The 115343-nt window shown below is 46.5% G+C and carries 104 protein-coding genes, 1 riboswitch and 1 other annotated feature (2 of these 106 cut by a window edge); of the genes, 50 read left to right on the plus strand and 54 right to left on the minus strand.

Translation table 11 applies throughout. From position 1 onward, the window contains the following. The 5 genes from PQQ36_RS10570 to PQQ36_RS10590 form a co-directional block, all read left to right on the plus strand. On the plus strand, window positions 1-122 hold the end of the coding sequence (locus PQQ36_RS10570; protein ID WP_011150094.1) for an HDOD domain-containing protein. The gene continues 799 nt to the left of window position 1, outside the view; only the last 122 of its 921 coding nucleotides appear in the window; its start codon lies off the left edge, out of view; it ends in the stop codon at window positions 120-122. 350 nt (window positions 123-472) lie between these two features. Then, complete coding sequence (locus PQQ36_RS10575; RefSeq protein WP_273661159.1) at window positions 473-1378, plus strand: lysine exporter LysO family protein; 906 nt, start codon at window positions 473-475, stop codon at window positions 1376-1378. 197 nt (window positions 1379-1575) lie between these two features. Next, a complete protein-coding gene (locus PQQ36_RS10580) occupies window positions 1576-2088 on the plus strand; it encodes a hypothetical protein (protein WP_273661160.1) in 513 nt (170 codons plus the stop codon). A gap of 115 nt (window positions 2089-2203) precedes the next feature. Beyond that, on the plus strand, window positions 2204-3865 hold the full coding sequence (panP, locus tag PQQ36_RS10585) for a pyridoxal-dependent aspartate 1-decarboxylase PanP (protein ID WP_047109125.1): 1662 nt from the start codon (window positions 2204-2206) through the stop codon (window positions 3863-3865). Window positions 3866-4175: 310 nt separating this feature from the next. Further along, window positions 4176-5030, plus strand: coding sequence for a MurR/RpiR family transcriptional regulator (locus PQQ36_RS10590; protein WP_011080654.1), 855 nt, complete (start codon window positions 4176-4178; stop codon window positions 5028-5030). A gap of 63 nt (window positions 5031-5093) precedes the next feature. On the opposite strand, the gene PQQ36_RS10595 is transcribed toward PQQ36_RS10590, so the two are convergent. Then, the gene (locus tag PQQ36_RS10595; protein ID WP_273661165.1) at window positions 5094-6341 is read right to left on the minus strand and encodes an iron-containing alcohol dehydrogenase; all 1248 of its coding nucleotides are present in this window, start codon (window positions 6339-6341) and stop codon (window positions 5094-5096) included. 274 nt (window positions 6342-6615) lie between these two features. On the opposite strand from PQQ36_RS10595, the gene PQQ36_RS10600 reads away from it, so the two are divergent. Both PQQ36_RS10600 and PQQ36_RS10605 read left to right on the plus strand, forming a co-directional pair. After that, on the plus strand, window positions 6616-6879 hold the full coding sequence (locus PQQ36_RS10600) for a GrxA family glutaredoxin (protein ID WP_011080656.1): 264 nt from the start codon (window positions 6616-6618) through the stop codon (window positions 6877-6879). A 170-nt stretch (window positions 6880-7049) separates the two neighbouring features. Beyond that, a complete protein-coding gene (locus PQQ36_RS10605; protein WP_011080657.1) occupies window positions 7050-8732 on the plus strand; it encodes an aspartate:alanine antiporter in 1683 nt (560 codons plus the stop codon). Window positions 8733-8846: 114 nt separating this feature from the next. Here PQQ36_RS10605 and fabV read toward each other — a convergent pair whose 3' ends face one another. The 7 genes from fabV to PQQ36_RS10640 form a co-directional block, all read right to left on the minus strand. Next, window positions 8847-10049, minus strand: a complete 1203-nt coding sequence (gene fabV, locus PQQ36_RS10610) for an enoyl-ACP reductase FabV (protein WP_011080658.1) — start codon at window positions 10047-10049, stop codon at window positions 8847-8849. A 181-nt stretch (window positions 10050-10230) separates the two neighbouring features. Then, window positions 10231-12516 (minus strand): acyl-CoA dehydrogenase, encoded by a 2286-nt coding sequence (locus PQQ36_RS10615; RefSeq protein ID WP_273661166.1) that lies wholly within the window; start codon window positions 12514-12516, stop codon window positions 10231-10233. A gap of 62 nt (window positions 12517-12578) precedes the next feature. Further along, window positions 12579-13205, minus strand: a complete 627-nt coding sequence (locus tag PQQ36_RS10620) for a TetR/AcrR family transcriptional regulator (RefSeq protein WP_045597830.1) — start codon at window positions 13203-13205, stop codon at window positions 12579-12581. A 470-nt stretch (window positions 13206-13675) separates the two neighbouring features. Beyond that, complete coding sequence (nhaA, locus tag PQQ36_RS10625) at window positions 13676-14845, minus strand: Na+/H+ antiporter NhaA (protein ID WP_011080661.1); 1170 nt, start codon at window positions 14843-14845, stop codon at window positions 13676-13678. Window positions 14846-15120: 275 nt separating this feature from the next. Further along, on the minus strand, window positions 15121-16245 hold the full coding sequence (locus tag PQQ36_RS10630; protein ID WP_011150086.1) for a lipocalin-like domain-containing protein: 1125 nt from the start codon (window positions 16243-16245) through the stop codon (window positions 15121-15123). Further along, complete coding sequence (locus PQQ36_RS10635) at window positions 16246-18699, minus strand: ABC transporter permease (protein WP_011150085.1); 2454 nt, start codon at window positions 18697-18699, stop codon at window positions 16246-16248. Beyond that, window positions 18680-19351, minus strand: coding sequence for an ABC transporter ATP-binding protein (locus PQQ36_RS10640; protein WP_013571971.1), 672 nt, complete (start codon window positions 19349-19351; stop codon window positions 18680-18682). Before PQQ36_RS10640 ends, PQQ36_RS10635 begins: the two co-directional genes overlap by 20 nt. Window positions 19352-19589: 238 nt before the next feature. Here PQQ36_RS10640 and PQQ36_RS10645 point away from each other — a divergent pair, with 238 nt between their 5' ends. Then, entirely contained in the window at window positions 19590-21038 is a 1449-nt protein-coding gene (locus PQQ36_RS10645; protein WP_273661169.1) for a DUF2867 domain-containing protein, read from the plus strand. A 105-nt stretch (window positions 21039-21143) separates the two neighbouring features. Then, on the plus strand, window positions 21144-23639 hold the full coding sequence (locus PQQ36_RS10650; protein ID WP_273661170.1) for a cation:proton antiporter domain-containing protein: 2496 nt from the start codon (window positions 21144-21146) through the stop codon (window positions 23637-23639). 40 nt (window positions 23640-23679) lie between these two features. Here the strand turns inward: PQQ36_RS10650 and PQQ36_RS10655 are convergent, their stop codons facing one another. From PQQ36_RS10655 to rsuA, 3 genes are all read right to left on the minus strand, one after another. Further along, on the minus strand, window positions 23680-24342 hold the full coding sequence (locus tag PQQ36_RS10655; RefSeq protein WP_011080667.1) for a DUF2913 family protein: 663 nt from the start codon (window positions 24340-24342) through the stop codon (window positions 23680-23682). Continuing rightward, a complete protein-coding gene (locus PQQ36_RS10660; RefSeq protein ID WP_273661171.1) occupies window positions 24342-25544 on the minus strand; it encodes a Bcr/CflA family multidrug efflux MFS transporter in 1203 nt (400 codons plus the stop codon). Before PQQ36_RS10660 ends, PQQ36_RS10655 begins: the two co-directional genes overlap by 1 nt. Window positions 25545-25782: 238 nt before the next feature. Further along, window positions 25783-26484: a 16S rRNA pseudouridine(516) synthase RsuA gene (gene rsuA / locus PQQ36_RS10665; RefSeq protein ID WP_038968657.1), complete on the minus strand. Its 702-nt coding sequence runs from the start codon at window positions 26482-26484 to the stop codon at window positions 25783-25785. Between the two features lie 73 nt (window positions 26485-26557). On the opposite strand from rsuA, the gene PQQ36_RS10670 reads away from it, so the two are divergent. The 7 genes from PQQ36_RS10670 (at window position 26558) to PQQ36_RS10700 (ending at window position 34686) form a co-directional block, all read left to right on the plus strand. After that, on the plus strand, window positions 26558-28300 hold the full coding sequence (locus tag PQQ36_RS10670) for a DEAD/DEAH box helicase (protein ID WP_273661232.1): 1743 nt from the start codon (window positions 26558-26560) through the stop codon (window positions 28298-28300). A gap of 82 nt (window positions 28301-28382) precedes the next feature. Continuing rightward, window positions 28383-28772, plus strand: coding sequence for a PepSY domain-containing protein (locus PQQ36_RS10675; protein ID WP_011080671.1), 390 nt, complete (start codon window positions 28383-28385; stop codon window positions 28770-28772). Window positions 28773-28783: 11 nt separating this feature from the next. Further along, window positions 28784-29443 (plus strand): response regulator transcription factor, encoded by a 660-nt coding sequence (locus tag PQQ36_RS10680; RefSeq protein ID WP_011080672.1) that lies wholly within the window; start codon window positions 28784-28786, stop codon window positions 29441-29443. Beyond that, window positions 29433-30782, plus strand: a complete 1350-nt coding sequence (locus PQQ36_RS10685; protein ID WP_026130774.1) for an ATP-binding protein — start codon at window positions 29433-29435, stop codon at window positions 30780-30782. The genes PQQ36_RS10680 and PQQ36_RS10685 overlap by 11 nt, the downstream gene beginning before the upstream one ends. 180 nt (window positions 30783-30962) lie before the next feature. Continuing rightward, the gene (gene rplY, locus PQQ36_RS10690; RefSeq protein ID WP_011080674.1) at window positions 30963-31241 is read left to right on the plus strand and encodes a 50S ribosomal protein L25; all 279 of its coding nucleotides are present in this window, start codon (window positions 30963-30965) and stop codon (window positions 31239-31241) included. A 509-nt stretch (window positions 31242-31750) separates the two neighbouring features. Continuing rightward, window positions 31751-33379 carry a DUF1800 domain-containing protein gene (locus PQQ36_RS10695; RefSeq protein ID WP_273661173.1) on the plus strand — a complete coding sequence of 543 codons (1629 nt, stop codon included), beginning with the start codon at window positions 31751-31753 and terminating at the stop codon, window positions 33377-33379. Beyond that, on the plus strand, window positions 33373-34686 hold the full coding sequence (locus tag PQQ36_RS10700; protein WP_273661174.1) for a DUF1501 domain-containing protein: 1314 nt from the start codon (window positions 33373-33375) through the stop codon (window positions 34684-34686). The genes PQQ36_RS10695 and PQQ36_RS10700 overlap by 7 nt, the downstream gene beginning before the upstream one ends. A 14-nt stretch (window positions 34687-34700) precedes the next feature. On the opposite strand, the gene PQQ36_RS10705 is transcribed toward PQQ36_RS10700, so the two are convergent. Then, on the minus strand, window positions 34701-36293 hold the full coding sequence (locus PQQ36_RS10705; RefSeq protein WP_273661175.1) for a sensor domain-containing diguanylate cyclase: 1593 nt from the start codon (window positions 36291-36293) through the stop codon (window positions 34701-34703). 692 nt (window positions 36294-36985) lie between these two features. On the opposite strand from PQQ36_RS10705, the gene PQQ36_RS10710 reads away from it, so the two are divergent. Next, window positions 36986-37207 carry a hypothetical protein gene (locus PQQ36_RS10710; RefSeq protein WP_013571984.1) on the plus strand — a complete coding sequence of 74 codons (222 nt, stop codon included), beginning with the start codon at window positions 36986-36988 and terminating at the stop codon, window positions 37205-37207. Between the two features lie 61 nt (window positions 37208-37268). Here the strand turns inward: PQQ36_RS10710 and PQQ36_RS10715 are convergent, their stop codons facing one another. Beyond that, window positions 37269-37517, minus strand: a complete 249-nt coding sequence (locus PQQ36_RS10715) for a DUF1289 domain-containing protein (protein WP_011080680.1) — start codon at window positions 37515-37517, stop codon at window positions 37269-37271. A 196-nt stretch (window positions 37518-37713) separates the two neighbouring features. Between PQQ36_RS10715 and PQQ36_RS10720 the strand changes: the two genes are divergently transcribed. The 8 genes from PQQ36_RS10720 to PQQ36_RS10755 all read left to right on the plus strand — a co-directional run bounded on the left by PQQ36_RS10720 (window position 37714) and on the right by PQQ36_RS10755 (window position 47157). Beyond that, a complete protein-coding gene (locus tag PQQ36_RS10720) occupies window positions 37714-38160 on the plus strand; it encodes an META domain-containing protein (RefSeq protein WP_045597809.1) in 447 nt (148 codons plus the stop codon). A 278-nt stretch (window positions 38161-38438) separates the two neighbouring features. Next, entirely contained in the window at window positions 38439-39584 is a 1146-nt protein-coding gene (locus PQQ36_RS10725; protein ID WP_273661176.1) for an ABC transporter substrate-binding protein, read from the plus strand. A 38-nt stretch (window positions 39585-39622) separates the two neighbouring features. Continuing rightward, entirely contained in the window at window positions 39623-41323 is a 1701-nt protein-coding gene (locus PQQ36_RS10730) for an ABC transporter permease (RefSeq protein ID WP_273661178.1), read from the plus strand. Beyond that, complete coding sequence (locus tag PQQ36_RS10735; RefSeq protein ID WP_263199123.1) at window positions 41289-41939, plus strand: ATP-binding cassette domain-containing protein; 651 nt, start codon at window positions 41289-41291, stop codon at window positions 41937-41939. Before PQQ36_RS10730 ends, PQQ36_RS10735 begins: the two co-directional genes overlap by 35 nt. Next, window positions 41929-42552: a CDP-alcohol phosphatidyltransferase family protein gene (locus tag PQQ36_RS10740; RefSeq protein ID WP_061058436.1), complete on the plus strand. Its 624-nt coding sequence runs from the start codon at window positions 41929-41931 to the stop codon at window positions 42550-42552. The genes PQQ36_RS10735 and PQQ36_RS10740 overlap by 11 nt, the downstream gene beginning before the upstream one ends. A 105-nt stretch (window positions 42553-42657) precedes the next feature. Then, entirely contained in the window at window positions 42658-44187 is a 1530-nt protein-coding gene (norR, locus tag PQQ36_RS10745) for a nitric oxide reductase transcriptional regulator NorR (RefSeq protein WP_273661179.1), read from the plus strand. Between the two features lie 203 nt (window positions 44188-44390). After that, window positions 44391-46052, plus strand: coding sequence for a hydroxylamine reductase (hcp, locus tag PQQ36_RS10750; RefSeq protein WP_060531943.1), 1662 nt, complete (start codon window positions 44391-44393; stop codon window positions 46050-46052). A 61-nt stretch (window positions 46053-46113) separates the two neighbouring features. Continuing rightward, the gene (locus PQQ36_RS10755) at window positions 46114-47157 is read left to right on the plus strand and encodes a hybrid-cluster NAD(P)-dependent oxidoreductase (protein WP_273661181.1); all 1044 of its coding nucleotides are present in this window, start codon (window positions 46114-46116) and stop codon (window positions 47155-47157) included. Window positions 47158-47225: 68 nt separating this feature from the next. On the opposite strand, the gene PQQ36_RS10760 is transcribed toward PQQ36_RS10755, so the two are convergent. The 4 genes from PQQ36_RS10760 to PQQ36_RS10775 form a co-directional block, all read right to left on the minus strand. Then, window positions 47226-48158 (minus strand): class I SAM-dependent methyltransferase, encoded by a 933-nt coding sequence (locus PQQ36_RS10760; RefSeq protein WP_047109107.1) that lies wholly within the window; start codon window positions 48156-48158, stop codon window positions 47226-47228. A 20-nt stretch (window positions 48159-48178) separates the two neighbouring features. Continuing rightward, window positions 48179-48874 (minus strand): TIGR01621 family pseudouridine synthase, encoded by a 696-nt coding sequence (locus tag PQQ36_RS10765; protein ID WP_273661182.1) that lies wholly within the window; start codon window positions 48872-48874, stop codon window positions 48179-48181. Window positions 48875-48987: 113 nt separating this feature from the next. After that, window positions 48988-50604: a methyl-accepting chemotaxis protein gene (locus PQQ36_RS10770; RefSeq protein ID WP_273661183.1), complete on the minus strand. Its 1617-nt coding sequence runs from the start codon at window positions 50602-50604 to the stop codon at window positions 48988-48990. A 133-nt stretch (window positions 50605-50737) separates the two neighbouring features. Next, the gene (locus PQQ36_RS10775) at window positions 50738-52165 is read right to left on the minus strand and encodes a sodium-dependent transporter (protein WP_273661184.1); all 1428 of its coding nucleotides are present in this window, start codon (window positions 52163-52165) and stop codon (window positions 50738-50740) included. Between the two features lie 352 nt (window positions 52166-52517). Here PQQ36_RS10775 and cls point away from each other — a divergent pair, with 352 nt between their 5' ends. Beyond that, a complete protein-coding gene (gene cls, locus PQQ36_RS10780) occupies window positions 52518-53972 on the plus strand; it encodes a cardiolipin synthase (RefSeq protein ID WP_045597796.1) in 1455 nt (484 codons plus the stop codon). 124 nt (window positions 53973-54096) lie between these two features. After that, window positions 54097-55305 carry a cystathionine beta-lyase gene (locus PQQ36_RS10785; protein WP_011080694.1) on the plus strand — a complete coding sequence of 403 codons (1209 nt, stop codon included), beginning with the start codon at window positions 54097-54099 and terminating at the stop codon, window positions 55303-55305. A 74-nt stretch (window positions 55306-55379) separates the two neighbouring features. On the opposite strand, the gene PQQ36_RS10790 is transcribed toward PQQ36_RS10785, so the two are convergent. From PQQ36_RS10790 to pspA, 7 genes are all read right to left on the minus strand, one after another. Further along, a complete protein-coding gene (locus PQQ36_RS10790) occupies window positions 55380-55949 on the minus strand; it encodes a DNA-3-methyladenine glycosylase I (protein WP_130341324.1) in 570 nt (189 codons plus the stop codon). Window positions 55950-56009: 60 nt separating this feature from the next. Beyond that, entirely contained in the window at window positions 56010-59117 is a 3108-nt protein-coding gene (vmeI, locus tag PQQ36_RS10795) for an efflux RND transporter permease subunit VmeI (RefSeq protein WP_225485614.1), read from the minus strand. Continuing rightward, the gene (locus tag PQQ36_RS10800; protein WP_373023483.1) at window positions 59110-60225 is read right to left on the minus strand and encodes an efflux RND transporter periplasmic adaptor subunit; all 1116 of its coding nucleotides are present in this window, start codon (window positions 60223-60225) and stop codon (window positions 59110-59112) included. Before PQQ36_RS10800 ends, vmeI begins: the two co-directional genes overlap by 8 nt. After that, window positions 60197-61228 carry an efflux RND transporter periplasmic adaptor subunit gene (locus PQQ36_RS10805; RefSeq protein ID WP_273661186.1) on the minus strand — a complete coding sequence of 344 codons (1032 nt, stop codon included), beginning with the start codon at window positions 61226-61228 and terminating at the stop codon, window positions 60197-60199. Before PQQ36_RS10805 ends, PQQ36_RS10800 begins: the two co-directional genes overlap by 29 nt. A gap of 163 nt (window positions 61229-61391) precedes the next feature. After that, window positions 61392-61811 (minus strand): envelope stress response membrane protein PspC, encoded by a 420-nt coding sequence (gene pspC, locus PQQ36_RS10810; protein WP_080726328.1) that lies wholly within the window; start codon window positions 61809-61811, stop codon window positions 61392-61394. Beyond that, window positions 61774-62007 (minus strand): envelope stress response membrane protein PspB, encoded by a 234-nt coding sequence (pspB, locus tag PQQ36_RS10815; RefSeq protein WP_011080700.1) that lies wholly within the window; start codon window positions 62005-62007, stop codon window positions 61774-61776. The genes pspC and pspB overlap by 38 nt, the downstream gene beginning before the upstream one ends. A gap of 15 nt (window positions 62008-62022) precedes the next feature. Beyond that, window positions 62023-62694 (minus strand): phage shock protein PspA, encoded by a 672-nt coding sequence (gene pspA / locus PQQ36_RS10820; RefSeq protein WP_011080701.1) that lies wholly within the window; start codon window positions 62692-62694, stop codon window positions 62023-62025. Window positions 62695-62924: 230 nt separating this feature from the next. Here pspA and pspF point away from each other — a divergent pair, with 230 nt between their 5' ends. The 7 genes from pspF (at window position 62925) to PQQ36_RS10855 (ending at window position 70203) form a co-directional block, all read left to right on the plus strand. Next, window positions 62925-63962, plus strand: coding sequence for a phage shock protein operon transcriptional activator (pspF, locus tag PQQ36_RS10825; protein ID WP_130192043.1), 1038 nt, complete (start codon window positions 62925-62927; stop codon window positions 63960-63962). Window positions 63963-64138: 176 nt separating this feature from the next. After that, complete coding sequence (gene sapA / locus PQQ36_RS10830) at window positions 64139-65755, plus strand: ABC transporter substrate-binding protein SapA (RefSeq protein WP_045597788.1); 1617 nt, start codon at window positions 64139-64141, stop codon at window positions 65753-65755. Continuing rightward, the gene (locus tag PQQ36_RS10835; RefSeq protein WP_045597786.1) at window positions 65755-66717 is read left to right on the plus strand and encodes an ABC transporter permease; all 963 of its coding nucleotides are present in this window, start codon (window positions 65755-65757) and stop codon (window positions 66715-66717) included. The genes sapA and PQQ36_RS10835 overlap by 1 nt, the downstream gene beginning before the upstream one ends. After that, window positions 66704-67591: a putrescine export ABC transporter permease SapC gene (gene sapC, locus PQQ36_RS10840; protein WP_273661188.1), complete on the plus strand. Its 888-nt coding sequence runs from the start codon at window positions 66704-66706 to the stop codon at window positions 67589-67591. Before PQQ36_RS10835 ends, sapC begins: the two co-directional genes overlap by 14 nt. Continuing rightward, complete coding sequence (locus PQQ36_RS10845) at window positions 67591-68586, plus strand: peptide ABC transporter ATP-binding protein (protein ID WP_011080706.1); 996 nt, start codon at window positions 67591-67593, stop codon at window positions 68584-68586. The genes sapC and PQQ36_RS10845 overlap by 1 nt, the downstream gene beginning before the upstream one ends. Next, window positions 68583-69368 carry a peptide ABC transporter ATP-binding protein gene (locus tag PQQ36_RS10850; RefSeq protein WP_011080707.1) on the plus strand — a complete coding sequence of 262 codons (786 nt, stop codon included), beginning with the start codon at window positions 68583-68585 and terminating at the stop codon, window positions 69366-69368. The genes PQQ36_RS10845 and PQQ36_RS10850 overlap by 4 nt, the downstream gene beginning before the upstream one ends. Window positions 69369-69420: 52 nt before the next feature. Further along, window positions 69421-70203, plus strand: coding sequence for a DUF2927 domain-containing protein (locus PQQ36_RS10855; RefSeq protein ID WP_225484345.1), 783 nt, complete (start codon window positions 69421-69423; stop codon window positions 70201-70203). A gap of 93 nt (window positions 70204-70296) precedes the next feature. Here the strand turns inward: PQQ36_RS10855 and PQQ36_RS10860 are convergent, their stop codons facing one another. Both PQQ36_RS10860 and PQQ36_RS10865 read right to left on the minus strand, forming a co-directional pair. Further along, window positions 70297-70686, minus strand: coding sequence for a DUF2750 domain-containing protein (locus tag PQQ36_RS10860; RefSeq protein ID WP_017422229.1), 390 nt, complete (start codon window positions 70684-70686; stop codon window positions 70297-70299). A gap of 131 nt (window positions 70687-70817) precedes the next feature. After that, window positions 70818-71723, minus strand: coding sequence for a manganese-dependent inorganic pyrophosphatase (locus PQQ36_RS10865; RefSeq protein WP_108653193.1), 906 nt, complete (start codon window positions 71721-71723; stop codon window positions 70818-70820). A gap of 178 nt (window positions 71724-71901) precedes the next feature. Between PQQ36_RS10865 and PQQ36_RS10870 the strand changes: the two genes are divergently transcribed. After that, a complete protein-coding gene (locus PQQ36_RS10870; RefSeq protein ID WP_273661192.1) occupies window positions 71902-73116 on the plus strand; it encodes a putative manganese transporter in 1215 nt (404 codons plus the stop codon). A 101-nt stretch (window positions 73117-73217) separates the two neighbouring features. On the opposite strand, the gene PQQ36_RS10875 is transcribed toward PQQ36_RS10870, so the two are convergent. Beyond that, window positions 73218-74957: a glycoside hydrolase family 36 protein gene (locus PQQ36_RS10875; RefSeq protein ID WP_039508413.1), complete on the minus strand. Its 1740-nt coding sequence runs from the start codon at window positions 74955-74957 to the stop codon at window positions 73218-73220. Window positions 74958-75193: 236 nt separating this feature from the next. Here PQQ36_RS10875 and PQQ36_RS10880 point away from each other — a divergent pair, with 236 nt between their 5' ends. After that, window positions 75194-76111 (plus strand): sulfotransferase, encoded by a 918-nt coding sequence (locus PQQ36_RS10880; protein WP_017790590.1) that lies wholly within the window; start codon window positions 75194-75196, stop codon window positions 76109-76111. Window positions 76112-76200: 89 nt separating this feature from the next. Here the strand turns inward: PQQ36_RS10880 and PQQ36_RS10885 are convergent, their stop codons facing one another. From PQQ36_RS10885 to torE, 5 genes are all read right to left on the minus strand, one after another. Then, window positions 76201-77190: a porin gene (locus PQQ36_RS10885; RefSeq protein ID WP_011080714.1), complete on the minus strand. Its 990-nt coding sequence runs from the start codon at window positions 77188-77190 to the stop codon at window positions 76201-76203. 412 nt (window positions 77191-77602) lie between these two features. After that, window positions 77603-78124 carry a DUF6795 domain-containing protein gene (locus PQQ36_RS10890; RefSeq protein WP_017790592.1) on the minus strand — a complete coding sequence of 174 codons (522 nt, stop codon included), beginning with the start codon at window positions 78122-78124 and terminating at the stop codon, window positions 77603-77605. A 272-nt stretch (window positions 78125-78396) separates the two neighbouring features. After that, window positions 78397-80859: a trimethylamine-N-oxide reductase TorA gene (torA, locus tag PQQ36_RS10895; RefSeq protein ID WP_080608766.1), complete on the minus strand. Its 2463-nt coding sequence runs from the start codon at window positions 80857-80859 to the stop codon at window positions 78397-78399. A 24-nt stretch (window positions 80860-80883) separates the two neighbouring features. After that, a complete protein-coding gene (gene torC, locus PQQ36_RS10900) occupies window positions 80884-82068 on the minus strand; it encodes a pentaheme c-type cytochrome TorC (RefSeq protein WP_011080717.1) in 1185 nt (394 codons plus the stop codon). A 50-nt stretch (window positions 82069-82118) separates the two neighbouring features. Continuing rightward, a complete protein-coding gene (torE, locus tag PQQ36_RS10905; RefSeq protein ID WP_011080718.1) occupies window positions 82119-82298 on the minus strand; it encodes a trimethylamine N-oxide reductase system protein TorE in 180 nt (59 codons plus the stop codon). Window positions 82299-82875: 577 nt separating this feature from the next. Here torE and PQQ36_RS10910 point away from each other — a divergent pair. Together PQQ36_RS10910 and PQQ36_RS10915 are read left to right on the plus strand one after the other, a co-directional pair. Beyond that, window positions 82876-83670 (plus strand): ABC transporter permease, encoded by a 795-nt coding sequence (locus PQQ36_RS10910; RefSeq protein WP_273661194.1) that lies wholly within the window; start codon window positions 82876-82878, stop codon window positions 83668-83670. A 213-nt stretch (window positions 83671-83883) separates the two neighbouring features. Beyond that, complete coding sequence (locus PQQ36_RS10915; RefSeq protein ID WP_256627354.1) at window positions 83884-84006, plus strand: hypothetical protein; 123 nt, start codon at window positions 83884-83886, stop codon at window positions 84004-84006. 82 nt (window positions 84007-84088) lie between these two features. On the opposite strand, the gene focA is transcribed toward PQQ36_RS10915, so the two are convergent. Both focA and PQQ36_RS10925 read right to left on the minus strand, forming a co-directional pair. Then, a complete protein-coding gene (focA, locus tag PQQ36_RS10920) occupies window positions 84089-84931 on the minus strand; it encodes a formate transporter FocA (protein WP_011080720.1) in 843 nt (280 codons plus the stop codon). A gap of 300 nt (window positions 84932-85231) precedes the next feature. Beyond that, the gene (locus PQQ36_RS10925) at window positions 85232-86617 is read right to left on the minus strand and encodes a DNA repair protein (protein WP_225494712.1); all 1386 of its coding nucleotides are present in this window, start codon (window positions 86615-86617) and stop codon (window positions 85232-85234) included. A gap of 359 nt (window positions 86618-86976) precedes the next feature. Between PQQ36_RS10925 and PQQ36_RS10930 the strand changes: the two genes are divergently transcribed. Then, window positions 86977-87210: a TIGR02647 family protein gene (locus PQQ36_RS10930; RefSeq protein WP_013572011.1), complete on the plus strand. Its 234-nt coding sequence runs from the start codon at window positions 86977-86979 to the stop codon at window positions 87208-87210. A 138-nt stretch (window positions 87211-87348) separates the two neighbouring features. Here the strand turns inward: PQQ36_RS10930 and PQQ36_RS10935 are convergent, their stop codons facing one another. After that, window positions 87349-87774: a PACE efflux transporter gene (locus PQQ36_RS10935; RefSeq protein ID WP_045623618.1), complete on the minus strand. Its 426-nt coding sequence runs from the start codon at window positions 87772-87774 to the stop codon at window positions 87349-87351. Window positions 87775-87863: 89 nt separating this feature from the next. Between PQQ36_RS10935 and PQQ36_RS10940 the strand changes: the two genes are divergently transcribed. The 3 genes from PQQ36_RS10940 to PQQ36_RS10950 are packed head-to-tail and all read left to right on the plus strand — an operon-like array spanning window position 87864 to window position 90207. Beyond that, window positions 87864-88739 (plus strand): LysR family transcriptional regulator, encoded by an 876-nt coding sequence (locus PQQ36_RS10940; protein WP_065090565.1) that lies wholly within the window; start codon window positions 87864-87866, stop codon window positions 88737-88739. A gap of 2 nt (window positions 88740-88741) precedes the next feature. After that, complete coding sequence (locus tag PQQ36_RS10945) at window positions 88742-89572, plus strand: SDR family oxidoreductase (RefSeq protein WP_065090566.1); 831 nt, start codon at window positions 88742-88744, stop codon at window positions 89570-89572. After that, window positions 89569-90207 (plus strand): YdcF family protein, encoded by a 639-nt coding sequence (locus tag PQQ36_RS10950; RefSeq protein WP_273661196.1) that lies wholly within the window; start codon window positions 89569-89571, stop codon window positions 90205-90207. Before PQQ36_RS10945 ends, PQQ36_RS10950 begins: the two co-directional genes overlap by 4 nt. A gap of 102 nt (window positions 90208-90309) precedes the next feature. Here PQQ36_RS10950 and PQQ36_RS10955 read toward each other — a convergent pair whose 3' ends face one another. Beyond that, window positions 90310-90888 (minus strand): thymidine kinase, encoded by a 579-nt coding sequence (locus PQQ36_RS10955; RefSeq protein ID WP_011150030.1) that lies wholly within the window; start codon window positions 90886-90888, stop codon window positions 90310-90312. Window positions 90889-90968: 80 nt separating this feature from the next. Further along, window positions 90969-92351 carry a cysteine--tRNA ligase gene (gene cysS / locus PQQ36_RS10960; protein WP_026130787.1) on the minus strand — a complete coding sequence of 461 codons (1383 nt, stop codon included), beginning with the start codon at window positions 92349-92351 and terminating at the stop codon, window positions 90969-90971. A gap of 205 nt (window positions 92352-92556) precedes the next feature. Here cysS and PQQ36_RS10965 point away from each other — a divergent pair, with 205 nt between their 5' ends. The 4 genes from PQQ36_RS10965 to PQQ36_RS10980 all read left to right on the plus strand — a co-directional run bounded on the left by PQQ36_RS10965 (window position 92557) and on the right by PQQ36_RS10980 (window position 95742). Next, window positions 92557-93051 carry a peptidylprolyl isomerase gene (locus PQQ36_RS10965; protein ID WP_011150028.1) on the plus strand — a complete coding sequence of 165 codons (495 nt, stop codon included), beginning with the start codon at window positions 92557-92559 and terminating at the stop codon, window positions 93049-93051. Between the two features lie 58 nt (window positions 93052-93109). Beyond that, window positions 93110-93841 carry a UDP-2,3-diacylglucosamine diphosphatase gene (gene lpxH / locus PQQ36_RS10970; RefSeq protein WP_013572017.1) on the plus strand — a complete coding sequence of 244 codons (732 nt, stop codon included), beginning with the start codon at window positions 93110-93112 and terminating at the stop codon, window positions 93839-93841. A 107-nt stretch (window positions 93842-93948) separates the two neighbouring features. Beyond that, window positions 93949-95163, plus strand: a complete 1215-nt coding sequence (locus PQQ36_RS10975) for an EAL and HDOD domain-containing protein (protein WP_101956862.1) — start codon at window positions 93949-93951, stop codon at window positions 95161-95163. 75 nt (window positions 95164-95238) lie between these two features. Continuing rightward, window positions 95239-95742, plus strand: coding sequence for a YchJ family protein (locus PQQ36_RS10980; protein ID WP_101956861.1), 504 nt, complete (start codon window positions 95239-95241; stop codon window positions 95740-95742). 189 nt (window positions 95743-95931) lie between these two features. On the opposite strand, the gene hisIE is transcribed toward PQQ36_RS10980, so the two are convergent. From hisIE to tet(35), 9 genes are all read right to left on the minus strand, one after another. Next, a complete protein-coding gene (hisIE, locus tag PQQ36_RS10985; protein WP_011150024.1) occupies window positions 95932-96567 on the minus strand; it encodes a bifunctional phosphoribosyl-AMP cyclohydrolase/phosphoribosyl-ATP diphosphatase HisIE in 636 nt (211 codons plus the stop codon). Then, window positions 96564-97337 (minus strand): imidazole glycerol phosphate synthase subunit HisF, encoded by a 774-nt coding sequence (gene hisF, locus PQQ36_RS10990; protein WP_072612566.1) that lies wholly within the window; start codon window positions 97335-97337, stop codon window positions 96564-96566. Before hisF ends, hisIE begins: the two co-directional genes overlap by 4 nt. Then, window positions 97319-98056 carry a 1-(5-phosphoribosyl)-5-[(5-phosphoribosylamino)methylideneamino]imidazole-4-carboxamide isomerase gene (hisA, locus tag PQQ36_RS10995; RefSeq protein ID WP_005390889.1) on the minus strand — a complete coding sequence of 246 codons (738 nt, stop codon included), beginning with the start codon at window positions 98054-98056 and terminating at the stop codon, window positions 97319-97321. The genes hisF and hisA overlap by 19 nt, the downstream gene beginning before the upstream one ends. A 12-nt stretch (window positions 98057-98068) precedes the next feature. Then, window positions 98069-98683 (minus strand): imidazole glycerol phosphate synthase subunit HisH, encoded by a 615-nt coding sequence (hisH, locus tag PQQ36_RS11000; RefSeq protein WP_101956860.1) that lies wholly within the window; start codon window positions 98681-98683, stop codon window positions 98069-98071. A 26-nt stretch (window positions 98684-98709) separates the two neighbouring features. Continuing rightward, window positions 98710-99783 (minus strand): bifunctional histidinol-phosphatase/imidazoleglycerol-phosphate dehydratase HisB, encoded by a 1074-nt coding sequence (hisB, locus tag PQQ36_RS11005; RefSeq protein WP_045620168.1) that lies wholly within the window; start codon window positions 99781-99783, stop codon window positions 98710-98712. 69 nt (window positions 99784-99852) lie between these two features. Then, window positions 99853-100893 (minus strand): histidinol-phosphate transaminase, encoded by a 1041-nt coding sequence (hisC, locus tag PQQ36_RS11010; RefSeq protein ID WP_038964473.1) that lies wholly within the window; start codon window positions 100891-100893, stop codon window positions 99853-99855. A gap of 13 nt (window positions 100894-100906) precedes the next feature. Continuing rightward, window positions 100907-102202 carry a histidinol dehydrogenase gene (gene hisD, locus PQQ36_RS11015; RefSeq protein ID WP_273661202.1) on the minus strand — a complete coding sequence of 432 codons (1296 nt, stop codon included), beginning with the start codon at window positions 102200-102202 and terminating at the stop codon, window positions 100907-100909. A gap of 5 nt (window positions 102203-102207) precedes the next feature. Beyond that, window positions 102208-103104 carry an ATP phosphoribosyltransferase gene (gene hisG, locus PQQ36_RS11020; RefSeq protein ID WP_011080740.1) on the minus strand — a complete coding sequence of 299 codons (897 nt, stop codon included), beginning with the start codon at window positions 103102-103104 and terminating at the stop codon, window positions 102208-102210. A gap of 43 nt (window positions 103105-103147) precedes the next feature. Further along, window positions 103148-103284, minus strand: a sequence feature (His leader region). A gap of 180 nt (window positions 103285-103464) precedes the next feature. Beyond that, window positions 103465-105066 carry a tetracycline efflux Na+/H+ antiporter family transporter Tet(35) gene (gene tet(35) / locus PQQ36_RS11025; RefSeq protein WP_013572023.1) on the minus strand — a complete coding sequence of 534 codons (1602 nt, stop codon included), beginning with the start codon at window positions 105064-105066 and terminating at the stop codon, window positions 103465-103467. Window positions 105067-105172: 106 nt separating this feature from the next. Beyond that, window positions 105173-105352: riboswitch (Lysine riboswitch) on the minus strand. A gap of 489 nt (window positions 105353-105841) precedes the next feature. Here tet(35) and PQQ36_RS11030 point away from each other — a divergent pair. Further along, window positions 105842-106249: an H-NS histone family protein gene (locus tag PQQ36_RS11030; RefSeq protein ID WP_011080742.1), complete on the plus strand. Its 408-nt coding sequence runs from the start codon at window positions 105842-105844 to the stop codon at window positions 106247-106249. 45 nt (window positions 106250-106294) lie between these two features. On the opposite strand, the gene PQQ36_RS11035 is transcribed toward PQQ36_RS11030, so the two are convergent. Further along, window positions 106295-107599, minus strand: a complete 1305-nt coding sequence (locus PQQ36_RS11035) for an inosine/guanosine kinase (protein WP_011080743.1) — start codon at window positions 107597-107599, stop codon at window positions 106295-106297. A gap of 116 nt (window positions 107600-107715) precedes the next feature. Continuing rightward, window positions 107716-107985: a hypothetical protein gene (locus tag PQQ36_RS11040; protein ID WP_011080744.1), complete on the minus strand. Its 270-nt coding sequence runs from the start codon at window positions 107983-107985 to the stop codon at window positions 107716-107718. Window positions 107986-108174: 189 nt separating this feature from the next. Between PQQ36_RS11040 and mnmA the strand changes: the two genes are divergently transcribed. The 3 genes from mnmA to purB all read left to right on the plus strand — a co-directional run bounded on the left by mnmA (window position 108175) and on the right by purB (window position 111446). Beyond that, complete coding sequence (gene mnmA, locus PQQ36_RS11045) at window positions 108175-109299, plus strand: tRNA 2-thiouridine(34) synthase MnmA (RefSeq protein WP_011150016.1); 1125 nt, start codon at window positions 108175-108177, stop codon at window positions 109297-109299. Window positions 109300-109309: 10 nt separating this feature from the next. After that, window positions 109310-109927 carry a high frequency lysogenization protein HflD gene (gene hflD / locus PQQ36_RS11050; protein WP_011080746.1) on the plus strand — a complete coding sequence of 206 codons (618 nt, stop codon included), beginning with the start codon at window positions 109310-109312 and terminating at the stop codon, window positions 109925-109927. Window positions 109928-110075: 148 nt separating this feature from the next. Continuing rightward, window positions 110076-111446, plus strand: coding sequence for an adenylosuccinate lyase (purB, locus tag PQQ36_RS11055; RefSeq protein ID WP_011150014.1), 1371 nt, complete (start codon window positions 110076-110078; stop codon window positions 111444-111446). Window positions 111447-111624: 178 nt separating this feature from the next. Here purB and PQQ36_RS11060 read toward each other — a convergent pair whose 3' ends face one another. The 6 genes in view from PQQ36_RS11060 to PQQ36_RS11085 are tightly spaced (at most 35 nt apart) and all read right to left on the minus strand, a layout consistent with a single transcriptional unit that may run on beyond the window. After that, window positions 111625-112158 carry a DUF3833 domain-containing protein gene (locus tag PQQ36_RS11060; protein WP_011080748.1) on the minus strand — a complete coding sequence of 178 codons (534 nt, stop codon included), beginning with the start codon at window positions 112156-112158 and terminating at the stop codon, window positions 111625-111627. A gap of 1 nt (window position 112159) precedes the next feature. Further along, window positions 112160-112723, minus strand: a complete 564-nt coding sequence (locus PQQ36_RS11065; RefSeq protein ID WP_043921048.1) for a chalcone isomerase family protein — start codon at window positions 112721-112723, stop codon at window positions 112160-112162. After that, on the minus strand, window positions 112680-113195 hold the full coding sequence (locus tag PQQ36_RS11070) for a DUF2878 domain-containing protein (RefSeq protein ID WP_011080750.1): 516 nt from the start codon (window positions 113193-113195) through the stop codon (window positions 112680-112682). Before PQQ36_RS11070 ends, PQQ36_RS11065 begins: the two co-directional genes overlap by 44 nt. Window positions 113196-113199: 4 nt before the next feature. Further along, a complete protein-coding gene (locus tag PQQ36_RS11075) occupies window positions 113200-114456 on the minus strand; it encodes an SAM-dependent methyltransferase (RefSeq protein WP_011080751.1) in 1257 nt (418 codons plus the stop codon). Window positions 114457-114491: 35 nt separating this feature from the next. Then, entirely contained in the window at window positions 114492-115259 is a 768-nt protein-coding gene (locus PQQ36_RS11080) for a DUF1365 domain-containing protein (protein ID WP_434076414.1), read from the minus strand. Window positions 115260-115261: 2 nt separating this feature from the next. Further along, window positions 115262-115343 carry the final stretch of an NAD(P)/FAD-dependent oxidoreductase gene (locus PQQ36_RS11085; protein ID WP_011080753.1) on the minus strand. Its footprint extends 1211 nt past the window's final position, so 82 of the gene's 1293 nt are visible here — the last part of the coding sequence; its start codon lies beyond the right edge, outside the window; its stop codon occupies window positions 115262-115264.

A 115343-nucleotide genomic window follows, 5' to 3' on the forward strand; every position in this document is an offset into this window, starting at 1 on the left:
TTGATGACCACGAAGTGGAATTTAATTTAGTGGGTGCTGAGGTGTTATTTGAATTGAGTAATTTATCAGAAGATGAATTCCAGGAAATGGTGAATCAAGTACTTAATTCAAGTGGCTTTTAATACCTCCCTTTTTATGACATCGCATTAGCTTTTATAAAAAACACTTTTGATGTTATTCAATCGGTAACGTGTCTCTCTTTAAGGTAAAGTCTTCATCCCAGTTATTTCGTCGAAAACTGGGATGAAATCACGTAATAATATCACCCACAACCAATCATTCATTCATCAGCTCAATAAATTTTACCTCACTGAGTCCTCTCTCAACTTAGCATTCTAAAATTTAAGGCTTTCTATTGAGATGTGATGGTTACTTCACATTAATTTCATGATAGTTTTACACCGTTGAATGGACTCAACGTCCCACGTATATATCTAACATTTCGCACTACTAATTTCACTCGGGAGCCTGCATGCTGTCAGGGATGCTGTTTATCTTCGCCCCACTTGTGGTGGGGTATTTAATACCAATCGCTAATCCTTCTACATTGGCTAGGATCAATAAGATTACATCACATCTTATCTATGTGATTTTATACCTGATGGGATTAAGTTTGGCTGCGTTGGACAACCTAAGCGCCAATTTACAGGTCATCCTCACTTACACTGGCACTTTTTTCCTTTGCTTAGGTTTGTGTAATTTAGCAGCGCTTCCTCTTGTTGATCGTCTTTTGCCCGTTGAGACAGATACCTCACAAAAAAAGCCCCCCCTTTCAGCCATGGCGATGGAGTCCTTAAAACTTATTTTTGTTGTCGGTGGCGGCCTGCTTATTGGCCTCATGTTGCCGATCAGTTTAGATTGGGTAGACACCGCCAGTGAGTGGATTCTTTTCGTTTTACTTTTCTTTATTGGTATTCAACTGCGTAACAGTGGCCTCACCCTAAGGCAGATTCTCCTGAACAAACAAGGTATGGTCATCGCTTTAGTCATCATAAGTACCTCTATGATTGGTGGCCTAATTGCAGGTAAAATTCTCGATATTCCGACTTATCAGGCGCTTGCCATGGCATCGGGCTTTGGTTGGTACTCACTGGCGGGTATTTTGATGGGAGATGCCTTTGGTCCTATCTTCGGCGGAGCATCCTTTATGATTGAACTACTGCGCGAATTGTTAGCGCTGGTGGTCATCCCTTTATTAATTCGTTCTCGCCCCTGCACCGCAATTGGCTACGCTGGCGCAACTGCGATGGATTTTACTTTGCCTGTGATTCAAACAACTGGCGGAGTACGTTGCGTTCCCATAGCCATAGTAAGTGGCTTTATTCTGAGCCTATTAGTGCCGGTATTAATGCTATTCTTTGTGTCACTTGCTAGCTAGATCGCATGATGGTGGATTCATTTCCGCTACACTAGCGAGCAAAAATAATAACACACCTAAACTACTGGGATTTGCAGGTAGACGGTAAACCAATGGGCTTCCATACGCATAGGTCACTGTGTTTTTGGGGTCATTGAACGTAACCCGATCCACTGCAGCTTCACGTAGGAAGGATATCGCTCAAAAAAGGAATCACTATGAAACGCTTCGTTGTTGCTCTAATGCTAGCGTCGACATCATCTTTTGCATTGGCAGAGAATGACCAATGTTTGGCCCAAAAATACGATGCGTACATCGATGCATCACTAAACTGGTATTCAGATCTTGCTGAGCTCACTAGCAGCAAATACCCAGATTTAACCGAAGTCAGCAACTGGTTTTTAGAAGGTCGAAAACATCATTTCGAACTCAACCGAGCTGCCGTGCAGTATTATCTCAAACATGACCCAAGCCGAGTATCCATCGATAAACCGATTGAAAGTTGGCTTCAGCTTGAGCAAAGTGATATTAAACAGCTGGCGAGTCGTAGCGATGAGCTTGGTGAAATTGCACAACGCACGTTTAATGATCGTCAAGCAGCAAATCATGAGAAAAACTATGAGCTTCGCTCTGCTTTCGCCGATCTATTGAGCCATCCTCAACAGATCGACACCGCCTTGTCGCGATACAATAAAGCCATTGCAAAAGTAGACGAAGTTAAGTGTCAATAAGCCTTTCCCTTTCTATTCAGTAAACGATGATTTGTTAATTAAAACGGGACATTGTTCCCGTTTTGGTTTAGATTGTCTCGCTCGAACGACTAGTATAATTAAATCGATTTGTTATATGGCAATGGAACAAAAAACCGCTGATGTCAGCTTTGATAGCCTACTGAAGATCTTCACTATCCCAGAGGGTCCTGATTCAACACTGACTCAAATCGAAGCAAAGCTCTCACAAAACTTAAACAAATTCCTCGGTGAACACATCGTGGCAGAAGAAAAGCCTTTACGTGAAATCGAGAAAGACTTTTCTTCTGCTCAGATCCCAGAGCGACCGTCCTTTGTCTCAGACCATACTGAGCACCTACTCAATACTTTGGTATCGCACTCTGTGCATACATCGTCACCCAGTTTTATCGGTCATATGACTTCTGCGCTCCCATACTTTTTGATGCCTCTATCAAAAATCATGATTGCGCTAAACCAAAACTTGGTAAAAATCGAGACATCGAAAGCCTTTACGCCGCTCGAGCGTCAGGTTTTAGGTATGTTACATCGCTTAATTTATTCGCAAGATGAAGCGTTTTACTCTCATTGGATGCACAGTGCAGAGCACTCCTTAGGTGCGTTTTGTTCAGGTGGAACCATCGCCAACATCACGGCCCTTTGGGTAGCACGTAACAATGCGTTACGTGCGCAAGGCGACTTTAAAGGTGTTGAGAAAGAAGGGCTTTTCCGTGCTATGAAACACTATGGCTACGAAGGGCTTGCGGTGTTGGTTTCTGAGCGTGGTCATTACTCGCTAAAAAAAGCCGCGGATGTTCTAGGTATTGGCCAAGCAGGCTTGGTGGCCATCAAAACCGACGAAAACAATCGTGTTTGTCCCGATGCTCTCGAAGCGAAAATTAAAGAGTTGCAAGCGCAAAACATCAAAGCATTTGCCGTCATCGGTGTAGCAGGGACAACGGAGACGGGTAGCGTCGATCCATTGGCAGAAATGGCAAAAATTTGCCAAAAATATGGCTGTCATTTCCATGTTGACGCGGCTTGGGGCGGCGCAACATTAATGTCAAACAAGTATCGCTCCCTACTCGATGGTGTTGAACTTGCCGACTCTGTGACGATTGACGCGCATAAGCAACTGTATATCCCAATGGGCGCAGGAATGGTGCTATTCAAAGATCCTAACGCAATGAAATCGATCGAGCATCACGCTCAATATATTCTGCGGAAAGGTTCTAAAGATTTGGGTAGTCACACACTTGAAGGTTCTCGTTCAGGCATGGCAATGTTGGTTTATGCCAGCATGCATATCATCAGCCGCCCCGGTTACGAGCTGCTCATCAATCAAAGTATTGAAAAAGCAAAATACTTTGCTGATTTGATCAAACAACAGGATGATTTTGAGCTGATCTCCGAACCTGAGCTTTGTCTGCTCACCTATCGCTATATCCCAGCTCGAGTGAAACAAGCCTTAGCTGCCGCCAACGCAAAACAGCAATTAGAGCTCAACGAGCTACTGAATGAACTCACCAAGTTCACTCAAAAACGCCAACGTGAGACTGGTCGCTCATTTGTATCGCGCACACGCCTTAACCCCGCACAGTGGTCTCGCATGAACACCATTGTTTTCCGCGTTGTGTTGGCAAACCCACTGACCAGCTTTGACATCCTTGCATCAGTGTTGGAAGAACAAAGAAATATCATTGTTCATCAAGCGCCAAATCTGTTGGCAAAAATCAACAAGTTAGCAGATGGCATTCTAACCAGCACTCAGTCGAGCTGAGTCCAAACAAGTAACAGCAAAATGAAATTTTCTTTCGTTTTGCTGTAACTTCGACGTCAATATTGTGCCAGACTAAGAGCAATTACGCGCTTGAACATCCAGTTTTGTAGTTTAAACAAAATTTTGTTTGAGGCTTGTCAAATTCTCACCAAATAGTATGGCTATTTGGTTTAGACCCATTGAGTAATAGGTTTATACTCATTTCATGGCGCTGATAGCCGTTTATCAATTGGGGTATGCACTTTGCCCAAGAGCAGTCGTTGCCCAATGATAAAATCAGCGAGTTGTTCTCTATGCCCTCGTGAACACTATGAACACATTAGAAAAAATTCAAAAAAATCTGGAGAATTTCAGTAAATCTGAACGCAAGGTTGCCGAAGTAATCATGGCGTCTCCACAAACAGCTATTCACTCTAGCATTGCTACATTGGCCAAAATGGCCGATGTCAGTGAGCCTACGGTTAACCGTTTTTGCCGTCGCTTGGATACGAAAGGTTTCCCTGACTTTAAACTGCACTTAGCACAGAGTCTGGCGAATGGTACCCCTTATGTAAACCGTAACGTCGAAGAAGACGATGGCCCTGACGCCTACACGCATAAGATTTTTGAATCGACTATGGCGTGCTTGGATGTTGCCAAAAATAGCTTAGATCCTATGCAAGTGAATCGTGCTGTGGATTTGCTAACTCAAGCAAAACGCATCTCTTTCTTTGGATTAGGTGCCTCTTCTGCCGTGGCGAAAGACGCGCAAAACAAGTTTATTCGATTTAATATCCCGATTACTTGTTTTGAAGATGTCGTGATGCAACGCATGAGTTGCATTAACTGCAGTGACAATGACGTATTTGTTCTCATCTCACATACAGGCCGCACTAAGAGCTTAGTGGAGATCGCAAATCTTGCTCGAGAGAATGGCGCAACCGTTATTGCAGTGACAGCAAAAGATTCACCTTTGGAAAAAGCGGCCTCATTAGCCATTTCTCTCGACGTACCAGAAGATACCGACGTGTATATGCCAATGGCGAGCCGTGTGGTTCAAATGACCGTTATCGATGTACTTGCGACGGGCTTTACTTTACGCCGAGGAACCGGTTTTAGAGAAAATCTCAAGCGCGTCAAAGAGGCGTTGAAAGACAGCCGATACGACAAACTTACGCATTTCTAATCGCAAGCCAATTCTGGTTGAAAGCGATACTCTCAATACGAATCACGGAGCCTGACGGCTCCGTTATTTTATCTCATTCCCCATTTCGAGATTGTAGTCTTCACTCTCGATAAACTGTGCGCATCCAGTGGCTTCTTGCTGGGTTTGCTCAGAACGCAAACGGCACTGACAAACTTGCTCCAATATATAGATCAACCTCGCTTTAGTCAGTGGCAAAGGGTTTCCTTTAATCGCAACTGAGCGCAAGGCATCTTCCGCGACCGCATCAAACGATGTCGAACAGACACCAAACTGACTCAGCTCAGGAAGCTGCAACTTATCCAAGACACCTTTAACCCATTCCACGCCTTCTAACTCACTAGCGTCACCATTTTTTGTGACCAATCGAGCCAAAGACTTATAACGAGTGAGCACGTCGGCTCTGCCCGCTTCTCGCGCCGCCATAATATTTTCGTTCATCACATGTGGCGCGAGCTGCGCAGTGATCACACTGTGTGGTGCATCCAGCTTTCCACCAAGGGCTGAAGCTAAACCATGAGCCGCACCTAATTTAGCATTGGTGATCGCCATTCCACCGAGCATTGCGGAAAATGCCAAGTCTGAGCGCGCTTTGTAATCATCTTGTAAGCAACCCGGAATGATAGAGTGACTTAATCGTCGTAGCCCTTCTTCACATATCATATCCGTCAGCGGATTCGGCTCACCACAGACATAGGCTTCCATTAAATGGGTAAAGGCATCCATCGCGCCACGGCCGGATGTATAGGCATCAGTACCATAGGTGAGTGTCGGGTCGACAATCGCCACATCGGCAAGCATATCCGGACTGCGCAGACTCACTTTCACTTTATCCTGTCCCGATTTTAATACCGCATTTCGCGTCACTTCCGATCCAGTGCTGGCCGTCGTCGGAATGGCGATAAAGTGTATAGGTTGTGTTTTTAATGGCACATTTCTGCCCACAACTTCGACGTAGTCGTACACATCGCCTTGATTGGGGATGATCGCAGCCAGCGCTTTACCCATATCAATAACACTCCCCCCACCAATAGCGACAACCATGTCTGGCTTAAACTTTCTACCTATGACGGCCGTTTCCTCCACCATAGTAATATTAGGTTCACCACTGATCGCGACATGCTGATAACGAATATTCTGTGATTTGAAATAGCCAATAATGGACATCGCCCTCGCAAGATCTTTTCCTGTGACCAATAAAGCACTGTAACCAAACTGACTGAGGATAGAGAGTGAGGACTGTAACGCGCCTTCGCCAAAAATAATTCGTGTTGCGGTCATAAACTGGAACATACTGCATTGCCTCTTAATATTAGAAACTACGAGTAAAATCTTAGGTGTCGTTTCACTTTGCCTATCTTTGTACGTAAAAAAATTGACCAAGTGCAATTTGTTGCCAATAACCTTAATTTTTATAAGACTTTATAGCCCGCCTCACACTGCAGATTGGAAAAACTGTTTAACTCTTATTCAATAGTTTTTTCCTATCGAAACAACAGGCATTTGTCTCTTTATTTCCGCTTACGGATCGGGCATAGTTGCGGTATCAAAATAAAGGAGAAAGAACATGTTCGTAGTTATTTTTGGTCGTCCGGCATGCCCTTACTGTGTTCGTGCTAAAGAACACGCAGAAACTCTTAAAGCAAAGCGCGACGATTTCAACTACCGTTACGTAGACATCCAAGCGGAAGGCATTTCTAAAGCTGACCTAGAAAAAACCGTTGGCAAACCCGTTGAAACGGTTCCACAAATCTTCATCGATCAACAGCACATCGGTGGTTGTGATGACTTCGAAGCTTACGCAAAAGAGCATCTTGGCCTGTTCGATTAATCGAATCTATGAAACCCGCTTCTAAGCGGGTTTTTTATTGCTTTTTGTTGTCGCTGGTTCAAAACAACGTAACTAATTACAGAACTTAAAAAATTTCACTTATCTTTTATTGATATTTCGTTACAATCCGAGTTTAACCCTGTTCCTGAACCAAACTTTTGAGCGACAACGTGAACATAGACGTCGTACTTCTTCTTCAACAAAATCCAATACTGCTGATTTTTGTTGTATTGGCTATTGGTCTTGCCTTTGGAAAAGTCCGTATTGCAAACATGCAATTAGGAAATTCAATTGGTGTCTTAATTACTTCACTCATCATGGGTCACTTGGGCTTCTCGTTTAATGCAGAAGCGCTCACCATTGGCTTTATGCTGTTCATTTACTGTGTTGGTATTGAGGCCGGCCCGAACTTTTTTGGTATTTTCTTCCGCGATGGAAAACACTACTTCACACTGAGTATGGTGGTGTTGGTGACAGCGGTGTCTATCTCCTATTTTGCTAGCCACTATATGGGCCTCGATTTTGGTCTCTCTGCGGGGATGATGGCAGGCGCATTAACGGCGACTCCGGTCTTGGTAGGTGCACAAGATGCGCTCAACTCAGGTTTGGCAACCATCCCGAGAAACATGGAGTTTTCACTGGTTTTAGAAAACTTGTCTGTGGGTTACGCCATGGCTTACCTTGTCGGTCTTATTAGCATGATTATGTTCGCTAAATTGCTACCAAGACTGCAAAAGCAAAACCTCTCTGATTCTGCGCAGCAAATTGCTCAAGAGCGTGGTTTGGGAGGCTCTGGACAACGTAAGGTTTACCTACCGATTATTCGAGCTTACCGAGTGGGTCCAGAGCTGATCAACTGGACTGACGGTAAAAACCTACGCGAATTGGGTATTTATCGTCAAACCGGCTGTTATATCGAACGAATTCGACGCCATGGCATCCTCGCCCACCCAGATGGTGATGCTATTTTGCAAGAAGGTGATGAAATTGCGCTGGTAGGCTTTCCCGACAGCCATGCACGTCTGGATCCAAGCTTCCGCAACGGCAAGGAAGTTTTTGACCGTAACCTTCTCGACCTTCGAATTGTCGAAGAAGAAATCGTTGTAAAAAGTGATGCGATCGCAGGCAAGCGATTATCCGATCTCAATCTATCGGAATATGGCTGTTTCCTTAACCGCGTTATCCGCGCGCAAATTGAGATGCCGATGGATCTCGATATCGTGCTTGCGAAAGGTGATATTTTACAGGTCAGTGGCGAAAAAAGCCGTGTGCATGGCCTTGCAGAGCGAATCGGCTTTATCTCGATTCACAGCCAAATCGCGGACCTACTCGCTTTCTGTAGTTTCTTTATCTTAGGCATTATGTTCGGTTTGGTTACCATGACATTTGGCCAAGTTTCTTTTAGCTTGGGCAATGCTGTCGGTCTACTGCTTTCAGGTATCACGCTAGGTTTCTTGCGAGCAAACCACCCAACGTTTGGTTATGTACCGCAAGGGGCTTTGAACATGGTCAAAGATCTAGGGCTGATGATCTTTATGGTCGGCATCGGTTTAAGTGCAGGTGGAAAAATGTTTGAACACCTGACACAAGTCGGTCCGCAGATCATTGGTATCGCGTTTTTGGTCAGTGTCGTCCCGGTCTTTTTTGCTTATTTGGTTGGGGCTTATGTGCTGAAAATGAACCGAGCACTGCTATTTGGCGCCATCATCGGTGCGAGGACATGTGCACCCGCAATGGACATTGTTAACGAGTACGCCAAATCAACGATTCCAGCATTAGGTTATGCCGGCACTTACGCGATTGCCAATATCTTAATGACCTTAGCAGGCACCATTTTGATCATACTCAGCTAACCAAACACACTCTTTGGATACAAAAAAGGCGCTTACAAGCGCCTTTTTCATTCTATTTGTCTGTTTCGTTGACGGTAGCACAACCCAGTTTGATGCTGTGCTACGGTATAGAAACTAGATAGCAATAAAATCCGTTGCAACGTCTGGGTTAACGTCTGCTTCGTAATCTACGCCATCAATGCCGAAACCAAATAGCTTCAAGAACTCTTCTTTGTACTCAACGTAGTCAGTCAGCTCTTTTAGATTCTCAGTGGTGATTTGTGGCCATAGGTTACGGCAATGCTCTTGAATATCATCGCGCAATTCCCAATCGTCGAGGCGAAGACGGTTTTTCTCGTCCACTTCTGCCGCACTGCCATCTTCTTTATACAGACGCTGGCTAAACATGCGGTAGATCTGTTCCATACAACCTTCGTGAACGCCTTCTTCACGCATCTTTTTGAAGACCATCGCGATATACAGAGGCATCACTGGAATCGCTGAACTTGCTTGAGTCACAACAGACTTAAGCACAGCAACATTTGCACTACCGCCAGTGGCAGAGAGTTTATCGTTCAGTGCAGACGCTGCGCGATCGAGATCCATTTTCGCTTTACCCAGCGCACCATCCCAGTAGATAGGCCAGGTTAATTCAGTACCGATGTAGCTGTAAGCAACGGTTTTGCAACCGTCTGCCAACACACCAGCTTCTGCTAGCGCATTAATCCAAAGTTCCCAATCTTCACCACCCATAACCGTTACCGTGTCTTGGATTTCCTGCTCAGTTGCAGGTTCCACACTGGCTTCAATAATGATGTCTTTGTTGGTATCAACCGCCGTTGAGGTGTAAGTTTGGCCAATAGGTTTTAGCGCTGAACGAATAAGCTCGCCCGTTTCTGGTAACTTACGAACAGGCGAAGCCAAAGAGTAAACAACCATATCCACTTGACCCAAATCTTCTTTGATTAGGTCGATTGTTTTTTGTTTTGCTTCGTTAGAAAACGCATCGCCGTTTAAGCTTTTTGCGTACAAACCTTCTTCACGAGCCAGTTTCTCAAATGCGGCGGCATTGTAAAAACCTGCGGTGCCTGGTTTCTTCTCTGAGCCTTCTTTTTCGAAGAAAACACCGATAGTGGCCGCACCACCACCGAAAGCAGCTGCAATACGAGAAGATAAGCCGTAGCCACTGGATGCACCCACAACAAGTACGCGTTTTGGTGCGTTTTTGATAGGGCCTTGTGCTTTGGTGTAAGCAATTTGTTCTTTTACATTAGCTTCACAACCCACTGGGTGCGTTGTAGTACAGATAAATCCACGAATTTTAGGTTTGATGATCATATTCAACTTCCTTTAAAAAACTGTGTAAGGATAAAAGGTTCGTCGCCTATTCGCATCTAATTTCTGTAAAAATGCGCTGAAAATGCAAGTGGTTGGAGCTCTATGCACCGATTTCTATTGCTAACCATACGAAAAAGCACCTCATTTGAGGTGCTTGGTTCGTCTCTTCACTGCGATGGCGCTACGCCGCGCTAGTTAACTTCTTTTTTTTCTCAGGCGCATTGGTAAGCGTCTTTGAGAAGTCAAAGCTGAAGTGATCCACTTGGATTGCTTGGTAACGCAGTTTATCGGCGGCCAAGATTTTATCCACTTCACTTTGCGTTAGCACATCGGCGTCTAGCGCTTGTTGCAGACGCTCAGCCAGCAAGCCTTTACGAGCCACTTTGCCATCTTTTGCCGCTTTCATCAGCTTACGCTCCAGCGGTTTGATGTCATACATAGCAAGAAACGCTTGTTCCATTAAACCAACACTGTCCTCTTTCTCTTTGCCGATATAGCAGAGATTGGTCAGTCGGTCGCGCTGCACGCCAGGGGTCATCATCGCTTCCGCAATGTCCACACAGAGTTCATCGCTTGGTTTAGCAAAGTGATTGCCAAGTGGGAATAGTAGCCCTTTGAGCACGCCACCGACATATTTCACTGGGAAGTTAGCATAGGCTTCGTTCAACGACTTCGCTGCGTGATGCAAACAGTGCTGTACTGCGTAATGGACGAAGTTGAGATCCGCTTGTTGGCGACCTTCGTCTTCATATTTTTTCAATGCCGCTGAAGCCATGTAGAGATAGCTAAGGCCATCACCCAAACGCGCAGAAATCATCTCTTTACGTTTCAGTTCACCGCCTAGTGTTAACATGGCGAAATCGGCACTGACCGCCAAGGCGCGACTCAGACGAGTCATGTCTTTGTAGTAACGTTGCGTTGGGCCGCTCATGTGTGCTTTTACAAAGCGTGAGCCGGTGAGCGCTGCACCTAAGGCACCGAGAGTATTGAACGTGGCATGTTTAATGTGCTTAAACAGCAAATCGTCGAATTGTTTCGCACCTTCTTTGGCATCTGGGTTCGCTGCTGCTTCCATTTCTTTCAAAACGTAAGGATGGCATCGCGTTGCACCTTGGCCAAAAATCATTAGGTTACGAGTGAGAATATTGGCACCTTCAACCGTAATCGCTACGGGGATACCAAGATAATGGGTCGCTAGGTAGTTCATCGGACCATCTTGAATCGCACGGCCAGAGTGAATATCCATCGAGTCATCAAGAATCGTTCTCGCCATCTCCGTCATGTGATACTTAGCAATAGCGGTTACAATGCCAGGTTTTTCCTTCAGATCGAGCGATGTTGTGGTCAAAGTACGAGTGGCTTCCAATAAGTAGGTCAAACCGCCAATTCGTCCCATCGCTTCTGCAACACCTTCAAATTTACCGATCGACATGCCAAATTGTTTGCGCACATAGGCGTATGCCCCCGTTGTGCGCGTGGTCAAATGACCAATGGCCGTGCCAAGCGCAGGCAGTGAAATACCACGCCCAGCCGATAAACACTCCACTAGCATGCGCCAGCCTTTACCAGCATAATCCGCACCACCAATCAGCCAGTCCATCGGGATGAACACATCGTGGCCACGAGTTGGGCCGTTCATAAACGCCAGACCAAGAGGATCATGACGCTCACCAATCACCACACCTTCATGATCGGCTGGAATCAAGGCACAAGTGATGCCAACATCGGTTTTATCACCTAACAGATGATCAGGGTCTTGAAGTTTAAATGCGAGACCAAGTACGGTTGCGACAGGGGCGAGAGTGATGTAACGCTTGTTCCAACTCAAACGAATACCAAGAACTTCTTTGCCTTCATGCATGCCATAGCAGACCACACCTTGATCGGGAATACCGCCAGCATCCGAGCCAGCTTCTGGACCCGTCAATGCAAAACAAGGAATGTCTGTACCATCGGCAAGACGAGGTAACCAGTAATCTTTTTGTGCCTGTGTACCGTAGTGAGAAAGGAGCTCACCAGGGCCTAATGAGTTCGGTACCATAACCGTCACGGCGGTACTGATACTCCGTGTCGCAATTTTGGTTACTATGGTTGAGTTCGCCAGTGCGGAAAACTGACGGCCACCATATTTCTTCGAAATGATCAGTGAGAAAAAACGCTCTTTACGCAGGTATTCCCACACCTCTTTCGGTAAATCACGATCTTCTTTCACAATCTTATGATCATCGAGCATTGCAAGCAGTGTTTCTAGCTCGTTATCAATGAAAGCTTGCTCTTCAGCCGACAAGGTCGGTTTTGGATAGTGATGCAGTTTGGAGAAATCTGGCTTCCCAGAAAACAGCTCCGCGTCCCACCAAACACTTCCCGCTTCCATTGCTTCCTTCTCTGTTTCAGACAAAGGAGGAAGTACTTTTTTGAACATTTTAAATGCTGGGTCGCTGACCCATTTTTTTCTTAGAGAGCACATAGTTCAGATCCTTTTGTTCACTTGGTGGAACCTGTTGGTCCTTGTTTGTATTTTAATAATAGCTACTCAGCGGACATGCCGGCTGAGAGATAGGGAATCAATAGATCAACGACAGATTTCACGTCGGTCTGTTGATTAAATTTACTGTCTGCAATTTCCACTAACGCTTGGCTAGAAGCCATGGTGAAAACACACGTGCCTAAAGTGAAGTGCAAACGCCAGAATAGTTTTTCTTCCGTCAACGCTGGGTTGGCTTTTAGGATGGAGGCGATAAAAAGCTCCAGCACTTCGGCATAACGTGTCGTGATAAACCATCTGAGATGGCCCTGCACGTCGGTATAGCCTCGACCAATGAGAAGCATAAAAAGGCTGGTACCATTGGGCCTGACATCATTGAGCTCTCTTAGCGGCAATCGAAGCGACTCAAACACTTCATCCATCGTATAGCTCTCTTGACTGTTGAGCTGCGACAGGGATTGCTTTACCGCAGGCATCAGAGCCTCCAAGTAACGGTTGAGTACTGCACGAACTAAGGTTTTCTTATCGCCAAAATGGTAATTCACGGACGCAAGATTAACGCCTGCTTTACCCGTTATGGTGCGCAATGACGTGTCATTAAAACCGTATTCCGCAAATAAACCTTCGGCTACATCAAGGATTTTTTCTTTTGTACTGCTTCTTGGAGCCATTTTAATCACCCGTATCAAACAACTGTTTGAAATATACGTTTGACACCATAAATTAACAAGCAATTAACATCACACTTTTCAACATTGGTCCGACCAGATTCAAGGACTTCACTCTATCTGGCTGTTTTTCTGTTAAAAATTGCTGGAGAAAAAATTTAAAAAAAAATGGGGAACTGTTTAAAAAAGGCAGGGTCTGAATAGATGTAACAAAAAGGGCAATTTAAAGTTCTACTGGCCGTCAAACTTGTTTCTTACTTTCTGTTACGTTGCTGCTTTATCTTATTAACTCCTATGTTTGTATCTGCCCAGACCCTATTGGTACTGGGCTTTTTTTTGTTTGTCACTCTCTCTTCAGTCTCAATTTAAGACGGCAAATAGTTAAGACAGCCAATAGAAACCAAAAAGCCTCTGCGATAGTTGCAGAGGCTTTTGAGTTTATTGCATCAATCTATGGTTTAGCAGTCTGACGTTTAGCTGATTGCTTTCTCACTTTCCGCCGCTGTCTTTGGCAGCGATACATGCAGTAAGAAATAACCAAGCACTGCCGCTGTCGTTGATCCCATTAAGATACCTAGTCGTGAATAAGTATCGAAGTCTGGATTTGCACCACCGAAAGCCAGCGATGAAATAAAGATCGACATGGTGAAACCGATACCACAGAGCACTGACACTGCAAAGATATGTTTGAAGTTCACACCTTCAGGCAATTTAGCCACACCAAACTTCACCGCAGCCCAGCTAAACGTAAAGATACCCAGTGGTTTACCAACCAACAGTCCTAGCGCGATACCCAGCGGCAACATCGAAGTCAAGCCAGAAAGAGACACCCCTTCAAGCGAGATACCAGCGTTAGCAAAGGCAAAGACAGGTAAGATAGCAAAGGCAACATATGGGTGAAGCGCATGTTCCATGTGTTTCAACGGAGAGTGCTCACCTTTTTTACCCTGTAATGGGATAGAGAAACCAATCACCACACCTGCCAAGGTTGCATGGACTCCGGATTTCAGTACCGCAACCCACAAGATAAAGCCGACAACGATATACCAAATTAACTTAGTCACATTCTTAGCGTTTAGCATGAACAAGACACCCGTCATCGCGAATCCAACCGTCAACGCAAGTGTCGACAAATCGCCACTGTAGAAGAGCGCAATAATCACAACGACGCCCAAGTCATCGATGATCGCTAATGCCAAAAGGAACACTTTAAGACTGACAGGAACGCGCTTACCTAGCAGCGCCATGATACCCAAAGCAAATGCAATATCGGTCGCTGCTGGAATTGCCCAACCTTTAATCGCTTCCGGATCGTTTCCATTGAAAGCAACATAGATAAGCGCTGGCGCCAACATACCACCCACTGCGGCAATCGCTGGGAAGATCGCAGTTTCACGCGATTTCAATGCACCTTCTAATAATTCACGCTTGACTTCCAAGCCGATCAGCAAGAAGAAAATTGCCATTAGGCCATCATTGATCCAGTGAGATACTGACATGCCAAATACATAAGTATGCAAAACTGCTTGGTAACTTTCATTGAGAGGCGAGTTTGCAATCACCATTGCGATCGCGGCAGCGATCACAAGCAAAATGCCACCAGCAGATTCCATTTTGAAAAAGTCACGAATGACATCGTTCATGATTTCACCCTTTTATTTATAATCGTAATCAACGAACTTTGAAGAATGTAAGCAGTGTATATATAACCATTTTGTAGGAATAATCGCTTGTTTGGATATTTCACTTCGGTATTTCCGATGTAAGCAATTACCTCAGCCAACCACATTCTCAGTTCATCGACATTCAAGCCATTGAAAAGATTATAGCCAATTCGTTAACCGGATGTTAGTAAAGCGATTGACTATTCATAAATCGTAACAGATAAAACAATGGGCTCCATGAGGAGCCCATTGTTTTAATAACCCGTTAATTGCATAAAGCCTCTTCCAGACTTGCTACCTGCCACATTTATTGGCCCTTCCCAATAGGGAATCAAAAAGGGTAACCACATCTCTTGCTGTACCGCTTTCGTTTGCACGTAGATGTCTTGACTTGGAATTTCAATCGCCCATTGCAATGGAATGCGCTTTCCGTCTGACAGCGTTGTATAGAGGATCGGATAAACCGTCACATCCTTTTCCGTTAACGGTATGACTTTGCCAGACGACGTTGATAGCGTACCAAAAATATAAGGAACTCGACTTTGATGACGGTAACGGCTGATGCTAAGTGCCTTGTCGTTGTCAAGGTTGAAGGTGAACCAATCCCACCCTTGCTGCCCTTCTTCGAAAAGGTTGCTGCCCCACTCTTTTTGTAGCCACGCATTGCCCGTTACTTCAATACGACGCCCTTCTAAGAACATACTGCCTTTTACATCGAGAAAGGGAGCGCTAATGCTGAATGACGCAACCGACTCGAGATCGTGTTTAACTTGATAGCCTTTATCACCATTGAGAACAAATGGGCCACCCGTCCTCGTCGCCAGTTCCAGCGAAAAATCATCGGTTGCTATTGTTAGGCTTCCTGGAAACGGCGTTGTACCCAACGAACGCCATGTCCAGTTATCGATCCACATACGAAAGGGTTTATTGGTTGACCCCGCTTGGCCTATCCCACCTCTGGCCACGCGTTGCTCCCGCCAGATCTTTTCTTTTCCCGTTAAAACAACGTTAGCGAGATAAAGCTGAGGGTTTTGCCAACCACTGACTTCTCTTTCATCAGTCGCGATGCGGAACAAACTAAACTGGACGGTGTAGAATTGACCAAATTCGTCTTGCAGCGTTGCAAAATAGTGCCACCATTCATGCTGGTATTGCTCATGAAATTTGAAATCTTCCGGCAACGAGACTTTTTTATTGGGTAATACAGGCTCAAAGATCGTTTTGTCCTGTATGCCCAAAGAGTTGTTCAGTCGATATTCTTGCGCCTCATTGGTAGCGGATTGAGACCAATAAAAGCCCATCGCAGCTGTCACCATAGCCGCTAAAAGAAAAGTGAGCATTAATGCAAGATTATTGGATTTTCCAGCTAACCACTTCATCTAGAATGAATCCCTTAATGATTTCATTGGCGTGTTCTTAACCAAACGGATAACGGGTAATGCGCCAGCAAGCATAATCGCGATCATCGCCCAAAGAATGGTCTCTCCGTACTCAATCACATCGATTTGCAATTGCAAAGACCAACCAAACGACTGCTTAATCACTATATCCACCACCAACGTGGCAAGCGCCATACCGAGTGGAACCGCGATAAGGGCGGAAATCACGCCGAACACAAATAACTGTAAACCACCAAGAATAATGAGTTCTTTACCCGAAACACCCAGACATCTCAAAATAGAAATATTCTTTTGACGGCTCATCTCTCCTGCTAACGTCGCGAAGAAAAGGCCAAAAACGGCGATCACCAGCGTGATATTTCCTAAGGTATCGGCAATAGCGAAGGTATGATCAAAGACTCGCATCGCTTGACTATAAATGTTGTTGTTATCAAACACTCGTTCAGACGTCAGTCTAAAGATGTTTTCCAAGCGATGCTTGAGGCCCTCTCCATTGACGTTGTCTTTAAGCAACACGCCTAAGCCCACGTTGCCAGAGCCTGCAAACGCATACAGCCAGTTGCGGTGAGACAGCAACACTTGATTGTAAGGATTGCCGTAATCGTAATACACCCCAACGACCAGCCAGCCTCCACCTAATGGCGCTGCAAGATCGAGATAATCGCCGGGTCGGATATCGAGTTTTAACGCCATCGATTCACTGATCATGACGCTTTTACTGTGATGTAAATGATACCAATAATTAGGCACACCCAATTTTACGGTTAGTGCTTCCAACTCGCCGTCGCTTGGGCCAGTACTGACCACTTGAACGATATCACGCTCATCCGCCAGTTCTTTCTCCCAACGCCACCAAACTTCATCCACTTCCGGTTGGGCTTCAAGCCAGTTACTCAATCTCGCCGCAGAATTGTTGGTTGGATAAATGTAAAGATCCGCAGCTAAACGCTGGGTTAACCACTTATCGGTGGTGTCTCTAAAACTGCCGACCATGGTTTCAACACCAATGTTGGCCGCCAACGCCAACATAAACGCCATCATGGCAACGCCACGATAACTCATACTGGCAGCCATATCGGCGAAAAACCAACGTAAATTCACCCAGCGCAAAGTATAAGAGAAGCTGTTAAATACCTTCCACATTAAAAAAGGCATGAACAGCGCCACACTCATCAACATCAATGCAATGATTGTAAAGCCCGATTCTGGCGTCTTCGGTGCTTGATAAACGGCAATCGCCGCTACGGCGAAACCACAAGCCGCGAGAGCTTGCCAAGCGAACTCTTTGCCTGCAAAACGCACCAACGATAACTTAGCGGACAGACGAATGGGCTGAGATTTCAACAAGCGAATGAGCGGCCACAAGCACGATATCAATGCGCCAAGTACCGCCAGAAGCAAACTGTATAAGCTCGACTCCCAACTCCAGCCAATCGACAAGCCTACGTTGGCATCGTACAAATCCCCTAAACTAGCAGACACAGCAGGGATCAATTCATTTGCCAAAAACAACCCTAAAACATTGCCACAAGCCCAAGCAACCAAAACCAAAATGGTCAGCTCGAGTAATAAAGCTTTGGCTAGCTGCATGCCAGTCACACCCGTTTGTCGCATAATACCAACAAGCGGTTGACGCTGGATAAGCGATAACGACATCGCTTGATAGAAAATAAATAAGCCAACGAGGAAAGAAAGCATCCCCATTGCAGTCAGATTAAGGTGAAATGCTTTGGTCAATGATTCCAGTTCATCTTGGCTGTTTCGAACCAGCGTCAAACCATTGGGCAAATAACGTTTAAGGTGTTCTAGCTTCTCTGGCGGCATTTCTGCACAAGCGATCACCGATAAACCTGAGCTGCGCTTTAGCATGCGTAACAATGAAATGTCAGCGACCATACGGCTGCCATTTAAGCGTTGTTCACGGTCAACACGTAAAGGCCCCAGTTGGCTGCCATCTTCTAAAGCAATAAAGTCGCCATCTTGCCACGCCATGTGCTCAGCAAGATCTTGGCTAATAAGAATGGGATAAGGCGGGTTCATTAACGCCAGTGAGGTGGCGCGATTTAAAGAGGTCTCTTTCTCCAACTGCAGCATGGCAACCGGATCCATACCAATCAACATCAACCCCATACCATCTGCCGTTTTGATATGGTGCATATCAAATGGCGTACATTGCTGAAAACCTGCTCGGCGTAATTGAATATAAAAACCTTGGGGAATCTTATTGGCGCTGTGTTTTGGGCGAATGCGATATGGCAGAGGGTTATTGAAGAGTTTCTCGCCGTTTTGATAGCTTTCTTGCGCATGGTGATTGATGGCTGTGACACCAACCAATAAAGACACGCCTAACGTGAGGCCAAGCCACACCAATAATATTTGTAGCGGGTAACGTCTGTAGTGACCGAGTAGTGCCTTAACTACGGGCCATAACATGCAGTTGCCCCCCTTGCAGGCGAATCATCCCTTCCATGTGTTTGGCCACTTTTTCACTGTGTGTTACCAACAATAAGGTGCAGTCTAGCTGACGGGTAAGCGAGGTGAGTAAGCGCATAACTGCTTCGGCATTGCGTTCATCAAGGCTGCCTGTGGGCTCATCCGCCAACAGCAATTTGGGTTCCATATACAACGCACGAGCAATGGCCGCTCTCTGCTGTTGTCCCCCAGACACTTCTTCCGGATAACGCCCAAGAAGCGGCATGAGATCCAAAGCCGATAAAATTTGACGCCACAACCCCTTATCATCAGGAAGGCCCTTTAATTGGCGGCAAAAACGAATATTGTCGGCAATATTGAGTGTAGGTAACAGGTTGAATTGCTGGAAGATATGGCCAATATTATTTCGACGGTAGGCAGTTCGCAGATGCTCTGGGGCATCGTTCATAGCAAATCCCGGAAACATGATTTCGCCAGAATCAACAATGTCGAGGCCGGAAATCAAGTTCAACAAAGTGCTTTTACCAGAGCCACTTTCCCCCATCAAAGCAAGTTGTTCCCCTTGCTTTAGGGACAATTCAGCACCTTGTAGTACGGGATGAAACTCGCCTCCATCCACATAGCCTTTACATAGGTCTGAAAGTTGTAGCATTGATCTAATCACTTTGTTGCTTTGAGAAATTGGAACCAGAATCTACACTAAAAACCTGATAACCGGAAGTATTTTGAGCCCTACATCACGCTATTTTGGTTTTCTTTTGCCTTGAATCAAACCCCCTCCTTTTTAAGTCACTTACCGACAAAGTAGACAGCAAGCACTTGAGTCGACTATGAAAATGCGACAACATGAAAATACTCAGACAGGTGCATTACTCGTTAAGGAAAACGGAATGAAAAAAGTGCTGGTGTTAGGGGCTTCTGGCTACGTTGGTTCACAGTTGATCCCGCAGCTTCTTGAACAAGGTTATCAGGTCACGGCGGCGGCAAGGCATATCGATCATTTGCGAGCGCGAGTGCTGCCCCACCCTTCTCTGAGCTTTCACTACCTCGATCTGGCCGATCAAGAACAAACCCAAGCACTGATCCCCCAATTTGAGCTCATTTACTTCCTCGTACACGGCATGGCCCATGGACACGACTTTGTCGACTACGAGTTATCGCTTGCCGATCATTTCTATCAAGCACTTGTGGGCAGCGATGTTAAGCACGTCATTTATCTCAGTGCCATCCAACCGCAATCGGGCTGCTCGCAGCATTTACTGGCGAGAAAAATGACCGGGGATGTGATTCGCAAAGCCAATATCCCCGTCACCGAGCTACGCGCAGGCGTTATCATTGGCCCAGGCTCTGCGGCTTTCGAAATTATGCGCGATTTTGTATACCACTTACCCATTCTGCTCACGCCCAAATGGGTCGACTCAAAAGCCAATCCGATCGCACTCGACAATTTGAATCATTACTTGTTGCGTCTAGCGGAGGAAACTCCAGAGCAGCATCACACTTACGAAGTCGGTGGAGCCGATACCCTCTCCTACCGAGATCAATTTCGCACCATTTGCCAAGTCACCAAGATCCCTTTCCGCTTGGTCAGCTCTGCGTTACTCACGCCGAGGCTTGCCTCTCATTGGCTTGGGCTAATCACTTCGGTGCCCTCCAATATCGGCAAAGCCCTTTTGGCGGGCTTAGAGCACGACTACATTGCCAACTCCCAAGCAATACGAGAAAAATACCCTCAACCACTGATTCGTTACCAAGACGCTGTGGCTCAAGCGGTTGAAAATGAAGGTACTTTCGTGAGAAGCAATGTTTGGGGATTTGATCCAGCAGCACTTCAACGTTGGCAGCCAGGTTACGGTTACTACGCCAAACAGGCGGGAGCAAGCATACGCACCCAAGCAAGCGCAGAGTCACTTTGGACATGGGTGCAAAAAATAGGCAGCCGCAAAGAGGGGTACTTTTTTGCCGATATCTTATGGCGCACTCGAGAATGGCTCGATGTGCTCTTTGGCGGCTCTCGCCCTGTTCGACGCTCTCCCGCCGGTCCTGAGCTAAAAGTTGGCGACTATATCGATTCTTGGAAAGTGATTCGCTGCGAAAAGCAGCAATTTCTTTCGCTGTTTTTCGGCATGAAAGGGCCCGGTTTAGGCCGACTCGAATTTACCATCCACGATCATGGTCATTATCGGGAGCTCAATGTCACCGCGTGGTGGCATCCGCAAGGTTTTCCGGGCCTGCTTTACTGGTTCGCCATGATGCCTGCTCACCTGTTTATTTTTAATGGCATGGTAAAAGCGATCGCCAAAAAAGCCTCACGGGAAAGAGGGGGTACGACCAATTAGCACCGCTTTCGTTAGCATCTTTTTGGCATAACCGTATCAATCTCGGTCCAAACCTGACTTTGTTTCTATTATTAGAATTATCACTAAAACAAATCAGGCACGATTATGCACTTCGACTCCGGTCTTTTAGCGCTGCTTTTTGTCATTATTGCGCTTTTTATTGGTGCCCTTGTTCGGCATCTTTTGAAAGGTTCCCAAGTACCTTACACCGTTGCCCTGCTAATACTCGGTATCGCGATTGGTTTGGCTCATCGCGGCAACGCATTTACCGACAACTACACGCTTATCGGCGAGACATTAAGCCTTGCCTCTGAGATCGATCCTCATCTGTTTCTGTTTTTGTTCCTACCGACACTCATCTTCGAAAGTGCTTTTGCGATGGAAGTTCATCTCTTTCGCAGAATGTTTACCCAAATCGTCATTCTCGCCGTCCCCGGATTAATGCTGGCGATATGGTTGACCGCAGAACTCGTGGCATGGGTGTTACCTGAACATTGGCAGTGGAGCTGGGCACTCTGTTTAATGTTTGGCGCACTCATCAGTGCCACCGACCCGGTAGCCGTGGTTGCCTTGCTAAAAGAAGTCTCATCGAGAAAACGATTGGAGACGCTCATCGAAGGAGAATCACTCCTTAATGATGGAACTGCGATCGTTTTCTTCTCCCTTTTTTACGGCTGGGTATTGATGGAATTCAGCAACCCTGGCGAAGCGATCACAGCGCCACCATGGCAAGCTGTCGCGCAGTTTTTTGTCGTGGTGTTTGTCGGACTCGCCGTCGGACTTATCCTTGGTGGCTTGTGTATTTTGTGGATAGATCGGGTGTTTAACGATCCTATGATTGAGATTTCGCTCACCATTGCCGCCGCCTATTCGGCATTCTTTATTTCCGAAAACTTCCATGTTTCCGGCGTGGTCGCGGTGGTCACACTGGCGATTATGTTTGCCAGTGTGGGGCGAACAAGGATCAGCCCCGAGGTGGCAGGCTTCTTACATCATTTTTGGGAAATGATGGCTCACATGGCCAACACCTTAATTTTTCTTCTTGTTGGGATCTTGGTGGCCATTCGCGTACCACTCGACGATAAAGAAGCTTGGTTGGCACTCTTTGTTCTCTATCTGGGCATCATGGCAATACGAGCCTGCTCCATCACCGTGTTCATGCCCATTCTCAAACGAATCGGTATTGGCATCACCTACGAAAAAGCCGTGGTTCTCTGCTGGGGTGGCTTGCGTGGCGCGGTTTCTCTGGCTCTGGCCATGACCGTAGCATCCTCCGACATCATTCCTAAACAGATTGGCGATCATGTGCTGTTTCTGTGTGCGGGCATTGTGGTGTTAACCATCTTGTTTAATGGCTCCACGATGGGGCACGTTTTGAAGTGGTTAAATCTGAGCAGCTTGCCCCCGGGTAAGCAAGCTACGGTGGACAAAGCGCAGCACGAAATTAATCGAGTATTGCACGATATGCTACCCAAGATGATGACCAGTGATTTTCTCAAAGGGGCTGATTGGGAAACCGTGAAACAAGGCGCTAAATTACAAGTGCTCAAAGAGTGCAATTCGCCCACTGAAATCACACAGGATGAATTGCACACTGCTTACTTGCGGCGTCTGCTCGAAACCGAACGTAAACACTATTGGACACAATTCTCTCAAGGTCTGATTGGCAAACAAGCAACCAACAAATTGGTCGAAGCGGTTGAACATGCTCTCGATGGCGATCCCATCATTGGCCCTCGCAATGAGTTGTTTACCACTTGGCGTTTGCCCGCTTGGGTGGAACCACTTCGTCAATACAATAGTTGGAACAAGCTGCTGCTCAAAGTTTATTTCCGTCGTTTGGCGTTGGGCTACGATGTCGCTCGTGGCTTTATCCAAGCTCAAGAAGCACTCGAAAGTCACATTGATATCCTAGCACCTGATGCCGAGATCGCCGTTATGGTTCGCCAACAAGTGGAGCTCAATAAACGCCTCACGTTTGAGCGAATCGAATCGCTACGGATGAGCTTTCCTGAAATTATCCAAGCCCTGCAATCCCAGGCCGCGACAAGGTTACTGCTCAACAGAGAGCGAGCGGTGATCAACGATCAACTAAAACAAGCAGTACTGGACAAACCTGAGGCACAAAAATTGCTGAATATGGTTGAAGAGCGTATGGCAGCTCTGCAAAAAGAATCCATTTTTGACAAGTCGCAGGAGCAAAAGCTCATTAATGACATTCCTTGGGCTAGAGAGCTGAAGAGCAAAACTCGTGAAGAGCTCACCAGTTGGATAGAACACACCGTCTATGACGCGGGTCAGTTGATTTGTGAGAATCAGCGACCACTCAACCGAATTGGTATTGTCAGCCGCGGCAGCATCACGGAACTCTATGAAACGCGTTCCGATGACAACCTAGAGAAAGTTCGTACCACGATTGGTCCGGGAGAAACTTTTGCCTTGATCTCGCTGCTCACTGGCAAAACCAACGCTCAGTATGTCTCGGATACACCGACAGATATTATGTGGCTGCCCGTAGATAAACTGAAGCTACTCATGAATCAAGATCCCAATCTAACGGCGGTGGTTTGCCAACTATTTAAGCAGCTCAAATCGGTCTAAGCGCTAAAAATACAAACGCCGCTTTTAAAGCGGCGTTTGTTTATTTTCCAGTGAAGCTCAGCGGGATCTCCGCCAACTGGTTACCGAGGTTACTCGGGAACACCAAATATTCACCATGATATTTGACGTTAGATTTATAGTCTGTCACCTTGTGAACCATAAACCCAGCCGCGCTCGCTTTCTCAACGAAACCGGCATGGTGACCGCGAACAAACCAGCTCATCGGTTTCACTAATAGCTCGCCGTCAAAACAGTTTTCGCACTGCTGCGCGCACAGTGCCAAAGAGTTCTGTCCTTCCGTGAAAATCTGCACTTTGCCACAGCCGACAATCGGATCTGAAGTCGACACTTCCCAGCCCGCGTTTTCCATTTCATCGAGAAAAGCTTCGATCTGTTTGTCGGTAATCGCTTTTGGTGCGCCCTCTTGGGCAAAGAACGAAGCATAAAACGCAGAAATACGTTGGAACGTTGGCAACAGCGCCGCGTCATTTCCTTTCGATCGTCCTGCTTTTTGCCAGCGAGTTAAGTCCGCGACAACACAACGGTCGAAACGCTGACCTTTCAGCGCTTTGGTCACCCAACGTACCAAAAAGTGGTTGTTGGCAATCGGTGCGTCGACCAATTTGCCCGATTGATGTTCCGCAGCCAGCTCAGCGAGTGCGGTATTCACTAAGCGCTGAATTTCACTTGTGTAGTTCGACATTATGCTTTTCTTCCGAAAATCCAATAAAACAGTGCTGAAAGCACAGAGCACGCAGACATCACTAGCACCATAGGCCAAGTCACTCCTGATGGCAGTATCGCAACCAAAGCACCAACTAGAGAGCCAGTGCCAAAACGCAATGTGCCCGCCAGAGAAGACGCCGTCCCCGCCATATTAGGGTAGCCAGAAAGCAATAGCGCCATTGCGTTACTGCCGATGGTAGAAAGTGTGCCGATAAATAGAACCACGAATGGTACCGTGCCCCATAGCCCAAGGTCTAGTAGCCAACTGACAAATAGACCAAGACCGGCGATCAATTGAACAGTCAGCCCCAAACGCAACATGAAATGCGACCCTACTTTCTTCACCATTCGGCCATTTAGACTGGTCATAATGATCATCGCAACGATGTTCAAGCCAAACAAATAGCCAAACTGATCGGGTGAAATACCATAAATATCAATATAGACAAACGAGCCTGCGGTTAAAAAAGCAAACATTCCGGAGAAAGAGAACGCGCCAGACAGAATCAACCCCATCGCTGTTTTGTTACAGCATAACTTTAAGTAGTTACGCATGGTCGTTTTGAAGCGCAATGGCTGTCGGTTTTCTATCTTGAGTGTTTCTGGTATTTGCCACCAGACAAGGGCGATCACGATAACGGCAAAAAACGCCAGCACCCAGAAAATTGAACGCCAGCCAAACCAAATGGCTAGGTGCCCACCGATCATTGGCGCGACAAGGGGGGCAGTAGTGATCACCAATGTGACGAACGACATCGCACGCGCAAAGTCCTCGCGATCAAACATATCGCGAACCACGGCTTGAATGATCACCGCAGCCGCGGCCCCCGCAAAGCCTTGCGCGGTGCGTACATACGTTAACGCATCAATGCCATTGGTCGTGGCACTGACCACCGCCGCTAGGCCAAAAAAGAGCACCCCAAGCAATAAAACCGGACGTCGACCAAAACTGTCTGCCAGTGGACCATGAATCAGCTGGCCGAGCGCAAAACCTGCGGTATAAGCGGTTAAAGTAAACTGCACCGCACCGGCATCGACGCCCAAATCGCGTGCTATGGTCGGCATCGCTGGTAGATACATGTCGATGGCCAAGGGTGTCAATGCACCGATGGCACCGAGTACAGCAAACAAAAAGAGACTAATTTGTGATTGGCTAACGGCTTGAGATTGATTGGTCATTAATGCTCCGTTTTGGTTGCGATTGCGTCGCAACACTCCGGTCACAATACAATCTCGTTGCCCATGTTCCACAACAGTTTGCCAAACGTTGGCCGTTGTCCTTTCTGCTAGAAATTCTGGGAGGGAAATGATGGCGTGATGCCATAGCAGCCTGCGTGAAGAGGTTAAAGAAATGTCAGCAGGCTGAACTATTGTGATACAGATTAGGCAGAAACACTAGTTCCGTATAGGAACTAAATCATTTCCAAACAGAGTCTATTTCTTCCTGAGTGAGGTAACGGTATTCTCCCGGCTCAAGACTTTCATCCAGTTCGATCGCACCAATACGCTCACGATGTAATTGCTCAACTCTGTTACCCAATGCCGCGAACATACGTTTCACTTGATGGTATTTGCCCTCATGGATAGTCAGCAGCACTTCGTTTTCATCCGCATTGACGATGGTCATCTGCGCTGGAAGTGTTAGCTCCTTTTCGTTACGCAATTGTACGCCTGCAGCCAGTTTTTCTGCATAATCACTGCCAATCGGGTCCGCCAACCAAACACGGTAAGTTTTGTCGCATTTATGCTTAGGCGAAGTAATACGGTGTGACCACTTACCGTCGTCGGTGATCAACACCAAGCCCGTGGTATCCACATCCAAACGACCTGCAAAATGAAGCTCATCCATTTTTACTTCGTCTAATAAAACAAACGCAGTGTGGTTGAAACCATCTTCATGCGAGCAGACAAAACCTTCAGGCTTGTAAAGCATAATGTAACGCGGTCCTTGCATCGCCAGCTCGCGCCCTTGCCATTCAACCACACACTCTTCCGTTACTTTTACCGCACCGCTTTTTTGCACTTGTTCGTTAACGGTCACTTCACCACTTTTTAGGATCTTAGTGGCCTCTTTTCGCGTCGCGCCAAGCGCATCGCAAAGAAATTTATCTAAACGCATGAATACCTCATCTGGTTAAGGTCGGGTATTATAGCGAGCTCACAAAGAATAGTTGAGTGATTTCATCGTTTCCATGTACACCCTCAGACCTTATCAAGCCGACTCAGTCAAAGCCGTTGTGCACTATTTTCGCCGCCATTCCACGCCGGCAGTCATTGTGCTGCCAACTGGGGCGGGCAAAAGTTTAGTGATTGCCGAATTAGCACGATTGGCGAAAGGACGCGTATTGGTGCTGGCGCATGTAAAAGAGCTGGTTGAACAAAATCACGCGAAATATGAGGGATATGGCTTACAAGGTTCGATTTTTTCGGCAGGATTGGGACGAAAAGAAACCCAACATCAGGTGGTTTTCGCCTCTGTTCAATCGGTCGTTCGAAATTTAGAGCAGTTTCGTAATCAATTCTCTCTGCTGGTGATCGATGAATGCCACCGAGTACCGGAAGAAAAAAGCAGCAGCTATCAAAAAGTCATTAGCCATTTAACGGATCTCAATCCGGGGATAAAAATCCTCGGCCTAACGGCCACGCCTTATCGCTTAGGCATCGGCTGGATTTACCAGTATCACACTCGCGGCCAAGTTCGCAGCGAAGACGCGCGATTTTTCCGCGATTGTATTTTTGAATTACCCATTCGCTATTTGCTCGACGAAGGCTTTCTTACCCCAGCCAGAATGATGGACGCCCCCGTCTTGGCGTATGATTTTTCACAGTTGAAACCCGCTAACACAGGCCGCTATAAAGAAGCAGAGCTGGATATGGTGATCGATAAAGCCAAGCGTGCGACACCGCAGATCGTTGAGCAAATCCTTCATCTCGCCCAAACCAAGCAGGGTGTGATGATTTTTGCAGCCACGGTGCGTCATGCCCAAGAGATCCACGGCTTATTGCCCGTAAATGACAGCGCTATCGTCATTGGTGACACGCCAACACCAGAACGAGATGAGATCATCCGTCGCTTCAAAGCGCGTGAAATCAAGTTTTTGGTCAACGTCTCGGTGCTCACAACGGGCTTTGATGCGCCCCATGTTGATCTGATTGCGATTCTGCGCCCAACCGAGTCCATCAGCCTTTATCAACAAATTGTAGGGCGTGGTTTGAGGCTCTCCCCCGGTAAAGAAGAGTGTTTAGTGCTCGATTACGCGGGTAACAGCTATGACCTTTATCAACCAGAAGTCGGCGATCCCAAACCAGACTCAAACAGTGAGATCATCACCATTCCCTGCCCTGCTTGCGGCTTTAATAACAACTTTTGGGGCAAGCTCGACAGCAATGGCTTTTTGTTAGAGCACTTTGGCCGACGCTGCCAAGGGTATTTCACTGACGAAGAGAGTGGAGAGCGAGAGCATTGTGGTTATCGCTTTCGCGCCAAATATTGCGGTGAATGTGGCGCTGATAATGACATTGCAGCGCGCATCTGCCACGAATGCGATGCCACTTTAGTGGACCCAGATAAAAAGCTCAAAGAGGCGTTAAATCTCAAAGATGCGTTAGTGTTTGAATGCCTTGAGATGGTGTTGAGTGTGCATAAAAATCCTGAAGGCAAATCGCAGCTAAAAATCAGCTATCTCGGCGATAATCAAGCCCAAGTGCATGAATTTTGGCCTTTAACCACCGCCAAACAGAAATTGCTGTTTAAGAATCAGTTTGTGCGACCTCACTTGGCAGACAAACACCGTCCTTTCGAAGAGGCCTCGCCAACCAAAGTTGTGGCTCACCAGCATCGATTCCGACCGCCACAATTTGTCATCGCCCGTAAAAGTGGCCGTTTTTGGAAGATGCGCGATAAAATTTTCGAAGATGAACTGCAAGAGCGCTAGCCTGATTCGGAGAGACAAGGTTCACTTTCGATTCATCTTTATTCATTTATACTCGGCTCACACTCTTTACCAAGGTAAGAACATGTTAAATAGTAAGCTCACTTGCGCTCTTTTATTCTCTTCTCTCCTTGTTGCGCCCGCCATGGCGCAAAACCTTGAGCAAGATGGCCACAGACTTGTACAGGACGTCTACAAAGAAGGCACGGCAATCGAGTTTGATGAAGATCAGAACGAAGTATACCAAGCTGTGCAGCAAGGGTTGATCAAGCCTTTTTCTGAACTTTATTCTACCGTCGACAAACAACTCAATGGTCGCCTGATCAAAGTCGAGTTAGAAGAAGATGATGACGAATGGATCTATGAGTTAAAATTGGTCCATGATAATCACATCATCAAAGTGGAGTACAACGCCACCACCTTGGAGCTCATTGAGATAAAAGGTCGAAATTTACACGACGTCATCAAGAAATAGAGAAAGATCATATGAAAATTTTGGTAGTGGAAGATGACCCTCGTTTGGGCGAACAGATTATTGAATCCCTCGAAAAAACGGGCTGGGTGCCTGAGCTTTCTCAAGATGGAATCGATGCTTTGTACCGTGCGACGTCAGAAGAGTGGGATGCAATAGTGCTGGATCTAGGCCTACCGAAGTTAGACGGATTAACCGTACTAAAAGGCATTCGTGACGAAAACATCAACACACCAGTGGTTATTTTAAGTGCGCGAGATACCCTTACTCAACGCGTGGAAGGCTTAAACGCAGGTGCCGATGATTACTTAACCAAACCGTTTGAAATGGTTGAACTGATCGCTCGCATTCGCGCCCAATTGCGCCGAGCCTCCGGTAACGCGTCACCGGTAATGCAAATCGGAGACCTGAGCTTGGACACACGTACGTCAAAAGTGATGTGGCAGGGTCAGGCGGTGAGTTTGACCGCACTGGAATACAAAGTGGTTGCCTATTTTGTGCATAACGCCGATAAAGTGATTTCACGTACTGAGCTGGTGGAACACATCTACAAGCAAGACTTCGACCGTGATTCCAATACCATTGAAGTCTTCATTGGACGCATTCGTAAGAAGATCGCACCCAATATCATTAAAACCGTTCGCGGCCTTGGGTATCAGCTCAATGCCAACTAAGCGACCGCTTTTCAAGCACCTCAGCTTAAAAAGCCGCCTGTTTTTGGCGGCTTGCCTGTGGGTGACCGCAATGATCATCGCTGCCGGTGTCGGGATTCCCAAGCTGGTTAAAGAGTATTTAGTCACTGATGTGGAAAGCCAACTGCGCTTGGCGCTAGATGAAATTTCGGCCAACCTCGAAGCCGGTAAGAATGGTAGCATTGTTCTTTCATCACGACTTTCTGACCCTCGTTTCAGTCAGCCATACAGCGGCCTATATTGGACGGCAACCATCAACAACCAAACTCTGCGTTCTCGCTCTCTTTGGGATCGCACGATTCAAATCAAGCAAGGTCCCATACGAAAAACGGTGCTTGGGGCGAAAAATGAACGTTTAATTGTGTTAGAGCAGGATGTATTTCTCCCTGAGTACGTGAAACCCGTCCACATTGTGATTGGCATGGATGAAGCGCCGATGAAATCCACCTTGGACCATTTAACCGGACAACTGTGGATGATTCTCGGTCTGCTCTTTGTTGGCGTCATGACCGTGATTGGTTTGCAAATCGCTTGGTCATTCCGACCATTAGGGAAATTACAACGCGAGCTCAAAGCGCTAAGAGCCGGTAGCCAACAACAGCTCGAAGCCAGTTATCCAGCGGAAGTATCGCCGCTGATCGATGATCTCAATGCCCTGCTCTTCCATTATCAAGAGTTGTTGCAACGTGCTCGCAACCATGCGGGCAACTTATCTCACTCCTTAAAAACACCGCTATCTGTTTTGCGTAACGAAATCAGCCAATTGGATGTCGAATCAAGCCACAAGCTCTTACCACCGGTTGAACAGATTCAGCAGCATATTGATTACCATCTTGGTCGTGCTCGAATGGCAGGCTCGATGAATATTCTTTCGGTGAAATCCAACCCTTCTGAGCGTGTCGATGCCATTTCCATAGCGTTCGATAAAGTCTATGCCGAGCGAGATCTATTGCTTATCAACGAACTGGACAGTGAACTGGAGGTGGCCGTCGATCAAAGCGATCTCGACGAGATGCTGGGTAACTTACTTGAAAACAGCTACAAATGGGCACGCAGCCAAATTCGAGTCCATAGCACACTAACAAGCGACGACCAGCTTACGCTCATCATCGAAGATAACGGGCCAGGAATCGCTGAGGAACACCTCACTCAGGTGCTGAAACGGGGTGTTCGCCTTGATGAGACCACGCCAGGTACCGGCCTAGGACTGAATATTGTGGCGGAAATGGCCTACAGCTATCGCGGCGATCTTACGCTAGAACGCAGCCAACTTGGCGGTTTACGCGCCAATTTAACCCTTAAGCTGGCAGCAAAGGGTTAGCGACGATAAGAAACCACTATAAAACAGCGCTTTTGGCGGAATATCAGTTGCTCAAAGCACGGTTGAGTGGTAGTATCCGCGCTCGCTTTGACAGGAAACTTCCCGTTGAAGCCATACTTACTTCTGTAAGGTCGCATTACAGAGTATGAAATTAACTTTTACTAATTTGAGAGTAAAACTATGAAATTTGAAGCAGTAGTACGTACTGAACTAGGTAAAGGTGCGAGCCGCCGCCTACGTCTTGCTGGCCAATTCCCAGCAGTTGTTTACGGTGGTGAAGCAGCACCAGTTGCAGTAGCACTAAACCACGATGACATCGTAAACCAAATGGACAAGCCTGAATTCTACGAAGCAATCACTCTAGTGATCGGCGGCGAAGAAGTTAAGGTTAAGCCACAAGACGTTCAACGTCACGCGTTCAAGCCAAAAGTTGAGCACATGGACTTCATCCGTATCTAATTCCTCACCAGGGAATTAATCGGATTTAATCCAACCTTTTGCATATATAAGATTCTCGGCCTTACCATCCGAACAATCTAAAAAATTCGAAACCCCAGAGACTTACCACCTCTGGGGTTTCACCGTTTTATGCCCTTTCCTACGTTTTATATCCTCTCCCACATCGCTGCCTTCTTTAAGAAGCACCATCAAAACGCAAACCATCCAAAAGGCTTACTCCTTTTCATTCTACAATTTGCACTGCCTTTGCATTTTCTCTCGCATTCTCTGTAATCAGCTTCGACGCAACTTGAAGCAACAGCACATTAATCCTGATCGACACTTTTAATTACCGCACGCTTTCTGCTACTTTCCGCTCAATTTTTTACTCTATCACCGTTTATATACAAACTACTTGGTGTGACAGCTCAGCAGCCAGCAATCCTCCTTCGATAAACATCACGAGAAACGCTTTCGAGGGTGAGCTTTTTTTGGCCGTATCACTGCGCCAGCAAGTAGGAAAGGAATCTATGAATTTTTGGCAAATACGCATTCTACCCGTCACTCTTTTGGGTGCTCTGTTATCGGGATGCGGCAGTGACAGCAGCAACTCATCCCCGGCAGAACCCAGCCGTCTAGAACCGAACCAACGCTACGATTTGCTTTATCGAGCGACCTTTGGCCCAACCCCGAATAGTTATCAACAAATGGCGTCAGTTGGCTACCAAGCTTGGTTGGATCAGCAATTTTCAATGCCCCCCTCATTCCATCTTCCGCTCTTACAAAGTTATGTGATTGAGGGCGATACGCCCACTCAATCAGATCGCGTTGCAGTCTGGTGGCATCAGGCTAATCATGCTCCTGATCAACTGCGCCAGCGAGTCGCCTTTGCCTTGAGTGAGATCTTTGTTGTGTCACGTTATGGCGCCAGCCTCAATGGCCGTGCGCAAGAGCTCACACACTATTACGATATGCTGTTGGAACACGCTTTTGGCAATTATCGTGATCTGCTGGAAGCGGTAACTCGCCATCCCGTAATGGGCGACTACCTTTCGATGATGGCAAACCAGCACGCCGATCCGCAAAAGAACCGCTTCCCAGATGAGAACTACGCGCGCGAAGTGATGCAGCTATTTAGCATAGGTCTGTACCAACTCAACCAAGATGGCACCCCTTTACTCAATAACGGGGCCCTGCTCCCGACTTATTCACAAGATGACATCGAAAACTTAGCACGAGTCTTTACCGGTTGGCACTTGGCGGACAAAAGTAATGGCAGTTGGACCAGTAAGCAGGGAGATTGGTTTCAAGCCATGGCACCTTATGCGGACAAACACGATAGCGATGAGAAGTTCGTCATGGGTGAGCGCTTCCCTGCTGGGCAAAGCATTGAACAAGATATGGCTCAAGCGATGGCAATGTTGACCAACCACCCCAATACCGGTCCATTCATCGCTCGCCTACTTATCCAAAGGCTAGTCACGTCCAACCCGTCCCCTCGGTATGTTGAACGTGTGGCTTTGGCCTTTAATGACAGTGGCAACGGCATACGAGGCGATCTCAAAGCCGTCATCCAAGCTATTTTGCTCGACCCCGAAGCACTCAATGGCCCAACAGAGCGCTTGAAAGAGCCGCTGATTTCAATGGCCAATCTTTACCGTGCGCTCGAAGCCAAAAGTGCCGACCCAACCGGACGTTACCACAACAGCAATGGTACGTTTTTCGCCTTTGGCCAAGCGCCTCTCTCTTCTCCGAGTGTGTTCAATTTCTTCTCGCCGGACTACGCGCCAAATGCGCAAATGAAGGAAAAAGGCCTAGTAGCGCCAGAATTTCAGATTCTAAGCTGGAACAACTTCATTAATATCAGTAACCAGATGTGGTCTGCTACTGGAAACAGTCAATACGATTCAGAAGAGAACCCAAAGAAAATTGTCGTTAATCTCGCCCCGTTAGAAGCGCTCGCGAATGATCATCCCGCGCTGATTGCCGAGCTGAGCCGACGCTTTCTCTCCGAGCAAATCAGCCCAGAACTTGCGCTCATCATTGAGCAGAACTTAAATCAGCTCAAAGAGCACCAACAAAACACCAAAGTGCGTAATGCGCTGCATATCATTTTGAACAGTCAGGAATTTCACACCGAGGTAAGCAACGCATGGTGACTCGTCGACAATTTATCTCTGCTCTCGCCGCCACACCTTTGGTATCGATGATGGGCAGCAAACCCAGCTTCGCTCTACCCACCAATGATTATAAAGCGCTTGTGTGCGTGTTTTTATTTGGTGGCAATGATGGCTTTAATATGTTGGTTCCGACCAGTGATGCCCATTACGATGAATATGCCCGCGCTCGGCCTGACATTGCGTTAGCCAAAGAATCGCTATTGCCTCTGACATTGGCCACTGGTTCAACGCTCTCTTTGGGCCTTCACCCTGCCATGAATGAACTGCAAGGATTAGTTAACCGCGGTAAAGCGATTCCCATTGTCAACAGTGGGGTACTCGTAGAACCCACAACCAAAGCGGAGCTCGTCAATGGCACTCGCACTCTACCGCCTTTTCTTTTTTCACACAACTCGCAACAAGCTGAATGGCAAAGGGGTTGGGCGGGCAGTTCCTCCACGTTAGGTTGGGCAGGCAGAATGATGGATGTGCTTTCCAATGGGCAGTTAGAAGTGAGCCCAACGTTCAGCATCAACGGCTATGTGCAGTGGCTGAATGGTGAGAAGCAGCGCGCGAACCTGATCAACCCAGATGGCATGCCCACTTTATGGGCAAACAATAATACGTTGAGGAAACAAAGCTTTGACCAAGTTTTGGCGCTGCAGCCCGATAGCCTATTTGCACAAGCTTTTGATCAGGTGAAGAGCGATTCTATTACTATTCGAGATCAGCTTTCAGCCGCGCTAGAGTCCTCTCCTGAGGAGCCACACTTCCCAGATAACCGATTGAGCCAACAGCTTCATACCGTGGCAAGATTGATCAAATCCAGTGAACAACTGGGGCATCAAAGACAAGTGTATTTCGTTGGCATGGGTGGATACGACACCCATGCTAACCAATTGGTCGCCCATCAAACCTTGTTGGCTGAGCTTAGCCAATCCCTCGACGCCTTTAACACTTCGCTTGAAAACGCCGGGATCGCCCATCAAGTCACTACCATGACAATGTCCGATTTTGGCCGAAGGCTTGCCAGCAATGGCTCGGGAACGGATCACGGTTGGGCAAGCAATCACTGGGTCATGGGGGGCGCTCTGCAATCTGGTCGGATTTATGGCCAATGGCCTTCCCTCGTCCTTGATGGGGAAAACGATTTTAATCGCGGCCGAATGATTCCAACCACCTCCGTCGAACAAATCGGTGCCACGGTGGCAAAGTGGATGGGTATTCAAACTGAGCAGCAATTGCTCGACGTATTCCCCAACCTCAAGCATTTTGCGCAAAAAGATTTAGGATTCCTTGCTGGATGATGTCTTGTGGATGATCAGTTGCTTTCATTGGCTTTTTGCACTTGGACAACTCTTCCCTTGCCTGCGGATTTTGCTTGGTACATAGCGATATCCGCCTCGTGAATGAGGCTATCCACATTGGTTGACGTCGTCTCGACGTCAACCGTCACTAATCCAATACTTGCGCCAATGACGAGGGCTTTGCGCTCCACAATCACTGGTATCGCAATCGTCTCAAGCAGTGCTTGAGCGATTTGGGTCGCTTCTTGCGTCGATTGATTCTTCAATAAAACGATAAACTCATCTCCGGCATAACGAGCCGCCATGTCCTCCTGACCCACAGTATCCAGTAACCGCTGAGCGACCGCTTTCAAAAGGAGATCACCGGTTTGGTGACCATACTCATCATTGACGGCTTTAAAGCCATCAAGGTCAATAAATAACAGTGAAAACGGCTGCTTACGCTCCAAGAATTTTGCTATCGCTTGTCTCACGGCAGTACGATTCGGCAAATCCGTGACAGAATCATGTGATGCGAGATGACGCGCGAAACGCTCTGCCGATTTCAGCTCTTTGGTTCTTTCTAAGACTCTAAATTCGAGCTCTTTTCGCCCACGATTCACTTCATTAGCCATGAGATTGAAGCTTTCCACCAACGCTTGAGTCTCTTTAATTCCAGTAAAACCTTCGATGGTTTCCAAATGAGAGATGTGGCTCTCCGTCATTCCTTGAATTTGTTTAGTGAGTTTCCTTATTGGCCGCATTAGCAGACCCGAGAGCTGCCAACTTAAGATAAAACAGATGACAAAACAGGCGATGGCTACCACCAACGTCACTTTTTTAAAATCGTTGATTGCAGCATCTAATTCACTCACGGGTTGAGGAATCATAATGCCCCAGCCTAACGTCTGCGTCACAGTAAACCCAGCAATCATGTCTGCCTTCATTGCCGGTGAATAAAAGCGCTCCACGCCAGTTTCCCCTCTTAACATCCGTTTTACCACACTGATTTTGGCAATATTTTTCGCCTGAGCTTGCCACTCTTTGTTCGGATGAGCCAAGACGCTTCCGGTGTTATCGACAATAGCGGCATGCCCTTTCTCGCCAAAGCTCACCGCCTCTTGAAGCTGAGCAACATACTCATTCGCCATCGCCGCCACCCAAACTCGTCCGTATTTATCTTCACGATAGAGATAAATCGTGGGTTGAGGAAGAGACTGTGAAATCACCGGGGTAACTCGCGTGATTTGATCGGCGTTGAGATCCAAGGTTTTGGGAAAATAGACGGGCTCACCAAACAACACTCGACGTTGCATGGTGTTTTTTGAATAACGCGCCAAAGCATGTAAATTGAGCTGCTGGAGAAGGTTAATTTGTTGGGCAGAGAGTTCATTGCTATCAAACTCATCGCTGATCGATTCAAACACCGAGAGCACATCGACGCTGTAGCGCTCTAAAGCGGCACTCAGGTTTTTGGCAAGCAGTAAGTGCTTTTCATTCACGGCTCGATACTCTTTCTCAAGTGCATGCTGAACCGCCCAGTACGAAAAAAGCACAATAGGTACAACAGACACTAACAGCATCACTGATAACAAAATTGCACGCAGAGAAGGTCGCAATACAGGCATAAGCGTTCCAAACATTCGCAACAAGTTCATAAGCACCTTAGCTGTGCTTAACGTTAACCTGCGCCAACTGTCATTTATAGAAATTATAATGATTTATAAGATACGGCGTTTAGAGGTGGCATCAAAGTCATCATCTGTAGTTCGTGTCCGCCATTCATAATTTTTATGAATAAATTTGCAAGAATCTCACTTATTAGAATAGCGCTAACGCCGCTCGATACAAATTTCATGAGCGCGATGATCCCATCTTGATCCTTCATCGCCATTCACCAACGAACAAAATCGCACAAGGGTATCAAGGCTCGCTTGAACGAACGCTTTGCTATAAGAAAAACTCAAAATTAAAAAACGAACAAAAAATAACCAAAACACCATTGACGAGATGTTGGCCCACTTCTAAATTTGATCAGTACCTAAACAACCCACCCTCGACAAGGTCGCTGGCTTGCAACCAAACGAGGAGGTTGCTATCGACTTAGGTGTAGACCGATGTCGTTTAGGTTTCATTTCACGTCTCTGAGAACTGTTAGATACGTGATAAGAGATGGCGTGCCTATCTGCTCTGAGACAATGTATTTAATGCCAAGCGATTGATTTCAAATGGCCTCCAGAGAATTCGTACCACTAACGTACGAGTAAGAGCAGTTTTACGCCTTAAACACTGCTGCTATGTATTCACGGAGGTTAGAAATATGAAACGAGCCAGCAAATCCTATCGTCTACAGCTCATAAGAGAAGTGGTGACACGACGCGAACTGCAAACCAGTAACGACCCTATGGCAAATTACATCTATCAACTGATGACAGACAAAACGCATTCAACGCATGACGTTGAACAAAATCATAAATTTGTCGGTTGCCATTTTGATGAACATGCCGGGGGGTGGGTAAACGATAAGTGGGGGCTAAAATAGTCGTCAACGAATGCATTTAGCTCTCCTTAGTCAACACATCTCAAATGTGTACTAGGGAGAGTTAAAATAAATCTTGCTGTGGGCTTTGTACTTCTTCTTTTGTGCTTGATGGATCTTTACCTTGTGCAAGCTTACGACGATAACGCTGACGACAGAGTTTAATCACGTGCAGCTGTTCACTTGGTGTCATGTTTAGCCAGTTAAAACGCTCTTCACGTTTACGCATGCATCCATTGCAATAACCTTTGTCATCGACACTGCAAACCCCCACACAAGGGCTGGGTACAGTGAAAAACTCCAATTGTTCCATACCGCCTCCTGCTGCTTATCGCTTTCACTGTTCACTCTAATCGTATCTCCATGAGGTAAGAAAGCATTCTCTAATGAAAACATGACCATGGTTGCTTTAAACGACAAATTTTCATACGAAACTATGACCGTATTCTGACAAATACAGCGTTCGATTAACTATACTTCCCACGTTCCCTAAATTCGGAGTTAATATAATGAAGCTTAGTTCAAAAACCCTACTTGCCGCTATTTCAATGCCTCTACTAATGACTGCTTGCGTAAGTAACGGTGACAACATGAAACAATTAACAGCTCAAGATTTACAGCACCATAATTGGGAACTCGTCAGCATTGATGGCAACGCCATTACAATCAACGAGCATCAACAAGCCCCTCGCCTTGAAGTGGGTGAAAACATGATGGCTAATGGTAACGCGGGTTGTAATAACTTCTTTGGTCAAGCCGAGCTGAAAGATAACCAGTTCCGCATTGAAAAAATGGGCATGACAATGAAGATGTGTATCGATGACGCGATGAACACTGAGCAAGCCGTTTCTCAAACCTTGTCTGACTGGAGTGATATCACCCTTACAAAAGACAGCCTAGTGTTGAAAAACAGCAACCACACGCTCACATTCACATTGAAAGATTGGAAAAACTAATCCAGTTTGATCGATTTTTTAGGGCCGCTTTTCGCGGTCCTTTTTATTATCTCGCGGCTCTATACCTCTCTTCCCCTCCTACATTCTCTCATCTTGCATCATGGGGCTTTCACTTTCTTTCTCCGCATCTGTTCATAGAACCATCAAAAACTGAACAACTTGCACACAAAACTCGTAAACATTTCAATAAATTCAATTTTTTCATTCATAATGAAAGAAAACCGAGACAAGCACGGTCTCTGGTTGCAACACATAAAGCTCAACATGAAAGGAATGTTATGAAACGGCTGACAACACTACTGACTGGCGCGCTACTCTCTGCCAGCGTTTTTGCTACCACCCCCTCTTGGCAACAAATCGAAGAAAAAGCACAAGGACAAACGGTCTTTTTCCATGCATGGGGCGGTAGCCAAGAGATCAATGACTATCTTCGTTGGGCTGGAGGCGAACTGAAAACTCGCTATGGTGTCACGCTTAAGCACGTCAAAGTCACCGATATTGCTGAAACCACCACTCGACTCATCGCAGAAAAAGCGGCGGGAAAAAACCAAGGCGGAAGTGTTGATATGGTTTGGATCAACGGTGAAAACTTCAAGTCCATGAAAAACAATGATCTGCTTTACGGACCTTTTGTTGAACAGCTTCCAAGCTGGCAATACGTCAATAAGACGCTGCCAGTAGACAGCGACTTTTCAGAACCTACTCTGGGGCTCGAAGCGCCATGGGGTATGGGTCAATTGGTGTTTATTCATGATGAGAAAACACTTAACAATCCGCCCAGTTCGTTTTCAGAAATGCTGAGCTATGCAAAGGCGTACCCTAATCGCGTCAGCTACCCACGCCCTCCTCAGTTTCACGGCACCAGTTTTTTGAAAGCGGTGCTCATTGAGCTAACGGATAACGACCCAGCATTAGCGAAACCGGTCAACGAGCAAGAGTTTCAGCTCATCACTAAGCCACTTTGGCAATATTTGGATGAGTTTCACCGTGTTGCTTGGCGTCAGGGAAAACAGTTTCCAACGGACAGCGCTGAGTCTTTTCAACTATTGGATGACGGCCAGTTGGATTTAGCCATCACCTTTAACCCAAATGCGGTTTACTCCGCTCAAGCGAATGGCACGCTAGCTGAATCAACCAAGACATTTGCCATGAGCAAAGGCGCGCTATCGAACATTCATTTCCTCGCCATTCCTTGGAATGCAAACGCAACGGAAGGGGCGCTGGTCACCATCAACTTCCTGCTCAGTCCAGAAGCGCAGTCACGCAAAGGCGATCTGTCGATTTGGGGTGATCCCTCTGTATTGGAGAATCAGTATCTCACCGGCAGCGCTAAAAATACGCGCCTATTTAAATCGGTTGCTGAGCCACATCCAAGCTGGCAAACCGCGCTTGAAGCCGAATGGCAAAAGCGTTACGGCAATTAATTCGACTACAACCAAGAGCAAATGCAAACGAGAGCACGATGTTTAGAGCCGCTTATTTGATACTGATTTTAGTATGCATTGCCCCCGTTATTCCGGGCTTATTCGGCGTGTTACTCTCGTCTTTTGGTTATATTCCTCCCGTTGGCTTGCACCAATTGTCTTCGGTCGGATTTGAGGCGGTATTCACTTGGACTGGCGTGGAAAAATCCATCGCTTTGACGGTGTTTAGTGCTCTTTTCAGTACCTACTTGGCTTGCTTGTTTACTTTCGCAATCTTGCAAGCCTTGTGGCAAAACCGCCATTGGAAAAAAGTGGAGTCGCTACTCTCTCCGCTGCTTGCGATGCCCCACGTGGCGTTTGCTATCGGTTTCGCCTTTCTCTTCTCTCCCACAGGGTTGGTTGCGCGAGTCGCAGTGCAAACGTTGGATGTGGGCCTATCAACGGACGATAATGCTTGGTTTGTCAACGATCCGTATGCATTGGGGTTGACCATTGCCCTCGCTCTGAAAGAAATCCCATTTTTGTTGCTCATGAGCGTGCCGGTTTTGCAACAGTTAAACGTGGCTCTGCTCAGTCAAGTCTCCGCCTCCATGGGCTATTCACCAGCACAATTCTGGTGGAAAACAGTCCTGCCTCAGTGGCTACAAAAAATGCGTTTTCCACTGTTTGCTGTAATGGCTTATGGCGTTGCGGTGGTTGATCTCAGCTTGATCCTCGGCCCAACGAATCCTGCCACGTTTGCCGTATTGGTGTGGCAGTGGTTTAGTGATCCTGAGTTGGAGTTATTACCAAGAGCTGCCGCAGGTGCGATGGTTCTGTTTGTTATCGCCAGTCTGCTTATGGCAGCGATCGTACTGTTTGAAAAGAGTATCACGGGTTATTTTGGTCGCTGGCAGTATTCCGGTCGATTTGGTTTTTCGCTGCCAGGAAAAACACTCTTTGCTTTTTCAGCGTTACTGGCACTGACCATGTTTCCTTTGATGTTGCTCTGGAGCGTTGCCCACCGCTGGCGATTCCCCGATCTTCTACCCAGCCGTTATAGTGATCGCTTTTGGCAGGCCGAATGGCAAAACGTACTGCCAACCATAGAACAAAGTTTGCTTTTTGCCCTCGCTACAGCATGCGTGACTGTGCTTTTAGCCTTGGTGGCACATGAATACCGCGATAAGCATCGCATTCATCTTCCAGGTTATGTGATTGCCTTGCCGATGTTGATCCCACAGCTTTCAATCTTATTTGGATTGCAAATTGCGACGCTTTATCTCTCGTCCGATGCCTATTCGCTTTGGGTATTGTGGTCACACGTGTTTTTTGCGTTTCCGCTTGTTTATTTGGCTTTGGATGGCCCTTGGCGCAGCTACAACCACAACTACACACGCGCTGCGCTCAGTCTTGGTAAAGCACCGATTTGGGTCTTTATTCGCATCAAGATGCCCATTCTGATGCCGGCTATTTTGTATGCTTGGGCAGTCGGGGCAAGCGTGAGTCTTGCACAATATTTACCAACACTGATCCTCGGTGCGGGCCGCATCACCACCATTACCACGGAAGCGGTGGCGCTCTCGAGCGGCTCAGATCGTCGCGTGACTGCCATTTACGCATTGTGGCAAGCCATACTGCCATTCGTTTTCTTTTCTATTGCCCTCTTTATTGGACATTTGCAAACGCGCCGCCATCACGCTCGCGTTAAGGACACTAAAACTCATGACGTTTTGTCTCGAAAACCTCGCCATCCATAAACGCTCGGGCGATACGCTGTTTTCCGACATCAATTTAACGATTGACGCCGGTGAGATTGTTAGCTTAATGGGCCCAAGTGGTTGCGGAAAATCCACATTATTGAGTCTTATCGCTGGTCATTTGAGTGACGAATTTGAATACTCAGGCACGCTTTCGCTTAACCAGCGTGATCTTGCACCTTTGGCCCCCCACCAGCGTCAGGTGGGTATTTTGTTTCAAGATGATATGCTCTTTCCTCATTTGAATATTTGGCAAAATTTAGCGTTTGCACTGCCCAACGACATCAAAGGGGCGGAGCGAAAAGCACAGGCGATCAATGCTCTCGACAAAATCGCGTTGTCTGAGTTAGCCGACTCTTATCCAGAGCAAATTTCCGGGGGACAACGGGCGCGGGTCAGCTTGATACGAATGCTATTAGCCAAACCACAAATGGCGCTGCTCGACGAGCCATTTAGTAAACTGGATAAGGAACTGAGAGTGCAATTTCGCGACTGGGTAATCAACCAACTGCAACAGGCCAATATCCCAGCACTGATGGTGACCCACGATATCGATGACGTGCCGCCGGGAAGCCGAGTGCTGCATTGGCCTTGGGAGCAGTGCCATGTTAGATAGATTTAGCATTAAAGTGATACGTTGGCCGCTGACGCAAAGTGCCCAAGTGCTCAACCATTATGGTGTCACCGCTAATCAGATCACCGTACTCGGTTTTGTCTTAGGCTGTTTTGCCCTTCCCGCCCTAATGGCAGAGCAATACCTGCTGGCATTGGCTTTTATTGTTTTAAATCGAGTCTGTGATGGGCTTGATGGGGCGTTAGCACGTATTCAAGGGATCACTGACGCAGGTGGTTTTCTCGACATCAGCTTGGACTTTCTCTTCTACTCGCTCGTTCCTTTTGGTTTTGTCTTGGCCAACCCAGAACAAAACGCCATTGCTGGCGCGTTTTTGATTTTCTCTTTCATTGGAACAGGCAGCAGTTTTCTCGCTTTCGCGGTAATGGCAGGTAAACGGGGCATTGATAACCCGGTTTATCAAAACAAATCGCTTTATTACATGAGTGGGCTGACCGAAGGCACAGAAACCATTGCCTGTTTTGTGTTGTTCTGCCTCTTCCCACACTCTTTCGCGACACTTGCTTACCTCTTTGGTGCGGCATGTTGGTTCACGACAGGGACACGTATCTACTCTGGCTTTCATACCCTCAATCAGGTTGATGAAGAGGAATAAGACAAATTGATCGACGTCAATAGAACATCAACTTTTGCCTGAATGCGATGTTCAAATGACATCAGCTTGGTAGCATAACCGCTCAAAATCCCATAAGAGGCGGTTATGTCCCAAACGATTGACCAAGCGGTGTTGAAAATCGCACTGAATTTAAGTTCAACCCTATCAAGCGAACAACAGTACCAACACTTGATTGATGGCATCGCTGCGGTATTTCCTTGTGATGCCGCCGCGTTATTTGTGTTTGACCAAGACGGTTTTCTTACGCCCGTTGCGGTGAAGGGCTTATCCTCAGCGGTATTAGGCCGGCGTTATTTTCCCGCCACCCATCCCCGTTTAGAGCGTATTTTACAAAGTCGCCACACGGTGCGCTTTGATGCCGATTGCGCCCTACCCGATCCCTTTGATGGTTCGCTGCTCACCGAAGATCAATGTATCGATGTGCACGATTGTCTTGGCAGCAGCCTTTATGTCGACGGCCAATTGGTTGGTGTACTAACAATGGATGCACTGACCGTCGGCGCCTTTGATTATCTCGACCCCGTGATGGTGGAAACCTTTACCGCCTTAACCGCGGCTACCTTGCGCAATATTGCCCAGTTCAAAGCCTTGAAAGCGCAAAACAAAAAGCAAAAAAGCGTCACGCAAACGCTGATCCAGCAAGCGCGATCTCAGCAAGGAGAAATGGTGGGATTTAGCCCGCAAATCAATCAGCTGCGCAAACAAATCACCACCGTAGCCCCTTCAGATTACGCGGTATTGATCATGGGAGAAACGGGCACGGGTAAAGAGCTGGTGGCGCATAACGTTCATGCGCAATCACATCGCAGTGACAAGCCGATGATTTACGTGAACTGTGCGGCGCTCCCAGAAGGATTGGCCGAGAGTGAGCTGTTTGGGCATGTAAAGGGCGCCTTTACCGGCGCCAATCAGCATCGTGCAGGGAAATTCGAGCTGGCTGATGGGGGCACTATTTTTCTTGATGAAGTGGGCGAGCTGCCTCTGGTACTGCAAGCCAAATTGCTGCGCGTGATTCAGCAAGGGGAATTGCAGCGAGTCGGCAGTGATAAACACCTATTGGTGAATGTGCGCATCATTGCTGCCACCAACCGAGATTTGGAGAAAGAAGTCGAAACAGGCCATTTTCGCGCCGACCTTTTCCATCGTCTGAATGTTTTCCCAATCAAGGTTCCAGCCCTACGTGAGCGAGAAGGCGATATCCCAGTATTAGCCGGCTATCTGCTTGAAAAAGTTCGCCATCAATTCAATGAGCCTAACTTGCATGTTCACCCAAAACTTTTGAACCAATTAGAGCATCTTCCTTGGTATGGTAACGTTCGTGAACTAGAACACACCCTCACTCGCGCCGCTTTGCATGCCATTCAACAAGGGCAGACCACCATCAGAAGCGACCATATTGGGACACTGACAAATCAACTTGATGTCAAAAACACATCCACCCTCTTTCCTGACCAAGCTCAAGGGATGAGAGAGTTGGTCGAATCCTATCAAAAACAATTAATTGAACACGCTTTATCCCAATCGGATGGAATTTGGGCGAAAGCCGCAGAGTTTCTACAGATGGACAGAGGCAATTTGTACCGGATGGGGAAAAAATTAGGGGTTAAAGCGTAAGCAACTGAGTATTTCTTGATGTGAAAAAGACACGGGCAGCGTGTCTTTTTTACATCACAGGCATGAGTAATTTAAAAATAAATTCTTTAATTTCATATAGATAACAGTTGGCACGCAATCTGCTCTTAGGTGAACGTTTTTAATCTAATAACAACAACCTAAACCCATTTCGTTTAGGGGTAACGACACCGGAGACGCCAACTATGTTCTGTATTCAATGTGAACAGACGATTCAAACCCCAGCCGTAAAAGGCTGCTCTTTTGCTCAAGGGATGTGCGGAAAAACCGCAGAAGTGTCCGATTTGCAAGACGTCCTTGTCTACTCATTACAAGGGGTTTCCTACTGGGCGACTCAAGCGCATCGATACGGCATCATTAACGATGAAATCAATCAATGGGCGCCAAAAGCGTTTTTCTCCACACTGACCAACGTTAACTTCGATCCTGAACGTATTCTGCAATTAACCTCTCAAGCCGCTCAATTTAAAGCACAGCTAAAAGACCAAGTACTCACTGCCTCTTCATTGGCAAACTCGCCACTGTCAGAGGTTCCTGCGGTTGCCGAGTTTGAACTGCCAGAAAACGCACAAGCCATTCTCGCCTTCGCCCCACAAGTTGCGGTTAATCGTGGCAAAGAAAGTGTTCATGAAGACGTCATTGGCCTGCGCTTACTCTGCCTGTATGGCTTAAAAGGAGCCGCCGCTTATATGGAACACGCACGCGTGTTGGAACAAACCAACAACGACATTTATGCGGAGTACCACGAAATCATGGCTTGGTTAGGCACCGATCCTGAAGATCTTGGCGAGCTGCTGGACTGTTCAATGCGTATTGGCCTAATGAACTACAAAGTGATGGAAATGCTCGATCATGGCGAAACCGCGACCTTCGGCCACCCGGTTCCTACCGCGGTCAACGTCAAACCAGTCAAAGGCAAATGCATCTTGGTTTCCGGCCATGACTTACACGATTTAGAAAAAATCTTGCAACAAACCGAAGGCAAAGGCATCAACGTCTACACTAACGGTGAAATGTTACCGGCACACGGCTATCCAGAACTGAACAAATATCCACACCTGGTTGGTAACTATGGCAGTGCTTGGCAAAACCAACAAAAAGAATTTGCGAACTTCCCGGGTGCCATTGTGATGACGTCAAACTGCCTGCTGAACCCCAATGTGGGCCAATACGCAGACCGTTTGTTCACGCGTAGCATCGTAGGCTGGCCGGGTGTCGCTCATATTGAAGGTGACGATTTCAGTGCCGTGATTGAATCTGCGTTGGCACAACCGGGCTTCCAGCACGATGAGATTGAGCACATGATCACCGTCGGCTTTGGCCGTAACGCACTGATGAATGCCGCCCCTGCGGTGATCGATCAAGTGAAACAAGGCAACATCAAACATTTCTTCCTTGTGGGTGGATGTGACGGTGACAAGGCCGAGCGCAGCTACTACACCGACTTCACCGAAGCCGCACCAGAAGATACGCTGATCTTAACGCTTGCTTGCGGTAAGTTCCGTTTCAACAAAAACACCTTTGGTGACATCAACGGCATTCCTCGCCTACTCGATGTTGGCCAATGTAACGACGCGTACTCCGCGATTCAATTGGCGTTGGCGCTGGCACAAGAGTTTGACTGTGGTATCAACGAACTGCCACTAACGCTTGTCCTCTCATGGTTTGAGCAAAAAGCGATTGTTATCCTACTCACCTTGTTCGCACTGGGAGTGAAAGGCATTTACACCGGTCCAACGGCTCCTGCGTTTTTGACCCCTAACCTGATTGCCATCATTCAAGAGAAGTTTGATATGCGCAGCATCGGTAATGTTCAGGACGATCTGAACGCCATTCTTGCCGCTTAATCACTCGTGCCCTCCTTCGTGAGGGCACTTATCTTCCTTCTATCCCAACAAAGAGTGCTCTATGTTTTTTGAATGGCAAGGCAACGAACCCGCAACGTTGCAATGCGTAGACAAGTTTTTTGAAACTGATGACACGGTTTCCATCCGTCTCGCTGATCTCACTGAATCGCTGCTTTTTCAATTTAAGCCAGGCCAGTTCGTTAACCTTGGTGTAGAGATCGACGGCAAGATGGAATTTCGTGCCTACTCAATCAGTTCGCTGGCTGGTAAAGAATACCTTCAGTTCACCATCAAACGAGTTGAGGGGGGCAAAGTGTCAAACTTCATCATCGACTCTCTGCTTATCGGAGATACGGTTCAAGCCCTCGCCCCTGCGGGTGAGTTTAATTGTGTTGACCACCCACCACGTGAATTAAATGGACAAGGGAAAGCACTCTTGATCAGCGCTGGATGTGGTGTCACTCCCGTTTTTGCCATGGCCAAACATTGGCTGAGTAACGAGATGAATGTCGATATTGAGTTTCTTCACATTGCCCGCTCAGCCCAAGAAACGATCTATTTTGATCACCTATCAACCTGCCAGTCGGCCTATGCTCATTTCCACTTAAAGCTGCTGCTCAAAGATGCCCAAGGTACAACGCACCCACAAGGGCGATTCAATGCGCAATGGCTGCAAGATTTGGTGCCAGATTTTGCCACTCGTACCATCTATCTCTGTGGGCCAAATCAGTTTATGCAAGACACGCAAGACTATTTGCAAGCCTTGGGGTTTGACATGAACCACTTTTATCACGAAAGTTTTACCCCAGAGAAAGTCGAAGCTATGGAAGCGAGCGATGAAGAGGTTTGTATTTCGGTGCCTGACTTCGCCCAAACCATCAACGCCAAGAAAGGTCAGTTGTTGGCGGATGTACTTGAAAATGCGGGTCTGCCGTTGATTGTCGCTTGTCGCAGTGGCATTTGTGGCTCATGTAAGTGCAAAGTGGCGAATGGCCAAGTGCGTTCCATCAGCCAAGAAACGCTCACCGCCGAAGAAATTGCGCAAGGTTATGTTCTGGCTTGCTCATCGCACATCGAATCGGATCTGGACGTGAGCTTGCACTAACAAGCTATGCATTTGATAAACAAACGCCCTCACGATTGAGGGCGTTTTCACGTGCGGTGGATACGCTGTTAATTGAAGCGCAGCACTTTCAGCGCGGCTTCACTGTCGATATCCATAAACTCAGGGGGATTGTCCAAACGCTCACGGAAGGTCAACTGAGGCGCTTCTTCTTTCATGCTTTCAATCAAGAAATCACTGCTCACTGCAGGAGAGTTAACGCATGCCAACACCTCACCTTGGTCTGTCAATAACTCTGGCAGACGGCGAAGAATCTTCTTGTAATCCTTGGTCAGCGCAAAACTGCCCTTTTGAAACGACGGCGGATCAATAATCACCAAATCATAAGGGCCCGCTTTTTTGATTTTCCCCCAAGATTTAAAGATGTCGTATCCCAAGAAGCTAACCTGATTGATGTTGTGCTCATTTAACTTGTGGTTGTCACGCCCTTTCGACAACGACGATTTGGCCATATCGACGTTCACCACTTTGTCCGCTCCACCCGCGATCGCCGCAACAGAGAAACCACAGGTGTAGGCAAACAGGTTGAGTACATTTTTGTGTTTGGCATTTTCGCGTACCCAATCGCGGCCATAGCGCATATCCAAAAAGAGGCCAAAGTTCTGATTTCGGCCAATATCTAATTGATATTTCAGGCCACTTTCGACAACCACAGGACGCGCTTCCAACTCGCCAACCAACACTTCGGCTGGATCACCATCGGCATAGCGGTGCTGAATCACCACACAGCGACCAAGCTTCTCTTGCCACAATGGTGTGTGCGTTAGGGCTAACAAACCTTCTCTTAGGCATTGTAAGAACGCCTCATCCACTTGTTTGAAGAGATTGACGATCAGCTGGCCATGCAGCCAATCACAGGTAATTTGTTCTAGCCCTTCAAAACGTCGGCCACGCCCATGAAAAAGACGGCGAATCTCATCGGGAGCTTGCTGTAACTGCGATTCGACATGCTGGAAAAATGTCGTTAGGTGTGATGCTTGCATCTCTGTCTCTACTCATTCGTTTATTTATTGATGGTTGGCCAGTTGAGTTGCCAAGGTGTTAACCATTGTTCAATCGCTTGGTTAAGCGCCTCGCTGTTCCATTTCTCACCCAGGGCAGGTTGATTTCTCGGGTCGCACACGAATAGGTATTGCTCACCTTGGTATTGGAAACCAAGACAAAACGCGTGCAAGTAACCACGATCGGAATCGCTGCCCGCATTGTAGATGGGATCGCCAACAATGCTTGAGCCTACCGATTTTAACGCCACGCGGATCTGGTGAGTTTTGCCCGTGTGGGGTTTACACAGAAAGGCACGTTCTCCCGGTTCTCCGACAAGGGAAAAGAACTGAGTGATGGCGGGATTTTGCTTACTGTTGACCAGCTTCCAGCTGGCCCGTCGTGAGCGTTCCATATCGCCAATAACGGTACCTTGTTTTTTCTTTGGCTTCTTCGCGCCAATGGCGAGATAGAACTTCTCCACCTCTCGTTGCGCAAAGCGTTGTGAAAGCGCGCTGGCCGCTGTGCTGTTTCTTCCCAGCAGCAAAATACCAGAAGTCATTTTGTCCAAACGATGAATGAGGTAAAGCTGCTCATCGCCACTCACTTTCGCGACTTCTTGGAGCAACATGGTGTCGCCATCGTCCTTATGTACCGAAACATGCGGGTATTTGTTGATGATTAAAAAATCGGGATGGGTGAAGAGTATGTCAAACATGGCGTAAAAAGCGTTTAAGCCCAATGAAGCGTCAATGGCTGGTTTCAAGAATAAGGGCGAAGTATACCCTTTATCACCATGAATACCAGCCAAAGAGCCAGAGTGCGGCGGTGTTACGCGATACGGAACTTACCAATCAACTGTTCAAGCTGTGCCACTTTGCTTCCCAGCCCTGCCACGCTGGCTGAGCTGCGATTGGCAAGTGCAAGAGATTGCTCTGAGATGTCACTGATGGCCGTGATGTCAGAGGCGATTTCTTTGGTCACAGCGGTCTGTTCCTCTGCGGCGGTCGCGATTGAATTCACCATGCTTTGCACATTCGCCGCTCCAGCCACGATCGCCTCTAGCGACGAGACTGCACCTTGGCTTTGCTCAACACCAATTTCAACCAAACGGCAGCTGTCTTGAGTATAAGTCACCGCATCATGCGTCCCTGATTGAATGGCTTGAATGATATCTGCCACTTCCTTGGTCGCTTTGGTGGTTCTTTCAGCTAACGCTCTAACCTCATCTGCTACCACCGCAAAACCACGGCCAAACTCACCAGCGCGGGCCGCTTCAATCGCCGCATTCAACGCCAAAAGGTTGGTTTGCGCTGCAATATCTTCAATCACCTTAATCACGCTACCAATTTGTTCGCTATGTGTTCCTAGTGCGTTCATTTGCACCGACATATCACTCATTTGCTGAGAGACTTGCTGAATGCTCGCAACCATATCGACGATCACTTTTCGCCCTTCTTCGGCTGAAGACTCTGAACGTTTGGCTTCCTCAAACGTTGAGGTGCCTTGTTGCGCTACTTCAGAGATGGTGAGGCTAAGCTCTTCGGCTGCGGTGGCAATCAAATTCGCTTTGTCAGCTTGCGCGGATGCGCCCTGAACAATATCTCGGCTCACATTATTGAGATCGCCAGTCACCACTTGCACTTCACGGGTGACCGAAGAGATTGAGCCAATGAGACTCACAAGCGAATGCTGCATTTTATTGACGGATGCGGCAAGGTTAGCCAACTCATCGCCTGAACGATCTTCAATATCTTCTGCGGTGAGATCGCCACCAGCAACACGTTGAGCCACTTCATCTAGCTTACTCAAGCGCACGGTAATCGAATTCGAAAGCAGATAAGCAATGGTACATGTTAGGACGATACCAATCGCGGTGAGTATCATGATGGTGCGTTCAATATTAGATAGAGAGTCCTCTAAGGCCCCCATGGCCGCATCTGCACCAGCAATTTCTTCGGTAGACGCTTCATCAAGCATGTTTTCAATGGGGATTAAATTGGTTTGATATAGGCCACGTAACGCAATGATCAGTGACTCATCGATCACACCTTGCTGGGTTTTCGTCAAAATCTGCGCTTCGAAATCGTCAGTAAATCGCTTCATCAGCGCTTCAATTTTCTCCAGACGACGATAATCCGCTGATCCTGGAGACTCTAACTTACGCACTTCTCTTAGTGCGTCCGCAAACTCCCCTTTGTTGTCACGGTAATCTTGCACTGCGCCTTCTACGCCTGTCACAACCCCCATCGCATCACGGTAGACGTCTCCCGCTTCATCCACCAAAATTAAGTAGTAAACCACTTCTGGTACATCGTCTTGACGCACTTCATTGGCCACAGAATGCGACTCCGTCACTTCTATCCAAATCGTCGTCACCATCACCAGCATAATGGCTAAAATACTGCCAAAACCAGCGTAGAGCTTTTTCCTGACTGACATCTTCACAACACTTCCCTTCTTAATATAAATAGAACAATCACCATTTATATCGACAAGCTAATCAATATGTTTAGTGTGACGCGTCGCAAAAAAAAACCTCCTTTTGAAGGAGGTTTTTATCACTCAAACGGATTTGAATTTAGAGTTTCTTCGACAGTAGCCCTGCGAAGACGAAGATGGAAATACCAAGAACCATGATCTCGCCTTTGCCGCTATCAAAGCCCGACTTGATGCCCATCACTGCTACGATGGCAATCGCTACAGGGATAATGTACTTCACTAGGTTGTACCAAACACCGAATAGTGGGAAAGAAACTTTGCCGTCGTTGGTGATCTCTTTTTCAAGATCTTCGCGACTCAAACGCCAGCCAGCAAAGATACACACCAACATACCGCCCACCGCAAGGAAGATCTTATCGGTTAGCAAGTCGAAGATATCAAATGCACCAGTATCAAACAGTTTTGGACCCACACCACCGAGTGACAGTGAAGCGAAGATACACAAAGACGCCATCACAATACTTGATGAAATAACAGCCGTTGAACGCTTCATGCCTTTCTCATCGATGAGGTAAGAAACCACCACTTCAAGAAGAGAAACGGAAGAAGTCAGTGCTGCTACAGTCAAACCGATAAAGAACAGGAGCGCTAGAACTAGACCAATAACGCCACCCATTTCAGAGAACAACTGAGGCACAACAACGAATACAAGACCAGGGCCAGCGGCTGGCTCCATACCAAAAGCAAACATCGCTGGGAACATAGCCACACCCGCTAGGATAGCGACACCGGTATCCATCGCGGTAACCATACCCGTGGTTTGTACAAGGTTTTCTTGCTTCTTCAAGTAAGAGCCGTAAGTCATCATACAACCCATACCTAAACTCAACGAGAAGAACGCTTGACCCAGAGCGGCCAGCACAACATTGCTGTCTACTTTTGAGAAGTCCGGCATAAACAGGAACTCAAGACCTGCCATCGCACCTGGCAACATCAAACCTTTCACCGATACGATGATGAGGATGATAAATAGCAGTGGCATTAGGACCTTGCCCGCTTTCTCGATACCACCTGAAACACCACGCATAACAATTACGATGTTCAGTAGTAGGTAGATACCCATCCAAAGCAAAGGTTGAACCGGATCGGAAATAAACGCACCAAAGCTCGAACCAATGGTGTCTGGTGTGCTTAATAGACCACCGCCCACTTTGAAGATGTAAGCCAGTGCCCAGCCACCAACCACTGGGTAGAAACCCATGATCAATAGACCACTGAATACACCTAATACGCCTGTGAACGTCCAACGACGATCCGTTGACTTAAATGCGCCAACTGCAGAAAGACCTGTCTTACGACCAATCGCAAACTCAGTGAGCATTACGCTAAAGCCGATAAAAATAACGAAAAATAGGTAGATCGCAACGAATGCACCGCCGCCGCTCTCACCTGCTGTGTAAGGAAACTTCCATATATTGCCTAAACCGACCGCAGAGCCTGCGGCTGCCATCACGAAGCCTGGTTTAGACCCCCACGTGTCACGTGGTGCTGCACTTGTATTACTCATATCCACGCTCTATCTCCAAAAAATATGTTGTGTTTGCATCCAGATGAGCGTCTAAATAGGTTATGTACAAAATTTTTTACACACGAACATTGTTCGCTTGACGTCATCCTGCTAGCAAGTAAAACAGTTTAAGAATAAAATTGGAAGCCCGAACAGTCTATTTTCCCACCTTATCTTTCATTATCGCGATTAAGTGCTGATTTTTTAGCCACAAACACCTCATCAACCTTAATTTTACAAAATCTTTACAACTTTTCGCTATATGAACTCGGTTCTCTATTGAGGCTGCTATTTCTAATTTTTCTATTTCAGCTTACTATCTGAATCGTTTACTAGTTTCTACGAGATAGCGATGGACAAGTTCTACCATTTTCTCACCCTCGCAGGGATCGGACTTTATTGGGTCCTGATTGCTGGTGTGACGTTCCGTGTCGTGTTAAAGCGTCGTGCCGTGAGCGTTTCGCTCGCATGGCTAATGATCATTTACATTCTCCCTGTGCTGGGCGTCGCCTGCTATTTTCTGTTTGGTGAGCTAAATCTAGGCCGCAAACGAGCCGAGCGTGCCAAAGAGATGTTTGCACCCTTTGCCACTTGGTTTTCGCAACTGAATGACTGCCAAGCCCATGCGCCAGAGTCGATGGGACGCCACATCTATCGTATTGACGAATTGTGCAATACTCGGCTGGGCTTACCCGCACTCAGCGGTAACACGCTCTCTCTGCAACGTTCTCCTGAAGAGATTCTTCATTCCGTCATTCAAGATATCGAAAACGCGCAAAGTAGTATTCGCATGGTGTTTTATATCTGGCATCCCGGAGGCTTAGCGGATTCTGTCGCTTCAGCGCTTATCCAAGCCGCCAAACGAGGTGTGGATGTCAAACTGTTGCTGGATTCAGCGGGGAGTCCACGATTTTTCCGTAGCCATTGGCATCAGATGATGGTAAACGCAGGCATTCATGTGGTACAAGCGCTAGAAGTGAGCCCATGGCGTATTTTTCTACGTCGTCTCGATTTAAGACAACACCGAAAAATCATCGTTATCGACGATGAGATTGCCTACACAGGTTCAATGAATTTGGTCGACCCTGCCTACTTCAAACAAAGCAGCGGCGTTGGGCAATGGGTGGATATCATGGTGCGTTTGACAGGCCCAACGGTGAACGTGCTTTCCGCCATTCATTGCTGGGATTGGGAAGTAGAAACTGGACATCGCCAATTACCCAGACTGCCTGAATGCCCGTTAGACTCGAGGCAATACCAAAACCCCATTCAAGTGGTTCCATCGGGCCCCGGCATGCCGGAGAACTTGATTTCTCAAGTGTTGATTCTCGCCATCAACCAAGCGAACCACTCGGTCACGATTACCACACCTTACTTTGTGCCAAGCATCAATCTGCTCGACACATTAAAAATGACCGCTCAACGTGGTATCGACGTTCAGTTGATCATTCCTCATAAGAATGATTCTTTAATGGTTCAGTGGGCATCACGGTCGTTTTATAGCGAGTTGATGGAAGCTGGGGTCAAAATTTTTGAGTTTTATGGGGGCTTACTGCATACCAAATCCGTTGTCATCGACCAAGAGTTTTGTCTCGTCGGGACGGTCAACATCGACATGCGCAGTTTGTGGCTCAATTTTGAAGTCACACTGGCGGTAGATGATGAGCATTTCACCCAACAAATGCACCAATTGCAACAAAACTACAAATCGCGCGCTCATCCTGTTCATCTGAGCGAATGGAACAAACGCTCGCTTTACTCGCGCTTTTTAGAGCGACTCTACTACCTCTTTAATCCTTTGCTGTGAAACTCACCCACAGTGACAACTTGAAAACATCCCCTTGTCGGGGATGTTTTTGCTTTGCAACCCTTGCCAAGCCTATACGCTCCATGTTTTAAATAGGGCATTCTCTCATAGACAAGGAATTAACATGTCGGAAGGCAAACAAACCAAGCTGGTCACCGCTGGACGCGATAAAAAATGGACAAATGGCGTGGTAAACCCGCCAATTCAACGTGCGTCGACGGTGGTTTTTGACACAGTGGCAGACAAACACCACGCGACCGTCAATCGAGCCAACAAAACACTTTTTTACGGCCGTCGCGGCACTCATACCCACTTCGCCTTTCAAGAAGCGATGACACAAATTGAGGGCGGTGCTGGTTGCGCACTTTACCCATGTGGCACCGCCGCCATTTCCAACGCGATTCTTTCCTTCGTCGAAACCGGCGATCACATTCTGATGGTCGATACCTGCTACGAACCAACTCGCGATTTCTGCGATAAGATCATGAAAAAAATGGGGGTAGAAACCACCTATTACGATCCGATGGTTGGAGAAGGCATTCGTGAGCTCATCAAACCCAATACCAAAGTGCTGTTTTTGGAATCTCCCGGCTCTATTACCATGGAAGTGCAAGATGTCCCTACCCTCGCACGTATTGCGCATGAGCACGGTATCATCGTGATGTTGGATAACACGTGGGGCGCCGGTGTCAACTTCTCACCTTTCGAGCACGGAGTAGACATCTCGATTCAAGCAGCAACGAAGTACATCGTCGGCCATTCGGATGTGATGCTGGGAACCGCTGTCGCAAGCGAGCCCTATTGGGATCAGTTGCGTGAGCAAAGTTATTTGATGGGACAGTGCGTCTCACCGGATGACGCCTATCTTGGTCTGCGTGGTCTAAGAACGATTGATGTACGTTTGCGTCAACACGAACAAGCCAGCCTAAAAGTCGCGCAATGGCTCGCAACCCGACCAGAAGTGGACCATGTTCGCCACCCAGCATTGGAGAGCTGCCCTGGCCACGAGTTTTTTAACCGTGATTTCACTGGCGGTAATGGCCTGTTTTCTTTTGTATTGAAGACCTCATACCCTCGTGCAACCACAGCGCTGCTCGATGGAATGAAACACTTCAGCATGGGCTATTCGTGGGGTGGATTTGAAAGCTTAATTTTGGCCAATGAACCAAAGAGTTTCTCAAGCTTACGTACTGTCGCCAATCCGAACTTTGAAGGCACCTTGATCCGCCTGCATATTGGTTTAGAAAATGTCGAAGACCTAATTGCCGATCTCGAAGCGGGGTTTGAACGTTATAACGCATTGATTCTTGAAAGAGAAACCTCTCTCAGCTAACGGCGGTTTACCTCATCAGGCGACCCACCCGCTGATGCACATCAAACAGCCCCTCATCTCTGCGGGGCTGTTTTTTATCTGCATGCTTTGCTGGGGCAGTGAATTAAATGGTCATCGACCATCCCGACAGCCTGCATGAAGGCATAGCAAATGGTTTCTCCAACAAACTTGAAGCCACGCTTTTTAAGAAACTTGCTGAGCGCTTTAGATTGCTCCGTGACCGCGGGCACTTCATCCATTGATTGCCATTGGTTAACAATCGGCTGATGGTCAACAAAAGACCACAAAGCGTTAGACAGTGAACCAAACTCTTCTTGAAGCGCCAATGCCGCGCGTGCATTACTAAACACCGACGCAATTTTCCCACGATGTTTCACCACATCGTACTGAGCGATGATCGCCTCAACCCTTTGCTCTCCCTGTTGCGCGAGTCGTTTGAGATCATAGCCTTCAAAAGCCTCTCGATAACCTTGACGTTTTTTCAGAATAGTAATCCAACTCAATCCTGCCTGTGCACCTTCTAACGTAATGAACTCAAAAAGTACGGTGTCGTCGTAAACAGGCTTACCCCATTCCGAATCATGATATTCACGCTCTAAAGGGTGATTCATCGCCCACGCACATGTTTTTTGTTCTGCCATCATCTAATTCCTTATAAAAACGCCCTCACAAGGTGAAGGCGTTTAGATTCCTAGGCCGATTAATTATTTCGGCACCGCCACTTTGTGGAAGAGACGATACAACACTGGCACGACAATCAGTGTCAGGATTGTCGCAAAACCCAGACCAAACATGATGGTGACTGCCATCGGCTTAAAGAAAATGTCGGGTAACAGAGGCACCATGCCCAGAATCGTGGTGATCGCCGCCATACAGACTGGGCGAACACGGCTCAACGCAGCATCCACAACCGCAACATACGGATCTTTGCCTGACTTCATCTCTATTTCGATTTGATCAAGCAATACGATACCGTTTTTCAACAGCATGCCAGACAAGCTTAAGAAGCCGAGTAACGCCATAAAACCAAATGGCGTATTGAGCGCTAACAAGCCGGTTGTTACCCCAATCACCGCCAGAGGCACCGTCAGCCAAACGATCAATGGCTCTTTCACTGAGTTAAACAAGAACACAGTGATCAAGAACATAAACAGGTAACCCATTGGCATGGTGGTAAAGAGCGACGCTTGTGCATCACGAGAGGATTCATATTCCCCACCCCATTCCAGAGAGTAACCTGGTGGAAGTTGAATGGCTTCGATTTGTGGCATCAAACGTTTCTGTAACGTTGACGCGGTCTCTTCACCAAGAATGTCAGGGTCAGCCATCACCGTCAGCACGCGTTTGCGGTTCTTGCGCACAATAATTGGGTCTTCCCAAAGCAATTCATAGCCTAACGTCACCTGTTGAAGAGGAATGAATTCGCTTAACGCCGGGCTCCAAATTTTCATCCCTTCGATATTACGAATGTCCACACGCTCTTCATCAGGTAGACGGGCAACGATCGGCATTAACGTCGTACCATCACGATAAATACCAATCGCCATTCCCGAAAACGACATGGCAAGGAAATCGTCCACATCCGACTTTGTGATGCCGTAACGTCTAGCTTGGCTTTCGTTAAACTGTGGCTCAAGCACTTTGGTACGTTCACGCCAGTCGTGGCGAACGTTGGTTGCCCCTGCATCGGCGTACATGATATCCATCACCTGAGCGGCAATTGAGCGCAATACCGTTGGATCCGAACCGATAATGCGCGCTTCGATCTTCGCACCACCGCCTGGACCTAACTCAATTTGCTTCAATTTGTAGTTGATCTCTGGGAAGTTATCTTTGACATGCTGGCGGAATTTCGCCATCAAAGGAGCAAGGGCTTCATAGCTGGTGACACGCGTAGTAATTTCACCATACGCGGCATAGCTCTTCTCTGGTGCGTAGGTCAGCATGAAACGCTGCAAACCCTTACCCGCTGTGGTCGTGATGTGCTCGACATTGTCTTGTTCGGCTAACCAGCTTTCCAACGCTTTAAGCTTGGTGTTAGTCGCTCGAATGTCCGTCCCTTCTGGCAGCCAGATATCGGCTTGGAACATTGGCGTGGTCGACGATGGAAAGAATGCCTGCTTAACCAATGTAAAGCCGTACAAACTGACGCCTAAACCCAGCACCAACACGATCATGGTCAACCAAGCTCGCTTCATACAGAACTCTAAGAAGTTCTTGTATACCACGAAGATCATGCCGTTATACGGGTCCACTTCTTCGCCCGATTCTGACACATTCACTTTCTGGCCTTTAAAGAAAATATCGGCGAAGAAAGGCGTTAAAGAAATCGCAGTGAACCAACTCAGCATCAGAGAAATCAGCAACACGGTAAAGAGAGTGCCACAGTATTCACCTGTTGCATCTTCCGACAGACCGATAGGAGCAAACGCGGTCACCGCAATGACCGTCGCCCCAAGGAGCGGCCACTTGGTTTGCGTGACAATGTCGGTCGCGGCCTGCAGACGCGTTCGGCCTTTTTGCGTGCCAATCAATATCCCTTCAACCACCACAATGGCGTTATCCACCAGCATCCCCAGTGCGATAACCAACGCGCCGAGAGAGATACGTTGCAAGTCGATCTTGAAATACTGCATGAAGATGAAGGTACCCAGTACCGTGAGCAGCAAAATCAAACCAATCAACAGGCCAGAGCGCAAACCCATAAAGAACAACAGGACGATAATAACAATCGCTACTGCTTGCCCCAAACTCACCACGAATCCGCTGACCGACTTATCCACTTCTTTCGGTTGGCTATAAATCTCGGAGATATCAATGCCAACCGGTTGCTGGTATTTCAGTTCTGCTAGGCGACGGTCGAAGGATTTACCCACTTCCACCACGTTGACACCTTGTGCAAAAGAAACGCCGACGTTCAACGCCAGTTTGCCATTGAAGTTGATGATGTTGTTCGGCACTTCAACGTAGCCACGCTTGATATCGGCCACGTCGCGAAGATAGATCAATCCCTGAGCTCCGCTCTCGGTGATGATGAGATCGCCCAACTGATCGACGTTTTGGAACTCACCCGTAGGATGGATACGGATGTATTCATCGCCAATTCGGATCGCACCAGCGTCAGACACCACGTTTTGCGTCGAAAGCAGGTTAAAGACCGTGTTTGGTGAAATACCTAAGCTACTTAAACGCTTCATCGATATCTCGATAAACACTTGCTCTTGCTGTTGTCCAGTGACGGAAACTTTGCTGACCCCATCGACCAGTTCAAGCTCACGCCTTAAATAATCGACATAATCCAGCAGTTCTTTATAACTGTAACCATCGCCTGTGACTGCAAGTAAAATCCCGTACACATCACCAAAGTCATCAATCACTTGCGGGTCATTCACTCCGGGAGGAAGCTGACCTTTAAGGTCGTTGACTTTACGACGCAGTTCATCCCAGATTTGTGGCAGATCATCCGGACCATAATTGTTTTTCATGGTCACAGTGATTTGAGATAACCCGCGGCTGGAAATGGAGTTAACCTCATCCACATAAGTTAATTGCTGAATCGCTTTCTCAAGCGGATAAGTCACCTCTTCTTCAACCTGCTGAGGTGTGGCACCCGGATAGGAAGTCACCACCATTGCGTCTTTGATGGTAAAGGCCGGATCTTCTAAACGACCTAAACCAAAAAACGCAGCCACCCCACCAATCAAAAAGATCAGCGAAATCATCCAACTAATCACACGATTTCGAATAAAATACGCTGCGACGCCCGTTACTTCATCATCGCTTTGAGGCGACACTACTGGTTTATCACTCATTGTTCGCCTCCTGAGAAATCACATTCACTTTAATGCCGTCGCGCAGTCGTGCGATACCCGCCACCACCACTTGCTCTGAATGCGTTAGCCCCTCAATAATTTGCGCACTCTCTTTCGACGCTTTACCTACAACGACTTGACGTTTGCTAACGCTATTGTCCGCGTTTAACACCCAAACAAATTTTTTCTCTCGATTCAGCTCATCCCCATCGGCATTAAAAATGGCCTCAATCGGTACACGAATACCCGAGTTCAACTCCAGCCCGACCCCTTCTCCTCGTGAAGTCACCTCAACGGCCATGCCGTCTAAGATGTACTCTTTTTCCGGCATCGGCATGGTCAGCGTGACCGTAAAGGTGCCTGTTTTTGGATCGGGCTCTGTGGTGAACTCTTTGATTTTTGCCGAGTACTCATTTCCACTGCGAACACGAACTAGGGCATCAACGTGCTCAAGCTTTTCTCTGGTGGGCTGATTGACATACAGCTGATCGGGAAGCTGAATTAAGATTTCGACTTCATCAACACTGTGAATGTTGACCACTTGCTGCCCAACTTGAACGTTTTCAAATTGATCAACACTGACCCGTGAAATGATGCCGTCAACAGGTGCTTTTAACTGTGTAAACGAGAGGCGCAGTTTTGCCAATTCAAGTTCAGCCAGTGCAATTTGGCGCTGCGCAGCGATCTCATCAAACTGAGATTTTGCCAGTAACCCTTTTTTCACCAGCGGCTCCGAGCGCTTAAACTGGCTATCCACTACCGAGAACCTTGCTTGCGCGTTATCCACGTCTAAGCGGTAATCAGTGGGGTCAAGTTCAGCAATCACATCGCCTTTTTTTATCCTATCCCCTTCTTTGACGTATAAGCTCCTGACTTCTCCAGCGACTCGAAAACTGAGGTGAGAACGTTCTGCAGCGTTTGCTACAGCAGGGAAATAGAGGCTGTCGATCATCTCTTTGTCAGTCAACGAGACAATTTTGACATTTGGGTCAGCCATAGCGGCTGGCTGATTTTGTTGCCCACATCCGGCTAACAGTAAAGCGGCGGACAACGCGGTTAAACCAATCCATTTATTCACGTTATAGCCCTCGCTCTTTAACCCATTCACGAACTTTTATCCCTGACTCGATACCACTGACACCAGAAATAATGATTTGGTCACCATCATTGAGACCATTAACCACTTCGCGCTTGTCGTTAAGCTCCACTTCCGCGAGCTCAACAATGCTCTGATCATTCACTCGCCAAACATACTTTTTCTCATCTTGCTTAAAGATGGCAGAGGTAGGGATTTGTGTGGCAGATTGAGATTTGGCACTCACGTGGACACTACCAGCCATACCGGGGAGCACCCCAAGATCGGCAGGACGCTCCATGATCATAGTGACTTTATAACTGCCGGTTTTGGTATCCGCTTCGGTATCGATTTCTTGGAAGCGCAGGGGGAATTCGCTCCCTGGGAATGCGTCAAAACGCATCACCGCGTTCGGCTCAACACCCCGAGAGAAACGGCCCAATAGATGATCTGGCAATTGGAAAATCACCTTCATCAATTGATTGGTTTGGATATTCATTACGCCTTGTTTGGCCGCAACGTATTCGTGATTTTCAGCTGAAATAAGAGAAATGGTGCCATCATAAGGTGCAATCAGCTTAGTGTAACGAAGGTTGGCCTCAGCTTGCTCTAACGTAGCGCGCGCAGAGTTGTGGTTGGCTTGTGCTTGATCGAAGTCTTGCTCAGAGACCACCTTATCGGCGCGAAGCTTTTTGTAGCGCTCATATTGCACATCCGCCAGTTTAAAATTTGCTCTCGCTTGTTTTGCCAGCAACGCGTACTCATCTGGGTTCAAGGTGGCTAAAACCTGCCCTTTTGTCACTCTTTGACCTGCAGTAACGTCAATGGTCTGCAATTGTCCAGGGACACGAAATGTTAAAACTGCCTTATCACCCGCTTCAGAAACAGCAGGAAAAGTTCGTTCAAATTTGGCGTCACCCACCGACACCGTGAATAACTTGGCAGGCCGCGAATCGGGCTCGGGAATAGGAGGAAGCTCTCGACCACATCCTCCCAATGCTGTGGCGACAGCAAGAAAAACCAATGCTTTTCTCATGGTTATCATCCTGTTAGAAAATGTTCTCTATACCTTAGATGAAACTATGATTTTGTTCCAGTTAACAGCTTTGTAAATATCTGAAATTTAATAAAATGAGAGCAAGGTTAAACCTTGCTCTCATGAAAATTGCCCAAGAAGGATTATTTTTACTAAAACAAACTTAAAGTTTGTTAAATTCGCGGTTCACTTTGAAGGTATCGGAAGTGACATACGCTTCCATATCACGCACTTTGTTTTCAATTCGATTGAAATCCGCTTCAAGGATCGCCAACAAGGATTCCGCCGTTTGCCCTTGCTGCCAAGGTTTGGCTTTGAGCTTATGGTCATGGCGCATTTTTAAATCTTCTTGGTACTGGATTGGTTGCTTTTCCAACATAAATGTCAGGGCAACGTACGCCAGAATAACCAGAAAACTTCCGCCTAACAGCGCCGCAGAAATCACGAGAATCCGAATCAACCAAACTTCAATGGCCAAGTAGTTTGCAATACCCGCGCAGACACCACTCAATTTGCCGTTGATTGGGTCACGATAGAGCTCTCGACTATTCATAGCGACGTCTCCAATTTGGGTTTTCCGCATCGAGGATACGCTCCAAGGTGTCTATACGTGATTGAAGCTTTTCCGCTTGACCGGACAAAGACTCCAACTTCTGCAAATCTATGTCCGACAAACCGCTACCTACTTTGCGCTGACTGCGATAGTGAAGAAATAGCCACAGTGGTGCGACAAAAATCAGAAATACGATTAATGGCCCTGCAATCATAAATGTCGTCATAGATGGCTCCTTTGCTTATTTTTGTTGTGAGTTCACTTGTTCTTTTAACTTTGCCAACTCTTTTTCAATTTCATCCTGAGCTTGAAGCTCAGCAAATTCCTGTTCCAATGATTTTGATGAACCTGAGTTGGCGTAGAGATCCGCTTCGGCTTCCAGCTCATCCACTTTACGAGCGTATTGCTCAAACTTTGCCATCGCTTCATGCGTGCGGCCGGAACTCAAATGACGCTGAACATCACGACGATTGGAAGCCGTTTGATTGCGGATCATCAAAGCTTGCTGCTTCGCGCGCGTTTCGGCAATTTTGGTTTCCAATTTGCCAATTTCGCCAGTCAGTTTCTCAATGGTTTCTTCCACAAGAGTTTGCTCTGTATGCAAACCTTTGATCAAGTCTTGTAGCTTTTGCTTTTCAATTAATGCTGCACGCGCCAAATCTTCACGTTGCTTCGTTAGCGCCAATGTCGCTTTTTGTTGCCAATCCGAAATTTGGCTTTCCATTGCTTCCACTTTACGAGCGAGCTCTTTTTTATCCGCAATGGCTTTCGCCGAGTTGGTACGCACTTCGACCAGCGTGTCTTCCATTTCTTGAATGATGAGACGAATCATTTTTTCCGGATCTTCTGCTTTATCCAGCAGCGCACTGATATTGGAATTGATGATGTCTGCAAAACGAGAAAAAATACCCATGATGGAACTCCTCTATTAGTCTCGATATCGTGCTTTTATCTAAAAATGCACTCAGTCAGTGTTCTAGTTATTTAAGTTATAACAAGAAGCATGCCAAAGTTAATTTTCTTTATTTTTCAATAAAATAGAATTCAACTTGTCTCTTACTGAGCCTATGCTATGATGATTTTCACCAAATATTGGTGAATTTAACCAATTTCGTTTCCCAAACGCTCACTAAGAAGGAACTTATGAAGCAAAACTTGATCGGAGAATCACCTGCCTTTCTGTCTGTCCTCGACAAAGTGTCAAAACTGGCACCGATTGAGCGTCCAATCTTGATCATTGGTGAGCGAGGAACAGGGAAAGAACTGATCGCTCAGCGCTTGCATTACCTGTCTAAACGTTGGGATAAGCCCCTGCTCTCTCTCAACTGTGCCACTTTGTCTGAAGGTTTGATCGACTCCGAGTTGTTTGGCCATGAATCCGGTTCTTTTACGGGCTCAAAGGGGAAACATAAGGGGCGATTTGAACGTGCAGAAGGTGGCACCCTATTTCTTGATGAGCTGGCCACTGCGCCTTTGATGGTACAAGAAAAATTGTTACGAGTGATCGAATACGGTGAGTATGAGCGCGTGGGTGGCCATCAGCCATTGACCGCAGACGTTCGCTTGGTGTGTGCGACCAATGCGGATCTGGTAAAAATGGCCGAAGAAGGTCAGTTTCGCGCTGACTTGCTCGACCGACTCGCGTTTGATGTCATTACGCTACCGCCATTGCGAGAGCGCCAAGAGGATATTCTGTTGCTCGCCGAGCACTACGCGATAAAAATGTGCCGAGAACTCAAACTCGACTATTTTGTCGGCTTTACTTCCCATGCTAATGAGCAGTTGACTCAATACCGCTGGCCGGGCAACGTTCGGGAGCTAAAAAACGTCGTAGAACGGGCCATTTATCGCCACGGCCTTAACCCAGATCCAATTGATGAGCTGATTTTTAATCCCTTCGCTACCGGTTGGGAGAGCGGAGAGGCTGAACAAGACCAACCGAATGCATCGAGTACTGCATCAAGTTCGACAAGCGATGATCAACTCTCTCCACCAGCAACGACCGAGTTTTCGTTCCCGATTGATTATAAACAGTGGCAAGAAGAGCAAGACATTAAGCTACTTAATCAAGCCTTGGAAGCCAGTAAATTCAACCAGCGCCAAGCCGCTGAACTGCTGGGTCTCAGCTATCACCAATTCCGAGGTATGGTAAGAAAGTACGCCTTAGTGGGACAAAACTAGACCTAGGTCCAACAGCAAAATATCGCCGGAGTGTTACACTTAAAGCAGCTCGAAAGGCCCAATAACGCTTTGCTCAAAAAAGAATTTATGTTTGGAGTGGGGTGAATAAAATGATAAATTAGCCGGATCTTTTGGGCGCTAACTTAGGCGTACAGACATACGAAACGTTTCATTTTATGAAAACACTAATACAACTCACATTGGGATTATTAGGCTTTAGCTTACTAACCGGGTGTGGCAAAGACATTGACCACAAAGAAGTACGCCAAACTGGCTTTGTTTTTTGTGGGCAAACCAACCTTAAAACCTTCAATCCTCAGTTGATTGATAGTGGTATTACGGCAGACACTCTCAGCCCGCAGATTTTCGATACCCTTTTGACGCTTGATCCACAAACGCATCAGCCTATTCCGAGCCTTGCTGAAAGTTGGAAGGTCAATAAAACCGGCACAGAATACACGTTTACCCTACGCAAAAATGTCGCGTTTCAAACCACTGATTGGTTTACCCCTTCACGCGCTCTTAACGCAGAAGACGTGGTGTTTAGTTTCCGTCGTATCATCGACCCTAGTCACCCTTATCATCTCGTTGGCGGAGGAAACTACCCTTGGTTTGCTGGCATAGACTTTGCCAACCTTTTGGTGGATGTGGTGCCCCTTTCCGATGACCAAGTGAAGTTTATTCTCAGCCGTCCGAATTTTGCGTTTCTTTCTAATCTTGCGACTGCGCACTCGGTGATCCTGTCTGCCGAATATGCCAATCAACTGGCGGCAAAAGATGCCAAAGAACGTATCGATATGTATCCCGTTGGCAGCGGCCCGTTTTTGTTAGACGAGTATCAAATTAACGATTTGGTTCGTTTACGTCGCCATGAAGGCTATTGGCGTAACCCGGTAAAAATGGAACAGGTGGTTTTCGATATTTCACAACGTGGTACAGGTACGCTTGCCAAACTATTGCGTAACGAGTGCGATGTGTTGCGCTCACCAATTTCCAGCCAGATCCCAATTATTGAAAACAACCCCAATATGGAACTGACGGCAACGCCGGCCATGAACGTTGCTTTCATCGCCATCAATACCAGCCATTCTGCGCTAAAAGATGTGCGTGTGCGCCAAGCGTTGAACCTCGCGATCAACCGACAAAATATCCTCGATTCCGTCTACTATGGAACAGGAACAAAGGCGTACACCTTGTTGCCGCCCAACTCATGGGCATACCAGAAAGACAGCGTCAAAGTGCGTTTTGATCGTAACTACGCACTTGCGCTGATGCGTGAAGCGGGTTACGAGAAAGGACTGTCACTAACGATGTGGGTACCACTAGAGCCTCGTGTCTATAACCCAAGCCCGAGAAAAACAGCAGAGTTGATTCAGTCTAATCTAGCGGATATTGGCATCGACTTAACCCTTATTACTGATGAAAGAAACGAACGTGTGACTACCGATCACACACAAGGCGATCTTTCACTAACGGGTTGGGTGGGAGACACTGGCGATCCTGATAATTTCTTACGCCCACTGCTTTCTTGCAGCTCTGAAAGAGCGGGGATTAACGTTGCCATGTGGTGTAACAGTGATTTTGATTTCTTGCTCGATCTCGCGTTAGAAACCGAAAAGAATCGTTATCGCCTAAACTTATATCGTCAAGCGCAAAATATTCTCAACGAGGAATTCCCTGTGATTCCATTGGCACACGGCGTTCAGTTCCGTGCTCATGACAAATCGCTGATTGGCTTCAAATCCAGTCCATTCAATTCCCAACCTTTCGACACGGTAGAGAGAGCTTATTGATGTTCTGGTATGCAGTAAGACGCCTTAACTTATTCGTCATTACACTGGCCATTTTAACCATGGTTGGTTTTTCGATCTTACGCTTAGACCCAGAGTCAGTATGGGCTCAAGCCGAATATTGGCATGGTTGGAGTATTTATCTTTCCGAACTCGCACAACTTAACTTTGGCGTCAGCAAAAGCGGTGCCGCCATTTATGATGAATTGACGGTGGTGTTTCCCGCCACATTGGAACTCTGTTTTTTTGCCTTTTTGGTCGCGCTCTTGATCGGCATTCCTTTTGGAACGATAGCAGGTATGAAACAAGGTAAGTGGGTCGATACCACCATCTCCTTTGTCTCCATGTCTGGCTACTCTGCCCCGCTTTTTTGGGTCGCGCTATTGATGCTGATGGTGTTCTCTCTCCATTTCGAGATATTTCCTGTCTCTGGGCGCTATGATCTACTTTATGAAATCAAACACGTAACTGGTTTTGCCATCATCGATGCGTTTCTTGCTAAAGGGCCTTACAAAGCTCATGCACTGCAGAGCGTCATTGAACATATGGTGCTGCCCTGCTTGGTCTTGGCGCTGGCGCCAACCACACAAGTGATCGGCTTGATGCGAGCTTCTGTGGCCGACGTTATGAGTCAAAACTACATCCGAGCGGCCAGAATCAAAGGTTTAACCACACGAGAAATCGTCACCCAACATGTATTACGCAACGCGATTCCACCCATTATTCCTAAAGTTGGCGTACAACTTTCCAGCATGCTGACGCTGGCCATCATTACGGAATCGATTTTTAACTGGCCGGGTATTGGCCGTTGGTTACTAGATGCACTCTCGAATCGAGATTATGTATCGATTCAAGCGGGAGTGATGGTCGTGGCGACATTAGTGCTCACGGCCAACATTTTGTCCGATCTGATTGGCGCGATGATCAATCCACTGGTAAGGAAGGAATGGTATGCTAACCGATAGTGTTTACCAGGAAGAGCATATTCCGACTCAATTTGAGCGCTTTTGGCGTAGCTTCCGCAATAACAATCTCGCTATGTTTGGATTGTGGTGTTTGATCTTGTTGTTGCTGGTTACCATCAGCGCACCTTGGTTGGTCCCGCACGACCCTCAAAAACAAACCGCGCAATTACTGGTACCTCCTTCATGGAGCCCTGCGGGGACGGTCGAATATTTCCTTGGTACCGATGATTTAGGCCGAGACATCCTATCGCGCCTCATTATGGGAACGCAGCCCACTTTAGGCGCCGCGATCATCATTACTGCCATCGCCGCCATCATTGGCTGCTTTATCGGTGTTCTTGCAGGGATGACACGTGGACTCCTGTCCAGTACGTTGAACCACTTACTGGATACGGTCATGTCCATTCCATCACTGCTTTTGGCGATCATCTTTGTCGCATTCTTTGGTGTAGGCGAATTCACCGTGTTGTTGGCCGTTGGACTTGCGCTGATTCCACGCTTTATTCGCTCGGTTTACATTGCCATACACACCGAAGTTGAAAAAGATTACATCATGGCAGCGCGACTCGATGGCGCGAATAGCTTCTACTTGCTGTGGAACTCCATTTTGCCGAACGTACTGACCGTGATTGCGACCGAAATTACCTTGGCGCTGTCTGTTGCTGTTTTAGACATCACCGCGCTTGGCTTTCTGGGGCTGGGGGCACAAGCACCGAGCACCGAATGGGGTGCAATTCTTGGCGATTCCGTGGAGCTGATTTATCTCGCGCCTTGGACCGTAACACTGCCCGGATTGTCCATTATGTTTACCGTTATCGTCATCAACCTTGTCGGGGATGGCGTACGCCGAGCTCTCAATGCGGGGATCGAATAATGCCATTATTGGATATTCGTCATTTGACGATCGAAATTGAGACTCCGCAAGGCTTGGTGAAAGCCGTTGATCGCATGAGCCTCACGCTAAATGAAGGTGAAATTCGCGGCCTCGTTGGCGAATCTGGCTCGGGTAAAAGCTTGGTCGCCAAAGCCATCGTTGGGGTATGCAAAGACAACTGGAGAGTCACCGCCGACCGCATGCGATTGGGCAACATTGACCTACTGCAACTCACGCCAAGTGAAAGACGACGTGTCATCGCTCGCGACATCGCGATGATTTTCCAAGAGCCATCCACCTGTCTTGACCCGTCTGAAGAAGTGGGCAAGCAGTTGATTGAATCGATTCCATCACGCACTTTTGAAGGGAAGTGGTGGGAGCGATTTAAGTGGCGTAAAAAACGCGCGATTGCACTTTTGCATAAAGTGGGCATTAAAGATCATCAACGCTTGATGAAAAGCTATCCCTATGAACTCACTGATGGTGAATGCCAAAAAGTGATGATTGCGATGGCGATCGCCACGGCGCCAAAACTGTTGATTGCGGATGAGCCGACTAACGACCTCGATCCGATCACGCAAAATCAGATCCTACGCTTGTTGAGCAGAATGAATCAGTTGAACAACACGACGATTTTGCTCATCGGCCACGACTTAACCAATATTACCCAATGGGCCAACCGTATTACGGTGATGTACTGTGGCCAATCGGTGGAATCGGCTGACACAGATCGTATTTTGGAAGCACCGAAGCATCCCTATACCGCAGCCCTACTAAAAGCGATGCCGGACTTTAGTCATTGGATTCCTCACAAGCAGAAGTTGCAGTCGCTGCCGGGCTCGATTCCTCCGTTGCAACATTTGCCGATCGGGTGTCGCTTGGGACCTCGTTGCCCATACGCGCAGCGCCAGTGTGTTGAGATTCCGTATGCGCGTCGTATTAAAAATCATAAGTTTAGCTGTCATTTCCCTCTTAACACGGAGAAAGATTCATGAGTGCGTTGTTAGAGGTTGAAAACCTGTCGAAAAATTTTGTTACCCGTTCAGGCTTGTTTAAACGGGAAGTACAGCAGGCAGTGAAACCGGTCAGCTTTACACTAGAAGCGGGCCAAACCATTGGTTTTATTGGCCAAAATGGTTCAGGAAAATCAACACTAGCCCGCATGCTGGCAGGCATGGTGGAACCGACTTCTGGCGAAATTCGTGTCAACGGCGAGCGACTTGAGCACCGAGATTACGCCACGCGCTGCAAACTGATTCGGATGATTTTCCAAGATCCCAACACCTCGTTGAATCCACGTATTCAAATCGGGCGTATTTTGGAAGGTCCACTCAAGCGAAACACCAACATGCCGCCGGAAGCACGCCTAAAGCGGGTTAAAGACACACTGTTGCGGGTTGGCTTGTTACCCGAACACGCCTATTTTTATCCGCAGATGCTGGCAACCGGGCAAAAGCAGCGTGTCTGCTTAGCACGGGCCTTGATTCTACAACCTTCTATCATCGTTGCCGACGAAGCGCTAAACGGCTTAGACATGGCAATGCGCTCACAAATCATCAACCTCTTTTTAGAACTGCAAGAAGAGATGGGCGTGTCGTTTGTCTATGTATCACAGCACATCGGTATCGTTAAACACATCACCGATAAAGTGATGGTAATGCATGAAGGTGAAGTGGTGGAATCTGGTGATACGCAAATCGTGTTGAGCGATCCACAGCATCCTCTTACACAACGTTTGGTCGAAAACCATTTCTACAAAACCCCTTCTCACTACTAGAAGCCATCTGTTAGCGTGATGAAAAAATAGTCAGCGAAGCAAGGAGCAATGCATGAATAACGTTTGGGTGAAACCACTGATTGGCATTGCTCTCCTACTTTTGACATCGGGCACTCATGCACTGGAAAAAACGTGGCTTCAGCCAGCCTTCGTCAGCAACGCATTCATTCAAGTGGCATTGCGCAATGAATATAGTCCTGGGGAAAAGAAAGTTCGCAAATGGCACACGCCTGTACGTGTGTATGTTGAACATCAGGTCGCAGATAAAGCGCTGCATGAATCGCTATTAAAAATGCACCTCCGTGATTTGTCCACCATCACGGGCCTCTCAATTGAGACCACCAGCGACAAAGCACAAGCCAACGTTGTTTGGGTGTTCACCCAAGAATCGAGCTATCAAAGTGAAGTCAAACGTCTCATGGGACGTAAATCTGCCAACAATCTAGGCAGCGCGGTTTGCAAAGCGGGTTTTAAAACCCGCCAAAGTGCCATCTATTATGCTGCGATTGTTATTCCTGTCGACAAAGCGCGCGAGCACGGCAAATTAGTCGCTTGTATTGTGGAAGAAATCACGCAAGTTCTTGGCCTGCCTAACGATTCAGATCAGGCTTACCCTTCTATTTTTAATGACAATTCCCCAGAAGAGTTACTCTCACCACTCGATATCGTCCTACTCAAATTGCTTTATCAACCGGAGATTAAGGCCGGTATGTCGGAGGCGGAAGTCAAACCAGTACTAAGTACACTGCTCACGCGTTTTGCCGAGAATGGCACCTTATCTCAATCCGTCGATGTAGCAACGCAAACCGAGCTGTTTCAGTTTATTGGGTATTGATCGTTGAGCGGTTCAAAGCCGTTAAATTGCTATGCGGCGATAAAAAAACGGCGCTAAATCGCACCGTTATTTTCCGTGATTGACCAGAGCGTTTTATCTCTTCGCCGCCTGTTTTTTCAGTTCAAAATCAAACTCATCAGGGAACAACACCACCCCTTCCTCATTAATGCTCGGAAACACGACAACCGATAGCTCGTCGTCTTCTAAGCCACGAGTCCAGCGGCTGTGCCACTTGTTTAGCGAGATCGATTCCGCTTGGCACTCTTGCCAATCGCCCGTGGCCCACTCTTCGGCAAACTCTTTATTTGGCCAAACCGGTACGCACTCTTCCTCTTCGGTGTTGAGCATCACGCAGCCATGCTCATCAGTGAGGATCCATACTTGGCGCTGGGCGACAATTTCCTTAACGCAGTAACGTAAACGCTGCTCTTGATCGTAACTATTAATGGTACGAATTTGATCTTGGGATAATGGTGTGGTCATTGCGCCTCTCCACTTTTGCCTTTTGGCGACATTCAATTAAAAACGCCCACTTGCCGTGGCAAATGGGCGTTTCCATTATGGTGCAAAGTCTCACCTAGTACCAGCAAGACTCTTTCACTCTGTGCGACTGATTACGCAAGCTCAACTTGAAGCCAAGGCCAGCCTTGCTTCTTACGACTTAGCGTGTTTTCCATCATCAGCAGGCCATCTTTTTCATGCTTAGCCAGTTTGTCTGACCACTCACCTTTGTAGATCAAGCGAGTCCAAGCTGTCGTGATGTCAGTTAGCATAACAGCAGCAAACGCAAGGCCATCTTCGTCACAACGACGTTGTAGGTCCGCTTCTAGTGCTTCGATCATGCCATCTACTTGCTCTAACGTTGCCAGTTCAACTTGGCCTACAACCACGTCACGACCATTGAATGGGTAACCTTTCAGATCTTTCTCTACCAATTGTGCAGCAGATAGACCTTCAATATTTGTTTTCGCGATCAGTAGATCTTTAGTAAACGCATCAACATCGGTAACACCGGCAATTTGCGCAAGCTCTGCAACGGCATCTTTGTCTTTTTGCGTACAAGTTGGAGAAGCAAAACCAACGGTGTCAGACAGGATTGCCGACATCATTAGCTTAGCGATTTTTTCAGAGATCGCGTGACCTTCAATCTTGAACATGTTGAACAGAACGGTGTTAGTACAACCAACAGGCCAGATCCATGCTTCCATTGGGTTTACGGTCATGACGTCACCAAGACGGTGATGGTCAACGATACCCGCAACTTCAGCTTCAGCAATATCATCAGGCGCTTGCGCAAGATCTGAGTAATCCACCAACCACACCGTTTCACCGGCTACTGATGTACGTAGCTCAGGAACGTCTGCGCCAGCTACTTCAAGAATGTGCTGTGTTTCACGGTTGATTTCGCCTTGACGAATCGGCATCGCTTCAACGCCACGCGCTTTTAGCAGCTCAGTGGCTACGATGGCACTACAAATACTGTCACTGTCTGGGTTTTTATGACCTACAACTAGAATCATTATCTTTCCTATCCAAGTCTCGTTATTCCTGCTTAACCAAAAAGCAGGGTTGCTCACAAAGGGGCATACTTTACCTGAAATGAGTGGATTTGACACCAAGAAAAGTGACGTCCAGCTATTGCGAATAATTCTCACTTTTATATAATGATAATCATTCTTATTTGCATCAGGGGCAACAATGAACGCAACGAAATTTTTTAGCTCAACGCACCCATTGCTGCAACCGACGCAGTTTCGTCTCGCTCATAAACGGTTGATATTGCCTGTTGCCCTTTTGATGTTGCTGCTTAGTGACACGACTCGACAAATCACCGTGACGACTCTCTCTGACTCTTTCTGGGCGGTCTCCTGTTACGTCGCGGCCACGCTCGCCATTTACCACTATTTATCTGGCTTTATGTCGCGCACCAATCGAGTGACACAACTTTATCGCGCATCACGCCACTACCAAGTCTTTTTTGCCGCTTTACTTGGCGCTCTGCCCGGTTGTGGCGGCGCCATTGTTGTCACAACGCAATTCATCAGCGGCCGAGTTGGCTTTGGAGCGATTGTCGCCGTGCTAACCTCAACCATGGGCGACGCCGCCTTTCTGCTGCTCGCCGCCAAACCCGTAACTGGACTCGGCGTTATTGCGTTGGGCATTGCAGTCGGAACCCTTTCTGGCATGGTGGTGAACGCATTCCATGGCGACGATTTTTTACGGCCCAAAGTGAGCGATGAACCTAACCAACCACATTGTTGCCAAAACAAGCAAAACACTCACACCCCACTTGAACAGCGAGCCATTAACTTACAGGGCGCGTTTTGGAAATGGCTTCTGATACCTGCCGCGGGCGTCGCTCTGCTTGGTTCATTTCAAGTGGATGTGAATTTGCTGTTTGGTCTTGAGGAAAACACCATCGAATGGATGGGCGCGATCTTCGCCGTCACCAGCATGTTCCTTTGGGCATTGACCAAAGAGCTCGGCAGCTATCAATCCGCCGTCTCTGAAGACGAAAAGATCGTCGACTCCCATCCGATTCAAAAAGCCGCCCAAGACGCGAATTTCGTCAGTGCTTGGGTGATTTTGGCCTTTCTCGTCTTTGAGCTGACTCGCTATTTTTCTGGACTGAATTTACAGGTGACGTTCTCAGGATGGGGCGTATGGATGCCACTCATCGGGGTTGCCGTGGGAATGTTGCCCGGATGCGGGCCACAAATTCTCATGACCAGCTTATACCTCTCCGGTGCCGCTCCGCTCTCCGCGCAGATCGCCAACGCGATTTCAAACGATGGTGACGCGCTCTTCCCTGCCATTGCAATGGCACCGAAAGCGGCCTTGGTCGCGACGATTTACTCTGCCATTCCGGCCTTTATTGTGGGTTATGGTTATTTCTTCCTGTTTGAATATTAGTTTGTACAAAGCAAACAACCCTCAAATACCCCATCATCTCAACGGAAAAGAGCCTCTATAAAGTGAGGCTCTTGTATGGATACGCCTACGACTAAGCGCGCTTACGCTGTGACGATGGCTTTAGCATTCAAGCCCGGATTTAATTGGGTCACAAACAACTGGCAAGGCTCATCACTTAAGCGTTCTTGTGTCCAGTAGTCGTACCAATGCACTGGCGTATCAGAGATCAACGTAAACTCTTTGTCTTGCTGGCCGTCATAATTGAACAAACAGTGCAGATCGTTTTTCTCGGTTAGCTTCAAGAAGGCGTGGTTGAGACTGAACGCGGTAAACTTCGCCGCATTCTGATTGTGCTTTTGACGAACCATCAATTTGGCAAGACAAGATTTGGCGAATGGCGTGATCTCTGGAAGTGGATCGCCCGACAGCAGCAGCCCGCCACACGCAAGTAGGACATTGCGGTGAAATTCATATTCTTGCCTTTGCGCACCTTGGTTAGGTAGCGAAGTGAACGTTGCGCAGTCAGGATCAATCTGCCACAGTTTTCGATGCTGCCAACTGCGGTAGAAGGTCTCTTTGGCAATTTGTTCGAAGCGATGTGCGTGGCGCTCAACGTCATCCGAAACGCGCATGGCATCAACCAATCCTAAAGAAGGCCACATTGGCGCGTTACAACCAAGTAGCCACGCTTCGCCCGCTCCTTGAGCGATCGCATCCATCCCGAGTCGATACGCTTCAACACCTGTTATGCCTTTTTGGTAACGCTGCCCTTTTAGCGTCCCCCAATAGTTAGCGTCCAATTTAAAGAGCTCTACACCCCACTCTTCTCGCATGGTTTTTACTACATGAGTTAGGTGTTCCTGCACTTCAGGATGTGATGTATCAAGGATATACCAAGGTGTACAGCGCCAACCGCCATAAGTGATGTCCTCTGCTTTTAGCAGTGAGCCATCCTGATGTTTAACAAACCATTCGGGATGCTTACGAAAGATCTCTGATTCAGGCTGAGCAATAAAGGGCGCCAGCCAAATCGCTGGTTTTTTGCCACTCGCTCGAATTTGTGCAATCAGTTGTTTGACTCCCCCTGAAAACTTGTCAGAAGGAGTAAGCCAATCGCCCATAAAGGCCTGATAGCCATCATCAAGTAAGACCCACTCCAGCGCCTCTAAGCTGCCCTGCATCTGCTCGACATTCGCTAAGATATTTTGCTGGCTCACATCGGCATAATAGGCATACCAAGAACACCAACCAACTGGCGAATTCTGCTCCACCCCTGCTCTGATCGGATGATGAACCGCAATATGTTGCGCAAACTCAGCATAGAGCTCAGACAAAGACGCGCCTTCCAACAGCACCACAGATTCCAGCGTATTGGTTTCCCAATCTTGGATTTCCGTCTGTTCACCATCAAGATAAGCGACAACGTGCCAGTGGTTACCCGCCTGTTCCAGCTCAAAATAGCCAGCGAAGCGCCGACATGAGGTAAAACCAAACAAGGTGTAACCCTGTGATTCCTCAATCACTAAGTAGTTGTAGTAACGCTTAGGCGCATGCTGTGAATAAAGGCGATATTGTGGGTTATTGTCAGGACAACGACCGATGTCGATCACTTGCTCTCGACTGCCTGTGGTCTGCGCCAACATTTGAAACCCGTCCCCCAAGAGCTGAGCCTGAGCTTCAAAATTGAAAGGAATACGAAAAAGTTCAAATCGATCATCGATGATACGGTTGTGCATACCGTGATAGCAGAAGTGAACTTCATTGTTATTTATCGTCACTTCCAGTTCATCATCATTCACCTCGAAAGGGATGTGATTGCCTAAGGTATAAGGGCTTTTCATGAAATCTGCTCACTGTGTTTTTCTTGTATTATCAGTCAATAGCAGCACTACAAATCGTTATCTTCATCACGATTTGCTGGCAAAGATTTTCAAATTGCCTATCAAATTGAGAATAACTCAACGCCGAAGAGTCAATTTTCTCTAACGAATTGTTATTTATAAAAATTCTGCTTGGCGCAAGCTTTGCATACAACCTAAAAGCAAGCACAAAAACGACACTAAGATGGGACGATAGCATGATGACAAGCCAACCCGATCATCACACACGATTGTCAGCGCCGATCATTTTTATCGGTCCCGGCCGTTCAGGCTCGACCGTTATTTCTGAGTTTGTTATGGCTCACCACAGCCTAGGCTGGCCAGACAATTACTGCGAGTGGTTTCCATCTCTACCATCACTTGCTTGGCTCACCCGACTCACCAATAACTCACTTTGGTACCTATCCGGCGAAAAAGCGCAGCTTAATCACACGTTACCGCTCAATAACTTGCTACCCAGACCCGCTGAAGCTTGGCCTTTGTGGCAAAAGATCACTCGTGATGAGATCGATTTTAGCCGCGGATTTTTGCTTCACCAGAGAGCCAGTGCAGAGGAGAAGCAACGGATTTGTCGTTATTTAAATCAGCATTTGCGAGCACAAGGCAAACCGCGTTTAGCAATGAAATTTACTGGCCCAGGACGTGTCGAGTATTTGTCCAGTATATTCCCAGACGCGTTGTTTATTAATGTCGTTCGCGAGCCCGTCGCCACCGTCAATTCACTGCTCAAGGTGCCATTTTGGCAAGCACAGGGGTTACATCAGCTGTGGTGGCGAGGTGCCTACAGCAACCACGAACTCGAAACCTATCAGCAAATTCGTCACGACCCGGTCTGCAGCACCGCATTTCAACTGAGTAAAATCCTGAAAACCACCGAGGAGGAAATCGCACGAACAAAAGTAAAATCGTTGACGGTTCACTACGAGGACTTTGTTCGAGATCCGCAGTTTATCGTCCATCAAATTATGCATTTTTGTCACCTTCCCCCTTGCGAAAGAGTGCGCAACAAACTGAGAAACAGTCCCATTAGGGATCAAAACAAAGCAGCAAAAGTGAGTGGTATCGCGAAAAGAGTATCCGCTTGGTGTGAAAACGAAAAGACCCTCGAATCCTGAGGGTCAAAGAAAAGGCAGTGGATTATCGCCAAAAAAGCGTCCTGCTTTAAATGGCCCGCAATGCAGGCCATAAATTGCTAAGGAAGTTCTTAGAAGTCGTAAGCAACTTTGAAGAATGCTGCTAGATCATCGCTGTTGTTGTCATCAGACAAATCAACTTTGATGTCAACAAGTGCAGACAGCTTGTTAGTGAACTGGTAAGAACCACCGAAGTTAGTCCACTCTGAATCTACACCATTTGATTCGTATGCTTCTTGATTTGCGTAACCGATAGCTAGGTATAGCTTATCGATTGTGTAGCCTGCAGATGCGCTGTAAAGCATAGACTCATCACCGTTGAAACGCTCGTGGTTCGCAACATTCGCGCCGATAGCTAGATCACCGAAAGTCACCACACCGTTCACTAGGTAGATTTGCTCGATGTCAGTGCCACCAGCTTTCTCGTCGTTCTTCTCGTAACCAGCGTTAACTTGGAACTGTTCATTTTTGAAACCAACATAGCCGTTGAAACCACGTTGACCAGATGCGTCTGCTTCGCGGTCACCGTAGTAAGCGATGCCGTATTTGAAGCCTTCTTTCATGCCTTCAAATTTGATCACTTGGTTTACGTCAGAAGCGTCAGATGCAGATGCACCGTACTCGATAGTTAGATCCGCTGCGCCATCTACTGCATCAAGTGCAGAGTCGTTTGCGTAACCGATAGACGCTACGCCAAAACCGGTTTTGTAACCAACCCAAGTGTCGATCACAGAGAACTTAGCATCCATTGAAGAGTAGTTTTCAGCTAGATCGAATTCACCTGCAAACTGACCGATTACGTTGCCTTTTTGGTAGTTGATGAATAGATCAAAACCAGTTACATCGTAGTTGTGAAATTCTTTTTTCTCGCCGTTTACTTTACGACCTTCTAGGTACTCACCACCGACAGCCACTTGACCACCAACAGAGAATTCTTCGCCAGAAAGGATTAGGTCGATCATTGACTCACGAGCACGCTCAGAAACGTTTTGGTTTACGTCTGCTGCGATCGCAGAACCAGCAACAAGAGATAGCGCCACCGCTAATACTGTTTTTTTCATTTTTATTTTGTCCTATCAATTTTATAGATTTTTTCACCACTCGACTTAGCCCGTAAGCGTCAGCCGTTGCGGCGAAATTATTCTCAAAGACAAAACTTTCCTAATAAAACATTACAAATAGATATAAATTACAACCACTAGAGCAAGGAAATTTTTCTAAAAAACAATGAAAAACGCGCTCTATTTAATCGATTAACTGTATTTTTAGCGAACGCAATCACAAAAACAGCCAATAATTCACAAAAAAGTATAAATCTAAAATCAGCATATAAATTTTCAGTTTTAATCACTTTCAATGACACCCCACCAAATACAAGCGAAAAAAACCGCACCAAAACGCTCACAAAGCATACAGACCAACCAATTACTCAGCGTCTAATTTAACTCTTTATTTAGCATTAAAAATACGTTTCTAGGACTGCGGCGTCTTCTTATAACGTATATAGGTATAGGTACTTTGATCATAGATGTATGTGTTTATGTTCGGACTGTTCCAGCCGCAAATAGAGTGAACAGGCACACGCCTTTCTTCTACAGGAGAGATATCGACTTCATGAATGCGCTTCGAATGCGATAGCTCACAGTGAAGATGAGTCAACATCCAACGTATTGACTTGGCTCCTTCTATTGGAGCCCAAGCGCCCCAAATCTCTTTTTTCTCACTTTGACATTTAACGCTAATTTGTTGATAGACTTTTAAGCTTCCGCCAAAAATATTTCCTGGCAGCCTCGAGCGAATGGTCATAGAGGGGAAAGAAAACTCCCCTTTTTCGTTGGTTTGAGTGTCATCAACGACCGTTTTCCCTTTTTTATACCCTTCGTAAAACAACTCTCGAACAACCGTCATCCCTTCCTGTGGCACTCCTTCAAGCGTGATCACCCCATGCACTTCTGGAGACATCTCAACATCATATTTTTTAAATGGCCAAAACATGGCATTTGCTCCTGACGAAAAAGACCCTAACGAAAACCGCACAAAACCAATAGCAGCGCGACTCTTTGAGCCATAGCCCCACTTTATTGAGTACATCCTGTTGAGATCATATGGAAAACGACAAAACAGCGAGCGTATTTCGCTAGAAGAAAATAATTTGTGGGAAGGAACTCGAAGGAATATGTAATGGATAATTCTATTTTTGCGTTATCGAAACAAAAAAAGGTCCGGCATGTATGCCAGACCTTTTCTCGTTCATTATCAAGCTGCGATTACGCGACTTCGATTGGACCACCAAATGAGGTGACTGGTGGAACTTTACCAGTGAACTTCTCGAAGTCCACGATACAGGTGTTCGCAGAAGTTGCCTGTGCCAACTCAGATGAGCCGATATCTTGAGTCAGTGTGTTAGGGTCACCGTAAGTACAGATAGCTCCCACTTTCTCGCTTAGGGGACCGTACCACGCGCCTTCTTCGATACGAATCACGCCACGTGGGTAGCTGTCCGTTAGCACAGCACCAGCAAGAAGCTGACCACGGTCATTAAACACGCGTACCAAATCACCCTCTTTGATGCCTTTTGCTTTTGCATCAAGTGGGTTGATGTAGACTGGCTCACGACCTTTTACTGCGTAAGTCGCACGGAACTCTTCAGATTCACACATCTGAGAGTGCAGGCGTTTGTCTGGGTGACAAGATTGCAACCAGAACGGATGTTTGTCTGAACCTGGTCCGCCGTGTGAACGTTCTGATTTCTCGAACCACATTGGGTGCTCTTGACAATGTTCGTAACCGTAACGACCGATCTTACGAGACGTGATCTCGATAAAGCCTGAAGGTGTACCCAGTGGGTTGATTTCAGGGTCTTGACGGAAGTCCGCGTGACGAACCCAAGGTTGACCTTGGCCGAAGTCCAGTACGCTCTTCTCCCAGAACTCATCAAACTCTGGCATCTCGAACTTGCCTTCGTTCGATTTCTTACAATCGTTGTAAAGGCTGCGAATCCAATCCATTTCACTCATACCGCGAGAGTATTCTTCACTGCGACCAAAGCGCTCAGTCAGCTCCTTCATGATTTGGAAGTCTGGCTTAGATTGGAACAGTGGATCCACCAAACGATGCATCGCAATCAAACCACGGCTTGAGTATGAACCGTATACGTCGATGTCATTGCGTTCCCACTGGGTACATGCTGGTAGCACGATGTCTGAGAAGCGACACGTCGCTGTCCACGCGAAGTCGATCGTCACAACAGTTTGTAGTTTCTGGAACGCTTGCTTCATGCGGTTGCGATCTTGATGGTGGTGCCATGGGTTACAACCCGAAATGACCATCATCTTGAAGTCTGGCAGCTTCACTTTGCCACCGTTGTAGTTGATCTCTTTGCCTGGCTCTAGCAGACAGTCGATCCAACGCGCAACAGGGATAGTACGGCTGTAACCATTGAAGTCATTGTTGTCCCACTTAGGTTTCATGCCTGCATCAAGGTTACGAGGGAAACCACCAGGGCCAGCAAAACCGGTTGAAGGCACACCGATACTTGAGTAGTGGTGACCATAAGAGATACCACCGCCAGGCAAGCCGATTTGACCGATCATTGCCGCAACAACCGCTGCTGCCCAGTAAGGCTGTTCACCATGCTCTTGACGTTGGATACACCAACCCATCAGGATCTGAGTGCGACCTTTCACAAGCATGCGGGCAAATTCACGGATTTTGTCCGCTTTCACGCCACAAATAGGCGCAGCCCATTCTGGTGTTTTCTCAACTTTGTCCTTAGTTTTGCCTTGAACGTAGTTGATGAACTCTTCAAAACCAAGACAGTAAGTTTCGATGAACTTCTTATCGTATAGGTTTTCAGTGTAGAGAACGTGTGCAATCGCCAACATAAACGGTACATCTGTCATTGGGTTGACATACAGATGATCGTTCTCTAGGTAACGCTGTGTTTTGTTCTTAACCGGGTCAACCGAAATCACGTTGATCTCGCCTTTGGCCACTTTTTCTTTTAGTTGCGCAAGGTAAGCGTAAGATTCATGCGTTTCACAGTTCCAACCCACTTGCAGGTTTTTCACTGGATCGTTCGCCCAAAGAATAATGTTGTCTGCGTTTTCTAAAATCTCAGACCAAGACGTGCCTTGTGCGTATACTTCGGTAGAACCTAGCACGTATGGCAGAATCGTTTGGCCAGCACCGGTTGAGTAGTCACCCACTTTGGTGATGTAGTTACCGTGCATGCCCACAGCGCGCTGCATGTGCGCTGTACAGTTGTTAAATGAACCGGTTTGGTTCCAACCTGTTTGGCCTGCGTGTAGCGCCCAAGGGCCGTACTCTTTTTGTACGCGCTCTAGCTCACGGTAGAACAGATCCAACGCTTCATCCCAAGTCACACGTACAAAACGGTTGTTACCGCGCGTATCGGCGCTGTACTTGTGTTTTTTCAGCCAGTCAAGGCGCACCATTGGGTAACGCACACGTGAAGGGCTGTAGATGATGCCTTTGATGCCGTTTAGCATCTCAGTTGGGTTTTGGTCTAGCTCTAGCGGTTTGATCTCTTGAACTTTACCCGCGTAGATGTGGGCGCGGAACGCACCCCAGTGAGAACCAGATACTTTCCAAGTTCCTGTTGTTTCTACTGCGTTTGCAGAAGCCGACGCCAATAAGCTAGGACCGATAACAGAGGCAGCACTTGTGGTTGCTACACCCTTAAGAAAACTTCTTCTTGTAATAGCCATTTAAATTACTCCATCCAATGCTTATTAGTGATGACCTTCAGCATAATCTGAAGAGTGCTTCTGTAGATATTTCAAGATCAGTGCTTCGCTATCCGTATCAAGGTTCACGAACGCTAGCATGCCGTCAAACATACCTGGCCAAGTATTGGCATCGAAGTGCGCTTCTGCAGGTTGTGTGTGACACACTGAACAGTTTGTTTTGTATGCTTCACGAGATTTTTCCCATACTGGGTTGATGTCGTTCAGCATTGACTCTTTCTTGATCCAAACTTTCGCCGCCACTTTTTCCCATGGAAGACCAGTCAGCTCATCCACTTTCTCTTCACCAGTGGTGACAATCTTGTCATCCATAGACGCTTCTTTTAGTAGCGAAGCCACTGCGATGTTCTTGCCGAAGTCTTCTTGGATTACACGACCAAAGCCTTTTGCTTTACGCCAGCCGTCGATCTCGATTTCGACATAATCGCCTTTGTCTTCCAATACTTTTACGGTAGACGCAGGGTTCAATAGACCCGCTTCGGTTTGACCTTGTGCATCAAAGTAGATTGGTAGGTGACGAACACTCACGAGCTCTTTACCCACAGAGTAATCGGTATTGGATGCCATCTGCTCTAGATCACCCACGATGCCGCCAATGCTATCCATACCTGCTGGTAGTTTGTGTGCGATACCTTTGTGACAGTCAACACAGCTTTGATCTTTCTCTGCCGCTTGCTTCATTTGGATGCGAGCTGTTGGAGACATTTGCTCGAAATCCATCGAGTCGTAGTTATGACAGTTTTTACATTCAAGGGATTTGTTGGCTGAGAAGCGATCCCATTCGTGTTTTGCTAGCTCGATACGGCGAGCTTCGAAAACGCCCGGTTCATCGTAGTTGCCAAATACTTGCGCAAAAACTTCTTTAGACGCCTGCATTTTACGTGCAATTTTGTCCGTCCAGTTGTGTGGTACGTGACAGTCAGGACAGGTCGCGCGAACACCTGAGTGGTTTTTCCAGTGCACAGTGTCTTGCAGTTCTTGGTACACATTGTCACGCATGGTGTGACAACTGATACAAAACTCTTCGGTGTTGGTCGCTTCCAACGCGGTATTAAAACCACCCCAGAAAATCACACCGGCAATGAAGCCGCCCACGGTCAGCACACCAAGGCTGATATGAACTGCTGGGCGCGTTACAGTACGCCACAATTTAATGATCAATGATTTCATTGTCTGCTCTCTTAAAATCTTTTCAAAAGTGTGGGGATAAGTTCACAGGCTTACATGCCGTGAGCACCTGGAGGTCCGAAGAAGAAAACTTGCAACATCCAAACGATGAAGCCATATCCACCAACGAACGCCACACTCAAGATTGGAAAGAGGACGACGGTAATGAAGAGGAAAGATTTCCACTCCAATGAGCGCTTTTCAGCACTCTCAATTTTGTTAACATCACTCATACATTTGCCTATTTTGTATTTAGTAATTTCAGTTGCCCCACCCCAACAGGATGAAACTTTTAACACTATCTAATGCAAAATGTTAGACCATACACAATGTGTGGTTCAATCAATTCCCTACGCCCTACCCTTGTTATTCAACACTTTTTTGAGCTCATCCAGAGATGTGTCGGATTGATATTTCATGTGTAAAATTGTGAATAGATGTGAAGAAATAAGTCTTTTGCATTATTGTTAAAAACAAAACAACCACGTAACACAAATGCTAGCAGAGTGACATTTTTTGGCTGGACTGATTCTTATTCTCTCAAAAATAAAACAATCCGCATGATGATTGTGTAATTTTATTGTTACCACAATGTGAATACTAAAGGGCAAAATAGCAGTCTAAAGTGGCTCTCTTAATGCAAAAACCGTTCAACATTTCAGCAAACAAGCAACTCAAGAAATACATACGCTGCGACTCACCGTTCGTGATTTACGCAGTGTGACTTCTGACAAGAAATCGAATCAGACGCCTTCCCATATCACCTCAGATTCGTTTCAATGCCGATATGACCAATGGAAAGAGATGGGTATGGAATCGGTTATTGATCTCACTTGGGGAGCACTCTTAGCGTTTTCCAGCCTCCTTGTTATCCCGCTAATCATTAGCCACTTCTATCAGCTGGCGATCGCGAAAGAAGCCCTGCTGAGTGTTGGCCGCATGGCACTGCAACTGATTTTAGTGGGCTTCTATTTGGAGTACCTATTTACCCTGAATGACTGGCGCATCAATGTGATTTGGCTATTGGTGATGCTCACTGTTGGCGCTTCTTCCATTGTCAGTAAAGCCCACTTGCCACAAAGTCAGCTACTCTTTCCTAGCTTATTCGGGCTCGCTGGAGGTATGTTGCCAATACTCTCAGTGTTGCTTGTTGGCATCATCGTGCCAACACCTTGGTATCACACACAATATATGATTCCTTTGGCTGGTATGCTGCTGGGCAACAGCTTAAGTGGCAATATTGTCGCTTTGCAAAATCTGTTTGATTGCTATCGTAATCGAAGAAATGAATACGAAGCTGCGATCGCCCTCGGTGCGTCGCCACGTTATGCGTCACTTCTGTTTGTTAGGCAAGCGATGCAAAAATCTTTTGCTCCTATTCTTGCCTCAATGGCGGCGACAGGGCTGGTCACATTACCTGGCATGATGACAGGACAAATCTTGGGGGGCGCAAGTCCGATGGTGGCGATTAAATATCAACTGATCATTATGATCGCGATTTTTGTCACCCTCACCCTTTCTGTTGTCATCACTTTAGAACTGGTGCTACATCGCTGTTTAGATAGAAATGGGCGAGTGAAAATAAACACACTGGATACAAAATGAGCAGTTTACTCTCTTTTTCTAACCACCTCTTTTCTAATCACTTTTAGCCGAAGCGAGATACCCACGAAGTTTACGACAGGTTATCCACAGAAAATGTGGATAACCTCGTTCAGCGCCCATCGGTCGGTGTCTTAAAAACGCAGGAAGATCGTCACACGGCCGTCATGATTGAGACGTAACTTGCCTATAAAGCATCCAATGGAGAGGAAGAATATGGAGTATTCACAGCAATACCACGATGAGCTGGAGCAAGATTGTCGAGAATGGTTAATTGATAAGCCCTTTGAATTGCCTCCGCAACCAACCGAGTTCTCATCAAACCCAAGTGATTTCTAAAGAGTATGAAAAACGAAAAAAGCAGACTTAACGTCTGCTTTTTAGTTATCTAAGAATCGCAGTGAATAGTGTCACTCAGCGATTAATCGCGCAGGTAGATTAACCAATACCACATGCCAACAAACACACCACCACCGATGATATTACCAAGCGTAACCGGCAGTAGGTTATTCAGCAGAAAGTCCATCATGTTCAGGTCGGCGTAATCGGCAATGTTTGCCCCCGTCATTTGCCAAAATTCAGCTGGGGCAAAGTTTTTGATACCAATCGCCATCGGCACTTGGAACATATTGGCTATACAGTGCTCAAAACCTGCCGAGACAAACATCGCAACAGGTAGAATCATCACGGCAATTTTATCCGTTAGTGTACGGCCGCTGAACGTCATCCACACTGCGATACAAACCAGCACATTACACATGATGCCTAAAGCTACGGCAGAGAAAAAGCTGTGGTGCATCTTATGTTGTGAAATCGCCATCGCGTTTAGGCCAACCTGTCCATGGTCGAACATGTACTGCTTAGTGATCAACATGCAAACCACCAGCAAAATGGCGCCAACCAAGTTACCGACATAAACCACAAACCAGTTTTTGATGAGAACGCGCCAGGAGATTTTACCGCTGGCACGTGCAACTAAGGTCAGCACTGAACTCGTAAACAGTTCACCACCAGTCACAACAACAAGGATCAAGCCTAAGCTAAATGCTAGGCCACCGATCAGGCGTGTTATTCCCCAAGGCAAGTCCGCCCCACCAGTTGTTACCGTGGTATAAAAAACGAAGGCAATACCGATATGGATACCCGCTGAAATAGCAAGTAAAAATGATTTAACCGGGTCCTTGGTCGCTTTCCCTTCACCGATCTCTGCCGCTCTTTCCGCGGCCTGTGGTGGTAATAGCGAGTCAAATTGATTGAAGTTCATTGCAGGTTAACATTTGGAAACAATTTCGAGTGGCGCGGATAATCTCTCCTTTTCCAGAGTTTTTCAAGGGGTATTTTTTATGTTTACAAAAAATGTTGTTTTAGTGAGTTGAAATGAAAAACCAGGTTGCGACAACCTATTAGCATCTTCTGCTTTCAGTTTCTGTGCTGACGTTAAAAACGGCTCACCAATACGCCAGCGAGACACCGATATTCAAACGTGCTTTCGCAAACCGAAGAAACAAAAATGCCTCATATGGTTGAGGCATTTTCTAGGATTAGTGTTAGCGAAGCTCTGAGGTTATTCTGCTGCATTCTCTGGCTGCGTTTCTGGCGCTGCGGTTTCGCTACTCGCCTCAACGTCGCTTGCTGCTTCTTCAGTTTCAATCGCTTCGGCTTTAGGGGCTGCCTCTTCTACTTGAGGAGCTTGCTCTTCTAATGCTGTCCCCTCTTGCACTGGCTCTGCCTGTTCCACAGTAGACGCAGGCTGATCTTTTGCCGCTAACTGAAGTTTCAGATTCGCGACCAACTCTTCCAAACTCTTGATATGCGCAGCTTCGCGTTCAATGTGGGCATTTAACGCCAGCTCACGTTGATTGGCTTTTTCCAATGCTGTTTTTTGCTCAGCCGACTTGGTTTCGAGCACTTTCACTTTACTGTTAAGCTCTGTCACCTGCTGAGACAAATCGGTGGTTTTGTTTGCTTCGTGCATGCGTTTCACGCTTGCAAGAATCTTCTCGCTTTGCTCTCTTAGCATCACATCACGGTAATCAGAACCATCGACTGCTTTAGAGATGGCAAGCAACTTGTTTTCAATTTCTAAAACTGAGTTTTCAAAAGCATCGTCTTCGACAGAAGCCAACAGTTTCACCTGATGCGTGACTTGCTTAACGTGTTCGATCTCAAACTGAGCGTTCGCCACTGCCAACTCAATTGCGGCTTTATCACGAGGATTGGTTTGAGCAATATTTGCTGCAATATTAATTACGTTTTCCGCCGTGGCAAAACTCACTGGCGCAACTTCATTAAAATCTTCTTTCTTTAGAGTTTTCAGCTCTTGTTGAAGCGGTAGAATGAACGTTTTGTGCACTACCTTCACCTCAAGCTGTTTCGCGGTATTGAGGAAAACAACTTGTTTCTCTTGCGCTTCTTCTAGCTCATCAACCACAACGTAAGAAAATAGCTTCTTATACTGAGAAAGCACCTTGTTGTAATCATTCGCGTAGAGTTTCGCGGCATTGATCTCTGCCAGGTAATCCATCTGAGCAATAGAATCTGCCAGGATCACGTCCGCTTTCGCTTTCAGTTTTTCTAACGCTGCGAAATTTTGATCCACTAACTTAATTTGCTCTTGATACGCTTGCGCATAGGTGTCAGAAGAAAATAGAGAGTAGCTTTTCGATGCTAGAGAAGGATCTTTTTCCAGTTTTGTGTAGATCTCACTGGCTTCTTTCCAAGCCGATGTTAAATCTTTGAAGTTTTCCGGTGCGTAGATCGCCAGCTTCCCGCTGTCTTGTAGAGCTTGAGACCATTGTTGATGCGATTGTTGAATGCCAACAAACGGCGTGCTCGCATTTTCAGCGACTTCGTTTGTCACCTCTTGGGTGAGTTTTTCTTCTGGCGTAGACTGACAACCCACAATGGAGAGCATCATTGATGCCGCCAGTGCCAACTTCATTTTATTCATTCTGTTACCCTTTATGTCTTAGCTCATTGACGCGCAAGCATTTTTCGTCCCCCCTTCGCATCAACAGCCAAAAGGCTAAACGTGAAGAAATGGAGTACTCGCAAAAATATCATTACAAACGAGCGTTTTCTTACGCTCTGTTATCTCGAATAGACACGTAAATATATTATAAAAGTCTTAATAATGATATGTGGCATTGGTTAGATGAATAATAAAACAGCGTTTCTTATCAATCACTTCGATAGAAAGAGAGAAGAATTTGCGAATTTACCGACTGGCTAACAATTCTCGCTCTTTATGATTGTAACTATTGCCTAAGCGTACTAAGTTGAAGCGGAAAGATTTGTCGGAGTATGAGTATGAAATTTACAGAAGAACACTTAGCTGAAATGAACCTATTGCTACAATTTGACTTGAGTAGCGCTGCCACAGGGATAAAAGTGCACAAAGATGCGGCAGAATCGGCTCAGGCCGCGGTAAAACGTTTATTTGATAAGGGCCTATGTACTCAAATCGACGGAGGCTACCTCACTGACGAAGGTATTGAAGTAGCAGAGCACGCAGAAAAAACATTGAGAGTATTAAGCGCATAATGCTTTAGCGCAACTGACTGAGAATAATAAAGACTCGCTTTTGGTTTATTCAAAAGCGAGTCTTTTTGTTTCTCTAGCTAGGTGACGGAGCGTGCTAACAACACACTGTTGAATATTGCGAACCCCGCAGAGCATTGTCTAGCGAGAAAATAAGGCATTCACCCGTTGATAGGGTTGAACGCGGTCATAAAACCAATTAAACCCCGTCGCGTAAAATAGGAAAAAGAGCAAAAACCCCGCTTCCAGCAGCAAGGCTTGTAATATCGAGATGCTGAGGAACCAAGAGATCACTGGAATGGTAATGAAGATGAGCCCTCCCTCAAATCCGAGCGTATGCAAAAGACGCATTTTTAATCCTCTCTCTGCTCGATTCTCACCAAACCATTGATCAAAATATTGGTTATAGATGTAATTCCAAATGACGGTAAAGATACTCAGCCCGATCCCGACAATAGCCAGTGCCGAAGCCCCTTTTCCAGTCATCAAAGATGTCGCTGGTACAATAATCGCCAATGCCAAAAGTTCAAACGCCACGGCATGAAAAAGTCGTTCACCTTGTGTCATCACAAAACCTCTTACTGATGCTTTTCAATCACACACATTCTATCTACCATTAAGATACATAAAAGTTAGATACCATCTATAAAAGCGATATGTTTACTATCGAGCAACTACAAGCATTCGTCACTACCTCAGAAAAAGGCTCCTTTTCTGCCGCTGCGAGGGCGCTTGGTAAAGCGCAATCGGTCATCAGCCAACATATTATGAATATGGAGCTTGATTGTGGGGTGGCTCTTTTTGATCGCACAGGGCGATACCCTGTACTCAATTCGTCAGGTTTAGCACTTCTCCCTTACGCAAAAGCAACTCTGGAACAGTTGGAGAGATTCTCTAATAAAGCCAGTTCGCTATTTGAACCTCGCGCGTCGCAACTGATTCTTGCCGTCGACGAAGGTGTACCGCTTTTAACGTTGCCACACGTTTTTCGTACCTTGGAGGCGTCATTTCCAGAGCTACAAATCGAGTGTTTAACGGCTTCAAGCCCCGATATTATTGAGTTGGTGGAATCTGGGCGCGCGACTACCGGCATCATTTTGAGTGAAACCGTACTGCCATCGACCATCGATTTCTCAAGCTTAGGAGCGGTTGCTTTTGATGTGTTCGTGTCCACTGAACATCCTTTGGCTTCGATGTCATTAACGCATAGCGACCAACTCAAGCTGCATCGGCAATTGGTCATACGGTCTAAGAACGCTCAGTTCAGCTCCCTGAATCAAGCCTTTGGCCCAGACGTTTGGTACGCTGATAACTATTTTATGCTGTTAGAGATGGCAAAAGAGGGCTTCGGCTGGTGTCTGTTACCAGAACACCTTATCGGCGCAGAACAACACGGCTTGGTGAAAATACAAAATCCTCAGTTGCAATTTGGCTGGCAAGCCAATATCGATGTGATACAACATCAGAAATGGCACTCTGATCCAGTGCATTTAGAAACGCGTAGATTGCTGCGTAACTTATTTGGGAAATAGCGATGAAAAAGATATTAATCATTGGAGCCGGTTGGCTGGGTTTACCTTTTGCTCAACAATTGTCCGCGTTAAAACATCAGGTGATTGTCACTCGACGCTCTACAGACAGCCTTCGTGAAGTCCCTTTGGCGCAAGAAAGCAAAGCCATACTCAATCTCGCCAATGATGATGCCGCAAAGAAGGTGCGAGAGCTCGTGGACAACAATGCCATCGATATTGTTGTTGGCAGTTTCCCCCCCGGTTTTCGAAAAGGTAGCGGTGAAGAATATGCCCATCAGTGGCAAAAAATCATCGATGGCATCAAGGATAGCGCGGTACAAAAAGTCATTATGGTCAGCTCGACGACGGTTTACCCAAATCAACCCGTCGAGATGAGGGAAGACGACGCAACACTCGCTAAGGCAAACAGCGAGAGCGACTTATTCAGTGACAAAGCACGCGTGATGTTGCAAGCAGAGCAATCACTGCTAGATTCAGGCAAAAACTTTACCATCTTACGTTTGAGCGGACTCTTTGGGCCTAATCGCCACCCTGCCCGCTTCGTCCCTCATCTAAAACAAATTAGCAGCCGTGCGCCCGCTAACATGCTTCATCTTGACGATGCAATCAATGCACTTTTGTTTGCGCTTAGTGCTGTCGACCAGCAAGTGCTCAACGTCTCAACGCCAACGACGGTCGATAAAGCGACCTTCTATCAAGCCGCGCTTGAATCTGCACAACTCGACGTTGATTTCCCACCCGTTGTCGCCGTTGAAGACAAACGTATTGTGGTGGATAAGTTGCTGCAATCGGGTTTTCAATTTCAATATCAATCAACGCTGGATGCTTTATGAAACTTTTCCGTCAAATTGAACTGCTCTGGCAATACATGCAATTGCAGCATCACTTAACCCCCGTCGATTGCTTGCTCGTGATGTGCAGTAACGATCTTCGAGTGGCTGAACATGCTGCGAATTTGTACAGACAAGGGTACGCGCCCTATATCCTCTTTTCTGGTGGTGAGGGACGTTTCACTGAAGGGCTATTTGAAAAAAGCGAAGCTGAGACTTTTGCCGAGCTAGCCAAAGCATCAGGCGTGCCTGCGGAAGCCATCTTACTCGAAACAAAATCCTCCAACACTGGTGAAAATGTCCGTTTTTCCGAGCAACTTTTGCTCGAAAAGGGGTTGGCGTTTGAGTCGTTTATTTTGGTCCAAAAACCCTTTATGGAAAGACGCGCCCTCGCGACGTTCGAGAAACAATGGCAGGGGCCTTACTCACACCTGTTGGTGAGTTCCACCGGAGAGGCCTTCTTTGATTACATCAATGAAGAGATGCCTCTAATGTTGGTGCTTGAAGCGCTTCTTGAGGACTTTGAGCGCATTAAACGTTATCCAGCAAAAGGCTTCCAAACCGAACAACCGCTGCCCGATGACGTCGAAACCGCTTACCAATATGTCCGAGAAAAGCTCACTTCGCTGCTTATTTAACGCAGTCACACGTTTAATGCAGTCCCCAATGAAAAAAAGCCACTGCACGTGATGTGAGTGGCTTCATTGCATTCTTGTCGGTAGGGGTACTCAAAGACCCCGTTATTTACCCAACGCTTCTTTGTAGTGTTGACGACAGACTGACACGTAACGATCGTTCCCCCCAATCGCCACTTGGTCGCCTTCTTTAATCGCGTTGCCGTGCTCGTCGGTGCGGATAACCATGTTGGCTTTGCGTCCACAATGACAAATGGTTTTTAGCTCGACCAATTTATCAGCCCAAGAAAGGAGGTATTTGCTGCCTTCAAACAACTCACCAAGAAAATCCGTACGAAGTCCGTAACACAATACAGGAATGTGCAGCTTATCGACCACTTCCGTTAACTGATACACTTGCTCTTTCGATAAGAATTGGCACTCATCCACCAAAATACAATGGCGTTTCTCCACTTCATTCAGAGCAGCGATCTCTTGATAGAGATTGGTGTCTGCTTTAAACAATTGCGCTTCAGCTTGTAAACCAATTCGTGAGCTGACTTTACCAATACCATAGCGATCATCTAAAGCCGCGGTAAAAATAACGGGCGTCATACCACGCTCTTGATAGTTGAAAGAAGACTGAAGAAGAGTCGTTGATTTACCCGCGTTCATCGCTGAGTAATAGAAATACATCTGAGCCACAGAGCACTACCTAAGTAAAATTGGAAAATGAAAAAATATAAAGAAAAGGGCTGAATCAACAGCCCTTTAAAAAGATGCAATTACTTGCGACGCCACGTTGTTCCTTCAGGGCCATCTTCAAGTACGATACCCATCTCGTTCAGCTTATCGCGCGCCATATCCGCGTTTGCCCAATCTTTCGCCGCACGAGAATCGTTACGCAGTTTGATCAACGCTTCAATTTCTGCCACTTCATCATCGCTGCCCGCGTCACCTTTCAAAAACGCGTCTGGATCTTGATGAAGAATGCCGATCACGTCAGCAAGCTCACGCATCAAGGCACCTAAAGCACTGGCGTTGGCCAGATCTTCCGTTTTCAATCGGTTGATCTCACGCGCCATATCAAACAACACGGAATAGGCTTCCGGCGTGTTGAAATCGTCGTTCATTGCTGCGGTAAAGCGTGACACATACTCTTCACCACCTGCTGGCGCAGCCGAGAAATCCAAACCACGCAGAGAAGTGTATAGGCGCTCTAGTGACGCGCGAGCTTGGTTGAGATTTTCTTCGCTGTAGTTAAGCTGACTGCGGTAGTGACCTGACATTAGGAAGTAACGTACGGTTTCCGCATCATAGTGACCTAACACATCGCGAATAGTGAAGAAGTTACCTAGAGACTTAGACATCTTCTCTTTGTCGACCATCACCATACCGCTGTGCATCCAAGTATTCACATACTGAGTGTCATGGGCACAGCAAGACTGAGCAATTTCGTTTTCGTGGTGAGGGAACTGAAGATCAGAGCCACCGCCGTGAATATCAAAATGATTACCAAGAATGGACGAGTTCATTGCCGAACATTCGATGTGCCAACCAGGACGACCAGGCCCCCATGGTGATTCCCATGTAGGCTCACCCGGCTTGGACATTTTCCACAACACGAAATCCAGAGGACAGCGTTTTGCTGTTTCTACATCGACGCGTGCGCCCGCTTGAAGCTGGTCAAGGTCTTGCTTAGAAAGCTTACCGTATTCGTCAAATTTATTGACTTCAAACATCACATCACCGTTGTCGGCGACATACGCAAAACCACGTTCAATCAGTCTTTCAACTAACTCAATGATCTCTTGAATGTATTGCGTTGCGCGCGGTTCCACATCTGGGCGCTTCATGTTTAGCGCATCGAAGTCAGCGTGCATTTCACCGATCAAACGTTCAGTCAATGAATCACAGGTTTCACCGTTTTCCGCCGCACGTTTGATGATTTTGTCATCGATATCGGTAATGTTGCGCACAAACGTCAGGTCGTAGCCTAAATAACGCAAGTAACGAGATACGACGTCAAAAGAGACAAATGTACGGCCATGACCGATGTGACAGAGATCGTAAATGGTAACTCCACAGACATACATACCGACTTTACCGGCTGTGATTGGTTTGAATTCCTCTTTCTGTCTTGTCAGTGTGTTATATATCTTCAACATGATCTCTATCTGTATATTGATTGAACTAAAATGAAACGGCAGTATACCAACTACAATGTTTTTAGGTAATAACAATTCCGCTGAAAAACGATAATCGACTAAACTTCCAACACAAAAGCGTAATTTGCTTAGTCCTTCGTTTTGCATGAGCCTGAACTTAGGCTAGAATTCTGACTTTAAACAAAACAGCACAAAGGAAAACAGCATGATCACCCTTCACACAAATTTTGGTGACATCAAGATTGAGCTAAATGCAGAAAAAGCACCAGAAACGAGCGCAAACTTTCTTCAATACTGCCGCGATGGCTTTTACGACAACACCGTTTTCCACCGTGTTATCGATGGTTTTATGATCCAAGGCGGTGGTATGGAGTCTGGTCTACGTGAGAAACCAACTCGCGCGCCAATCAAAAACGAAGCGAACAACGGCCTAAGCAACAAAGTCGGTTCTATCGCGATGGCTCGTACTATGGACCCACACTCTGCTAGCTCACAGTTTTTCATTAACGTAAACAACAACACATTTCTAGACTTCCGTAGCGAAAGCCTAGACGGTTGGGGTTACTGCGTGTTCGGTGAAGTTGTTGAAGGTATGGACGTGGTTAACAAAATCAAAGGCGTTAGCACAGGTTCTTACGGCATGCACCAAGACGTACCACTAGAAGAAGTGGTGATCACTGGCGCAACCATCGAAGAGTAATCTTACTCATCATCTTTTGAGATAGGTTTATGGGGAGGCTAAGCCTCCCCTTGTTTCTATGACAACACTTTTTATTTCTGATTTACATCTTACTCCTTCTCGCACAGACATCACCGAGTGCTTTGTGCAATTTATGCGTAACGAAGCCGTGAACGCGGAAGCACTGTATGTGTTGGGTGACCTGTTCGAATTTTGGATCGGTGATGAAGATTGCACTCCCTTCGCCGAACGCATTCGCAACGAATTTAAAGCACTGACCACATCAGGTGTTCCCGTTTATTTTATTCAAGGCAATCGCGACTTCTTATTAGGTCAACGATTCTGTCGTGAAACGGGAATAACACTCTTAGACGATGTCTGCACCATCGACCTTTATGGCGAAAAAGTGGTGATCCTTCACGGTGATACTCTGTGCATTGACGATTTAAAATATCAAGAGTTTCGCAAAACGGTGCACCAGCCGTGGCTGCAATGGATCTTCAAACGGATTCCTTGGTTTATTAAGAAACGAATCGTTGCCAAAGTACAGTCTGGCGTTCGTGATGATAAGCAACATAAGTCGCTCGAGATCATGGACGTGAACCAGCAAGAAGTCACTCAAGTCATGTCTCAGTTTTGCGTCAAGTTGATGATTCATGGTCATACTCATCGCCCTAATATTCATCACTTCGAACACGACAATCTCCCGTTAACACGCATTGTGTTAGGCGATTGGTATTCCCAAGGCTCTGTTTTAAAAGTTACTGCCGATGGATATTCGTTAGAACAACGCCCTTTTTTTACTGAGTGAATTATTACTACAACATCGCTAGCAAACTGTAACAATCGACATAGATCTTTTGGAAAAAGTCGCTATCATCAAATCTAAAGCACTTTAACAGAACAGAGTTCAGCAAATTGAAGTATTCCTACGTTGCCAGACAACCCATTCTTGATCAAAACAGAAAAACCATTGGTTATGAATTGCTGTTTCGCGATGGTCCAAAAAATACCTTCCCCGAAGTTGAACCAGAGTTAGCGACCAGTCGCTTGCTCTCTGATCATTTCCTTTCCACACACTACAGTACGCTTGGAAACAAACTCGGTTTTGTGAACTTTCCATACCAGAGCCTCATTAACTTGGTACCAACGCTCTTTCCAAAAGAGAGCTTGGTGATTGAGATCCTGGAAGATTGTGAGCCAACCGATGAGCTCTACGAAGCCATTATCAAACTTCACAAAGCGGGCTACCACATCGCATTGGATGATTTCGTTCCTAATCGCGCGTGGAAACGCTTCTTGCCTTATATCCATATCATTAAGTTTGATATTCGCATCGTTCCTATTGAAAAAGCCGCTCAGTTTATTGCCTCACTACGTAAACTGAAAATCAAATTTTTGGCTGAAAAAGTCGAAACTTACCAAGAATTTGAACAAGCGATCAAAGCTGGATTTGATTATTTTCAAGGGTACTTCTTTAGCCGCCCTGAAATGATTCAAAAGAGAAGAATTAACCCGTCTTTTTTAACGGTCGTTCAGCTGTGTAAAGAGATTGCAGATGAGCCCATCAATTTTAATGAAGTGGAACGTCTATTTTCTATTGATGTCACGCTTTCCTATAAGTTGATGACTTACGTGAACTCAGGTTACACCCTTACAGCAAAGATAAAGTCTTTCCGCCAAGCTTTAATCTATTTGGGTGAGGAAAAACTACGCCGATTTATTTCTCTGGTCGCGGTGGCGTCCGTTCACGAAGATAAACCAGACTCACTCTACTCGTTAGCCGTTCAACGCGCGCGAGCTTGTGAACTGCTATTAGGGCATATGTCGACCAAGTACGATCCTGGACAAGCTTTCCTGACCGGGCTTTTTTCTCTGCTTGATTCCTTGCTAGACCAGCCTCTCGGTGACATTATCGAAGACATTCCTGTTGATGAAGAGATCAAACTGGCACTCAGCGAGCGCTCTGGCCAACTTGGGATGATACTGTCCACCATCACCGCTTATGAACAAGCAAATTGGGAACTGGCGAGTCAGTATCAGCAACAGCTGGGGATCTCCGAACATCAGTTGTGTATGGCCTATAGTAAAGCAACCGAGTGGACACAAGAATTGCTGTCGCAGACACCGTAACTCGTTATAATGACAAACAACCCCACAACAGTGGGGTTGTTTGTTTTATCGCTTTATTTGCTGAGATTTCAATTTATGGCTGCTTCTTGTCCTTGCGGATCAAACCGTACCTATGCTCTGTGTTGTGAAATTGCCCATAAGCATCACACCAATGTGATCACACCGGAACAACTGATGCGTTCTCGTTACTGTGCCCACGTATTGGGGTTGGTCGATTACGTTGTGAATACCTACCACCCAAGCTGCCATGCCGAAGAACAGCGCGAAGGCATCGCGGAATCCATTGAGAATGATTGGTGCAAGCTTGAAGTAGTTAAAGCAGAAGCAGGCAGCAACGAGAATGAAGGCTTTGTTGAGTTCAACGCTTACTTTGATGAAGACGGTAAACGCTACTGTATGACCGAACGCTCTCGCTTTGTGAAAGAAGACGGGCTTTGGTATTACATTGATGGCACTTTTCCTGAAGACGAGCCGGAGCCAGATCCGCGTCTAAGTCAATCTGTAAGTAGCTTGAAAGTGGGCCGCAACGATCCGTGTATCTGTGGCAGCGGTAAGAAATTTAAGAAATGTTGTGGGTAAGAGCCAAGGGAAAACAAGGTTCTAGGTTCTAGGTTCTAGGTTCTAGGTTCTAAAAAACCTTAAATCTTTCCTTTCCGTAAGTAAAGCGCCCTGAATTCCATAACTCTTTCTAAAAAACGAAGTGCGCAGAGTCCCTGCGCACTCTCTACTAGGGCCCTAGTCCCTATCAACCTTGACCTTGTCTCTATCTTACTTATGACGCTCTTTAAGCTTATTGATAACGTCATTCATCGATAGGCCTTGGTCTTGCAGCAATACCAGCAAGTGGTAAATCAAGTCTGCCGATTCACACACTAACTCCGCCTTATCGCCCGACGTCGCCGCAAGCGCGACTTCAACGCCTTCTTCGCCCACTTTCTGCGAAATACGCTTGGTACCACGAGCATAAAGACTGGCAGTATAAGAGGAATCTGGGTCGGCACTCTTGCGGGCAGCCAGTAGCTGCTCAAGTTGATGAAGCCACACCATTTGTGACTCTTCCTGTGGATCACCATCCCAGCAAGTGGTGGTGCCCGTATGACACGTTGGCCCAATTGGGTTTACTTTCACTAGCAGTGTGTCGTTATCACAATCCAACGACATGTTCACCAATTGCAGCACGTTACCGGACGTTTCCCCTTTGGTCCAAAGACGCTCTTTGGTACGAGAGAAAAACGTCACTTGACCAGTTTCGCCCGTTTTTGCCAACGCATCTTGGTTCATGTAACCCATCATCAACACTTGGCTTGATTGGAAATCTTGTACGATGGCAGGTACCAGACCATCCACCTTTTCCCAGTTGATTCGCTCAGCTAGCGAACTTACTTCGGCGGCTTTCACACTCATAGTCGTACCTCAATGCCTTGTTGTTTCAAATACTGCTTTAGTTCACCAATATTGATGACTTGCTTGTGGAATACCGATGCGGCAAGCGCGCCATCTACATTTGCTTTTTGGTAGGCTTCTGCGAAATGCTCCATGGCACCTGCACCGCCCGATGCAATCAATGGCACGTTACACACTTCACGCACCATATTCAGTTGTTCGATGTCGTAGCCGTTACGCACGCCGTCTTGGTTCATCATGTTCAGCACGATTTCACCAGCGCCGCGCTTTTGTACTTCTTGCACCCAATCACGCGTTTCCCATTGGGTCGCTTTGGTGCGTTCTTCGTCACCAGTAAACTGGTAAACCTGATACTTACCGGTCTCTTTGTCGTAGTATGAATCGATACCAACGACGATACATTGCACACCAAACTTATCGGCAAGGTCAGTAATCAGCTGCGGGTTAGCCAGCGCTGGCGAGTTGATAGAGACTTTGTCTGCGCCAAACTCAAGAATGCGCGCTGCGTCTTCTGCTGACTTAATGCCACCAGCGACACAGAACGGAATATCAATCACTTCTGCAACGCGAGAAACCCAACTTTTATCGACGACACGACCATCACTTGAGGCGGTAATATCGTAGAATACAAGCTCGTCAGCGCCTTCTTCCGCATAGCGTTTAGCAAGAGGAACGATATCACCAATGATTTCATGGTTACGAAACTGAACGCCCTTCACCACTTGTCCATCACGAACATCAAGACATGGAATTATTCGCTTTGCCAGCATGCAAATGCCTCCTCTGCTGTGAACTTGCCATCTAACAGTGCACGACCAACAATCACGCCAGCCACACCGCTGCCTTTTAGTGCTTCGATATCCGCTAATGAGCCGATGCCGCCTGAAGATTGGAACTGCACTTGTGGGTACTGCTTACATAGGTCGACATAAAGCTCAACATTTGAACCTTCTAGCGTACCGTCACGAGAAATGTCCGTACAAAGCACGTGCTGTAGACCTACCGTTAGGTAATCGTTGATCAGCGCTTCAATGGTCACGCCCGAGTCTTCTTGCCAGCCAGAAATCGCCACTTTACGTGTGCCGTCTTGGTCGATGTTAATGTCTAGCGCGAGAACGATTTTCTCCGCGCCGTATTTTTCCATCCAACCTTTCACAAGCTCTGGCTGTTTTACTGCGGTCGAACCAACAACGACACGTTGAGCACCGGCTTCTAACAGATCAATCACGTCTTGCTCTGTACGCACACCACCACCGATTTGGATGTTCGCTGGCGTACTTGCTAATAGCTTTGCAATCAAATCAAGTTGACGCGCTGTTGTGTCTTTCGCGCCAGTTAAATCCACTAAGTGCAGCCAGTTCGCACCTGCTTGGTGGTACAAATTAAACTGCTCTGCTGGGTCGACTTTGTATTCGGTGACTTGGCCGTAATCACCTTGATACAGGCGAACTACCTGTCCTTCAATTAAATCAAGAGCTGGAATAATCACACTAAATCCCTTTTATAATTCTAAGAAGTTTTGAATAAGCTTCGCGCCCGCTTTTGAAGAACGCTCAGGATGGAACTGCACACCGTAGTAGTTGCCGCTTTGTACTGCCGCTGTGAACGAGTTGCCGTATTCACATTCAGCAATGGTGTAGTCTCCAACTGGCATTGCAAAGCTGTGTACGAAGTAGAAGTACTCACCTTCTTCAATACCTTTGAACAGAGGGTTACCTACTTTTGCAGACACCGTGTTCCAGCCCATATGCGGCAGCGGTAAGTCGCCAGTTTGTAGCAGCTTCACTTCACCATCACAAAGTCCAAGACACTCAACTAACTCGTCGGCTTTCTGCCCTTTCTCTTGAGATACTTTTCCCAACAGTTGCATGCCTAAACAGATACCGAGCAGCGGCTTCTCTACCTGTTTTACCAAGCTGATCAGATCACGCTCTTCTAGGTTCTTCATCGCTTCGCTGGCGGTGCCCACGCCCGGTAGGAATAGCTTGTCAGCCGACAATACAACTTGTGGATCTTTTGAAATCGTTACGTCATAGCCTAAGCGTTCAATGGCAAACTTCACCGAAGAGACGTTGGCACAGCCAGTATCGATAATGACAACTTTCTGTTCTGTCACTGTTTTTCTCCTTGCTTACGCTCGCCTTACAGCACGCCTTTACTACTTGGTAGCTCAGTGCCTTCTACTTTGATTGCTTGGCGCAGAGTACGACCAAACGCTTTGAATAGACTTTCAATGATGTGGTGATCATTGTTGCCCGCAGAAGAAAGGTGCAGCGTACACGCTAGGGTATCCGTCAAAGAACGGAAGAAGTGAACCACCATCTCAGTGGATAAGTCACCGACCTGCTCACGGCTGAACTGCGCGTCAAACTTAAGGTAAGGACGGCCAGATAGGTCTAGTGCACATTGTGCCAAGCACTCGTCCATTGGCAGGCTGAAGCCAAAGCGGCCAATACCACGCTTGTCACCCAGTGCTTCTTTCAATGCTTGCCCCAACGCAAGAGCGGTATCTTCTACCGTGTGGTGATCATCAATGTGCAAGTCACCTTCCACTTTGCACACCATTTGGAATCCACCGTGCGTGGCGATTTGATCCAACATGTGGTCGAAGAAACCAAGACCGGTTGATATCGCGTTACCGCCTTGTTCATCAAGATTAACGAATACTTTGATGTCCGTTTCTTTCGTGGTGCGAACCACTTCAGCAACACGCGCTTTCACCGTCAGATCTTTCAGGATCCGTTTCCAACCCATGGTTTCTGGGTTGTATTGAATGCCACGAATAGCCATGTTCTCTGCAAGTTGAAGATCGGTTTGACGATCGCCAATCACGAACGAGTTCTGGAAATCCACTTTACCCGCTTGAAGGTACTCTTTTACTAAGCCCAATTTCGGTTTGCGACAAGAGCAATTGTCTTTTTCAAAGTGAGGACAGATCAGAACATCATCAAATTTCACACCTTGAGATTCAAAGATCTCCATCATCATATTGTGTGGAGCATCAAAATCTTCTTGCGGATAGCTGTCTGTTCCAAGGCCGTCTTGGTTGGTGACCATCACTAGACGGTATCCTGCATCTTGCAACGACAACAGGCTTGGGATAACAAATGGCTCTAGTTTTAGCTTATCTAAACGGTCTACTTGAAAATCGACAGGTGGTTCCACGATCAAAGTGCCGTCACGGTCGATAAAAAGGATTTTTTGTTGTTTGCTCACTCGAACTTCCTTATTGCTATTCTTTTGGCGCTCTCGCTGTTTAGCGAGTGCAATTCATTCTTTCTCTACTTATGAGTAGTAGTTTCTAATGAAACCCAGAGTTTTCTCACACTCATCTCGGCTGCCAACACTGATTCTTACGCAATCTTTGATTGGCGAGTTTCGCAAGATGATGCCGGACTCCCAAGCCGCCTTAAATAGCTCGTCGCCATTAGGGAATTTCACCAGCAGATAATTGCCCCACCCTTCAAACACCTCTAAACCTGCGATCATTGATAATCCCACTTGCAAATAGGCACGGTTTGCATTGAGGTCGAGCACTTGGAACTTGGCACGAGCCAACCCTGCTTCTGACAATGCTTGTGTCGCAATTTCTGCGACAGGCACTGGTACCGGATAGGGCGCGATAACTTTTAGAAGTACATTAATCAGCTCTTCATTCGCAAGTGTGAATCCACAACGCAAGCCAGCTAATGCAAAGGCTTTCGACAAAGTACGCAAAATCGCAAGGTTTGAGTACTGCGCAAGTAAATCGACGGTTGAGGCCTCTGGACAAAAATCGATATACGCTTCATCCATCACAACGATGGCTCTGTCTTTTGTCATCTCTAGCAAGGCGATGATGTCTTCTCGCTTCACTAAGTTGCCCGTTGGATTGTTTGGTGAACAAACAAACACCAATTTAACCTTGTCCAAATTGGCTTCAATACCTGCAAGGTCTAATTGCCAATCCTCTGTTAGCGGTACGGTTTTACGCTCAACGCCAATGGTTTCAGCGCTCACAGAATACATGCCATACGTAGGAGGACAGTAAAGAATGGCATCTTCATTTGGTTCGCAGAAAGCACGAATCAGCAATTCGATACCCTCATCCGCGCCACGCGATGTCAGAGTTTGTTCTGGTTTAACACCTGCATAGGCAGCGTAGGCTGCAATCAATGCTTTCGGCTGACAATCACTGTAACGGTTCAAGCGCGCAAAGTTTGTGCGGTATTCATTGTCAAATGGCGATTCATTGGCATTCAACCAAACATCGCCAGTTCCACCGATGCGGCGCGCCGAAAGGTAAGGAGTCAGTTTCTGTACACTTTTTCGAGCAAGTTTTTCCATTTTCTCTCTCTCCTTATCCACGTGCATTCAGCTTTTCGACACGAATGGTCACCGCACGTTTGTGCGCATCCAACCCTTCCGCTTCTGCCATTGTAACAACCGTAGGTGCCAGTGTTTTTAAACCTTCAGCCGATAGTTCTTGAATCGTCATACGTTTTGAAAAATCAGCCAAACCTAAACTTGAATACGTACGGGTGTACCCATACGTCGGCAATACGTGGTTGGTTCCTGACGCATAATCACCCGCCGATTCAGGCGACCAATCACCCAAGAAAATGGAACCTGCGTTATCCAGCAATGGCAACAACTCTCGAGGATTTTTGGTTTGAACAATTAAATGCTCTGGCCCGTAATAATTTGAAATAGAAACCGCTTGGGTCAAGGAGTCTGCAATAATAATTAAACTCGACGCTAGTGCTTTTTCAGCAATTGAGGCACGCGATAATTGCTTCAACTGCTTCTGCACAGCATCCGTTACTTGATCTGCAATCAATACTGATGGAGTCACCAAAACCACTTGAGAGTCTGGTCCGTGCTCAGCTTGGCTAAGTAAATCGGCGGCGATAAAATCGGCATCTGCAGTTTCATCAGCAATCACCAACACTTCTGATGGCCCAGCGGGCATATCAATGGCTGCACCACGAAAATCATTGCTCACTTGGCGTTTTGCTTCTGTGACATACGCATTGCCAGGACCAAATATTTTGTCCACCTTAGTGACACTTTCTGTACCATAAGCCATCGCCGCTACCGCTTGCCCACCACCAACATTGTAAACTTCATCTATATTACAAAGCTTTGCCACATAGAGAATTTCATCTGCAATCGGTGGTGGTGAACATAAAACCACTTTACGGCAACCCGCGATTTGCGCAGGAACACCCAACATCAATACCGTTGAAGGCAGCGGTGCACTGCCACCAGGAATGTATAAACCCACTTTTTGTATCGGGCGAGTGACTTGTTCACACACCACACCCGGTTGTGTTTCGACTTTAATTGGCGTCGGTTTCTGGGCATTGTGGAACTTCGCGATATTGGCGTAAGCCTGCTCAAGCGCTTGCTTCATTTTTGCAGTTAAGCGAGCAGAAGCCTCCTCGATTTCTTGTTCAGTCACTCGAATCGATTCTGGTTTAACGCGATCAAACTTTTCCGTCAGTTCGAACATCGCCGCATCGCCTTCTGCTCTGACTTTCGCAATCACTTCTGCTACTGCAGCGGTAATATTCGCACCTTCTGTTATCGCTGGACGTTCCAAAATAGCGTCTTGTTGCGTCTCACTAAGAGATTGCCAAACAACCGTTCTCATGAGCCTTACTCCATCATTTTTTCAATTGGTAGAACAAGAATAGAGCTCGCGCCAAGTTCTTTGAGCTGTTCCATCGTTTCCCAGAATAAGTTTTCTGTACTCACCAAGTGGACGGCCACTCGTTGTTTCTCTGCAGACAGTGGTAACACGGTTGGATCTTCCGCCCCTGGCAACAGTGCTTTGATCTGTTCTAGCTTATCAACTGGAGCATGTAGCATGATGTATTTGGATTCTTTGGCTTGCTGAACACCTTGCATACGCGTTAACAGTTTCTCGATAAGCGCTTGCTTGTCTTGGGCAAACTCACCTGAACGTTGAATAAGTGTTGCTTTCGATTGGAAAATAACCTCAGCCTCTTTTAGGCCATTGGCTTCAAGTGTTGCGCCTGTTGAAACCAAATCAGCGATTGCGTCCGCCAAACCAGCACGAGGCGCAACTTCAACAGAGCCTGTCAGCATACAGGTTGAGAAAGGCACACCTTGTCGATCCATATACGCTTTGAGCAGTTGTGGGTAAGTCGTCGCAATACGTTTCCCAGCAAGATCTTGTGGGCCATTGTATTTTTCATCTTTATCAATCGCGATGGACAAACGACATCCACCAAAATCTAGACGACTCAAGGTTTCAAATTGACAAGCATCACCAGTGGCTTTGCGCTCTAGACGCACTTCTTCCAACACGTTTTCACCGATAAAACCAAGGTCAACAACGCCATCCATGATCAGCCCTGGGATGTCATCATCACGAACTAATAACAGATCAATCGGCATATTTTCTGAGTGCACGACTAAACGCTCACCCATAATATTGAATTTAACGCCACACTTTTTTAAGAGCCCTTGGCACTCTTCACTCAGTCGGCCTTTTTTCTGAATTGCAATTCTTAAGCGTTGTGTTTGCATGACATTGTCCCTGTGCTTCAATTTGAAAATGATGAAAGTGAAAACTAAAAAACCCTCGAGAGATGTTGGTCTCCCGAGGGTTTAAAATCTGAATTTGATGATTTTCACCTCCGGGAGTTTCCTATCTCCCGGGTATGCGTACATCTCCCGAAAGACTAGACTGGGTGATGATGGTGATGAATGTTCATTACAAAATTACGCATACTTATATAGGCTCTTAGCTTGATTGCTTCGTTGATAACCACACTAACTAAGCTGCTCTTATTTTGCAACACTTTATTTTAAAAAATATCAATTTGTATAAGACAAATAAAAAGGGTAGCCGAAGCTACCCTTTCAAAGTTTATATAAATGAAGATGTTACGCTTGTTGGCAAGACTCAATCTTTGCTTTTGACAACCAAGAGAGGATTGCACAAACGATGATGAATGCCATGGTTGCAGCCGCTAGTGAGAACATAACGGAAGCGGTCATACCCAATACAACGAAACCAATACAAGAAACCAACGCCACTGCAAGTGCATAAGGTAACTGAGTCGCTACGTGGTCAATATGATGACAACGAGCGCCCGTTGAAGAAAGAATCGTCGTATCAGAAATCGGTGAACAGTGATCACCAAAAACAGAACCAGCTAATACTGCACTTAGCATAGGAAGCATAAGAGCGATATCTGTCGCACCCGCCATATCACCCGCGATAGGTAGCATAATACCAAACGTGCCCCACGATGTTCCGGTAGAAAACGCCATTAAACCAGAAAGCAGGAATAGAATCACAGGTAGCCAATGAGGGTTAATACTGCCTTGTGCCATGGTAGACAAGTAGCTACCCGTTTTCATGTCGCCAATAACCGAACCGATAGTCCAAGCGAAAATCAGAATAAGGATTGCACCAAACATCGATTTAGCACCGATCCATAAAGTGCGAGCAATTTCTGCAACTGGAAGACCTTGTTTGAACACGGTGAACAAGGCCACAGCCAAACCAACCAGACCACCATAAATAAGCGATGTACCTACGTTGGTATTTTCGAATGCACCAAGCAAGTCAAAAGCTTTACCATCCGCCGCAAGTGCTTGGCCACCGGTATAGAGCATTGAAGCGACCGTTGCAATAATCAAAGCAATGATCGGCATAACAAGATCGGTCACTTTACCTTTATCGCTTTCACGGATATCAAGCTCTTCGTCAATTTCATGCGCTTCTTTTAGGTCAGTATCAGCGTCATTGTCAAAACCACGGCCTTGTGAGGCGGCAATTTCATGTTCACGCATTTTACCAATGTCTAAACCAAACCAAGCGACCGCAAACACCATTAACAAGGCGAAAATCGCGTAGAAGTTCATCGGTACTAAACGTAGATATGCGCCTAATGCGGAATATTCAGTGATGCCATGTGACACCAAAATACCGCCAATAATGGTCATGATGTACGCACCCCAACTCGATGCAGGCATCACCACACACATTGGTGCTGCTGTTGAGTCTAGAATATAAGCAAGTTTAGCGCGTGAAACATAAAAGCGGTCCGTTACTGGGCGAGAAATCGCACCCACAGCTAGGCTATTGAAATAGTCGTCTACAAAAATGAATACGCCTAAAAACGCTGCTAGTAATTTCGAACCTCGCTTACTTTTCACTCGAGTCTGTGCCCATTCAGCAAAAGCTCGAGTGCCTCCAGAAAGAGTCAGTAGAGCGGTGGTCATACCCAATAACAACAAGAAACCAACAATACTCATATTCCAAGTATTGATGCCACCATCTTCAATAAAAACAGCTGAAACTTTATCTGTAATATAAGCTGCCGCAGAGCCTACCGAATAATCATTCAGTAACACTGCACCTAGAAGAATACCGACACCAAGCGATACAAGCACTTTACGCGTTAAAATGGCTAGCGTCAGTGCCACTATCGGCGGTAAAAGTGAAATGGGAGATGTAGCAAAATCTATTAAATTCATGATCTTCAAAAACCAAAGTTTGGCTAGAGATCTACTGCAGACAAAGTAAACAGGATGTCCGTTACTTATGTTGAACTAAGCGACAGGGAAGTGAACACTTCACCCAACCTACAGTAGCGCTCCATAGTTATACATTAAATACTATGGCAGTATTGTTCCTTTCGGATGCAACCCCAGCAAACTGCTTTGATATGCAATTCACTTCGGCAATGGATACCTTTCACTATTATTCATTGGCATCACCCCAATAATAGTTACTCTTTACCATTGCGCCTCTACGTCGATAACAAATTCTTAACTATCTGCCGATTAAAAAAACAACAAATAATCTAATTTATCGCATCAGGTAGCGGCTATTGTACTCATGACGCTCCTCATTGCAACAGATCTGTCTTAAGTTGATTAAATTTGAAAAATCAATATGAGACAGGTTTTCTATTGCCGTTTCATTAATCCATTCTCTTTGCATCATGATACTAATAATAGAAAAAATGAGATCACAAACCACTTTCCATTGAACCATTTTGTTATAAAGCCATCTAATCATTCGTAAAATATTTTTGAGATAGCTTTTTGTTCAGTGAAGGAATTGCTTCTACAACTTTCGTCTGTCTTAGAAATTTTATAATCATTCTTTTTTAATTTTTTTACTTTTAATATTGCTTATATTGTATTGCGCGTTAATATTAGCATCGTAAGAATTAATCTAGTTTGTTTAATTTAATTCTCGGTATTATTATTAGACAATCGACTTAGCGAATATATAGGAAAGGTTATGTCTGAACTAACAAAAACTCTGTTGAACATTCGCAGCCTACGTGCGTTTTCTCGTGAACTTACTCTTGAGCAATTAGAAGAAGCTCTAGATAAATTGACAACTGTTGTTGCAGAGCGTCAAGAAGCGGAAGCAGAAGAACGTGCAGCGAAAGCTGAACAAGAAGCGAAACTAGCGGCTATCGCAGAACAAATTGCTAAAGATGGTATCGATGTCGAAGCACTAATCAGCGCACTTGCTGGCGAAACTAAAGTGAAGAGCAAAGGTAAACGTGCTCCTCGCCCAGCGAAATACAAGTACGTTGACACCAATGGTGAAGAAAAAACTTGGACTGGTCAAGGTCGTACACCTTCTGCAATCCAAGCTCAATTAGATGCGGGTAAATCTCTAGAAGATTTCGAAATCTAATACATTTTAGATATCAGTAAAAAGGCTCCTTTCGGAGCCTTTTTATTATCTTTCCCAATACGCTTCTTCTAAGCTATCTTCGCGTTCCGGTAAGCCACGAGATAGGCGCGGAGAATGTTGTACCAACACTTCATAACTGGCACGGTTAGCATACTTACACACTTGAGAAAAAGATGAGTACGTCAAAAACTCATACACGTGCTTACTTGAGTTTGGCACGTTTTCTTTGTGATATTTGTTTGCCGCCATATCGTGCAGTACCGCTGAAAGTGCAGCATCACCTGCCCCATTGGTATTTTTAATTTTCTCAGGACCGCCCATATACGGTGAAATATGTGAATAGACTTTAATCGGGTTTTCACAAGATGCTTTTTTCGTTGGACGACTAAATTCATAACGATTGAATTCAGCAATGCAGCCTGGAAGTAACGGTAGAGATGTTTCACGCTTCGCGCTGTCTTCTGTATAACCGGCCATAAATAGACCAAGCGGACCCGCAGTACAAAGTACCATGTCTGCCCAATCCAGTGTTTTATCTGAAGCGGCTAAAGGATCGGATTCCCCAGTCAATGCTTCGGCTTCATCTTCATTCATCGCAACTACCGTCACATTGTCACGAATAAATTCTTGCCAGAAGGTTGGGTCATCTTGAATCACAAATTTAGTGCCAAGCGTCAAAACAACAGGTACATCGTATTTTTTTGCGTACTCGATGGCTTTCATCGTCGCATCAGGCATTGGATCACCTTCTTTACAACGAATCAAATAAGCGGTGAGCACCAAAGCTGAGGCTTTTTTAAAGATCTTTTCCGGAATATTATCTGGATGAAGTTGGTTCATTTGACCTTCACTAATCGCAAAAGTGCGTTCACCATCTTCGGTAATCAACGCGAAACAGCGACCAATCGCGCCATCGACACCTTGCAGATAATTAAGATCCATACGGCTTGATGTGTTACATAAGTAACGGTATCCGTAACTACCAATCTTAATATCTTGACTCATCACGCCCAATAATGTCGAACGATCATCTGCGAGCACTGAGTAATTGTGCAGCGTATTGCCAATCGTACCGCCAGCATATTCGTTGGTAATCAGATTTTCTTGCTTTAACTGCTGATATAGCGCTTCTGCCGTCACATCATCAATAACCAGCGAGTGCCCTTTACTCAAACCGTATTTTTCAATCATTTCCGACGTCACTCTCGCTTCGATATCCACCAAAGTTTGATCAATACCGATAATATGAGTACGCGTCATTTTCTTGCTTTCCTGCGCCTGACTCACTAATGGGTCACGTGCATGTACGGGAAAATAGTGTTTTGATTTGCGCTGTCCGGGAAATTTCATAGTGTTTGTCTGAGTACGGGGTTAAAAGAAGTGCGGATTCTAACTCGCACTCCCATAGGCGGCAATAAAGGCAATTATAGCAAACGTTTGCTACGTACTTTTTATTTTGCGAGGCGCTATTCACCTTCCATAAAGCTTAAATCTGGCAGGCAATCCAAGTTTTCGCTGTAACGTTTTAAATTGAACTCGCCGTCATTTTTCATCACGTCGAAAATCTCAATTGACATTGCACACGCCATCATCGCCACCGCATCTTCACGAGGCGTGCCTGTCATCATTAGGCGCATCAACGTTTCTTTGACCTTGATTGGATTTCCATCTTCAAGTTGATTTTCAATGATCTCGATAAGATCCGCCTCTTGCATAAATTGCATTTCGTCAGTCATGATGTTTACTCATTAGGATTTTTTCCAACTATGCCACATTCCCACTCAGAGCTCGCGCGGAATTTCTTTTCGCTTGTCCTTTTGCTGAAAAAAGCAGCGAAAACGAATTGTGATTGCGATCTCGGATCTGTCACCCGTTTCTGCTTTCTGTTAGAATTCGCCTCCAGTTAATTTTAGTGGTGTTGAGTAATGTCTGATAACAGCCAAAAGAAAGTCATCGTTGGTATGTCTGGCGGTGTAGATTCATCGGTTTCTGCCTATCTTCTAAAACAGCAAGGCTATCAAGTTGAAGGCCTATTTATGAAGAACTGGGAAGAAGATGATGATTCTGAGTATTGTACTGCGGCAGAAGATCTCGCCGACGCTCAGGCTGTTTGTGACAAACTTGGCATTCACCTACATAAGATCAATTTTGCGGCAGAATACTGGGACAATGTATTCGAATATTTCCTTTCCGAATACAAGGCGGGCCGTACCCCTAACCCAGACATCCTTTGTAACAAAGAAATTAAGTTCAAAGCGTTTTTAGAATTTGCCGACGAAGTACTTGATGCCGATTACATCGCGATGGGTCATTATGTCCGTCGTTCTTTCCCTGAAAATGGTGAAAAGCCACAGATGCTGCGTGGTTTAGACGGCAATAAAGATCAGAGCTACTTCCTCTACACGCTAAGTCACGAACAAGTGGCACGTAGCCTCTTCCCTGTTGGCGAGCTGGAAAAGCCAGAAGTTCGTCGCATTGCGGAAGAACAAGGTCTGATTACCGCGAAAAAGAAAGATTCTACCGGTATCTGTTTTATCGGCGAACGTAAGTTCACCGATTTTCTAAGCCGCTACTTACCAGCTCAACCGGGTAATATTGAGTCGCCAGAAGGCGAAGTGCTTGGTCAACACCAGGGTTTGATGTACCACACGCTAGGCCAACGTAAAGGCCTACATATTGGTGGCCGTAAAGGCGGTGGCGGTAACGAAGAACCATGGTTTGTTGCAGAAAAAGACCTTAAGCGCAATGTGTTGATTGCCGTTCAAGGACAAGATCACCCTATGCTTAAGTCCGAAGGCCTGATTGCTTCTCAGCTTCATTGGGTAGAACGTGAGCCAATTCGCGATGTGATGAAATGCACGGTGAAAACTCGTTACCGTCAACAAGATATTCCTTGTACAATCATCCCTATTGATGACGAAAACATTAAAGTGATTTTCGATGAACCAGAGATCGCAGTGACCCCAGGTCAATCCGCTGTTTTCTACCAAGGTGATGTTTGTCTTGGTGGTGGTATCATCGAGAAACGCATTAAATATACTCAAGCTTAGGAGTCGTTACGTGGCGAATACACTTTATGACCGTACCATTGCTTTTGCTGGCATGTGCCAAGCTGTGGCATTAGTTCAGCAAATCGCGAGAAACGGACATTGTGATCAAGATGCCTTTGAAACTTCTATTAAAGCAATTTTGAATACCAATCCAGCCAACACACTTGATGTGTTTGGCAATGAGTCACAACTCAAACTGGGTTTGGAATGCTTAGTAAAAGGGATTGATAGTACCCCCACTGGTAGCGAAGTGACTCGCTACCTCATCAGTTTGATGGCGTTAGAGCGCAAACTGATGGGCAGGAATGATGCGATGTCACAACTTGGCGATCGTATTCAGATGGTACAAAGACAGACGGAACACTATGATCTTTTTGAAGAACAGATGATCAGCAATGTGGCCAGTATCTACCTCGATGTTATCAGCCCTATCGGCCCTCGAATCCAAGTGACAGGTACGCCGACGGTATTACAACAAACATCGAATCAACACAAAGTACGTGCGTTACTCCTTTCTGGTATTCGCAGTGCCGTGCTTTGGCGTCAAGTTGGCGGTCGACGCCGCCATCTGATCTTCGGCAGAAAGAAAATGGTTGAGCAGGCGCAGATCCTGCTGGCTAGAATGTAATTCGACCATCATTAGCTCGCGCCAGACGCGAGCTAATTGTTTTGGTCAAAATCACCTTAGCGCAAACGTTTGCGCAATATTCGTGACAATTGCCACAGTTATTGGTATAAAGCTCGCGAAATTTTGAAACCCAATTCAGGAGAACATCATGGAACTGTCAGCATTGACTGCTGTTTCACCAGTAGACGGCCGTTACGGAAGCAAGACAATTGCGTTACGCGAAATTTTCAGTGAATACGGTCTACTAAAGTACCGTACTATCGTTGAAATCCGCTGGCTACAAAAGCTTGCTGCTACTGCTGAAATTGCAGAAGTGCCAGCGTTCAGCGCAGAAGCAAACCAATTCCTCGACGATCTTGCTGCTAACTTCTCTGAAGCAGACGCATTACGCATCAAAGAGATCGAGCGTACCACTAACCATGACGTTAAAGCGGTGGAATACTTCTTAAAAGAGAAAGTCGCTGACGTTCCTGAGCTTCACGCTGTTAACGAGTTCTTCCATTTTGCCTGTACTTCTGAAGACATTAATAACACCTCACACGCTTTAATGCTTAAAGAAGCACGTGAGACGGTCATTCTTCCAGAAATTCGTAACCTGATTGACGCAATCAAAGCACTTGCTGTTGAATACCGTGACATTCCTCTTCTATCTCGTACACACGGTCAGCCAGCTTCTCCATCGACAATGGGTAAAGAAATGGCAAACGTGGCGTACCGTATGGAGCGTCAATACAAGCAAATCGAAAACGTTGAAATCCTAGCGAAAATCAACGGTGCGGTAGGTAACTACAACGCACACCTTTCTGCTTACCCAGAGCTCGATTGGCACAAATTCTCTGAAGAGTTCATCACTGAATCTCTCGGTGTTACTTGGAACCCTTACACCACGCAGATCGAACCACATGACTACATCGCAGAGCTATTCGATGCTGTGGCACGTTTCAACACGATTCTGATCGACTTCGACCGTGACGTTTGGGGTTACATCGCACTAGGCCACTTCAAGCAAAAAACCATTGCTGGCGAGATCGGTTCTTCAACCATGCCACACAAAGTGAACCCAATCGACTTTGAAAACTCTGAAGGAAACCTAGGTCTTGCAAACGCAGTGTTTGGCCACCTAGCACAAAAACTGCCAATCTCTCGTTGGCAACGTGACCTGACGGACTCAACAGTTCTACGTAACCTTGGTGTGGGTGTTGGCTACGCAATCATCGCTTACACATCGACGCTTAAAGGCATCAGCAAGCTTGAAGTCAACCGTGAAGCACTTCTTGCGGAACTAGACAAGAACTGGGAAGTACTTGCAGAGCCAGTACAAACCGTTATGCGTCGTTACGGCATTGAGAAGCCATACGAGAAGCTAAAAGAGCTGACTCGTGGTAAGCGTGTAGACGGTGAAGCAATGCGTAATTTCATCGACGGTCTTGAGCTTCCTGAGCACGAGAAAGCACGTCTAAAAGAGATGACGCCAGCAAACTACATCGGTCAAGCTATCGAGCTGACAGACAAGCTGTAAGAGAATCGAGAATCGAGAATCGAGAATCGAGAATCGAGAATCGAGAATCGAGAATCGAGAATCGAGAATCGGATAATTGTTAGGGTTGACGTGAAAGCGTCAACCCTTTCTTTCTTTAGGGCGGAGATAAGGCTAGACTCCTATTCCCGAATCTCGGAGCGCAGCGTTCCTAACTGTTTTATTGCCTCTGGAAGAACAACGTAATCGTCCCTACCTCTACGCCAAACTTCTTAATCTTGGTGAGATTAAACACATGCTTTTCATCTTGGCGATAAAGCCAATCATCAAAGGATACCGTCAAGCTTGAACCATCGACTTGCAGTTCAAAATCATAGCGCCATTGCAGTGCATTACCCAGCTCCATTCCCTCAGCAACGCCGATAATATCGTCAGCTTCGCCTTGATAGCGACCATCGGACAATCGGGTAATCCGCCAAATGCGCTGATCAATCTCACCATCGTCAAAAACAAAATCTTCAACGAGCGTCAGTGTGTTATTGTCAACAGAACCAACAATCTCAACCTCAAAGCGTCTGGTTTGTTTACCGCTATAGTCTTGCACCATGCCCCAAGCTTTCACATTTCCAGAAAAATACTCAAACAGTTCAAACTTTGGAGATGCTTGCTGGTAGTCCTTAAGGTCACTCGAACAGCCGACCAAAACGTTCAATGTCATAACAAGCAAGACGATAAAAACATTATGTTTGTTCATCTTATTGATTCCATCCGATTAATTTTGCTCGCAAAGAGGGATATTGAGTTTTTGGCGATAACCAAATCGCGAGGAAAGCATCGTTAAGCTCCTGATCAGCCACATCACCGGCCACTTCAGCTTTGTCACTGTCATGTCGAATAAAAAGCAAACGCCCTTTTTCTCCATCAGTAATGTAGGTCAGTTTGTCGCCTTTTTTGATGTTGGGAAAAATCAGCTCGAGGCTATCTCTCCACGGTTTTTTCGCTGTGATACCCATCTTTTGCCACTGCTCTTCCGTTGCACTGAGTAGATCCTCACGTGAAATATCGCGTAAGTATCGAATCTCCAAGGCGAGGGGATGTGGCGTAACATCTGCATTCACCTCGAACTCACCATTTGGTGTAACCAACTTAGAATCATAGATATCAAAGACAAACCAGCTCAATCGTGCCTCCCCAACGGTCTGCCACTGCTGCCAAGTCTCAATGTCTGCTGCTCCTGTTTGACCATAAGAGCTAGACGAAACGCCTAGCAAAAGACTAAGAAACGTACTCCGAATGACACAACTTGCTTTTCTCATCATGGCGAAGAACCTTAATGATAAAGAGCGTGATGATTGCCCATTCTAAAAACACAATCGATGCCGTTATCAACACGCTGTAACCGTAAGCCACCGCATTGAGTTTATAACCTGCGTAGTAACTTAAGCAGCCCCCCAATGCACCTACTGTTAATACGTAAAACGGAGCAAAACGGAGCAAAATTCTTTTCAGTTGATAAGCGTACCAAGCAAAAACTACCCATAAGCTTAAAAGCCAAACGGGTAAGAAAGTCGACGTGAACTGAAAAATTGAGAGATATTGATTGAGCGAGTCGACTAGGCAGCCGACCACGGCAATCAACAGCGTTGGTTTCCAGGTTTTTTGGTCTACTCGGTACTGATACCCCAATGTCATCAAGGCAAAGCAGAGTGTGACCCATTGCCACTGCTCGGTGCCAATAACCGCAAGAAACCAAACGAGATTGAACCAAGCAGAGGCGAGAATAAGAGCCATGATACTAGGCTCTTTGAAGCGTCATGTGTACGGTACTGATGCTACGAGCTAAGAATCCCCCCTCACAATAACTTAGGTAGTAACGCCACATACGAATAAATCGCTCATCATACCCTAGTCTTTTGACTTGCTCTTCAGCGTGGTTAAAACGTCGGTGCCATTCTTGTAATGTTTTTGCGTAATCCATCCCAATATCAAACAAATCTCTAATCACTAAATCACTGTATTGGGTCGTGGCTTGAGCCAGTGAAGTCACTGACGGTAAAAATCCCCCCGGGAAAATGTACTTTTGAATAAAATCGACGTTGTTACTGTAATATTCGTAACGTTGGTCGGCGATAGTGATCGCTTGTATTGCCATCAAACCACCAGGTTTTAATAATGACTGGCACACCTTGATGTAAGACGGTAAATATTGCTTACCTACCGCCTCTATCATTTCGATAGAAACCAATTTATCAAACTGCCCAGTTAAATCTCGATAATCTTTCTTCAATAACTGAATACGCTCAGTCAAACCTCTTTCTGCAATCTGTTGTTTTGCGTAGTCATATTGCTCATCTGAAATCGTCGTGGTTGTCACCCGGCAGCCATAGGTTTCCGCCATGTATATCGCCATTGCCCCCCAACCTGTGCCGATTTCAATCACCTCATCACTGGGTTTTAATTGCAATTGCTGACACAAGCGATCCATTTTATTTATTTGTGCTTGCTCTAATGATTCACTATCCGAGTGATAAAGGGCTGACGAATATAACATTCTCTCATCCAAGAATACTCTGTAGAGGTCATTACCAAGATCATAATGGGCATGAATATTTTTACGCGAGTTTTCCTGCGTATTTCGATTGCTCCAATGACTGAGTTTGTAAAGCAGTTTGGTGACCCAGCTACTTTGGTTTTCTAATCCATCTAATGCATTCAGATTGAGCGCCATTAATTTCATTAACGAAGTTAAATCCGGACTGTCCCACCAACCATCCATATAGGCTTCACCTGCTGCTATACTCCCCCCTCTCAACACACGAGAATAGAAGCCGGGGTGTTTGACTTCGATTGTTGCGCTAATGGCCACACCCGGCTTGTGATTGTGTGCCCCTACAAAGCGTTCACTACGCTCTTGAGAGTCACTTTGAAAACTTTCAATGACCGTCAAAGTGCCGATTTCCATACGCTGTAAGCACTTAAATATCAGAGTCCTAGCCGCCTTTTGTGCTGTAGATAATGGAGAGGTAAATGCCATCGAAGAAGTATTTAACATGCAGAATTCTCCCTAAATTTATTATTCTTCACAGTTTAGTCGTTATTCTCAGTCCGGTTGGCTGGAGAGCGGTATTTGGGATGCGAGTAAAATGGTGCACCTTTTTTCCATAATTTGAACGCATGCCAGTAAATCCCTACCAACACTTTTACTGTTTGAATAGGCGTTACGATCAGTCGTTTTAGCAGATTGCTACTAGAAAATGGCTCTGCACTCATCGCCATGGTGGCATCAAACTGTTTATTTTCTTTGTGGCATTCCAAATGAATATGTAACTTTTCACTGAGCGGTTTAAGTCGCCAAATATAAGACTGTTCAATGGGGTTAAAGGGTGAAACGTGAAATGCTTTGGTTTGTTTCCAGCCAAAAGACGAGTCATGTTCATCCGCAGAAATAGCGTAATAATGACGCTCATTCCAAGGAGTGTTACTCACTTCCGCCAGTAAATAGCGCCAGTGCTCTTTCTCATCAAAAACGTAGTAGAAATTAACCGGGCTAAAGTAGAGCCCAAGATAGCGGAGGTGGCACACCGCGATAACCCTACCGCTGACTGACTCCCCGGTGAGCTCTGTGATTTTCTCTTGCACTGCGCGTTTGAGGCAGCCCTTCCCTACATAGTCGCTGCGTTTAAATCGCGCCCAATGCCACCAGCGAGTGCCAAACCCCCACACTTCTTTTTCAAGCTGCGTTAACTCGTCCAAATCGATCGCTGGCATGAACAATTGATAATTCAAACTATGCTCTACTGGGGTAAAGCGGCGGTGCCGAACATTACCCACAAACAGACGACTACTGATGGCCATGTTCACGCCGCCCCTTGGTGAAAAGAAGTCGCCTCTTCTTTCGCGTGCACAAGGTTGATGCCTCGCACCACATCCAAGGCGCTG

The organism is Vibrio sp. CCUG 15886, assembly GCF_028570825.1.
GTDB classification, from domain to species: Bacteria; Pseudomonadota; Gammaproteobacteria; order Enterobacterales; family Vibrionaceae; genus Vibrio; species Vibrio vulnificus_B.

What these genes read in the sequence shown, in the direction of transcription:
- PQQ36_RS10575 (WP_273661159.1), top strand. Translation starts at nt 473, where the DNA reads ATGCTGTCAGGGATGCTGTTTATCTTCGCCCCACTTGTGGTGGGGTAT.
- PQQ36_RS10580 (WP_273661160.1), top strand. Translation starts at nt 1,576, where the DNA reads ATGAAACGCTTCGTTGTTGCTCTAATGCTAGCGTCGACATCATCTTTT.
- panP (WP_047109125.1), top strand. Translation starts at nt 2,204, where the DNA reads ATGGCAATGGAACAAAAAACCGCTGATGTCAGCTTTGATAGCCTACTG.
- PQQ36_RS10590 (WP_011080654.1), top strand. Translation starts at nt 4,176, where the DNA reads ATGAACACATTAGAAAAAATTCAAAAAAATCTGGAGAATTTCAGTAAA.
- PQQ36_RS10595 (WP_273661165.1), bottom strand. Translation starts at nt 6,341, where the DNA reads ATGTTCCAGTTTATGACCGCAACACGAATTATTTTTGGCGAAGGCGCG.
- PQQ36_RS10600 (WP_011080656.1), top strand. Translation starts at nt 6,616, where the DNA reads ATGTTCGTAGTTATTTTTGGTCGTCCGGCATGCCCTTACTGTGTTCGT.
- fabV (WP_011080658.1), bottom strand. Translation starts at nt 10,049, where the DNA reads ATGATCATCAAACCTAAAATTCGTGGATTTATCTGTACTACAACGCAC.
- PQQ36_RS10615 (WP_273661166.1), bottom strand. Translation starts at nt 12,516, where the DNA reads ATGTGCTCTCTAAGAAAAAAATGGGTCAGCGACCCAGCATTTAAAATG.
- PQQ36_RS10620 (WP_045597830.1), bottom strand. Translation starts at nt 13,205, where the DNA reads ATGGCTCCAAGAAGCAGTACAAAAGAAAAAATCCTTGATGTAGCCGAA.
- nhaA (WP_011080661.1), bottom strand. Translation starts at nt 14,845, where the DNA reads ATGAACGATGTCATTCGTGACTTTTTCAAAATGGAATCTGCTGGTGGC.
- PQQ36_RS10630 (WP_011150086.1), bottom strand. Translation starts at nt 16,245, where the DNA reads ATGAAGTGGTTAGCTGGAAAATCCAATAATCTTGCATTAATGCTCACT.
- PQQ36_RS10635 (WP_011150085.1), bottom strand. Translation starts at nt 18,699, where the DNA reads ATGTTATGGCCCGTAGTTAAGGCACTACTCGGTCACTACAGACGTTAC.
- PQQ36_RS10640 (WP_013571971.1), bottom strand. Translation starts at nt 19,351, where the DNA reads ATGCTACAACTTTCAGACCTATGTAAAGGCTATGTGGATGGAGGCGAG.
- PQQ36_RS10645 (WP_273661169.1), top strand. Translation starts at nt 19,590, where the DNA reads ATGAAAAAAGTGCTGGTGTTAGGGGCTTCTGGCTACGTTGGTTCACAG.
- PQQ36_RS10650 (WP_273661170.1), top strand. Translation starts at nt 21,144, where the DNA reads ATGCACTTCGACTCCGGTCTTTTAGCGCTGCTTTTTGTCATTATTGCG.
- PQQ36_RS10655 (WP_011080667.1), bottom strand. Translation starts at nt 24,342, where the DNA reads ATGTCGAACTACACAAGTGAAATTCAGCGCTTAGTGAATACCGCACTC.
- PQQ36_RS10660 (WP_273661171.1), bottom strand. Translation starts at nt 25,544, where the DNA reads ATGACCAATCAATCTCAAGCCGTTAGCCAATCACAAATTAGTCTCTTT.
- rsuA (WP_038968657.1), bottom strand. Translation starts at nt 26,484, where the DNA reads ATGCGTTTAGATAAATTTCTTTGCGATGCGCTTGGCGCGACGCGAAAA.
- PQQ36_RS10670 (WP_273661232.1), top strand. Translation starts at nt 26,558, where the DNA reads ATGTACACCCTCAGACCTTATCAAGCCGACTCAGTCAAAGCCGTTGTG.
- PQQ36_RS10675 (WP_011080671.1), top strand. Translation starts at nt 28,383, where the DNA reads ATGTTAAATAGTAAGCTCACTTGCGCTCTTTTATTCTCTTCTCTCCTT.
- PQQ36_RS10680 (WP_011080672.1), top strand. Translation starts at nt 28,784, where the DNA reads ATGAAAATTTTGGTAGTGGAAGATGACCCTCGTTTGGGCGAACAGATT.
- PQQ36_RS10685 (WP_026130774.1), top strand. Translation starts at nt 29,433, where the DNA reads ATGCCAACTAAGCGACCGCTTTTCAAGCACCTCAGCTTAAAAAGCCGC.
- rplY (WP_011080674.1), top strand. Translation starts at nt 30,963, where the DNA reads ATGAAATTTGAAGCAGTAGTACGTACTGAACTAGGTAAAGGTGCGAGC.
- PQQ36_RS10695 (WP_273661173.1), top strand. Translation starts at nt 31,751, where the DNA reads ATGAATTTTTGGCAAATACGCATTCTACCCGTCACTCTTTTGGGTGCT.
- PQQ36_RS10700 (WP_273661174.1), top strand. Translation starts at nt 33,373, where the DNA reads ATGGTGACTCGTCGACAATTTATCTCTGCTCTCGCCGCCACACCTTTG.
- PQQ36_RS10705 (WP_273661175.1), bottom strand. Translation starts at nt 36,293, where the DNA reads ATGCCTGTATTGCGACCTTCTCTGCGTGCAATTTTGTTATCAGTGATG.
- PQQ36_RS10710 (WP_013571984.1), top strand. Translation starts at nt 36,986, where the DNA reads ATGAAACGAGCCAGCAAATCCTATCGTCTACAGCTCATAAGAGAAGTG.
- PQQ36_RS10715 (WP_011080680.1), bottom strand. Translation starts at nt 37,517, where the DNA reads ATGGAACAATTGGAGTTTTTCACTGTACCCAGCCCTTGTGTGGGGGTT.
- PQQ36_RS10720 (WP_045597809.1), top strand. Translation starts at nt 37,714, where the DNA reads ATGAAGCTTAGTTCAAAAACCCTACTTGCCGCTATTTCAATGCCTCTA.
- PQQ36_RS10725 (WP_273661176.1), top strand. Translation starts at nt 38,439, where the DNA reads ATGAAACGGCTGACAACACTACTGACTGGCGCGCTACTCTCTGCCAGC.
- PQQ36_RS10730 (WP_273661178.1), top strand. Translation starts at nt 39,623, where the DNA reads ATGTTTAGAGCCGCTTATTTGATACTGATTTTAGTATGCATTGCCCCC.
- PQQ36_RS10735 (WP_263199123.1), top strand. Translation starts at nt 41,289, where the DNA reads ATGACGTTTTGTCTCGAAAACCTCGCCATCCATAAACGCTCGGGCGAT.
- PQQ36_RS10740 (WP_061058436.1), top strand. Translation starts at nt 41,929, where the DNA reads ATGTTAGATAGATTTAGCATTAAAGTGATACGTTGGCCGCTGACGCAA.
- norR (WP_273661179.1), top strand. Translation starts at nt 42,658, where the DNA reads ATGTCCCAAACGATTGACCAAGCGGTGTTGAAAATCGCACTGAATTTA.
- hcp (WP_060531943.1), top strand. Translation starts at nt 44,391, where the DNA reads ATGTTCTGTATTCAATGTGAACAGACGATTCAAACCCCAGCCGTAAAA.
- PQQ36_RS10755 (WP_273661181.1), top strand. Translation starts at nt 46,114, where the DNA reads ATGTTTTTTGAATGGCAAGGCAACGAACCCGCAACGTTGCAATGCGTA.
- PQQ36_RS10760 (WP_047109107.1), bottom strand. Translation starts at nt 48,158, where the DNA reads ATGCAAGCATCACACCTAACGACATTTTTCCAGCATGTCGAATCGCAG.
- PQQ36_RS10765 (WP_273661182.1), bottom strand. Translation starts at nt 48,874, where the DNA reads ATGTTTGACATACTCTTCACCCATCCCGATTTTTTAATCATCAACAAA.
- PQQ36_RS10775 (WP_273661184.1), bottom strand. Translation starts at nt 52,165, where the DNA reads ATGAGTAATACAAGTGCAGCACCACGTGACACGTGGGGGTCTAAACCA.
- cls (WP_045597796.1), top strand. Translation starts at nt 52,518, where the DNA reads ATGGACAAGTTCTACCATTTTCTCACCCTCGCAGGGATCGGACTTTAT.
- PQQ36_RS10785 (WP_011080694.1), top strand. Translation starts at nt 54,097, where the DNA reads ATGTCGGAAGGCAAACAAACCAAGCTGGTCACCGCTGGACGCGATAAA.
- PQQ36_RS10790 (WP_130341324.1), bottom strand. Translation starts at nt 55,949, where the DNA reads ATGATGGCAGAACAAAAAACATGTGCGTGGGCGATGAATCACCCTTTA.
- vmeI (WP_225485614.1), bottom strand. Translation starts at nt 59,117, where the DNA reads ATGAGTGATAAACCAGTAGTGTCGCCTCAAAGCGATGATGAAGTAACG.
- PQQ36_RS10805 (WP_273661186.1), bottom strand. Translation starts at nt 61,228, where the DNA reads ATGAGAAAAGCATTGGTTTTTCTTGCTGTCGCCACAGCATTGGGAGGA.
- pspC (WP_080726328.1), bottom strand. Translation starts at nt 61,811, where the DNA reads ATGCGGAAAACCCAAATTGGAGACGTCGCTATGAATAGTCGAGAGCTC.
- pspB (WP_011080700.1), bottom strand. Translation starts at nt 62,007, where the DNA reads ATGACGACATTTATGATTGCAGGGCCATTAATCGTATTTCTGATTTTT.
- pspA (WP_011080701.1), bottom strand. Translation starts at nt 62,694, where the DNA reads ATGGGTATTTTTTCTCGTTTTGCAGACATCATCAATTCCAATATCAGT.
- pspF (WP_130192043.1), top strand. Translation starts at nt 62,925, where the DNA reads ATGAAGCAAAACTTGATCGGAGAATCACCTGCCTTTCTGTCTGTCCTC.
- sapA (WP_045597788.1), top strand. Translation starts at nt 64,139, where the DNA reads ATGAAAACACTAATACAACTCACATTGGGATTATTAGGCTTTAGCTTA.
- PQQ36_RS10835 (WP_045597786.1), top strand. Translation starts at nt 65,755, where the DNA reads ATGTTCTGGTATGCAGTAAGACGCCTTAACTTATTCGTCATTACACTG.
- sapC (WP_273661188.1), top strand. Translation starts at nt 66,704, where the DNA reads ATGCTAACCGATAGTGTTTACCAGGAAGAGCATATTCCGACTCAATTT.
- PQQ36_RS10845 (WP_011080706.1), top strand. Translation starts at nt 67,591, where the DNA reads ATGCCATTATTGGATATTCGTCATTTGACGATCGAAATTGAGACTCCG.
- PQQ36_RS10850 (WP_011080707.1), top strand. Translation starts at nt 68,583, where the DNA reads ATGAGTGCGTTGTTAGAGGTTGAAAACCTGTCGAAAAATTTTGTTACC.
- PQQ36_RS10855 (WP_225484345.1), top strand. Translation starts at nt 69,421, where the DNA reads ATGAATAACGTTTGGGTGAAACCACTGATTGGCATTGCTCTCCTACTT.
- PQQ36_RS10860 (WP_017422229.1), bottom strand. Translation starts at nt 70,686, where the DNA reads ATGACCACACCATTATCCCAAGATCAAATTCGTACCATTAATAGTTAC.
- PQQ36_RS10865 (WP_108653193.1), bottom strand. Translation starts at nt 71,723, where the DNA reads ATGATTCTAGTTGTAGGTCATAAAAACCCAGACAGTGACAGTATTTGT.
- PQQ36_RS10870 (WP_273661192.1), top strand. Translation starts at nt 71,902, where the DNA reads ATGAACGCAACGAAATTTTTTAGCTCAACGCACCCATTGCTGCAACCG.
- PQQ36_RS10875 (WP_039508413.1), bottom strand. Translation starts at nt 74,957, where the DNA reads ATGAAAAGCCCTTATACCTTAGGCAATCACATCCCTTTCGAGGTGAAT.
- PQQ36_RS10880 (WP_017790590.1), top strand. Translation starts at nt 75,194, where the DNA reads ATGATGACAAGCCAACCCGATCATCACACACGATTGTCAGCGCCGATC.
- PQQ36_RS10885 (WP_011080714.1), bottom strand. Translation starts at nt 77,190, where the DNA reads ATGAAAAAAACAGTATTAGCGGTGGCGCTATCTCTTGTTGCTGGTTCT.
- PQQ36_RS10890 (WP_017790592.1), bottom strand. Translation starts at nt 78,124, where the DNA reads ATGTTTTGGCCATTTAAAAAATATGATGTTGAGATGTCTCCAGAAGTG.
- torA (WP_080608766.1), bottom strand. Translation starts at nt 80,859, where the DNA reads ATGGCTATTACAAGAAGAAGTTTTCTTAAGGGTGTAGCAACCACAAGT.
- torC (WP_011080717.1), bottom strand. Translation starts at nt 82,068, where the DNA reads ATGAAATCATTGATCATTAAATTGTGGCGTACTGTAACGCGCCCAGCA.
- torE (WP_011080718.1), bottom strand. Translation starts at nt 82,298, where the DNA reads ATGAGTGATGTTAACAAAATTGAGAGTGCTGAAAAGCGCTCATTGGAG.
- PQQ36_RS10910 (WP_273661194.1), top strand. Translation starts at nt 82,876, where the DNA reads ATGGAATCGGTTATTGATCTCACTTGGGGAGCACTCTTAGCGTTTTCC.
- PQQ36_RS10915 (WP_256627354.1), top strand. Translation starts at nt 83,884, where the DNA reads ATGGAGTATTCACAGCAATACCACGATGAGCTGGAGCAAGATTGTCGA.
- focA (WP_011080720.1), bottom strand. Translation starts at nt 84,931, where the DNA reads ATGAACTTCAATCAATTTGACTCGCTATTACCACCACAGGCCGCGGAA.
- PQQ36_RS10925 (WP_225494712.1), bottom strand. Translation starts at nt 86,617, where the DNA reads ATGAATAAAATGAAGTTGGCACTGGCGGCATCAATGATGCTCTCCATT.
- PQQ36_RS10930 (WP_013572011.1), top strand. Translation starts at nt 86,977, where the DNA reads ATGAAATTTACAGAAGAACACTTAGCTGAAATGAACCTATTGCTACAA.
- PQQ36_RS10935 (WP_045623618.1), bottom strand. Translation starts at nt 87,774, where the DNA reads ATGACACAAGGTGAACGACTTTTTCATGCCGTGGCGTTTGAACTTTTG.
- PQQ36_RS10940 (WP_065090565.1), top strand. Translation starts at nt 87,864, where the DNA reads ATGTTTACTATCGAGCAACTACAAGCATTCGTCACTACCTCAGAAAAA.
- PQQ36_RS10945 (WP_065090566.1), top strand. Translation starts at nt 88,742, where the DNA reads ATGAAAAAGATATTAATCATTGGAGCCGGTTGGCTGGGTTTACCTTTT.
- PQQ36_RS10950 (WP_273661196.1), top strand. Translation starts at nt 89,569, where the DNA reads ATGAAACTTTTCCGTCAAATTGAACTGCTCTGGCAATACATGCAATTG.
- cysS (WP_026130787.1), bottom strand. Translation starts at nt 92,351, where the DNA reads ATGTTGAAGATATATAACACACTGACAAGACAGAAAGAGGAATTCAAA.
- PQQ36_RS10965 (WP_011150028.1), top strand. Translation starts at nt 92,557, where the DNA reads ATGATCACCCTTCACACAAATTTTGGTGACATCAAGATTGAGCTAAAT.
- lpxH (WP_013572017.1), top strand. Translation starts at nt 93,110, where the DNA reads ATGACAACACTTTTTATTTCTGATTTACATCTTACTCCTTCTCGCACA.
- PQQ36_RS10980 (WP_101956861.1), top strand. Translation starts at nt 95,239, where the DNA reads ATGGCTGCTTCTTGTCCTTGCGGATCAAACCGTACCTATGCTCTGTGT.
- hisIE (WP_011150024.1), bottom strand. Translation starts at nt 96,567, where the DNA reads ATGAGTGTGAAAGCCGCCGAAGTAAGTTCGCTAGCTGAGCGAATCAAC.
- hisF (WP_072612566.1), bottom strand. Translation starts at nt 97,337, where the DNA reads ATGCTGGCAAAGCGAATAATTCCATGTCTTGATGTTCGTGATGGACAA.
- hisC (WP_038964473.1), bottom strand. Translation starts at nt 100,893, where the DNA reads ATGGAAAAACTTGCTCGAAAAAGTGTACAGAAACTGACTCCTTACCTT.
- hisD (WP_273661202.1), bottom strand. Translation starts at nt 102,202, where the DNA reads ATGAGAACGGTTGTTTGGCAATCTCTTAGTGAGACGCAACAAGACGCT.
- hisG (WP_011080740.1), bottom strand. Translation starts at nt 103,104, where the DNA reads ATGCAAACACAACGCTTAAGAATTGCAATTCAGAAAAAAGGCCGACTG.
- PQQ36_RS11030 (WP_011080742.1), top strand. Translation starts at nt 105,842, where the DNA reads ATGTCTGAACTAACAAAAACTCTGTTGAACATTCGCAGCCTACGTGCG.
- PQQ36_RS11035 (WP_011080743.1), bottom strand. Translation starts at nt 107,599, where the DNA reads ATGAAATTTCCCGGACAGCGCAAATCAAAACACTATTTTCCCGTACAT.
- PQQ36_RS11040 (WP_011080744.1), bottom strand. Translation starts at nt 107,985, where the DNA reads ATGACTGACGAAATGCAATTTATGCAAGAGGCGGATCTTATCGAGATC.
- mnmA (WP_011150016.1), top strand. Translation starts at nt 108,175, where the DNA reads ATGTCTGATAACAGCCAAAAGAAAGTCATCGTTGGTATGTCTGGCGGT.
- purB (WP_011150014.1), top strand. Translation starts at nt 110,076, where the DNA reads ATGGAACTGTCAGCATTGACTGCTGTTTCACCAGTAGACGGCCGTTAC.
- PQQ36_RS11060 (WP_011080748.1), bottom strand. Translation starts at nt 112,158, where the DNA reads ATGAACAAACATAATGTTTTTATCGTCTTGCTTGTTATGACATTGAAC.
- PQQ36_RS11065 (WP_043921048.1), bottom strand. Translation starts at nt 112,723, where the DNA reads ATGATGAGAAAAGCAAGTTGTGTCATTCGGAGTACGTTTCTTAGTCTT.
- PQQ36_RS11070 (WP_011080750.1), bottom strand. Translation starts at nt 113,195, where the DNA reads ATGGCTCTTATTCTCGCCTCTGCTTGGTTCAATCTCGTTTGGTTTCTT.
- PQQ36_RS11075 (WP_011080751.1), bottom strand. Translation starts at nt 114,456, where the DNA reads ATGTTAAATACTTCTTCGATGGCATTTACCTCTCCATTATCTACAGCA.
- PQQ36_RS11080 (WP_434076414.1), bottom strand. Translation starts at nt 115,259, where the DNA reads ATGGCCATCAGTAGTCGTCTGTTTGTGGGTAATGTTCGGCACCGCCGC.